We start from the raw sequence: 114329 nt of genomic DNA on the forward strand, positions 1-114329 counted from the left end.
TCGAGGGCCGCGTCACCGACGTGCCCTCGGCGTACGCGGCCGGCAGCGTGGTCGTGCTCTCCTCCATCAGCGAGGGCTTCCCCTTCTCCCTCATCGAGGCCATGTCCTGCGGCCGCGCGACCGTCTCCACGGACGTCGGAGGGGTACGGGAGGCCGTCGGCGACACCGGGATCGTCGTCCCGCCCCGCGAACCGGCCGTCATGGCCGCCGCCCTCTCGGCGCTCCTGGGCGACGGCGCCCGCCGCGCCGAACTGGGCCGCCTGGCCCGGCAGCGGGTCGTCGACCGCTTCACCCTGAACCGCTCGGTGGACGGCTTCCGCCGCATCTACCGCGAACTGGCGGGCGAGGACCCGTCCCCCCGCCCCGACCGGCCCGCCCCGGAACGCCGTACGGTCCGCACCCCCGCCCTCCGCCGCACCCCGGCGGCCCTCGTGGCGGGAGGCACCCCGGCATGAGCGGCTCCCTCTGGCTGAAACCCCCGGGGGAGGGGGACACCCTCCCGGCGATCCCGAGACCCCGCCGGGAGGAGGTACCAAAGGCCCCGGAGCCCCCGGAGACGGAGAAGGCCTCGGACACGGAGAAGGCCTCGGACACGGAGAAGGCCTCGGACACGGAGAAGGCCCCGGACACGGAGAAGGCCCCGGAGAAGGGGAAGGCCCCGGACACGGGGAAGGGCCCTGACGTGCCCCCCGCCCCCGACCCCCTCGACGCGCTCGCCGAGCGGCTCGACGGGTTCGTCGCCGCCGCCGTGCACCCCGACGAGGTGGCCGCGCTCCTGGAGTCCGACGGCATGACCGACGACCACATCCGGCTCACCTACGGCCGCGCCGACTCCTTCGCCCTTGCCGAGGACCTCTACGCGCGCGTGGAGCGGCGCCACCCCGCCCCGGCGCCGCCGCCCGCCGGACCCTGGCACGGCGGACTCGCGAACTGCCTCCTGCGCGGGCTCGTCTTCGCGCTGCCCGGCCTCGCGTACGTGCTCGCCGCCCCGCTGCTCGCCGGGGAGCAGGGCCGGTTCGGGCTTCCCGGCGGAACGGTTCCGCTGCTCGCCGGGGCCGTCACCGGCTGGGTCTGGAACCAGGCCCTGTCCCACCGCGCGTACACCTGGCTCGGCCTCGGCGACCGGCCCGCCGCCGCCCGCGCCCTGCTCACCGGCGCGCCCCCGGGCGCCCTCGCCGGGACGGGCGTCGCCCTCGCGGTCGCCGCGCCCGGCGAGGCCCCGGCCGCCGTCTTCGCCGCGGGCCAGTCGCTCTACCTCGCCGCCGCGACCGCCCTCCTGGTCCTCGGCCGCGAACGGGCCCTGTTCGGCGCCCTGGTGCCGCTCGCCGGGGCCGTCCCCGCCTTCCGCTGGGACCTGCCCGACCCCCTGCGGATCGGTCTCCTCCTCGCCTCCCTCACCGCCACCGCCGTCCTCGCCGCGCGCGTGCTCCGGCCGGGGCTGCGGCGGACGGCGGCGGGGCGCGGCGGTCCCCCGCGCACGGCCTCGCTCCCGTACGGGCTCTTCGGTCTCGGCAGCGGTCTGCTCGTCCTGCACGCGGGCACCGGCACCACCCCGGTGAGCGGCGCGGGGGCGGTCGTCGCGCTCACCCTCTCCATGGGACCCGCCGAATGGCTGCTGCACCGCTTCCGGGACGGGGCCCTGGCCCGGCTGCGGACCCTCACCACCGCCCGCGAGTTCCGGCGGGCCGCCACCGGCACCCTGGTCCTCTGCCTCGGCGGCTACCTCGCCGTCCTCACCGCCCTCCTCCTCGCCGTGACCCAGGTCTGGCCGGGCGCGCCCCGGCCGACGCCCCCGGACCTGCTCGCCCTGCTCCTCGTCGGGACCGCGCTCTGGCTCGGCCTGCTGCTCCAGGCCTTCGGCGCGGTCCTCGGCGCCGCCACCGTCTGCCTGCTCGCGGCGGTCGCGCAGACCGCGCTGCCCGCGGCGGGCCCGGCGGCGACCGGGGGAGCGGCCGCCGTGCTCGCCGTCCTCACCTGTGTTCTGCTGGTACGACCGACCGCCCATCGCGTCTAGGTGGTGTGATGACGACCCCGTCCCTCCTGGTGCCGTTCTACGAGCACCCGGCCGAACGCCCCGACGCCTGGGCGGCGCTCGTCGGCGCGGCGCCCTCCCTGTACGGCGTCGTCCTCAACCCGGCGAGCGGCGCGGGCCCCGCGCCCGACCCGGCGTTCGCCGGGGCCGCCGGGCGGCTGCGTGGGGCTGGCGTCCGGGTCCTGGGCTACGTGGACACGGCCTACGGGCGCCGCCCGCACGCCGAGGTCGTCGCCGAACTGCTGCGCCACCGCGACTGGTACGGCACCGACGGCGCCTTCCTGGACCAGGTGGCGACCGCGCCCGGCGCCCTCGCCCACTACCGCCGGATCGCGGTCGCGGCCCGGGCCGCCGGGGCCGCGACCCTGGTCTTCAACCACGGGGCCCGCCCGGACCCCGGCTACGAGGCCCAGGCCGACCTGCTCGTCACCTTCGAGGGCCCCTGGGAGACCTACCGCACCCTCGACCTTCCGGTCGCCGCCCACCACTGCCACCTGGTGTACGCCGCCCCCGCCGGGTTCCGGCCCGCCACCCCGGTGCACTGCGCGGTGCCCGGCGCGGGCGCGCACCCCTGGGGCACCCTTCCGCACCTCCCGGAGCCCGCCCGATGAGACGCCTGCCCCTCCTGCTCGCGGGGCTCCTGCTCCTCGCCACCGCCTGCACGACGACGTCCCCCGACCCCGCCCCCGACGCCAAGCGGGCGGAGGAGCGCTGGCGGCCGAAACCCGGTCTCGCCTGGCAGTGGCAGCTCAGCGGCCGGCTCGACCCGACGGTCGACGTCCCCGTGTACGACATCGACGGCTTCGAGCACCCGGCGTCCGCCGTGAAGGACCTGCACGCCCGGGGCCGGAAGGTGATCTGCTACCTCTCCACCGGCGCCTGGGAGGACTTCCGTCCGGACGCCGACCGCTTCCCGGAGGCCCTGCTCGGCCGGGGCAACGGCTGGCCGGGCGAGCGCTGGCTCGACATCCGCCGCACCGACGTCCTCGGCCCCCTGATGGCCGCACGCCTCGACATGTGCCGCGACAAGGGCTTCGACGCCGTCGAGCCCGACAACATGGACGGCTACCGGAACGGCACCGGCTTCCCGCTCACCGCCGCCGACCAGCTCCGCTACAACCGCCTGATCGCCCGTCTGGCCCACGAGCGCGGCCTCGCGGTCGGCCTCAAGAACGACCTCGACCAGATCCCGGAGCTCCTCGCGGACTTCGACTTCGCGGTCAACGAGCAGTGCGCCCAGTACGAGGAGTGCGACCTGCTCACCCCGTTCGTGAAGGCCGGCAAGGCCGTCTTCCACGTCGAGTACGAACTGGCGCCGGGCCGATTCTGTCCGCGGGCGCGGGAACTGGGCCTCAGCTCGATGCGGAAGCGGTACGAACTGGGGGTGTGGCGGCAGCCCTGCTGACCGTGTAGCAGGTGGCCCGGCCCTCGCCGCGCTCCGTCCACTCCTCCTCGGTCGACCAGGTGCGCCAGGGGGTTCCGGCGGCCCCCCGCTCCCCGGCCGCCGCGCAGGCCCGCCGGGCCCGCTCGGCGGCCTCCTCCGTTCCGGGGAAGGCGCCGGGCAGGGAGTGCTGCTCGACGATCTCGCCGTCGTGGGGGCCGGCGCAGGGCACCCGGACCACCAGCCTGCGGTGCCGCATGCCGGTGTTGAAGTCCAGGCAGTCGCCGGGCCGGGCTTCGTAGGTGGTGACGACCGCGGAGGCGCCCGCCAGGACCCGCCCGCCGGGAACGGTGCCGACGGGCGGCTCCGGCGCGCCGAACCCGCTCAGCGCCAGCTCCGCGCGGAGCCCGGTCACCCCGGTGAGCGCCCCGCTCTCCCCCTCGTCCAGCAGGGACGTCAGGTCGGCCGAGGCCCGGGTGATCCTGCCCTCGCGGTCCACCTCGACGGCCACGGGGACGGGGGCGCCCGGCGAGCCGGCGTTGAGGGGCGCGGGCACGAACTCCCGCCGCAGGTCGTACGGGAAGAGCTCCAGGGCCTCGGCCAGCGGGAAGTCCGCCCGGTACGAGCGCCCGCCGCCCGCGAGCTCCCGCGCCCCGGCGGGCCGCACGCCGCCGAGCACCTCCAGGAGGGTGCCGCCGATCGGGCTCTCGGTGCCCCGGAGGTGGCCGATCGAGTCGGTGCCCGGGAAGGGTTCGGCAACGCCCTCGTACCGCAGCCAGTACCCGGCCGAAGCGGCCCGGTAGTGGATGGCCCGGGTGTCCACCGCGTACCGTCCGGACGCGTCGCCGGTGCCGCGTCCGGGCAGGGTGCCGAGGATCGTCCTGCGGGCCTCCTCGGGGAAGCCGGGGGCGATGCGCCAGGTGTGCGCCGCCTCGCCGCGCGAGCCCGCGAAGTCCAGCCGCCCGGTGAGGGTCTGGACGGCGTCGCCCTTCCCCGAGGTGAAGGTGACCGTCTGGCGCAGGTCGGCGCCGCCGGTCTCCCGGGTGTGCCGCAGCGCCAGACCGACCTGCCGGGCGGCCGGCTCGGAGAAGAGGGGGGTGGGACGGGCGGCGCCGGGGGCGTCCGCGGCTCCCGGGTCGCAGGCGCCGAGCAGCAGGGCGGCTCCGACGACCGCGCCGACGGTACGGGCGAGGGGTCTGGTCACGTCCTCGTGACCGGGCGGCGGCACCGATGGTTGCCCGGCCGCCGGTCACGAAACGATCACCCCAGCGTCAGCGCCGTCAGGGCCGCCGTCGCCGCCGTCTCCTCCACCGCGCCGAACACATCGCCCGTGACCCCGCCGAACCGGCGCACGCACCGGCGCAGCAGCAGCGCCGCCGCGCCCAGGGCGACGCCCGCCGCCAGGACGTTGCGGACCGCGTCGTACGGGGAGAGCAGCAGGCCCGCCCCGGCGGCCAGGGCCAGGAAGGCGGCCGTCACCAGGGTCGCGGAGCGGACCGGGACCGTCGCGGCGACGATCGCGCCGAGCCCCTCGGGGCGGGCCGCCGGGACGCCGTGGCGGGAGGCGTGGGTGAGGGCGAGCCGGGCGACGGCGGCGGCGAGGACGGCGGCGACCGCGCCGTGCGCCCACCCCTCCTCGTACAGGTGGGAGAGCGCGGCGACCTGGGCGAGCAGGACGAGGACCACGGCGATCACGCCGAACGGGCCGATGTCCGACTGCTTCATGACGCGCAGCGCGTCCTCGGCCGGCTTGGCGCTGCCGAGGCCGTCGGCGGTGTCGGCGAGGCCGTCGAGGTGGAGGCCCCGGGTGAGGACGGCGGGGACGGCGGCGGTGACGACGGCCGCGAGCAGCGGGCCCGAGCCGAGCAGCAGGAACCCCGTGCCGAGCGCGGCGGAGGCCAGGCCTACGGTCAGGCCGGCGAGCGGGGCGCAGAGCATGCCGGCGCGCGCCGCGTCCCGGTCCCAGCGGGTGATGCGGGCGGGGAGCACCGTGAGGGTGCCGAAGGCGAAACGCAGGCCGTCCATCCGGGCAGGGTAATCGCCGGTTCCGGACGGTAGATTGCGCATCACGTACATTTCGGAAGTGGGTGGCATGGGTCACTGGTTCTCGCGGAACATCCTCGAACCGGGGAAGCTCCCGCTGCTCCTCGCCCTGACCTCATTTGTCGTGACGTTCCTGGTCACCCGGACCATCACCCGTCTCATCCGGGCGGGGAAGGGCCCGTTCGGGAACGTCTCCTCGGGCGGGCTCCACATCCATCATGTCGTGCCCGGCGTCGTCCTCTCCGTGATCGGCGGCTTCGGCGCGGTGGGCAGCGGCCGGCACGGCCTCGGCGCGGCCGTCTTCGCCGTCGTCTTCGGGATCGGCGCGGGGCTCGTCCTGGACGAGTTCGCGCTGATCCTCCACCTCGACGACGTGTACTGGAGCGAGGACGGCCGCAAGAGCGTCGAGGTGGTCGTGCTCACCGCGGCCCTCGTCATGCTCGCCCTGAGCGGCTTCTCGCCGCTCGGCGTGAACGACGTGTCCGAGGACGAGCGCCAGGACCGGGCGGCCTTCATCGCCACCATCGTGCTCAACTTCCTCTTCATCCTGGTCAGCCTGGTGAAGGGAAAGTTCCGGATGGCCGTGATGGGGGTCTTCGTCCCCTTCGTGGCGATCGTCGGTGCCGTCCGGCTCGCCCGCCCCGGCTCCTGGTGGTCCAAGCGCTTCTACCGCCGCCGCCACCGGGCCAGGGCCCGCTCCCGGCTCCGCACGTACCGCCACGACCGGCGCTGGACCAAGGTCCGCCGCCGCTTTCAGGACCTGATCGGCGGCTTCCAGGAACGCGTCTCGGGCCCCGGCCCGACCCCGCCCTGACGCCGCTCGCGCCGGGCGGCGACCGCGATCAGGACGAGGGCGGCGGCGATGGCCGCCAGGTGCTCCTTGCCCGCCAGGTTCGGCTTCACGATCACCTCCACGACCATCGCGAGGACGACGAGCCCGCCGGTCCAGTACGCGCGGTACCGCCGGCAGACGTAGACGGCGAGGCCCACCACGGCCGCCGACGGGCCGGTGTCGACCACGAGCGCGTCGGAGGCCGGGAGCCCGAACGGGCTGTCCGGGCCGATCGCGATGCCCACGCGCGCGTAGAGGGTGCCGGCCAGCGTCGACAGATAGGCGACGGCGAGCGTCCGGCGGCGCCCGAGGCAGATCTCGGCGATCCCGAACACCAGCAGCACCTGCGCGAGGGCGCCCCAGACGGGCAGGTCGAGGGCGGGCACGAAGAGCGAGAGGGGGGTGCGGAGCAGCGCGAGCCAGAGCGGGTCCTCGGCCCGTACGAAACCGAGGTCGTGGACCGGCCCGTAGCCCCAGTCCTGGTTCTGCACCACCTGGAACAGGGCCGTCAGGCAGACCGCCGCCAGCGTCATCGGTATCGCCCGCCACCGCTTCGTGACGAGCGCCGTCCGTACGGCGGTGAACAGCGGGGCCCACTCGCGGCGGGCGAAACCCCGGACGCCGCCGCGGTCTTCCCGGTGTTCCCGGTCTTCCCGGGAGGCCCCGCTCAACGCCCGCCCTCCAGCTGTCTGCGGTGCAGCCACTTCGGCAGCCCCGGGGCCTCCAGGAACCCCTCGGCCCGCCCGGCGGCCAGGCCGATGCGCAACAGGTCGGCGCTCTTCTCGAAGAGCATGAATCGGGGCTCCCAGATCGGTCGGTACTTGGCGTTGGCGCGGTACAGCGACTCGATCTGCCACCACCGGGAGAAGAAGCCGAGCAGCGAACGCCACATCCGCAGCACCGGCCCCGCCCCGAGCTTCGAGCCGCGTTCGAAGACGGAGCGGAACATCGCGAAGTTCAGTGAGACCTGAGTGATCCCGATCTCCCCGGCGCGCCGGAGGAGTTCGATGACCATGAACTCCATCAGGCCGTTCTCGGACTCCCGGTCGCGGCGCATCAGGTCGAGCGAGAGCCCCCGCGGCCCCCACGGCACGAACGAGAGCAGGGCCCGCAGCTCCCCCTCGGCGTCGGTGCACTCCAGCATCACGCACCGACCGTCCGCGGGGTCCCCGAGCCGGCCGAGCGCCATCGAGAAGCCGCGCTCGGTCGCCCCGTCCCGCCAGTCGTCCGCCTTGCGGACCAGCGCGGCCATCTCCTCGGCGGGGATGTCCTCGTGGCGCCGGATCCGGACCCCGTACCCGGCCCGCTCGACCCGGTTGAACGCCTGCCGGACCGTCCGCATGGCCCGCCCGTCGAGCGTGAACTCCCCGGTCTCCACGATCGCCTCGTCGCCCAGCTCCAGGGCGTCCAGACCGTGCCGGGCGTAGATCACCCCGGCCTCCTCGCTCGCGCCCATCACCGCCGGGATCCAGCCGTGCTCGCGCGCCTCGGCCAGCCAGGGCTCGATGGCGCCCGGCCAGGCCTCGGGGTCCCCGATCGGATCGCCGGAGGCCAGGGAGACCCCGCCGACCACCCGGTAGGCGACGGCCGCCTTCGCGCTCGGCGACCACACCACGCTCTTCTCGCGGCGCAGCGCGAAGTACCCCAGCGAGTCGCGGTCCCCGTGCTTGTCGAGCAGGGCCCGCAGCCGCTCCTCGTCCTCCTCGGTCAGCGGGTCGACCGCCCGGCGGGAGCGGAAGGCGGCGAAGAGCACCGCGACCAGCAGCAGCGTGGACAGGACGTTGACGGTGACGTCGACCCAGCCGGGCGGGGCGATCCCGGGGAACCGCTCGTCGTCGGAGGCCAGCGTGACGAGCCGCATCAGGCCGTAGCGCCAGCGCTCCAGGAAGGTGGAGTGCCCGGAGGAGGTGTCGGTGACGGTGACCAGGACGGCCGCGAGCAGCGAGGTGACGAGCAGCCCGCCGACCGCCACGACCGCGGCGAGCAGCGGGTTGGAGCGGTCGCCCTTCGCGTAGAACTCCTTGCGGCCGAGCAGCAGCGCGAGCACGAAGGCGGCGGTCAGGACCAGCGAGACCCAGTTCTGGGCGTGCCGCCGGATCTCCGGGAAGAACATCACCAGGGCGAAGAGCAGCAGGAACAGCCCGCCGAGCACCAGGTTGAGGATCCACGCGGCCCGCTTGCGGCGGCGCATGGTGATCGCCAGGAAGAGGGTGAAGAGCCCCGAGGCGAAACCGGCCGTCAGCAGGTACGGGGTGAAGTAGTCGTCCTCGTTGTGGCGGCGCAGGTCCTGTCCGAACGAGACCCAGACGGCACCCAGGAAATTGACGAACGTGACGACGCGCAGGTACCAGACGGCGAACGCGGCGCTGCGCCGCGAACGGACGGTGGTGCCCCGGGGCGTTCCTTCGGCGGACAAACGGACCTCTCCCATGAAAAGCGATCATATGGGGCACCGCTCGTCGTGCGGCGACGCCGGAGGCGGCCGCACGCGCGTCGCGTACGGCCGCCCCGGAGACGATCTGAGTCCGCCGTGCTCCCCGTCAGGCCCCGGGAGTCCCCGGGGTGCCGCCGCCGTCGTCCGGAGTGGTCGGATCCGGACGCTCGGGCAGCTCCGCGGCGAACGCCGCCGCGGCCTGGACCAGGGGGAGCGCGAGCAGTGCCCCGGTTCCCTCGCCCACATGGACGCCGTGGTCGAGCAGCGGGTTGAGCGCCATCCTGTCCAGCGCCTTCGCCTGCGCCGGCTCGCCGCTCACCTGGCCCGCCAGCCACCAGTCCGGCGCCCGGAACGCCGCCCGCTGCGCCACCAGCGCGCAGGCCGCCCCCACGACACCGTCCAGGATCACCGGCATCCGCCGCACCGACGCCTGGAGCAGGAAGCCGGTCATCGCCGCCAGGTCCGCGCCGCCGACCGCCGCGAGCAGCGCCGACTGGTCGCCGAGGACCGGCCGGGCCCGCCGCAGCGCGTCCCGGACCGCCGCGCACTTGCGCATCCACGCCAGGTCGTCGATCCCGGCGCCGCCCCGCCCGGTCACCACCGAGGCGTCCGTCCCGCACAGGGCCGCGACCAGGGTCGACGCCGGGGTCGTGCCGCCGACGCTCAGGTCCCCGAGCACCACCAGATCGGTGCCCGAGTCCGCCTCCTCGTCCGCGATCGCGATGCCGAGCCGGACGGCGGCCTCGGCCTCCTCGGACGTCAGCGCGTCCTCCACGTCGATCCGGCCGCTGCCGCGCCGGACCCGGTGCCGTACGACCTCGGCGGGCAGCAGCTCCGGGTCGCAGTCCAGACCGGCGTCCACGACCCGTACCGGCACGTTCATCGAGCGGGCGAGGACGGCCACCGGGCTCGCCCCGTCCAGGACCGCCCGCACCAGCTCGTGCGCGGTGCCGGCCCGGCGCCCCGACACGTCCAGCGAGGCCACCCCGTGGTCGCCCGCGAACAGGACGACCTTCGGCTGCTCGATCGCCCGCACCTTCACCGAGGCCTGCGCGGCGGACAGCCACTCGCCCAGCTCGTCGAGGCGTCCGAGCGCCCCCGGCGGCACCGCGAGCCGCTCCCGGCGCTCCTCGGCGTCACGCCGTATCCCCCCGTCGGGGCGCTCGATCAGATCGGAGAAGTCGTCCAGGTTCACGGTTCCGCCTTGAGACACATCAGCCAGGGCCATCGGTGATCGCACCCTACCCGCGCAGTACGAGCGCCTGCCCCGCGACCACGAGCACCACCTGCTCGCACTCGTCCGCGAAGGACGCGTTCAGCCGGCCCAGTTCGTCCCGGAAGCGGCGCCCCGCCGCCGTCGCGGGCACCACGCCCGAGCCGACCTCGTTCGTCACCGCCACCACCGTGCGGCGCGTCGCCCGCACCGCCGCCACCAGCTCCGCCGTCCGCTCCCGCAGCGCCTTCTCCCCGCCGTCCGCCCAGACCCCGTCGTCCCAGGCGCCCACCTCGTCCATGGCGTGCGTCAGCCACAGCGACAGGCAGTCGACGAGCAGCGCGGGCCCGTCCTCCGCGAGCAGGGGCACGAGGTCGCAGGTCTCGGCGGTACGCCACGAGGCCGGCCGCCGCTCCCGGTGCAGGCCCACCCGCTGGGCCCACTCCGGATCCCCCTCCCTGCTCCCTCCGGTCGCCACGTACAGCACCTCGGGGAAGGTTTCGAGCCGCCGCTCGGCCTCCACCGACTTCCCCGACCGGGCCCCGCCGGTCACCAGGGTCCGCCGGGGCACGTCCGGCACCTCGTGGTACTCGCCCGCGTACAGCGTCGTCCCGTCCGGCACCGCCCGCGCCCCCGCCGCCGCGAGCCGCCGGTCCAGCTCGGCGCCCGCCGGCGCGTCGTGGTCCAGGTGCACCGCGACCACGTCCGTGGCCGGGCCGACGGCCCCGGCCGCCCGCAGCCGGGCCAGCCCGTCCGGACGGCCCGTCACATCGGCCACCACCACGTCGTACGGCGCCCGGTGCTCCTCGCCCAGCCCGGCCGGGGCGCCGCCCGGCGGCAGGTAGAGCAGCCGCTCGCCGTCCGCCGAGGTCACCTCGTACCCGGTGCCGGGGGAGTCCATCGCCACCGCCCGCACCCGGTGTCCGCTGATGAGCGTCAACTCGCGTCCGTCCGGCACCCGCCCGGCGGTCGGCAGTCCGGCGGGCAGCTCCACGGCCGGTCCGTCGTGCGGATGCGTGAGCAGCACCTGTCGCACGCCCACGAGCGAGTGCCCCGACCGGGCCGCCGCGAGGGCCGCCCCCGGGGTCAGATCGAGCAGCAGGGCCCCGTCCACGAGCAGCGCGGTCGCGGCACGCGCGCGCGGCCCCCGGGAGAGCGCGCACACGGCGCAGGGGCAGTCGGGACGGGGGAGGCCGAGCGGGGCGCCGGTGCCGAGCAGAGTCAGTTCCACCCTCAGATCCTCCCGCGCCGCCGCGAGGCGTGCGCGCCCGGCTACGCTGCGGGCAGGAAACCGATCATCCGGTGAGCGCCAGGAGGCGGACATGGCATGGACGTGGCGGTTCGAGAAGTCCGACGGCACCGAGGTCGAGCCGGTGGTGACACCCGAGGAGTTCACCACCCAGGGCGACGCGGAGAGCTGGATCGGAGAGCACTGGCGTGACCTCCTGGGCGGCGGCGCCGACCAGGTCACCCTCTCGGAGGACGGCACGAAGATCTACGGCCCGATGCCCCTGAACGCGGAGGGCTAGGGCACCCGGCGACCGGGGAGTGCGGGGCTCCGTCACGGAGCCCCGCACCCCTCCGGCCCCGGGGCCGGAGGGCCGTGCTCCTTCGGGTCCCGGGAGCGAGCCGCCCGGCGGTCGCTCCGGCCGGAGGGCCCGCCGGGACGCGCCCGCGCGGCGGTCCGGCCGAAGGCCGGGCGTCCCGACGGGCCTTCGCCCGTCACATCTCGCCCAGCGTGACCTCCGTCTTCTCCGTCTCCGTGCCCCGCACGTACGTCACCTGGACCTTCTCGCCCGGCTTCCGCGAGGCCAGGGCCTCCGACAGGGAGGTGATCGTGGTGATGTCCGCGTCGCCGATCCGCGTGATCACGTCGCCCGGCTTCAGGCCCGCCCTGCCCGCCGCGCCGCTCGCCGGAGCCTCGACCACCGCGACGCCCGCCGGCTCGTAGTCGTCGTCCAGGACCGTGCGCCCGGTGATGTTCAGGGCCGCCCGGCCCGAGTCCGTCACCTTGCCGTCCTTGATGATCTGGTCCGCGACCGTCCGCACCATCGACGCCGGGATGGCGAAGCCGATGCCGGGCGCCGAGCCGCCGCCCAGCTCCGGGTCGGACGCCGCGAGCGTCGGGATGCCGACGACCTCGCTGTCGAGGTTCACCAGCGCGCCCCCGCTGTTCCCCGGGTTGATCGCGGCCGAGGTCTGCACCATGTTCCCGATGGTCGCGCCCGTGCCGCCGCCGGCCCGCCCCTCGCTGACCGTCCGGCCGGTGGCCGAGACGATGCCCTGGGTCACGCTGCCGGAGAGCCCGAGCGGGGAGCCCATCGCCAGCACGATCTGCCCCATGTCGACGGCGGACGAGTCCCCGAACCGCGCCGCCCTGAGCCCCTGCGGCACGCTCTCCAGGCGGATCACGGCGAGGTCCTGCTCGGGGTACGAGGCGACGAGCCGCGCCGTCACCGGCTGCCCGCCGGTCGCCGCCGTCACCTTGAAGCTCTTCTCCTGGCCGACCACGTGCGCGTTGGTGACGACGTGCCCCTTGGCGTCGTAGACGACCCCCGAGCCGAGGCTGTTCGCCGCGTCGATCTGCACGACCGACGGCAGGACGTCCTTGATGACGGCCCGGTAGTCGTCCTCCAGCTCGTTCGCGGAGCGCGGCGCCGCCGCCTGGGTCGAGCGCTCGGGCCCGGCGCCCCCGGCGGAGGAGCAGCCCGCGACGAGCGCGGCGGCACAGGCCCCGGCGGCCAGGGGGAGGAGGAGCCGACGGGTACGGACACGGGTGCGGGATACGTCCATGTCCGGAGTATCCGTTCCGTCCCCGCCCGGGGCCCGGCGAGCGCACCCGATCAGGGGGCCGCCCTCCCCGCGCGTCCCGCTACCCCCGCACCCCGCACAGGTGCAGCAGCGCCGCTATCCGCCGGTACGGGTCCGTGCGCCCCGCCCGCTCCTCGGCGGCGAACAGCCGGTCCAGCTCGTCGGCGGCCGGCAGGCCCACCTCGGCCGGGACGCCGTCCGTGAAGACCCGCACCCCGTACCAGGCGTGCAGCGGCGCCGCGATCCCCGCCAGCGTCGCCGTGAGCGCGTCGAGCCGGTCGGCCCGCACCTTCACCCCGCCGTCGTCGGCGTAGACGTCCGAGTCGAAGCCCGCGAGCGCCCCCGCCCAGTCCCCGGCGAGCCCCGGCCGCATGGCCAGGGCGTCGGCGTTCCGCACCACCAGGGAGAGCAGGCCCCCGGGGGCCAGCATCCGGGCCAGGCCCGCCAGCAGCGCGTCCGGCTCGTCCGCGTACATGAGCACGCCGTGGCAGAGGACCACGTCGAAGCTGCCGGGCAGGAAGTGCACCCCGGTCTCGCGCCCGTCGCCCTCGATCATCCGGACCCGCTCGCGGATCCCGGCGGGCTCCGTGGCCAGCGAGTCGCGGGCCGCCTTCAGGAGGTCGGGATCGGCTTCGAGGCCGGTCACGGTGTGACCGGCCCTGGCCAGACGCAGGGCCTGCGCGCCCTGCCCCATCCCCGCGTCGAGGATCCGCAGCCGCTGCCCCACTGGGTACCGGGCGGTTATCTGCTCGTCGAGCTGACGGGCGACGATCTCGTGGCGGATGGTGTCGCGCAGCCCGCCGGCCCCGGCGGGCCAGTGCGTGACGACGGGCAGCACGGGACCCGCCGCCTCCGACGCGGCCCCGTCGAAAGCGGGCCCGCCCCACTCCGAGTGGTCGGTGCTCAGGGCCGCTCTCCGCGCTTGACCTGCGGCTTCGGAAGCCGCAGTCGGCGCATCTGGAGCGTACGCATCAGACCGTAGGCCACGGCTCCGCGCTTCGGCTCGTTCGGGAAGCGGGCGTTGAGCTGCTTCCGGAGGCGGATCCAGATGCCGATCGAGTCGATGACGATCATGATGATCACGCCGAGCCAGAGCAGCAGCGAGATGTTCTGCAGCGCCCGGTTGGTGTTGCCGAACAGCGACAGGACGAGGATCACCACGGCCATCGGCAGGAAGAACTCGGCGATCGCGAACCGCGAGTCCACGAAGTCGCGGACGAAGCGGCGCACCGGCCCCTTGTCGCGGGCCGGCAGGTAGCGCTCGTCGCCGCTGGCCAGGGCCTCGCGCTGACGGGCCAGGTCCGAGCGGCGTGCCTCGCGCTGGCGCTTGGCGGCCTCCTTGCGGTCGAGCGGCACCGTCGAGGCGCGGCGGCGCTGGGACTGCGCCTCGCTCCGCTTCGGCGTCGGGCGGCCCTTGGGGGCCTCGGGGTCGCGGGGCTGCTGGGTGGAGAGGTCCGCCGTCACCTTGTCGGTGGGGGCCTTCTCGTCCTTCGAACGGCTACGGAACACAAAACCCAAGGGTACGGGGTGGCGGGCATGAACCCCATGCCGGGCGGGAACGATCCGCTAACGGACTGCGTCTTGGGCGGTACGTACGGGGGACGGCCACGGGTTTCCCCGGACTCCGTCTACTCCCTGCGCGGGAGGGGACGCCGCACGCAGTCGTCCTTGGGGAGGAGCGCATCCCGCCCCGAACAGTGCGGTAATGGAGTCGGGGCCCGTACTGTGGACCTTGTTGGAGAGCTGGAGCCGAGTCCGTCAGAAGGGGGCGCGCGAAGCCCATGAGCGGTGTCATGAAGCGTATGGGGATGATCTTCCGCGCGAAGGCGAACAAGGCCCTTGACCGGGCCGAGGATCCGCGCGAGACGCTCGACTACTCCTACCAGAAGCAGCTGGAGCTGCTGCAGAAGGTGCGCCGGGGCGTCGCCGACGTCGCCACCTCCCGCAAGCGGCTCGAACTCCAGCTGAACCAGCTGCAGGGGCAGTCCGCCAAGCTGGAGGACCAGGGCCGCAAGGCGCTGGCGCTCGGCCGCGAGGACCTGGCGCGCGAGGCGCTGTCCCGCAGGGCCGCGCTCCAGCAGCAGGTCAGCGACCTGGAGGTGCAGCACCAGACGCTCCAGGGCGAGGAGGAGAAGCTCACCCTCGCCGCCCAGCGTCTCCAGGCCAAGGTCGACGCCTTCCGCACCAAGAAGGAGACGATCAAGGCGACCTACACGGCGGCCCAGGCCCAGACCCGGATCGCGGAGTCCTTCTCCGGCATCTCGGAGGAGATGAGCGACGTCGGCCTGGCGATCCAGCGGGCCGAGGACAAGACCGCCCAGCTCCAGGCGCGCGCCGGCGCGATCGACGAGCTGCTCGCCTCGGGCGCCCTGGACGACCAGTCCGGGCTCGCGAAGGACGACATCCAGGCGGAGCTGGACCGGCTCTCCGGCGGTACGGACGTCGAGCTGGAGCTCCAGCGGATGAAGGCCGAGCTGGCCGGCGGCCCGTCGGCGCAGCAGCAGGCGATCGAGGGCGGCAACGGCGCGGCGGCGCCGCAGCACCAGAACCAGCAGCAGTCCCACCCGCGCTTCGAGAAGTAGCCCTCGGCTCTCCGCCGGAACCGGAAGGAACAGGACGCGTCATGATCGTACGGATCATGGGGGAGGGCCAGTGGAAGCTGGCCGACAGCCACTTCGGCGAGCTGAACGTGCTCGACGACGAACTGCTCGCGGAGATGGAGAACGGCGACACGGACGGCTTCCGGCGGACGCTCGGCGCCCTCCTCGACGCCGTCCGCCGCCTCGGCGAGCCGCTCCCGGACGACGTCCTGGAGCCGTCGGAACTGATCCTCCCGGCTCCGGACGCCGGCCTCGAAGAGGTCAGGAAGATGCTCACCGACGACGGCCTCATCCCCGGCTGACCCCGCCACCACCGATCCGCCGCGAAGGTCCCGGCCCCCAGGGGCGCGGGACCTTCGCGCTGTCGGGGGCCCGGGGCGCGCGCCCCGCAACCGGACCGGCGGCCTCCGCCCCGTACCGTTGCCTCCCGTGACCTCCACCGGATCCGCCGCCGGCGCGCTCTCCCTCCGGCGGCTCGTCGACTGGTTCCGGACGCATCCGCTCGCCTTCGACGCGACGCTCGCGTTCGCCGTGCTCGTCTGCATGGTCGCCGGGTCGTTCACCGACCCGCACGGCAGCCCGAACGGGCCCACCTTCGGCGACCGCGCGCCCGACGCGTACAGCGTGCTGCTCATGGCCGCCGGGGCCGCCGCCCTGGTGCGCCGCCGCCGCGAGCCCTTCGTCGTGCTCGGCCTCACCGTGGCGTTCACCCTCGTCGAGCTGGTCGACGACAGCAGGCCCGCGCCCATCGCCATGAGCGCCGTCGTCGCGCTCTGCACGGTCGCCGCCCGCACCGACCGGCCCACCACCTGGCGGGTCGGCCTCGCCACCATGACGGTGCTCACCGCCGCGGCCATGGTCTTCGGCCCGACCCCCTGGTACGCGCAGGAGAACCTCGGCATCTTCGCCTGGACCGGCATGGCCGCCGCCGCAGGGGACGCCGTCCGCAGCCGGCGGGCCTTCGTGGACGCCATCCGGGAGCGCGCCGAACGCGCCGAGCGCACCCGCGAGGAGGAGGCCCGGCGCCGGGTCGCGGAGGAGCGGCTGCGGATCGCCCGCGACCTCCACGACGTCGTCGCCCACCACATCGCCCTGGTGAACGTCCAGGCCGGAGTCGCCGCCCACCTCATGGAGAAGCGCCCCGACCAGGCCAAGGAGGCCCTCGCGCACGTCCGCGAGGCCGGTCGCTCCGCCCTGGACGAGCTGCGCGCCACCGTCGGCCTGCTGCGCCAGTCCGGCGACCCGGAGGCCCCCACCGAGCCCGCCCCCGGCCTCGCCGTCCTCGACGGACTGCTCGACAGCTTCCGCAAGGCCGGCCTCCCGGTCGCCCTGGCCCGCGCCGACGGCGACGGGCCGCTGCCCGCCGCCGTCGACCTGGCCGCGTACCGGATCGTGCAGGAGGCCCTGACCAACGTGCGCAAGCACGCCGGGCCGGACGCCGAGGCCGAGGTCAGCGTCGTGCGGGTGGGCCGTACGGTCGAGATCACCGTCCTCGACAACGGCGCCTCCCCGGCCGCCCCGGACGGGGCCCCGACCGGCGGCCACGGACTGCTCGGCATGCGCGAGCGGGTCGGCGCGCTCGGCGGCACCCTGACCGCCGCACCCCGCTACGGCGGCGGCTTCCGCGTACAGGCGATACTGCCCGTGGCCCCCCGCACGGGGGAGGGGGAGGACACATGACGATCCGGGTGCTGCTCGCCGACGACCAGACCCTGCTGCGCAGCGCCTTCAGGGTCCTGGTCGACTCCGAACCCGACATGCGGGTCGTCGGCGAGGCGCCCGACGGCGCCCGGGCCGTCGAGCTGGCCCGCACCGAACGGCCCGACGTCGTCCTGATGGACATCCGCATGCCGGGCACCGACGGCCTCGCCGCCACCCGCGCGATCACCGCCGACCCCGACCTCTCCGGCGTGCGGATCGTCATGCTGACCACCTTCGAGGTCGACGAGTACGTCGTGCAGTCGCTGCGCGCCGGCGCCTCCGGCTTCCTCGGCAAGGGCGCCGAACCGGAGGAGCTGCTCGGCGCGATCCGGATCGCCCACGCCGGCGAGGCGCTGCTCTCCCCGGCCGCCACCAAGGGCCTGATCGCCACCTTCCTCGCCCAGGGCGCCCACGACGGCGGCGCGGGCGCCGGGGCGCGCTCCGAACGCCTCGCCGCGCTCACCGCCCGCGAGCGCGAGGTCCTCGTCCTCGTCGCGGGCGGCCTGTCCAACGACGAGATCGCCCACCGGCTCGACGTCAGCCCCCTCACCGTGAAGACCCACGTCAACCGGACCATGGCCAAGCTCGGCGCCCGCGACCGGGCCCAGCTGGTGGTCACGGCCTACGAGTCGGGGCTGGTACGCCCGAGGGGGGAGTGACCCGGGGCGCGGGCGTACTCCGGACGCGGTACGCGCGGCGTGAGGAAGTGCGCCCGGGGGCCGAGGTTTTCCGGCGGCGGATGGCCGATCGTATGACGGGGGCGTCCCGGGCCGGTCGAAGGCCGGGACGGGGCCGCTCCCGACCGCCGACGCGTACGCCACGGAAGAGAGAACCCCATCCCATGTCCTGGCTGTCCAGATTCAGCCTCGCGCAACGGGCCCTGATCGGGCTGACGTCCCTCGTCGCGATCGTCTTCGGGGCGATCGCGATACCGCAGCTCAAGCAGCAGCTCCTCCCCTCGATCGAGCTGCCCATGGTCTCGGTCCTCGCCCCCTACCAGGGCGCCTCTCCCGACGTGGTCGAGAAGCAGGTCGTCGAACCCCTCGAGAACGGCCTGAAGGGCGTCGACGGCCTCACGTCGGTCACCTCCACCGCCTCCGAGGGCATGGCCCTCGTCACGGCCTCCTTCGACTACGGCGACGAGTCGACCAAGCAGCTCGTCGCCGACGTCCAGCAGGCCGTGAACCGCGCCCGCGCCCAGCTCCCCGACACGGTCGACCCGCAGGTCGTGGCCGGCTCGACGGACGACATGCCGACCGTCGTCCTCGCCGCCTCCTCCGACAAGGACCCGCAGGCCCTCGCGGACCTCCTCGACCGGACCGTCGTGCCCGCCCTCCAGGACATCGAGGGCGTCGGCCAGGTCTCCGTCAGCGGCGTCCAGGACCTCCAGGTCTCCGTCACCCCCGACGAGCGGAAGCTCGCCGCCGCCGGCACCAGCACCACGAAGCTCGCCGAGGCCCTGCGCTCCGGCGGCGGCACGATGCCCGCCGGCTCCTTCACCGAGGACGGCAGGAGCCGCACGATCCAGGTCGGCGGCGGCTACACCTCCCTGAAGCAGATCGAGGACCTGCGCATCCCGGCGGCCGCCCCCGGCAAGGGGAAGGCGGTCCGCCTCGGCGACGTGGCCACCGTCCGCCAGGAGGAGTCCCCGCGCACCTCCCTGACCCGCACCAACGGCAGGCCCAGCCTCGCCGTCATGGCCACCATGGACAAGGACGGCAGCGCCGTCGCCATCTCCGACGCCGTCGCCGAGAAGCTGCCCGACCTGCGCCGCGACCTCGGCGCGGGCGCCGAGCTGACCGTCGTCTCCGACCAGGGCCCGGCCGTCGCCAAGGCCGTCTCCGGCCTCACCACCGAGGGCGCCCTCGGCCTCGTCATGGCCGTCCTGGTGATCCTGGTCTTCCTCACCTCGGTCCGCTCGACCCTGGTGACCGCGGTCTCCATCCCGCTCTCGGTCGTCCTCGCCCTCCTCGTGCTGTGGACCCGCGACCTCTCGCTCAACATGCTCACGCTCGGCGCGCTCACCATCGCCATCGGCCGGGTCGTCGACGACTCGATCGTGGTCCTGGAGAACGTCAAGCGCCACCTCGGCTACGGCGAGGAGCGCCGGGAGGCGATCCTCACCGCGGTCCGCGAGGTGGCCGGCGCCGTCACCTCCTCCACCCTCACCACCGTGGCCGTCTTCCTGCCGATCGGCTTGGTCGGCGGCATCGTCGGCGAGATGTTCAGCCCCTTCTCGCTGACGGTCACGGCGGCCCTGCTCGCCTCCCTGCTCGTCTCCCTGACCGTCGTCCCGGTCCTCTCGTACTGGTTCCTGCGCGCCCCCCAGGGCACGCCGGAGGACCTGGCGGAGGCCCGCAGGCGGGCCGAGGAGGCGGAGGAGAAGAGCCGCCTCCAGCGCCTGTACGTGCCGGTCCTGCGGTTCGCGACCCGGCGCCGGCTCGCCAGCCTGGGCATCGCGCTCGCCGTCCTGGTCGTCACCTTCGGCATGACCCCGCTCCTGAAGACGAGCTTCTTCGACCAGGGCGAGCAGGAGGTCCTGAGCATCAAGCAGAAGCTGGCGCCCGGCACCTCCCTGAGCGCCTCCGACGAGGCCGCGAAGAAGGTCGAGAAGGTCCTCGCGGAGACCGAGGGCGTCAAGGACTACCAGGTCACCGTCGGCTCGTCCGGCTTCATGGCGGCCTTCGGCGGCGGCACCGGCGCGAACCAGGCCTCGTACCAGGTCAGCCTGGAGGAGTCCGCCTCGTACGAGAAGACGCGGCACGCCATCGAGAAGGGGCTCGCCGGCCTCGACGGGATCGGCGACACCACCCTCGCGGCCGGCGACGGCTTCGGCGGCCAGGACCTGAGCGTGGTCGTCAAGGCGGCCGACCCGCGGGTGCTCGCGCAGGCCGCCGAGCAGGTCCGGACCGCGGTCGCCGGGATCGAGGGCGTCACCGACGTCCGGAGCGACCTCTCGCAGTCCGTCCCGCGCGTCTCCGTCACGGCGAAGCCCGCCGCGGCCGACGCCGGCCTCGACCCCGCCTCGCTCGGCACGGTCGTCGCCCAGGCCGTCCGGGGCACCCCGGCCGCCAAGGCGACCCTCGACGACACCGAGCGGGACGTCCTCATCACCTCGGCGAAGCCCGTCACCACCCTGGCCGGGCTGAGGGCGCTGCCCCTCGGCCCGGTGCGGCTCGGTGACGTCGCCACCGTCGAGCTGGTCCCCGGCCCGGTCTCCATGACCCGGATCGACGGCGCCCGCGCCGCGACGGTCACGGCCAGGCCGGCCGGCGACGACACCGGGGCGGTGAGCGCCGCCCTCCAGCAGAAGATCGACGCGCTCGACCTGCCGGCGGGCGCCACCGCCACCGTCGGCGGCGTCAGCGAGGACCTGAACGAGACCCTGCTCAACATGGCCCTGGCGATGCTCGCGGCCGTCGCGATCGTCTTCATGCTGCTCGTCGCGACCTTCCGGTCGCTGATCCAGCCGCTGATCCTGCTGGTCTCGATCCCGTTCGCGGCGACCGGCGCGATCGGTCTGCTCGTGGCCACCGACACCGCGATGGGCGTCCCGGCGATGATCGGCATGCTGATGCTCATCGGCATCGTCGTCACCAACGCGATCGTCCTGATCGACCTGATCAACCAGTACCGCGCGCGGGGCCTCGGCGTCGTCGAGGCGGTGGTCGAGGGCGGCCGGCACCGGCTCCGCCCGATCCTGATGACCGCCCTGGCGACGATCTTCGCCCTGCTGCCGATGGCCCTCGGCATCACCGGCGAGGGCGGCTTCATCGCCCAGCCGCTGGCCGTGGTCGTGATCGGCGGTCTGATCACCTCGACGCTGCTGACCCTGCTCCTCGTCCCGACGCTCTACGCGGTGGTGGAGCTCCGCAAGGAGCGCCGCGCGAAGCGGAAGGCGGAGAAGCGGGCGGGGAAGAAGAAGGCGAAGGACGACGACACGGCGCACAACCCGGAGCAGCCGGACGTCTCGCCGCTGGACGCGACCCTGCTGAACCTCCTGGACTGAGGCCGGCACGTACGAAGGGCGCCCCGCTCGTGTCGCGGGGCGCCCTTCGGCGTGCGTACGGGAGTACGGGTGAATCGTTACGGCAGCGCCAGCATCCGCTCGAGCGCCAGCTTCGCGAAGCCCTCCGTCTCCTTGTCGACCTCGATCCGGTTGATCAGCTTGCCGTCGGCCAGGGACTCCAGGGCCCACACCAGGTGCGGCAGGTCGATGCGGTTCATGGTCGAGCAGAAGCAGACCGTCTTGTCGAGGAAGACGATCTCCTTGCCCTGGTCGGCGTACCGGTTCGCCAGGCGCCGGACGAGGTTCAGCTCCGTGCCGATCGCCCACGTGGAACCGGCCGGGGCCGCCTCCAGGGTGTTGATGATGTACTCGGTCGAGCCCACGTAGTCCGCGGCGGCGACGACCTCGTGCCGGCACTCGGGGTGCACGAGCACGTTCACGCCGGGGATGCGGGCCCGTACGTCCTCGACCGACTCCAGCGAGAACCGGCCGTGCACCGAGCAGTGGCCCCGCCACAGGATCATCTTGGCGGCGCGCAGCTGCTCGACGGTGAGGCCGCCGTTCGGCTTGTGCGGGTTGTACAGGACGCAGTCGTCCGGGGACATGCCCATGTCGCGGACGGCGGTGTTGCGGCCCAGGTGCTGGTCCGGCAGGAACAGCACCTTCGTCGTGCCGGGCTCCCCCTGCTCGAACGCCCAGTTCAGGGCCCGCTCGGCGTTGGACGAGGTGCAGATCGTGCCCCCGTGCCTGCCGGTGAAGGCCTTGATGTCGGCCGAGGAGTTCATGTACGAGACGGGCACGACCTGCTCGGCGATCCCGGCCTCGGTCAGCACGTCCCAGCACTCGGCGACCTGCTCGGCGGTGGCCATGTCGGCCATCGAGCAGCCGGCCGCCAGGTCGGGCAGGACGACCTTCTGGTCGTCACCGGTGAGGATGTCGGCCGACTCCGCCATGAAGTGCACGCCGCAGAAGACGATGTACTCAGCCTCCGGCTTGGCGGCCGCGTCGCGCGCGAGCTTGAAGGAGTCGCCGGTGACGTCGGCGAACTGGATGACCTCGTCGCGCTGGTAGTGGTGGCCGAGGACGAAGACCTTGTCCCCGAGCTTCTCCTTGGCCGCGCGGGCGCGTTCCACGAGGTCGGGGTCGGAGGGCGACGGCAGATCGCCGGGGCACTCCACGCCGCGCTCGCTCTTCGGGTCCGCCTCGCGGCCGAGCAGGAGGAGGGCGAGCGGCGTCGGCTGGACGTCGAGCTCATGACGGGTTTGGGCCGTGGTCACGTCACGCACCCTTTCTTCGGGGAACCTTTTCGTCTAAATGACGCTATCTATCATAACCCCTTCACGTCATGTTGACGATGGCCATAGTGTCGATGTGACGAATTCGCCTTCCACGCTTCTGGACAGGGTGTGCGAGCATGAAAGGAGGAAAACCCCACGCGGCCCGGAATGAATCCGGGGCACCGTCGGTTACCACCGTCGGCAAGCAGTCTCCGTACACACCGGGAGAGAAGCAGATGTCCGTATCGGACGAGAAGACCACTGTCAGCGACGGCATCCTCCTGTCCGACGCCGCCGCGGCCAAGGTCAAGGCCCTCCTCGACCAGGAAGGCCGCGATGACCTGGCCCTGCGCGTCGCCGTTCAGCCCGGCGGCTGCTCCGGCCTGCGTTACCAGCTCTTCTTCGACGAGCGCTCGCTCGACGGCGACGTCGTGAAGGACTTCGACGGCGTCAAGGTCGTCACCGACCGCATGAGCGCCCCGTACCTCGGCGGTGCCTCGATCGACTTCGTCGACACCATCGAGAAGCAGGGCTTCACCATCGACAACCCGAACGCCACGGGCTCCTGCGCCTGCGGCGACTCGTTCAGCTGAGTCGTACGCGTGAGGGCGGGCCCCGGATCTCCTTCCGGGGCCCGCCCTCACGCGTGTCCGGGCCCGCGCCCGTACGGGGAGTTCAGCGGCGCGGCACCGCCTCGCCGCTCGCCGCGTCCACCACCGGCCGCGAGCCGAGCGGGGCGTCCAGGGTCACCGTCTTCACGACCTCCACGGCCATGGCGACGCACATCCGGTCCGGGTCGGGCGTGGACTCCTCGATCCGCAGGGCGACCCGCTCGGGGGTCTGCTCCGCCCTCACCTCGTACGTGCTGCACACCCCGCCCCAGAAGGCGACCGTCAGCGTCCGGCCGTCGTCCCCCGTCCTGTACGACTGGACCTGCCGGGCCGGCGCCGTGCCCTCCTCGGACGACGGCGGCGGGGTCGTCACCGGCGGCGCCAGGTACCGCTCCTCGACCGCCGTGCGCACCACCGTGTGCGGTGCCGCGTCCGCCGGGTCCGCGGTGAACAGCCACGCCGGTACGAGCAGCCGCTCGCCGTCCACGTCCTGCGCGGCGAGCCCGAAGACCGCGCCCGTCACCGGCACCTCGACCGGCGGGGCGGTCCGGTCGGCGGACGGCTGACAGGGCGGCACGGGCTCGCCCGCGGGCTTCCCGGCACTCGGAACCCCGTCCGTCCCGGCGCCCGGCCCGTCCGTCCCCTGCTTCCCGGCACCCGGCACGTCGGCCGTCCCCGGCTTCCCCGCACTCGGCACGTCCGCCGTCCCCGGCCTCCCGGAACCCGGCACCCCGGCGCCCGGGGCCTCCGCGCCCGGCCGCTCCCCGTGCGGGACGGGCGTGGCGCAGCCGCCGATGCCGATCGGGCCCGTGCCCTTCGAGTCCTCGTTCAGCTCCTCCAGGGCCTTCGCCGCCCCCACCACGGGGTACGCGGCGCCCTCGGCCGGCTCCTTCAGCATCCCGCTGCCGCCGGAGATCCGGCCGTCCGGCTCGACGTGCAGCCCCGTCGACCAACCGTAGGTCGGCAGGCCGCTCACCACCGGCTCGGCGTTGACCACCCGTACGGACCCGTTCATCACCTGACCGGCGGTCACCTTCGCGTCGTCCTGGCCGAGCGCCTTCAGGACGGGGGCCGCCGCCGCCCTCGCCGCCGCCTCGCCCACCGGCGAGCCGCCGCGCGAGGGCTTGGTCTCGCCGGGCGGCGGGCACGCCTTGCCCTTGAGGCAGGTGTCGCCGACCGGACCGCCCTCGTACCAGGAGTACGTCCAGTTCCCCGGCGCCTTCCGCGCCACGTCGAGGCGCGGCCCGGAGCCGTCCTTCTCGGGCGCGATCGACCAGACGTCGCCGGCCAGGACGGGGCGCCCGGAGAGGCCGAGCGCATCGGCCAGCCTGGTCACCTCCGCCGAGGTGACCAGGCCCTCAGGCCGGTGGACCGCGGCCGAGGAGGGCCCTTGGGGGAGTGGGCCCTTGGCTTTGTAGACGGTCCCGCGCGGACCGCCGCCCGGGTCGGGCTCGCCGGGCGCGATCCCGGCACCGCCGTCCGTACCGCCGTCGCTCCCCAGGCGCAGGGGCGACGGGGCCCCGGCCGCGCCGGCGGACCGGCTCGCGCCGTCCGCGCCGTCGCCGGACGCCGCGGTGGCGAGGTACACCCCGCCGCCCCCGGCGAGCAGCACGCCCGCCGCCACCGAGGCGGCGAGCAGCGTCCGCCGCCTCCGACCGTTCTCCGTACCGCTCACGGCTCAGCTCCTTCGGCCCTTGGTCATCTCCGTGGAAGACACCGGTGGGACGGAGCGGGAGCCCGGACGGTTCCGTCAGCCGCCGTACTCGGCGGTGGCGTCGATCAGCCGGGCCGAGGCGGCCGGCACGACGACCCCGTTGATCAGGGCGGGGGAGACCGGAGCGGACTCCGGGGCCAGGGGGACCGCCCAGTGCGGGGCCATCCGGGCGCCGTCGCCGCGCAGCTGCGCGAGGCTCAGCTCGGACTCGTGTCGCTCCCGGGGAGCGGGGTAGAGACTCATGGGCGCACCGTACGCACCACGAGCCCACGGAGAAAAGACCTACTCTGGGGTAGTTTCCCCTGTTCGGCAGGGCGGCCCCCAGCGGGTAGCGTGAACTGTCATTACCGCCTTCCCGCAGGAGCACCCGCCGTGCGCATCGCAGTCACCGGCTCCATCGCCACCGACCACCTCATGACCTTCCCCGGCCGGTTCGCCGACCAGTTCGTGGCCGACCAGCTCCACACGGTGTCCCTCTCCTTCCTCGTCGACAACCTGGACGTGCGCCGGGGAGGCGTCGCGGCCAACATCTGCTTCGGCATGGGACAGCTCGGCAGCCGCCCGGTCCTGGTGGGCGCCGCCGGCTTCGACTTCGACGAGTACCGGGCCTGGCTCGACCGGCACGGCGTCGACACCGGCTCGGTCCGCATCTCCGAGGTCCTGCACACCGCCCGCTTCGTCTGCACCACCGACCGGGACCACAACCAGATCGGCTCCTTCTACACGGGCGCGATGAGCGAGGCCCGGCTGATCGAGCTCAAGGCCGTCGCCGACCGCGTGGGCGGCCTCGACCTGGTCCTGATCGGCGCCGACGACCCCGAGGCGATGCTCCGCCACACCGAGGAGTGCCGCACCCGCTCCATCCCCTTCGCCGCGGACTTCTCGCAGCAGATCGCGCGCATGGACGGCCGGGAGATCCGCACCCTCCTCGACGGCGCCACCTACCTCTTCTCCAACGAGTACGAGAAGGGCCTCATCGAGTCCAAGACGGGCTGGACCGACGCGGAGATCCTCTCCCGCGTCGGCCACCGCGTCACCACCCTCGGCTCGCGCGGCGTGCGCATCGAGCGGGTCGGCGAGGACCCGATCGAGGTCGGCTGCCCCGAGGAGACGGCCAAGGTCGACCCGACCGGCGTCGGCGACGCCTTCCGGGCCGGCTTCCTCACCGGTCTGGCCTGGGGCGTCGGCCACGAGCGCGCCGCGCAGGTCGGCTGCATGCTGGCCACGCTCGTCATCGAGACCCTGGGCACCCAGGAGTACACCCTGGGCCGGGCCAACTTCATGGAGCGCTTCACCAAGGCGTACGGCGACGAGGCCGCCGCCGAGGTCCACGCCCACCTGGCCTGACACCCGCCCCCGCCGGGCCCGGGACCTCCCGGGCCCGTGCGGTCAGGACGTCCGCCGCACCACGTACGCCCGGCCGCCCTCCGGCGCGTCCTCCTCGCCCACGTACTCCTGGTCCCGCATCGCGCACCACGCCGGGATGTCCAGGCGGGCCGCCTCGTCGTCCGCGAGGACCGTCACCGTGCCGCCCACCGGGACGTCGCCGATCACCTTCGCCAGCTCGATCACCGGGATCGGGCAGCGCCGGCCCAGCGCGTCCACGACCAGGGAGCCGGGACCGGCCGCCGGGGCCGCGGCCGGGGCGGCCGGGACGCCGAGCCGTTCCCGCACCCCCGCCACCACCCCCGGCAGCACGTCGAGGAAGCGGTCCACGTCCTCCTCCGCCGTGCCGGCCGGCAGGGACACCCGGACGTTCCCCTCGCTCAGCACTCCCATCGCGCGCAGCACATGGCTGGGCGTCAGCGTCGAACTCGTGCACGACGAACCGGACGAAACGGAGAAACCCTCCCGGTCCAGCTCGTGCAGCAGCGTCTCCCCGTCGACATAGAGACAGGAGAAGGTGACGAGGTGGGGAAGCCGGCGCACCGGGTCGCCCACCACCTCCACGTCCGGCACCAGCTCCGGCACCCGCGCCCGGATCCGGTCCACCAGGGCCCGGAGCCGCGCCCCCTCGGCCGCCGCCTCCGCCCGGACCGCCCGCAGCGAGGCCGCCGCCGCCACGATCGCCGGCAGGTTCTCGAAGCCCGGGGCCCGGCCCGACTCCCGCTCGTCCGACGGTCCTTGCGGAGCGAACCGCACCCCCTTCCGCACGGCGAGCAGCCCCACCCCCGCCGGACCGCCCCACTTGTGCGCGCTCGCCGCGAGCAGCGACCAGCCGCCCTCCACCGGACCCCAGCCGAGCGACTGGGCCGCGTCCACCAGCAGCGGCACGCCCACCCCCCGGCAGGCCTCCGCCACCTCGGCCACCGGCTGCTCGGTCCCCACCTCGTGGTTGGCCGACTGGAGGCACGCGAGCGCCGTCCCCTCCCCGAGCGCCGCCGCGAAGGCCCCGGCGTCCACCGCCCCCGACCGGTCGACCGGCACCTCGGCCACCGTCCCGCCCGCCGCCGCGTGCACCTCGGCCGCGTGCAGGACGGAGGAGTGCTCGACCGCCGACACCACGAGCCGGTTCCCGACGCGCCGGCGGCCCGCGAGCGCTCCGGAGACCCCCGCGTGAACCGCGCGCGTACCCGAAGGAGTGAACACGAGCTCGTCGGCGCGGCAGCCCACCGCCTCCGCCGCGGCCTCCCGCGCCGCGTCGAGCAGCAGCCGGGCCCGCCGCCCCTCGCGGTACAGCCGGGCGGGGTCGGCCCAGCCCTCGTCCAGGGAGGCGAGCAGCGCCTGGCGGGCGACGGGGTGCAGCGGGGCGGCGGACGCGGCGTCGAAGTACGGCATCCGCCCACCGTAGAACGTGCGCGGCCCCGCCCCCGGGCGCACCCCCGCCCGGGCCCGTACGCCCGCGCGTCCCCGCCCGTGCCTCCCCGTACGGCCCGCCGTACGGCCTGCCCGCACCGGCCGCGCCCCGCCTCCGCACCGGGCGCGCCCTCCCCGGCCCCGGCGTGTCGCCCGCCCCGTCCGGTGAACCCTCGTCAGAACACCCGTCCGGCCCGTCGCCAGGCCCCCGGACGGGCCTTCCCCGCCTCCCTCCGGAACCCCCGGCTCCACCCCTTCGGGGAGTCGGACGGCGCGTTGGGCACCCTCCCCGCGCGACCCCAAATAGCGTCCAGTAGGGTTTGGTCCGCATAAACATCCAAACCCCTGCCCGCGGCCGGGGCGGCGACCGACCAGCGAGACGGACGGCCGTGGCCGACCAACGCGGGCCGAGACTCTCGGGAAGGCGCTACGTGAGTCCCAACGGCTCCGACCGCTCGTCGCGGCGCCCGATGCGGCGGAAGCTGCCGCAGGTGCTGACTGCGGGCCTGATCCTGGCGACAGCCACCGGCTGCTCGTACAACTGGGAAGACTTCCCCCGCCTTGGTATGCCCACCCCCGTCACGGAGGAGGCTCCTCGGATCCTCTCCCTGTGGCAGGGCTCCTGGGCGGCCGCCCTCGTCACCGGTGTACTGGTGTGGGGCCTGATCCTGTGGTCCGTCATCTTCCACCGGCGCACCCGCACCAAGGTCGAGGTACCTCCGCAGACCCGTTACAACATGCCCATCGAGGCGCTGTACACGGTCACCCCCCTCATCATCGTCTCGGTGCTCTTCTACTTCACCGCGCGCGACGAGTCGAAGCTCCTGGAGCTCTCCGAAAAGCCGACCCACACCATCAACGTGGTCGGCTACCAGTGGAGCTGGGGCTTCAACTACATCGAGAACGTGCCCGGCGTGAAGGGCGACGCCAAGACGGACAAGAACCTGGAAACCGTGCCCGAGAGGTACAAGGTCCAGTTCCCGGACAACGCGGGCGGCGTCTACGACGCCGGCATCCCCGGTGACCGCAACCCGCAGACCGGCAACCCGGGTCCGACCCTGTGGCTGCCCAAGGGCGAGAAGGTCCGGTTCGTCCTGACCTCCCGCGACGTCATCCACTCCTTCTGGGTGGTCCCCTTCCTCATGAAGCAGGACGTCATCCCGGGCCACCCGAACGCCTTCGAGGTCACCCCGACCCAGGAGGGCACCTTCCTCGGCAAGTGCGCCGAGCTGTGCGGTGTGGACCACTCCCGGATGCTCTTCAACGTCAAGGTGGTCTCCCCGGAGCGCTACCAGCAGCACCTGAAGGAGCTGGCGGAGAAGGGGCAGACCGGCTACATCCCGTCCGGCATCGAGCAGACGGAACCGGCCAGGAACGCGGAGAAGAAGGTACTGTGAGTATCCTCAACGAACCCCAGGGTGCGGCTGCGGCTGAGGAGCCCTACGAGAACGAGGTTCCGCTCCGCCGCAAGCAGCCCGGCAACGTCGTCGTGAAGTGGCTGACCACCACCGACCACAAGACGATCGGCACGCTCTACCTGGTCACGTCGTTCGTCTTCTTCTGCATCGGCGGACTCATGGCGCTCTTCATGCGCGCCGAGCTGGCCCGTCCGGGTACGCAGATCATGTCGAACGAGCAGTTCAACCAGGCGTTCACGATGCACGGCACGATCATGCTGCTGATGTTCGCGACGCCGCTGTTCGCCGGATTCGCGAACTGGATCATGCCGCTGCAGATCGGCGCGCCCGACGTGGCGTTCCCGCGGCTGAACATGTTCGCGTACTGGCTCTACCTCTTCGGCTCGATCATCGCGGTGGCCGGCTTCCTCACCCCGCAGGGTGCGGCCGACTTCGGCTGGTTCGCCTACTCCCCGCTGTCGGACGCCGTCCGCTCGCCGGGCGTCGGCGCCGACATGTGGATCATGGGTCTGGCCTTCTCCGGCTTCGGCACGATCCTCGGCTCGGTCAACTTCATCACCACGATCATCTGCATGCGCGCTCCGGGCATGACGATGTTCCGCATGCCGATCTTCACCTGGAACGTGCTGCTGACCGGTGTCCTGGTCCTGCTCGCCTTCCCGGTCCTGGCGGCCGCGCTGTTCGCCCTGGAGGCGGACCGGAAGTTCGGTGCCCACGTCTTCGACGCGGCCAACGGCGGCGCCCTGCTCTGGCAGCACCTCTTCTGGTTCTTCGGACACCCAGAGGTGTACATCATCGCCCTGCCGTTCTTCGGCATCGTCTCCGAGATCATCCCGGTCTTCAGCCGCAAGCCGATGTTCGGCTACATCGGCCTGGTGGCCGCGACGATCGCCATCGCCGGTCTGTCCGTGACCGTGTGGGCGCACCACATGTACGTCACCGGCGGCGTGCTCCTCCCGTTCTTCTCCTTCATGACGTTCCTCATCGCCGTACCGACCGGCGTGAAGTTCTTCAACTGGATCGGAACGATGTGGAAGGGCTCGCTGTCCTTCGAGACACCGATGCTCTGGACGATCGGCTTCCTGATCACCTTCACCTTCGGTGGTCTGACCGGTGTCATCCTGGCCTCGCCCCCGATGGACTTCCACGTCTCCGACTCGTACTTCGTCGTGGCGCACTTCCACTACGTCGTCTTCGGCACCGTCGTCTTCGCGATGTTCGCCGGCTTCCACTTCTGGTGGCCGAAGTTCACCGGCAAGATGCTGGACGAGCGCCTCGGCAAGATGACGTTCTGGACGCTGTTCATCGGCTTCCACGGCACCTTCCTGGTGCAGCACTGGCTCGGTGCCGAGGGCATGCCGCGCCGTTACGCGGACTACCTGGACGCCGACGGCTTCACCGCCCTGAACACGATCTCGACGATCTCCTCCTTCCTGCTCGGCCTGTCGATCCTGCCGTTCTTCTACAACGTCTGGAAGACCGCCAAGTACGGCAAGAAGATCGAGGTCGACGACCCGTGGGGCTACGGCCGTTCGCTCGAATGGGCGACGTCCTGCCCGCCGCCGCGGCACAACTTCCTCACCCTGCCGCGCATCCGCTCGGAATCCCCGGCGTTCGACCTGCACCACCCTGAGATCGCCGCCCTCGACCAGCTCGAGAACAAGCCGCACGAGGCCGAGGCCCTCACGGGCAGCAAGGAGGCCGGCAAGTGAAGATCCAGGGCAAGATGTTCATCTGGCTGAGCGTCTTCATCCTTGCCATGGCGATCCTGTACGGCGTCTGGTCCAAGGAGCCGGTCGGCACGACGGCGCTCTTCCTGGCCTTCGGCCTGGCCATCATGATCGGCTACTACCTGGCCTTCACGGCCAAGCGGGTCGACGCGATGGCGCAGGACGACAAGGAGGCCGACGTCGCGGACGAGGCCGGCGAGCTGGGCTTCTTCGCCCCGCACAGCTGGCAGCCGCTCTCGCTCGCGGTCGGCGGCGCGCTCGCCTTCCTCGCCGTCGCGATGGGCTGGTGGATCCTGTACTTCTCCGCCCCGCTGATTCTCGTCGGCCTGTTCGGCTGGGTCTTCGAGTTCTACCGCGGCGAGAACCAGAACCAGTAGCCGCACCCCGCTCCGCACCGGAGCACACCGAGGGGCCCGGCCACTTCGTCACCGAAGTGGCCGGGCCCCTCGTTTGCCGCACTCGGCGCGCCCCCTCCGAGGGTTGTTCTTACGGTGAGGTCATGAACGACACGCCGCGCATTCGGACTGTTCTGGGCTGCACCCTGTTGGCCGTGACCGTCACCGCGGGCACCGCCGCGTGCTCCGGACCGGACGACCACCCCCTGACGGTGAAGGCGTACGACGCGGCGGACCAGCTCGCCGTCAGCGCCCCGGCCGACGGAGCCAAGGCGGACCCCGAGAAGCCCCTGGAGATCACCGCCAAGGGCGACGAGGGCCGGATCACCGACGTCACCGCCGTCGACGCCTCCGGGCGCCACCTCGCGGGCGAGCTCACCGCGGACGGACGGCGCTGGCGCTCCACGGCCACCCTGGCGGCCGGGGCCCGCTACACGGTCCGGGTGGCCACGGAGGACAAGGACGGCGCCCCCGGCGCCCGTACGTTCACGTTCGAGACGGCCCCGGCGAAGCGGGCCCTGACCGCGGCCTTCGGGCCGGAGGCGGGCACGTACGGGGTAGGGCAGCCGATCACCGCCGAGCTCAGCCTCCCCGTCAAGGACCGGGCCTCCCGCGCGATCGTCGAACGCGCCCTCAAGGTCCGCTCCACCCCCTCCGTCGAGGGCTCCTGGTACTGGGTGGACGACAAGAAGCTGCACTTCCGCCCGAAGGAGTACTGGCCCGCCGGCGCGACCGTCACCGTCAGCGGCAACCTGGACGGCCTCAAGGTCGGCGACAAGCTCTACGGCGGCGAGTCCAAGCCGCTGAAGCTCACCATCGGCGACCGGATCGAGGCCATCGCGGACGCCGGGACGCACCACATGACGGTGAAGCGCAACGGGGAAGTGATCAACACCATTCCGGTGACCACGGGCAAGCCCGGCTTCGACACTCGCAACGGCGTCAAGGTGGTGCTCGGCAAGGAGTACTACGTCCGGATGCGGGGCACCACCGTCGGCATCGCGGAGGGCAGCGCCGAGTCGTACGACCTGCCCGTGTACTACGCCACCCGGGTGACCTGGAGCGGCGAGTACGTGCACGCCGCGCCCTGGTCGGTCGGCTCGCAGGGCTTGGCGAACGTCAGCCACGGCTGCGTGGGCATGTCGACCGGGAACGCGGCCTGGTTCTTCGAGACCGTACGCCCCGGCGACATCGTGAAGACCGTCAACAGCTCGGGGGACACGATGGAGGGGTTCGGCAACGGCTTCGGGGACTGGAACCTGTCCTGGGAGAAGTGGCGCGAGGGCAGCGCCCTGGTGGAGGCCGCCGGAGAACCGGTGGTCTCCACCGAGCAGGCCCGGCTGCGGCCCTCCCTCTGACCGGCCCGGCCGGCTCACGCGCCGATCGAGAGGCGGGAGCGCAGCAGGGACGCCAGGGACGCCGCGAACTCGACCGGTTCCACCGGAAGGGTGACCGCGGCGTCCGCCCGGCTCCAGGTGGCCAGCCAGGCGTCCTGCGGGCGGCCGATGAGCAGCAGCACCGGCGGGCAGCGGAAGACCTCGTCCTTGATCTGCCGGCAGACCCCCATGCCGCCCGCCGGCACGGCCTCGCCGTCCAGGACGCAGACGTCGATCCCGCCCTCGTCCAGGCGCTTCAGGACCGCGGGGAGTGTGGCGCACTCCACGAACTCGACCGGGGGAACGTCCGCCGCGGGCCTGCGTCCGGCCGCCAGGCGCACCTGCGCGCGGGTGTTCGCGTCGTCGCTGTAGACCAGGACCGTGGCACTCGACTGCATCGTTCCTCCGTGGGGAAGTCCGTGGGAAGGTCGTCGATCGATGCCGCGGATGCTACTCCGGTCCACAGCCCGTCAACAGCCGTTCAACACCTGTTCGAAGGGTGTCCCGGGGGCTCCGCGCTGGGCCGTTCGGGCTGGACACACCCCCCTGACACTCCGAACGGCACCCCCCGGAGTGAGGGCGGGATAAGCGACCGACATAATGTCGGTCGTGGCGACAGTAACGACAGTAGAAACAGGGCACGCACACCCGTCGGTCAATCGACCGAACCTCACCAGCGTCGGAACCATCATCTGGTTGAGCTCCGAGCTGATGTTCTTCGCGGCCCTCTTCGCGATGTACTTCACCCTGCGATCGGTGACGGGTGCCGACTTCTGGGCGGAAAAGGCAGACGCCTTGAACTTCCCGTTCTCGGCGACCAACACCACGATCCTGGTGCTCTCCTCCCTCACCTGCCAGCTCGGCGTCTTCGCCGCCGAGCGGGGCGACGTGAAGAAGCTCCGGACGTGGTTCATCATCACGTTCGTGATGGGTGCGATCTTCATCGGCGGCCAGGTCTTCGAGTACACCGAGCTGGTCAAGCACGAGGGGCTCTCCCTCTCGTCGGACCCGTACGGCTCCGTGTTCTACCTGACCACCGGCTTCCACGGCCTGCACGTGACGGGCGGTCTCATCGCCTTCCTGCTGGTCCTCGGCCGGACGTACGCCGCCAAGAGGTTCACTCACGAGCAGGCAACCGCCGCCATCGTCGTGTCCTACTACTGGCACTTCGTCGATGTCGTCTGGATCGGCCTCTTCGCCACGATCTACATGATCAAGTGATCGGTCCCGCCGGCACGGCGGACCGAGACATCCAGCAAGCATCGACGCAGAAGATCCTGACACCGGGGTAATCCGTGAAAAAGCTCTCCGCACGACGACGCCATCCGCTGGCGGCGGTCGTCGTCCTACTTCTCGCGCTGGCGGCCACGGGGGGGCTGTACGCCGCGTTCGCGCCCGCGGGCACGGCGAAGGCCGACGAGACCGCCCAGTCCCTCGCCATCGAGGAGGGGAAGAAGCTCTACTCCGTCGGCTGCGCCAGCTGCCACGGAACCGGCGGTCAGGGCACCTCTGACGGCCCGTCCCTCGTGGGCGTCGGTTCGGCCTCCGTGGACTTCCAGGTCGGCACCGGCCGCATGCCGGCCCAGCAGCCGGGCGCGCAGGTCCCGAAGAAGAAGAACATCTACTCGCAGGCCGAGATCGACCAGCTCGCGGCGTACATCGCCTCCCTCGGCGCCGGTCCGATCACGCCGACCGAGAAGCAGTACGACCCCGCGGGCGCCGACGCCGCCAAGGGCGGCGAGCTGTTCCGCACCAACTGTGCCCAGTGCCACAACTTCACCGGTGAGGGCGGCGCGCTGACGCACGGCAAGTACGCCCCGAGCCTCGAAGGCGTGAGCCCGAAGCACCTCTACGAGGCCATGCAGACCGGCCCGCAGAACATGCCCTCCTTCCCGGACACGACCATGCCGGAGCAGCAGAAGAAGGACATCATCGCGTACGTCCAGGCCGTCAACAGCGAGAAGGCCGACAACCCGGGCGGCCTCTCGCTCGGTGGTCTCGGTCCCGTCAGCGAGGGCCTGTTCGCCTGGGTCTTCGGTCTGGGTGCGCTGATCGCAGTTGCCGTCTGGGTCGCGGCCCACACCGCTAAGGCCAAGAAGTCATGAGTAGCCAAGAGATTTCAGAAGAGAACCTGCCGGCAGGGCAGGACACCGCGCACGGCGCGGTGAAGGTCGCCGACGACCCGTTCGCCGACCCGGGCCTCCCGCCCCACAAGCCCCGCATCCAGGACATCGACGAGCGGGCCGCCCGTCGGTCCGAGCGCGCGGTCGCCTTCATGTTCACGCTGTCGATGCTGGCCACCGTCGGCTTCATCGCCTCGTACGTGATCTTCCCGGTCGACAAGATCGTGTACATCTGGCCCTTCGGCCGGGTGTCCGCGCTCAACTTCGCCCTGGGTCTGACCCTCGGCGCGGCCCTCTTCTTCATCGGCGCGGGCGCGGTCCACTGGGCCCGCACCCTGATGTCCGACGTCGAGGTCGCCGACGAGCGCCACCCGATCGAGGCGTCGCCCGAGGTCAAGGCGAAGGTCATGGCGGACTTCGCGGCCGGTGCCGCCGAGTCCGGCATGGGCCGCCGCAAGCTCATCCGCAACACGATGTTCGGCGCGCTGTCGCTGGTGCCGCTCTCCGGCATCGTCCTGCTGCGCGACATGGGCCCGCTGCCCGAGAAGAAGCTCCGGACCACCCTGTGGGCCAAGGGCAAGCAGCTCATCAACATGAACACGCACGAGCCGCTGCGCCCCGAGGACGTCGCGGTCGGTTCGCTGACCTTCGCGATGCCCGAGGGCCTCTCGGAGCACGACCACCACTTCCAGACCGAGATCGCCAAGGCCGCCCTGATGATCGTCCGGATCCAGCCGGAGGACATCAAGGACAAGCGCGAGCTGGAGTGGTCGCACGACGGCATCGTCGCCTTCTCGAAGATCTGCACCCACGTGGGCTGCCCGATCTCCCTGTACGAGCAGCAGACGCACCACGTCCTCTGCCCGTGCCACCAGTCCACCTTCGACCTCTCCGACGGCGCCCGCGTCATCTTCGGCCCGGCCGGTCACGCCCTTCCGCAGCTGCGGATCGGCGTGAACGAGAAGGGCTTCCTGGAGGCGCTCGGCGACTTCGACGAGCCCGTCGGTCCTGCCTTCTGGGAGCGCGGATGAGCACCGTGACCGATACGAAGAAGAAGGCGCCCGCCGGTGAGCGGGTCGCCGACTGGGCCGACGGCCGCCTGGGGATCTACACGCTGGCCAAGGCCAACATGCGGAAGATCTTCCCGGACCACTGGTCCTTCATGCTGGGCGAGATCTGCCTCTACAGCTTCATCATCATCATCCTGACGGGCGTCTACCTGACGCTGTTCTTCCACCCGTCGATGAACGAGGTGGAGTACGCCGGGCCGTACGTCCCGCTCCAGGGACAGCTGATGTCCGAGGCGTTCAACTCGACCATGCACATCTCGTTCGAGGTGCGCGGCGGTCTGCTCATCCGGCAGATCCACCACTGGGCGGCGCTGATCTTCCTCGCCGGCATGTTCGTGCACATGATGCGCGTGTTCTTCACGGGCGCGTTCCGCAAGCCGCGTGAGATCAACTGGCTGTTCGGCTTCCTGCTGTTCTTCCTGGGCATGTTCACCGGCTTCACCGGTTACTCGCTCCCGGACGACCTGCTCTCCGGCACCGGTGTCCGCTTCATGCAGGGCGCGATCCTGTCCGTGCCGGTCGTCGGCACGTACCTCTCGATGTTCCTGTTCGGCGGGGAGTTCCCCGGCGGCGACTTCGTCGCCCGGTTCTACTCGGCGCACGTGCTGCTGCTGCCCGGCATCATGCTGGGCCTGATGGTCGCCCACCTCATCCTGGTGTTCGTCCACAAGCACACGCACTTCGAGGGCCCCGGCCGCACGAACAAGAACGTCGTCGGCATGCCGCTGCTCCCGGTGTACATGGCGAAGGCCGGAGGCTTCTTCTTCCTGGTCTTCGGCGTCATCGCGATCATCGCGGCGATCGCCTCGATCAACCCGATCTGGGCGCTCGGCCCGTACCGCCCGGACCAGGTGTCCACCGGCGCCCAGCCCGACTGGTACATGGGCTTCGCCGAGGGTCTGATCCGTGTCATGCCCGGCTGGGAGATCAACCTCTGGGGCCACACGCTGGTCCTGGGCGTGTTCATCCCGCTGGTGATCTTCCCGGCGGTGCTCGGCGCGATCGCGGTCTACCCGTTCATCGAGTCCTGGATCACCGGCGACAAGCGCGAGCACCACATCGCGCAGCGCCCGCGCAACGCTCCGACGCGCACCGCCTTCGGCGTCGCCTGGATCACCGCGTACATGATCATGCTCGTGGGTGGTGGAAACGACCTCTGGGCGACCCACTTCCACCTGTCGATCAACTCGATCACCTGGTTCGTGCGGATCTTCTTCTTCGCCGGTCCGGTCATCGCGTTCATCGTCACCAAGCGGATCTGCCTCGGCCTCCAGCGCCGGGACAAGGACAAGGTGCTGCACGGCCGCGAGTCGGGCATCATCAAGCGCCTGCCGCACGGTGAGTTCGTCGAGGTCCACGAGCCGCTCAGCCAGGGCGAGCTGCACCGCCTCACGGCGCACGAGCAGTACGCGCCCGCCGAGCTGCCGCCGGCCGTCGACGAGAACGGCGTCGAGCGGAAGATCGGCCGCATGGAGAAGCTGCGGGTCAAGCTCAACAAGGGCTACTACGGCGAGGACAACCAGATCGCCAAGCCCACCGTCGAGGAGTACAAGGAGATCCAGAGCGGCCACGGCCACCACTGATCGCCTGAACACCTGAAGTCCGCCACGGCGAGAGCCCCGTCCATCCGATGGACGGGGCTCTTTGCCGTCCCCGGGGGTCGATAGGGTGGGGCCGTATCCGTCACGCCATGATGACCAGGAGCTGCCATGAGCGCTGCGACCCCCGCTGGAGGACCTACCACGGCGGGCCGCTCCTGGCCCGTCGTCCTGGACGGTCTGCTGACCGGCCGCGACCAGAGCGCCGAGGACACCGCCTGGGCCATGGACCGCATCCTGCGCGGCGAGGCCACCGACGCGCAGATCGCCGGCTTCGCGGTCGCCCTCCGCGCCAAGGGCGAGACCGTCGAGGAGATCTCCGGACTCGTCCGGACGATGTACGAGCACGCCAACACGATCGAGGTGCCCGGCCCGTCCGTCGACATCGTCGGCACCGGCGGCGACGGCGCCAAGACCGTCAACGTCTCCACCATGTCCGCGATCGTGGTCGCCGGCACCGGTGCCAAGGTCGTCAAGCACGGCAACCGGGCGGCCTCCTCCGCCTCCGGCGCCTCCGACGTCCTGGAGAAGCTCGGCGTCAACCTGGAGCTGACCCCGCGCCGGGTCGCCGAGGTCGCCGAGGAGGCGGGCATCACCTTCTGCTTCGCGGTGAAGTTCCACCCGGCGCTGCGGCACGTCGCCGCGGCCCGCAAGGAGCTGGGCATCCGGACCACCTTCAACTTCCTCGGTCCGCTCACCAACCCGGCCCGCGTCCGGGCCCAGGCGACCGGCGTCGCCGACGCCCGGATGGCCCCGATCATGGCCGGGGTGCTCGCCGAGCGCGGCTCCTCCGCCCTGGTCTTCCGCGGCGACGACGGGCTCGACGAGCTGACCACCACGGCCACCTCGCGGGTCTGGGTGGTCCGGGACGGCTCGGTGCGGGAGGAGGCCTTCGATCCCCGGGACGTCGGCATCGACCTGGTGCCCGTGGAGGCGCTGCGCGGCGCGGACGCCTCGTACAACGCCGACGTGGCCCGCCGGCTGCTCGCGGGGGAGACCGGCCCGGTGCGGGACGCGGTGCTGCTCAACTCGGCGGCGGCCCTCACGGCCCTCGCACCGGGGGACGGCACCCTGGTGGAGCAGATCCGCGCCGGCATCGCCAAGGCCGCCGAGGCGATCGACTCCGGCGCCGCCCGCCGGGCCCTGGAGCGCTGGATCTCCGTCAGCAACGCGTAGTGTTCCGGCCTTTCGCCGTACGACCCCGGTCCAGCATGCGGACCGGGGTCTTGCGCATCGGCGCTCCTGTGGCAGGATGCTCTTCAGGTCACGAGTGACAGCGTTCTGGCCCCGGCCTGCTGTCCGGCAACCCTCCGTCCGTGGCGGGGTGCCCCGGGTGATGACCAGGCCGTAGGCAGCGAGGTCTACGGCAAGCGCGGACCCCTCGAACACCAGGGGTCCTGGTCTCTCGAGGAGCTTTTTCCGTGAGCAAGCGAATGCGATAGGGCGAGTCCGCCCCTTCTTCACCCTCGGATCCGGGGTCCCTTCCGCGTACCCCCGTGCCGTCCGAGGCCTCACCCGTACCCCGCCGTGTCCGGCCGCGTACGGGATCACCGAAGCCATTCCGCACCGCCCGCCGGGAGATACCGCCATGTCCGCACGCCCTGACGCCGTCGCCACCGCCGCTGTCGAGACCACCGTCGCCGAGACCGTCGCCACCGAGTCCGCCGACCCCTGCTGCGCCGCCCCGCTGCCCGTCCTCGGCCGGGACGTGACCGTCCCGCTCGTCACCGGCGGCGAGGTGACCTACGCGGCGCTCGACTACGCGGCCAGCGCCCCGGCCCTCCAGCGGGTCTGGGACGACGTCGCCGCGTACGCCCCGTACTACGGCAGCGTCCACCGCGGCGCCGGGTACCTCTCCCAGCTCTCCACCGACCTCTTCGAGAACAGCCGCGCCACCGTCGCCGAGTTCCTCGACTGCCGCCCCGGCGACCAGGTCGTCTTCACCCGCTCCACCACCGACTCGCTCAACCTCCTCGCCACCGCGATCCCGGCCGGCTGCGAGGTCTTCGTCTTCGAGACCGAGCACCACGCCTCCCTGCTGCCGTGGCGGGACGCCCGGGTCACCTACCTCGACGCGCCCCGGACCCCGGCCCGGGCCGTGGAGATCCTGGAGCGGGCGCTGGCCGACCGCGACCCCCACGGACCCGCCCTGGTCTGCGTCACCGGCGCCTCCAACGTCACCGGCGAGCTGTGGCCGGTCAAGGAGCTGGCCGCCGCCGCGCACGCCCACGGCGCCCGGATCGTGCTCGACGCCGCCCAGCTCGCGCCCCACCACCCGGTCTCCGTGACCGAACTCGACGTGGACTGGGTCGCCTTCTCCGGGCACAAGCTGTACGCGCCCTTCGGCTCCGGCGTCCTCGCCGGGCGCGCCGACTGGCTCCAGGATTCCCAGCCCTACCTCGCGGGCGGCGGCGCCTCCCGCAAGGTGGCGCGTCGGGCCGACGGTGGTGTGGACGTGGAGTGGCACACCACCGCGGCCCGGCACGAGGCCGGTTCCCCGAACGTCATCGGGGTCTACTCGATCGCCTCCGCCTGCAAGGCCCTCACCGAGGCCGGCTTCGACGCCCTCGTCGCCCGCGAGCAGCACCTGATCGACACCGTCCGCGCGGGCCTGGCCGAGGTCCCCGAGGTCCGGGTCCTCTCGCTCTTCGGCGACGACGCGCCGCGCGTCGGCGTCATCTCCTTCGTCGTGGAGGGCTGGAACAGCTCCCACTTCGCCGCCGCGCTCTCCGCCGAGTACGGCATCGGCGTCCGCGACGGCCTCTTCTGCGCCCACCCGCTGGTCCGCACCCTGCTCGGCAGCGACCCGCGGGACCCGGGCGAGTGCGGCGCCCCCGAGGCCGCGCCCGGCGAGCGGTCGCTCAACGCCATCCGGGTGAGCTTCGGCGCCGGTACGCCCGACGAGCACGTGGAGCGGTTCGTCCGCGCCGTGAAGGAGCTCGTCCGGGACGGCGCCCGGTGGAAGTACCGCACCGAGGACGGCCGCTGCGTCCCCGACCGCGGCTGACCGGTCACTCGTACGGGTGAAGGGGCCTCCCGACCGGGAAGCCCCTCCACCCTGTGCGCGTCTGCGGAGCCTCAGGACTCCAGACCGATGGCGAAGGCCGCCTCCAGGTCGTGCTGCGAGTACGTGCGGAACGCGACGTGCGTGTCCGTGGCCTCGACGCCCGGGATCTTGCTGATGCTGCCGGGGATCACGTCCGCGAGGTCGTCGTGGCGCGGCACCCGGACCATCGCGATCAGGTCGTACGTGCCGGTCACCGAGAAGACCTCGCTGACGCTGTCGAGTGCCGCGATCGACTCGGCGATCTCGGGGATGCGGTCCACGCTGGTCTTGATGAGCACGATCGCGGTGATCACGGCTGGCTTTCTCCCTCGGTCGCCGCGGCTGGGGCCTTCACTCTATCCCCACCCCGGTAGCGCACCCAGGCGTAGAGGAAGCCGATCGCGAAGCCCACCACGTGGGCCAGATAGGCGACGCCGGGCCCCGCGCCCGCCGCCCGCGCGGCCATCCACTGGAGCGTGAACCAGAAGACCAGCACGATCCAGGCGGGGAAGCGCAGCGGCAGGAAGAAGAGGAAGGGGAAGAGGCTGGTGACCCGGGAGCGGGGGAAGAGGAAGAGGAAGGCCCCGAGCACCCCGGAGATCGCCCCCGACGCCCCGACGAGGGTCTGCTCGCTGTGGGCGTGCGCCGCCGCGTACCCGGCGAGGGCGAGGTAGCCGGTGCCCAGGTAGAAGAGGGCGTACGCCACCCGGCCCATGCGCTCCTCGGCCATCGCGCCGAAGACGTACAGGAAGAGCATGTTCCCCAGGAGGTGGAGCCAGCTCCCGTGGACGAAGAGCGCGGTGAACGGGGTGAGCAGGGCGCGCGGCTCGCCGCTCATCAGCTCGGCGGGGACGACCCCCCAGCGGCGGAAGTACGAGCCCTGGGCCGCCAGGAGCGCGTCCCCCGTGCCGTGCGCCGGGTTCAGTCCGGAGACCGGGCTGAACAGGAAGAGGAGGCAGCAGGCGGCGATCAGCCCGTACGTCACCGCGGGCCCGCCGCGGACGCCCCGCCAGGTGCCGGTGACCGCGCTTCGCCAATCGATCATGGCCAGATCATGGCGTACCGGTGGCGAAGTGGACAGAGTGCCTCGCCGTGCCCCCGCCCGGCCGTGAGGCCGTAGGGTTGCGGACAGTACGACCGCAGTTCGACGGCGCACCGCGGCTCCCGCACCTGAGTACCACGCAACAGGAAGAAGGACGGCTCGATGACGACGGTTCCCCTGCCGACCGCCGAGACCCGCTGGCGCTGCACGCTCTGCGGCAACCTCACCCGCTTCGACGTGACCCGTTCGTCCAAGGTCGTCGAGTACGTCCATCTGGACCTCGCCGGGGAGCCGACGGTCGAGGAGCGGCAGGTGGTCAGTGAGACCATCGAGTCGGTCCGCTGCCGCTGGTGCAACGCGGTGGACCGGATCGAACTGGTGGACAGGCCGGGCGCCGCCTCCTGAGGGACGGCGCGGACGACATAGGGGTGACGGATCGTGGAGCAGCCCGCGCACGGTGGAGAGCCGGCCGGCGCGGCAGGTGACGCTGCCGAGACGCTCGACCACCCACTGCCGGAAGCCGTACGGCGGCGGGTCGTCGCGCTGGTCGCCGACGCCTTCGGCGGGCTGACCGTCGCGGAGCTGCCCGCGCCCCTGCGGCAGTACGCCCGGTTCACCGCGAGCCGGCGGGCCAAGTTCGCCGGCACCGCGATGGCCGCCGCCCTGGAGACCGACCCGCTCTTCCGGCAGCGGATCGGCGAGCGGTTCAAGCAGGGCCGGCCCGAGCTGGCCGGAGCCGTCGAGGGCGGCAACCCGCCCGCGGCCGCCGACCCCGTCGACGTGGCGGCGGCCGCCTACGTGCTGCGCCCGCCCGGCTGGGTCAAGCTGGTCGCCGCCGCCGGCGAGGAGGCCCTGCGGGCCGACGCCGAGCGGGCCGACGAGGCCGGGCGGCGCGAACTGGAGCGGCTGCGCGAGGAACTGGCCGCCGCCCGGGACCGCTCCCGGGGCGAGACCGAGCAGCTGCGGCACGACCTCGACGCGGCCCGCAGGGAGGCCGAGTCCCTCCACCGCAAGCTGCGCAGCGCGCAGAGCGACGTGAAGCGGGGCGAGGCCGCGCTGCGCAAGGCCCGGGGCGAGATCGAGGCCGTACGGGCGGAGGCGGCGGCCCAGGTGTCGGCCGCCGAGAGCGAGGGCCGGCGGCTCAAGGCCCGGCTCGGCGAGGTCGAGGCGGCCCTGGAGGCCAGTCGCAGGAGCGCCCGGGAGGGGCGCTCGGTGGAGGACATGCGGCTGCGGCTGCTGCTCGACACGGTCCTGGACGCGGCCCAGGGGCTGCGCCGCGAGCTGGCGCTGCCGCCCGTCTCGACGCACCCGGCGGACACCGTGGACGCGGTGGAGCCGGGGCGGATGTCCCCGAAGGACATCGCGACCCGGGCGCTCTCCGAGACCGACCCGGCCCTGCTCGACCAGCTCCTGTCGCTGCCGCAGACGCACCTGGTCGTCGACGGCTACAACGTCACCAAGACCGGCTATCCGACGATGCCCCTGGAGAAGCAGCGGCTGCGGCTGCTCGGCGGGCTCTCGGCCCTCGCGGCCCGCTCGGGCGCCGAGGTCACCTGCGTCTTCGACGGGGCGGAGCTGGCGGCCCCGGTGCTCCTCGCGCCGCCGCGCGGGGTGCGGGTGCTGTTCTCCAAGCCCGGTGTGACGGCGGACGAGTTGATCCGGCAACTGGTCCGGGCGGAGCCGCCGGGGCGGCCGGTCGTGGTGGTCTCCACGGACCGCGAGGTGGCCGACGGGGTCGCGAAGGCCGGGGCGCGGCCGGTCGCGTCCGCCTTGTTGCTGAAGCGGCTTTCGCGGCTCTCGTAACCCCTCGCAACTCCTGGACCTTATGCCCGGATTGTGGATGGCGGACCGTCAACCCCCCCTCACTACCCGTGTGATGTAGGTAAATAATGTGGTGCGTGAGCGAGATTTTCTCCGGTGGGATTTGAATGATCACAACTCGGTCACTAGGGTCAGGCCTCGAACCTTCGCGCGGTTGATCACCCATCCGGGGTGACGGCGGAGGAACCGCCTGCCCCTGACCGGTTGGGCGGCTCGAGGAAGAAGGAGCTCGCCTTCGTGGCGTCCCACCGTCGACCCAAGCAGCCGAGCCGCGCCCGTGTGACCGTGCTCACCGTGACCGCGGCCGCCGCCGTCGCCCTGACCGCCCAGTCCGGCGCCCAGGCGGCCCCCGCCAAGCCCAAGATCGACGAGGTCAAGTCGAAGGTCGACGCACTGCACCACGAGGCCGAGGAGGCCACGGAGCAGTACAACCAGGCCGACGAGCGCCGGGGCGAGCTGCAGAAGGAGATCGGCGAGCTCCAGGACAAGGTGGCCCGCGGACAGCAGGAGCTCAACGCCCTGCGCGACAAGATCGGTTCGGTGGCCAGCGCCCAGTACCGCTCCGGCGGCATCGACCCGGCGCTCCAGCTCTTCCTCTCCGGCGACCCGGACACCTACCTCGACAAGGCGTCCGCGATCGACCAGCTGAGTGCCCAGCAGGCCGACGTCCTCACCCAGATCCAGGCCAAGCAGCGCACCCTCGCCCAGCAGCGGGCCGAGGCCACCTCGAAGCTCGCCGACCTCGACGGCGTCCGCAAGTCCCTCGGCGAGAAGAAGCAGAAGTACCAGAGCAAGCTGGCCGAGGCCCAGAAGCTCCTCAACACCCTCACGGCCGCCGAGAAGGCCAAGCTGGAGCAGGAGGAGCGGGCCAAGGAGCAGCGCGCCAGCCGCGCCGCCGGCGAGCGCGTCGACCTGGGCAACGAAGTGCCCGCGAGCGGCCTCGGTGCCGCCGCGCTCAGCGCCGCCGCCACCCAGATCGGCAAGCCGTACGTCTCCGGCGCCGAGGGCCCCAACGCGTACGACTGCTCCGGTCTGACCCAGTGGGCCTACGGGAAGGCCGGCGCCAAGCTCAGCCGCGTCACCTACACCCAGCAGAACGACGGCACGAAGATCGGCCGCAGCCAGCTCCGGCCGGGCGACCTGGTCTTCTTCAACAGCCTGTCGCACGTGGGTCTGTACGCGGGCAACAACACGATCCTGCACGCCCCCAAGCCGGGCACCAACGTCCGCTACGAGTCCATGGACTACATGGGCACGTTCCAGTTCGGCGTCCGCATCGGCGGCTGACCCCCGCGAACCGCCGCGGCATGCCGCCCGAACGGGTGGTTCGCCGCGACGCGCACTGACGCGACGCCCCGCCGGTGACCTGTGTTCTCCGGCGGGGCGTCACTGTGCGTGCCCGGCGCCTTCGTTGGACGGAGAGTGATCAGCGGCTACTGTCTGCCGCGCCAGTCTGCGTCGAGCCGAACGGAGCGCGATCCGTGGCGTCCCACCGCCGACCCGCCCGGGTCACCGTCCTCACCGCCGCCGCCGCGGCCACCGCGGCGGCGTCCCTCGGGGCCGTCCCCGCGAACGCCGACCCCGGGGCCGGCACCGGGGCCGCCCGGACCACGGTCGACCGCCTCTTCGAGGAGGCCGAGCGGGCCACGGAGAGCTACAACGAGGCGGACGAGAAGGCGGACGCGCTGCGCCGCACGGTCGCCCGGGCCCGCGACGGCCTCGCCCGCGGCCAGGAGCGCGTCAACCGCATGCGGGGCGTCCTCGGTTCGGTCGCCGGGGCCCAGTACCGCTCCGGCGGCATCGACCCCGCCCTCGCCCTGCTGCTCTCCTCCGACCCCGACAGCTACCTCGAACGCGCCTCCGCCCTCGACCGGCTCACCGCCCGGCAGAGCGCCGCGCTCGGCGAACTCCAGCGGGAACAGCGCCGGTTGGGCCAGCAGCGGAGCGAGGCCCGCACGGCCCTGGCCGAACTGGAGCGCAGCCGGACCGAGGTCGCCCGCCACAAGCGCACCGTCGAGCGGAAGCTCGCCGAGGCCCGCCGGGTGCTCGCCTCCCTCACCGCCGAGGAGCGCGCCGACTTCGAGGAGCGCGCCTCCCGCACCGGCGGCCGCGAGGACGCCCGCGCCGGGGGTGCCGCCGCCGGGGCCGGGGAGGCGATGTCCGCCGCCGACGCCGGGCCGGTCTCCTCGCGGGTCGCCGCCGCCGTGGCCGCCGCCCGGGGCGCGGTCGGCAGGCCGTACGTGTGGGGGGCGACCGGGCCCTCCGCCTTCGACTGCTCCGGCCTGATGGTCTGGTCCTACCGCCAGGCCGGGATCAGCCTGCCGCGCACCTCCGCCGCCCAGCGGCACGCGGGCCGGCAGGTGCCGCTCTCGCAGGCGCAGCCGGGGGACCTGGTCACGTACCGGAGCGACGCCAGCCACGTGGCGATCTACGTCGGCAACGGCCAGGTCATCCACGCCCCCTACCCGGGCGCCAGGGTCCGCTACGACCCGGTGAACATGATGTCGCACGTGACGGTGACGCGGGTCTGAACCGGACCCGAGCCGGGCCGCGGCGGCGAGCCGGGGCTGAGCCGGACGGCTCGGGAGCCGCCCCCGCCGTTCGGATCGTACGATCGGAGGCGTGGCGGGTCAGGGGTACGGAGCGCGACGGCCGGCGGTCTTCTGCCTGCTGGCCCTGCTGCTCGCCCTGACGGGCCTCGTCGGCTGCGCGGAGACCGGGCCCGTCCGCACGGCCTCCCGGGAGATCCAGGCGCTCCTCGACGCACACGCCGCGGCCCTCCTCGCCCGCGACGAACAGGGCTATCGCGCCGCCCTCGACCCCGCGTACGCGCCGACCGCCCTCACCGTCTACCGCCGGCTCGCCGCGGTGCCGCTCGACGGGTGGTCGTACCGGGTCACCGGCGTCGAGCGGACCGCCCCCGACCGGGTCACCGCCCGCGCCGAGCTGGGCCACCGGCTCAGGGGCCACGACCGGCGGCCCGTCACCGGTGCCCGCGTCCTGGACCTCACCGAGCGGAACGGGCGCTGGTACGTGACCGGCGAGCGGCCCGCCGAGGGCGCGCCCCGGCAGCTGTGGGAGCAGGGCGACGTCACGGCCGTCCACGGCACCCGCTCGCTGGTCCTCGGCACCGGCCGGGACCGGGCGCGGCTCCGGGAGATCGCTGCGGCGGCCGACCGGGCGGTCCCCGCCGTCGCCGGGGCCTGGCCCGAGGACTGGGCCCGCCGGGTGGTCGTCCTCGTCCCCGGCTCCCTGGACGCCATGGGACAGCTCCTCGGGGCGCCGGGGGACTCCTACCGGGGGATAGCAGCCGTCACCACGGGCGAGAGCAGGGGCGGGAAGGACGCGTCCGCCGACCGGGTGATCGTCAACCCCGACGCGTACGGCGTCCTCGGGGACTTCGGCCGGCAGCTCGTCCTCACCCACGAGACCGTCCACGTCGCCACCCGCGCCCACACCACCCCGTCGACCCCGGTCTGGCTCTCCGAGGGCTTCGCGGACTGGGTCGCCTACCGGGACGCCGACCGCACCCCCGCCCAGGCCGCCCCCGAACTGCGCCGCGCCGTCCAGGGCGGCGAGCCGCCCGTCCGCCTCCCGGAGGACGCCGACTTCGCCTTCGGCGGGGACGCGGAGGCCCTGGCGCGGGCCTACGAGGGCGGCTGGCTGGCCTGCGAGATGGTCGCGGAGCGCTGGGGCGAGGAGAGGCTGACCGCGTTCTACCGGGCGGTGGGCGCGCACCCGGGCCGGGAGGGCGCGGTGGAGAACGCCCTCCACGACGTCCTGGACACCACCCCGGAGGAGTTCACCGAGTCCTGGCGGACGTACGTGGCGGAGCAGCTCGGATAGGACCTGTCCGGCGGATCGGGAGCGGAGGGGAGAGGGCGCCCTTTCTCAGCGGGCCGAGCGGGACGGGCGGGACGGGCCCGGCAGGGCCCCCTCGAGGTCCGGGCGGGAGGTCTGCGCGGGAACGGGCGCGGTGGTGAGGCGCGGCTCCGTGACCGTCTGCCGCCACAGGATCCGGCAGGCCAGGACGGCGGCGGCGAGCAGCAGGCCGTTGCGGGTGAAGAGCACCGCCATGCCCAGCGGATCGCTCCGCGTCACGTGCCAGAACCACACCGGGAACTCGAACTGCGTCACCGCCGTCGCCCAGACCACCAGGTGCGCGGGCCGCTCCATCCGGCTCGACCGGAAGGCCAGGCACACCGCCGCCAGGCCGATCAGCCACAGCATGTACTGCGGGGAGAGCACCCGGCTCGTCAGCGTGAAGAGCAGCACCGCCACGAAGGCCGCGTCCGCCACCGTCGAGGAGACGAACCGGCGCGCCCTGATCCGCCACAGCAGCAGCCAGCCGAAGGCGCCGACCGTCACCGCCATCGCGGCCGCCGACACCGCGGACACGTAGGGGCCGAGGAACTCCATCGAGCCGTAGTTCATCCGCACCTCGCCCTCCCAGCCGAAGTGCCGCAGCACGTGGAAGACCGTCGCGCCCAGGGACTCCACCTCGGTGCCCCGGTCCCGCTGGAAGGTGAGGAAGGAGAGCGCCCCCGGCTTCCACAGCACGCACAGCAGCAGCACCCCGGCCGCCGCGCCCGCCGCCGCCGACCAGGAGCGGAACGTCGCCCGCCCCTTCGGGGTGCCCACGAGCACCAGCGCCGGCCACACCTTCAGGACCGCCCCGAAACCGGCGAGCGCGCCCAGCACCCGGGGGCCGCGACCGGCCGCGAGGAGCCCCGCCACCGCGACGGCGGTCACCATCACGTCGTACCGGGCGTACGCGGTCGGGCCGAGCAGCGCGACGCCCGCCAGCCAGATCCAGGCGCCCCGGGAGGTCCGGCCCGCCCGGCGGCCGGTGTGCAGGAGGAGGCCGAAGACCAGCGCGTCGCAGAGCAGGGCGAGGACGAAGAAGGCGGCCGCGTAGCCGAGGAACGGCAGCAGGTCGGGGGCGAGCATCACGAACGCCGCCGCCGGCGGGTACTGCCAGGTGACGTCGTCCCGCGGGTACGTGCCGTCCCGCAGCACCTCGTACCAGCCCCGGTAGATGTTCTCGACGTCGTACGCGATGTCCGGCCCCGGCACCTCCACGACGTCGAACACGCAGAGCAGGAGGAGGACCCGGGTGAGCCCCCAGAGGCCGACCGGGAGCCACAGGCCCGCGCGTGATCCCTTCCCCGCCGCGCCCGTCGTCACGTGACTCGTCCTCGTCGGGTCGGCCCGCTCGCGCGGGGGAGTGGTGGTGCCGGGCTGGGGGTGCGATCGCGTACTGTCGGCCACGATGCACAAGACCCTGATCGTAACCAACGACTTCCCGCCGCGTCCCGGGGGAATCCAGGCCTTCCTGCACAACATGGCCCTCCGCCTGGACCCCGAACGGGTCGTGGTCTACGCCTCCACCTGGAAGCGCGGCCGCGAAGGGGCCGAGGCGACGGCCGCGTTCGACGCCGAACAGCCCTTCACCGTCGTCCGGGACCGCACCACCATGCTGCTGCCCACCCCCCGGGTCACCGCCCGCGCCACCGCGCTGCTGCGCGAACACGGCTGTGAGTCCGTGTGGTTCGGCGCCGCGGCCCCGCTCGGCCTGACGGCCCCCGCCCTGCGCCGGGCCGGCGCCCGGCGCCTGGTCGCCACCACCCACGGCCACGAGGCGGGCTGGGCCCAGCTGCCCGCCGCCCGGCAGCTGCTGCGCCGCATCGGCGAGGGCACCGACACGATCACCTACCTCGGCGAGTACACCCGCTCCCGGATCGCCTCGGCCCTCACGCCCGCCGCCGCCGACCGGATGGTCCAGCTCCCGCCCGGCGTGGACGAGAAGACCTTCCACCCCGGCTCCGGCGGCGACGAGGTCCGCGCCCGCCTCGGGCTCAGCGACCGCCCCGTCGTCGTCTGCGTCTCCCGGCTCGTCCCGCGCAAGGGCCAGGACACCCTGATCAGGGCCCTGCCGGGCATCCTGCGCCGGGTCCCGGACGCCGTCCTCCTGATCGTCGGCGGCGGCCCGTACGAGAAGGACCTGCGGCGCCTGGCCGCCGAGACGGGCGTGGCCGGATCCGTACGCTTCACCGGCGCCGTCCCCTGGGCCGAACTGCCCGCCCACTACGGGGCCGGCGACGTCTTCGCCATGCCCTGCCGCACCCGGCGCGGCGGCCTCGACGTCGAGGGCCTCGGCATCGTCTACCTGGAGGCCTCCGCCACCGGACTGCCCGTCGTCGCCGGCGACTCCGGCGGCGCCCCCGACGCCGTCCTCGACGGCGAGACCGGCTGGGTCGTGCGCGGAGAATCCCCCGAGGAGACCGCCGACCGCGTCGCCACCCTCCTCCTCGACCCCGGACTCCGCGCCCGCATGGGCGAGCGGGGCCGGGCCTGGGTGGAGGAGAAGTGGCGCTGGGACCTCCTCGCGGAACGGCTGCGCGAACTGCTCTGAGCGGTACGGACGTGAGGAGGGCCCCGGGTCGATCGCCCGGGGCCCTCCTCACGTACGCGTGCTCCGGGCTCAGCCCCGGTAGATCGCCTCGATCTCGTCCGCGAAGTCCTTCGCCACCACGTTCCGCTTCAGCTTCAGGGACGGGGTGATGTGCCCCGCCTCCTCCGTGAACTGGGCGGGCAGCACACGGAACCTGCGGACCGACTCCGCCTTGGACACCGCGGCGTTGCCGTCGTCGACCGCCCGCTGGACCTCCGCCAGGAGCTCCGGGTCGTCGCGCAGGGACGCCGCCGTCGCACCGGCCGGCTTGCCGTGCTCGGACGCCCAGCGGCCGAGGAACTCCTCGTCCAGGGTGACGAGCGCGCCCACGAACGGACGCCCGTCGCCGACCACCATGCACTCCGCGACCAGCGCGTGCGCCCGGATCCGGTCCTCGATGACCGCCGGGGCGACGTTCTTGCCGCCCGCCGTCACCAGGATCTCCTTCTTCCGGCCGGTGATCGCCAGGTAGCCGTCCTCGTCGAGCGTGCCGATGTCGCCCGTGTGGAACCAGCCGTCCGCGAGCGCCTCGGCCGTCGCCGCCTCGTTGTTCCAGTACCGCGAGAAGATGTGCTCACCGTGCAGCAGCACCTCGCCGTCGTCGGCGATCCGCACCACCGAGCCCGGCAGCGGCTGCCCGACCGTGCCGATCTTCTGCCGGTCCCACGGGTTGAACGCGGTCGCCGCGCACGACTCCGTCAGGCCGTACCCCTCCAGGACGGTGAAGCCGATGCCCCGGAAGAAGTGGCCCAGCCGCTCGCCCAGCGGCGCGCCGCCCGAGATCGCGTGCTCGCCGCGCCCGCCGAGGACCGCCCGCAGCTTGCCGTAGACCAGCTTGTCGAAGACCTTGTGCTTCAGCCGCAGGCCGAAGGACGGGCCCTGCGGGGTGCCGAGCGCCCGGCTGTACGCGATGGCCGTCTGCGCGGCCCGGTCGAAGATCTTGCCCTTGCCGTCGGCCTGCGCCTTCGCCCGCGCCGCGTTGTAGACCTTCTCGAAGACCCGGGGCACGCCCAGGATCAGCGTCGGCCGGAACGAGGCCAGCTCGTCCGTGAGGTTCTTGATGTCCGGGACGCAGCCCAGCCGGATCGGCGCCATCACGGACGCCACCTCGACGAGCCGCCCGAAGACGTGCGCGGCCGGCAGGAACAGCAGGACCGAGCACTCGCCGGTACGGAAGAGGGGCTTCAGGCGCTCCACCACGTTGCCGCACTCGGCGAAGAAGGCCCGGTGGGTCAGGACGCAGCCCTTGGGGCGGCCCGTGGTGCCCGAGGTGTAGACGATCGTCGCCGGGTCGTCCGCGTTCGCCGCCGACATGCGCGCGTCGAGCAGCTCGTCGGAGACCCCGGCGCCCTCGGCGGTGAGGCGCGCGACGGCGTCGCCCTCGATCCGCCACACGTTCTTCAGCTCCGGCAGCTCCGCCCGCACCGAGGCCACCGACTCCTCGTGCGCCGCGCTCTCCACCAGGACGGCGCTCGCGCCCGAGTCGCCCAGGATCCACTGGATCTGCTCCGGCGAGCTGGTCTCGTACACCGGCACGGTCACGCCGCCCGCGCTCCAGATCGCGAAGTCGAGGAGCACCCACTCGTAGCGCGTGCGGGAGAGCAGCGCGACCCGGTCGCCCGGCTCCACCCCCGCGGCGATCAGGCCCTTGGCGGCCCCGCGGACCTCGGCGAGGAACGCGGTGGCGGTGACGTCCGTCCAGACGCCGTCGACCTTGCGCCCCATCACGGCGACGTCTGGGTGCTGGGAGGCGTTGCGGCGGATGAGATCCGTCAGGTTGCCGTCCGTGGGGACCTCGTACAGGGCCGGAAGGCTGAACTCGCGCAAGACTGCTGCTCCTCATCGGGCGCCGGCGCCACGGCTCTGTGTGATGCACCGGTCGGTCCATGTTCGGTCAGGTGCTCAGTGGGGGTGAGCACGACTGGACCGCCCGGACGTTACCCATCAGTACATGGTTCCCGATAGGGGGTCCCGGCCAGATGTTCCGTGCATCACACACGCATGGCGGTGCTCCGTGAACAGTAGTCCACCCGTTTCCCGACGCGGAAGTAACCGCAGGTAGGGGGGTTGGGAGCCGGTCCGGGGACCGATTCCCGGACCGGACCCCGGGGCGCCCCCTAAGGTGGCCCCATGCGAGTCCATGTGGTCAGTGACGTGCACGGCAACGCCGGAGACCTCGCCCGGGCGGGGGAGGGCGCCGACGCCCTGATATGCCTCGGGGACCTGGTCCTCTTCCTCGACTACGCCGACCACAGCCGGGGCATCTTCCCCGACCTCTTCGGCACCGAGAACGCCCACCTGATCGTCGGGCTGCGCACCGCCCGCCGCTTCGACGAGGCCCGCGACCTGGCCCGCCGCCTCTGGGCCGAGCTGGGCATCGACCGCACCACCGCCATCGAGGCCGCCGTGCGCCGCCAGTACGCCGAACTCTTCGCCGCCTTCCCCACCCCCACGTACGCCACCTACGGGAACGTGGACATCCCCCGCTTCTGGCCGGAGTTCGCCCGGCCCGGGACGACCGTCCTCGACGGGGAGCGCGTCGAGCTCGGCGGACTCGTCTTCGGCTTCGTCGGCGGCGGCCTGCGCACCCCGATGCGCACGCCGTACGAGATCTCCGACGAGGAGTACGCGGCGAAGGTCGAGGGGCTCGGCGAGGTCGACGTCCTCTGCTCCCACATCCCGCCGGAGGTGCCGGACCTGACCTACGACACGGTGGCCCGCCGCTTCGAGCGCGGCAGCCGGGCCCTGCTGGACGCGATCCGGCGCACCCGGCCGCGCTACGCGCTCTTCGGCCACGTCCACCAGCCGCTGGCCCGGCGGATGCGGATCGGCGCGACCGAGTGCGTCAACGTCGGGCACTTCGCCTCGACGGGCAGGCCCTTCGCCCTGGAGTGGTGATCCCGGGCCTTGCCGTACGGGGCCGGGGCCGGGGCGCGATAGCCTGCCGTCGGCACGTCTGTGCCCCCTTGACTTCCGCCGGACCGCACAGTGGAGGAGCCACCGCGATGGCCGAACACACCAGCTCGAGCATCACCGTCGAGGCGGCGCCGGCCGACGTCATGGGCGTGATCGCCGACTTCGCCCGCTACCCCGAGTGGACGGGCGAGGTGAAGGAGGCCGAGGTCCTGGAGAAGGACGCCGCCGGCCGCGCGGAGAGGGTCCGGCTGCTCCTCGACGCGGGCGCGATCAAGGACGACCACACCCTGGCGTACACCTGGACCGGCGCCGACGAGGTCAGCTGGACCCTGGTCAAGTCCCAGATGCTCCGCTCCCTCGACGGCTCCTACCGCCTGATCCCGCTCGACGGCGGCAGGCGCACCGAGGTCACCTACCAGCTCACCGTCGACGTCAAGATCCCCATGCTCGGCATGATCAAGCGCAAGGCCGAGAAGGTCATCATCGACCGCGCCCTGGCGGGCCTGAAGAAGCGCGTGGAATCCGGCGCGTAGGCGCTGCGCGGCGGGGCGGGTGGGGCTCCGGGGGCACGGCCCCCGGACGGGCCCCGTGCCGGGCGGGCCCCATGTCGAACAGGCCCCGCATCGGGTGGTTCTCCGTGCCGGACGGGCCTCATGTCGGACGGGTCCCGCATCGGGGGGCTCCGTGCCGGGCGGGCCTCATGCCGGACGGGTCCCGCATCGGGGGGCTCCGTGCCGGGCGGGCCTCATGCCCGACGGGCCCCGCATCGGGGGGTCTCCGCGTCGGGCGGGTCTCCGCGCCGGGCCGGACCCGCGCCGGGTGTGCCGTCGGCGCAGGGGCGGAGCCCGGCCGGGGCGAGGGCGGGTGCCGTCCCCGCGTCCGGACGGATGCCGCCTCCGGCTCGGGGCCGAGCCCCGCCGGACCGGACCTCCGTCGGCCCGGGGACACGGTCTTCCGGTTCCGGACGGGCCCGGCTGCCGGGCCGACGCGGTGCGTTTCGGTGCCCGGGGCCGGTGCGCCCTCGGTTCCGGGACCGTCGGGCCCGGTCCCCGGTCGCGTCCCGTGAGAGTCCCGTCCCGGGGGTCCCGGACCCGCCCCCGCCGGAGGCGGGTAGCGTCCTCCGCATGCGGATCATCCTTGTCACCGGCCTCGGCGGCGCCGGGCGCACCACCGTCGCCGCCGCGACCGCCCTCGCCGAGGCGCGGGCCGGGCGGCGGGTGCTGCTCGTCTCCGAGGACGCGGAGGACACCGAGAGCACCGAGGGCGCCGAGGCCGCCGGAGGGCTGCCGGGCGACGGGAACCTCCGGGTGCTGCGGCCCGAGCCCGCCGCCGACTTCCGCCGCGAGTTCCTCGCCCTCCAGGCCCGCTCCGGCACCGCCCTCGACCTGCTCGGCGCCGCGCCCTTCGAGGACGCCGAGCTGACCGAGCTGCCCGGCAGCCGCCCCTTCGCCCTGCTGCGCGCCCTGCGCGAGGCCGCCGCCGGCGACCACGAACTCGCCGTCGTGGACCTGCCCCCGCTCCCCGAGGCCCTCGCCCTCCTCGCCCTGCCCGAACAGCTCCGCCGCTACCTGCACCGGCTCCTGCCCCCGGAGCGGCAGGCCGCCCGCGCCCTGCGCCCGATGCTCGCCCAGCTCGCCGGGGTCCCCATGCCCGCGCAGTGGCTGTACGGGACCACCGCCCGCTGGGAGGCCGAACTCGCCGCCGTCCAGGCCGTCGTGGAGGCCCCCGCCACCACCGTCCGGCTCGTCCTCGAACCCGGGCCCGCCGCCACCCGCGCCCTGCGCACCGCCCGCCTCGGCCTCGCCCTCCACCGCCTCTCCCTCGACGCCGTCGTCGCCAACCGCCTCCTGCCCGCCGGCTCCGGGGACCCCTGGCTCGCCGGACTGACCGCCGAGCAGCACCGGCACCTGGCGGAGCTCCGTACCGGCGCGGGCGACGTGCTCCACGAGCTCCCGCACCTCGGCCGGGCCCCGCGCGGCGCCGACGACCTCGCCCTCCTCGCCCCCGCCCGGGCCGGCGCCGCGTCCGCGTCCGTACCCGTGCCCGAGTGGGCCGTCGAGGACCGGCGCGAGGAGGACGGCGTCCTGGTCTGGCACGTCCCCCTGCCCGGCGCCGCCAAGGAGGAGCTCTCCCTCGTCCGGCGCGGCGACGAGCTGCTCCTGACCGCGGGGCCGTTCCGCCGCAACCTCCCCCTGCCCGGCGCCCTCCGCCGCTGCACCGTCACCGGCGCCGGCCTCGTGGACGGCGACCTCCGCGTCCGCTTCACCCCCGACCCCGGCCTCTGGCCCCGTACGCCGTGACGCCCGTGTACCGTCGAAGTACAGCCGACTGAGGAGTGCGCCATGAGCGATCCGGACGCCTGGGCCAGGGCGTGCGCCGAGGACCTGGAGGCGGAGAAGGCCCGCCGCAGGGCCGAGCGCGGGGCCGGGCCGGGCTCGGCCGCCGAGGAGTTCCGCAAGCTCTTCGACGCCGTCGCGGGCAAGGTCTCCGAGGGCTTCGGGAACCCGCTCCTCGCGGGGCAGGCCGCGCGGACCGTCCAGCAGCTCGTCCAGCAGGCGAAGGCCGCCGTCGAGCCCGTGGTCGAGCGCAACCCGCAGGTCTTCGACCACCTCGCCGCCGCCGGCGGGGAACTCCTCGCCGCCTACCGCTCCGCCGTCGAGGGCCACGAGACCCGCTGGACCCGGAAGGACGCCCCCGCCGAAGAGCCCCCGAAGCCGCCCCGCGAGGACGGCGAAGGGCCCGGAACCGGCCAGCACATCGACCTGGATTGATCAGGACGCCCCTCCCCCTCGGGTACGGTGGGCCCTAGCGGGGCTCGACCGAAAACTGAGGGACACATGGGACTCACCATCGGCGTCGACATCGGCGGCACGAAGATCGCGGCCGGCGTGGTCGACGAGGAGGGCAGCATCCTCGACACCCACAAGGTGCCCACCCCGCCGACCCCCGAGGGCATCGTCGACGCGATCAGCACGGCGGTCTCCCAGGCCGGCAAGGGCCACGCGATCGAGGCCGTGGGCATCGGTGCCGCCGGCTACGTCGACGACAAGCGCGCCACCGTCCTCTTCGCGCCCAACATCGACTGGCGGCACGAGCCGCTCAAGGACAAGGTCGAGCAGCGCGTCGGCCTGCCCGTCGTCGTGGAGAACGACGCCAACGCCGCGGCCTGGGGCGAGTACCGCTTCGGCGCGGGACAGGGCCACGAGGACGTCATCTGCATCACCCTCGGCACCGGCCTCGGCGGCGGCATCATCATCGGCAACAAGCTGCGCCGCGGCCGCTTCGGCGTGGCCGCCGAATTCGGCCACATCCGGGTCGTCCCCGACGGCCTGCTCTGCGGCTGCGGCAGTCAGGGCTGCTGGGAGCAGTACGCCTCCGGCCGCGCCCTCGTCCGGTACGCCCGGCAGCGCGCCAACGCCACCCCGGAGAACGCCGAGGTCCTGCTGAGCCTCGGCGACGGCACCCCCGAGGGCATCGAGGGCCGGCACGTCAGCCAGGCCGCCCGCGCCGGCGACCCGGTCGCCGTCGACTCCTTCCGGGAGCTGGCGCGCTGGGCCGGCGCCGGCCTCGCCGACCTGGCCTCGCTCTTCGACCCCTCGGCGTTCATCGTCGGCGGCGGCGTCTCGGACGAGGGCGACCTCGTCCTCGACCCGATCCGCAAGTCCTTCCGCCGCTGGCTGATCGGCGGCCAGTGGCGTCCGCACGCCCAGGTCCTCGCCGCCCAGCTCGGCAACAAGGCCGGCCTGGTCGGCGCCGCGGACCTGGCCCGCCAGGGCTGACCCGTACGGAAGCATCCGCGCGGAGCCGTACGACGACCGCCCGCCGCGTCCCCCCGGACCCGGCGGGCGGTCGTCGTATGTTGATCCCCATGGCGATCACCGACCTGCCCAACTCCCGCACCGAGGAAGACGGTTCGGCCGTCCTCCGGGTCCTGAGCTACAACGTCCGCTCGATGCGCGACGACGAGGACGCCCTCGCCCGGGTCGTCCGGGCCTGCGCCCCGGACGTCGTCTTCGTCCAGGAGGCCCCGCGCTTCTTCCGCTGGCGCAAGCACGCCGCCCGTCTCGCCGCCAAGAGCGACCTCGTCGTCCTGAGCGGCGGCGCCACCGCCGCGGGCCCGCTGCTGCTCTGCTCCCTGCGGGCCACCGTCGAACGCACCGAGGACGTGCTGCTCCCGCTCACCCCGGGCCTGCACCGCCGGGGCCTGGCGACGGCGGTCGTCCGCTTCGCCGGGGCCCGGGTCGGCCTGATCAGCTGCCACCTGAGTCTGCGGAAGGACGAGCGGTACGCCCAGGCCGGCATGGTCCTCGACCGGGTCGCCGCCCTCGGCACCCCGCACGTCCTCGTCGCCGGTGACCTCAACGAACGGCCCGGCGGCCCCGCCTTCACCCGGCTGACCGGGGAGCTCCGGGACGGCTGGGCCGTCAGCCCGTGGGGCGGCGAGTACACCTCGACCCCCGAGGACCCCCACCAGCGGATCGACGCGGTCCTGGCCACCCCCGGCGTCGAGTTCCTCGGCTGCGGGGTCCCGGAGGACCTGGACCCCGCCGACCTGAGGGCCGCCACGGACCACCTGCCGGTCCTCGCGGCGGTCCGGGTGCCCGCCGCGCCCGACCTGTGACGGTGCCCGCCGCGCAGGACCCGGGGAGTTCCTAGACGACCGCCCCGCGGCCCGGGTCGTCGAAGCCGTCGTCGTCCTCGTCGTCGTGCTTCATGCGGGCGACCAGGGTCGCGAAGCCGCCCAGGAAGCCGCCCACGCAGAGCGTCGTCAGCCACCAGGTCATGTCCCACTGGAGCAGGACGGCCACGAGCAGCAGCACCGGGCCGCCGATCACACCGAGCCAGGCGAACTTGGCCGCCGCGTCCGCCTCCGGCAGCGGGGGCGGCTCCGGCGGCACGAAGTGGCCCTCGTCGGAGCCGTCGGAGCCCGCCGGGCCGTCCTCCGGCTCGGCGGGGGAGTAGTCCCGGGGACCGGCGGGCCGCACCCCGGGCGCGAACACGATCGAGCCGCCGAGCACCGGCTTCTCCGGACCGGTGCCGGTCCCGTCCGACTCCGGTTCCTCGTCGGCCCCGGCCCTCCCCGCCGCCCCCGGCTCCCCGCCGGTCGCGGACCCGCCGGTCGCGGACGCACCGGTCGCGGGCCCGTCGCCCCCGGACGCACCGGACGCGGGGCCGTCGCCCCCCGGTCCGTCCTCCGCCTCCGGCCTCCCGGCCGTCCTCGGCTTCCAGACCGCGTCCGGCTTCCCGGCCGGCTTCGGAGCGGGCGCGCCCCCGAGGGCGGAACCGTCCCCGTCCTCCGGCTCCGGCAGGGACAGGTTCTCGATCGGCCGGAACGGCTTCGTCCCCGGAGGGTCCGCGGGCTCCTCGCCGTACCCCGCGACGATCGCGGCCCAGGCCGCCTCCTCGTCGATGGGCTGCGGATCCCGGTCTCCGCCGTCCTGCTGCTCAGCCACCGCTCCTGCTCCCCTTCCCGCCGACCCGTTCCGGGGCGAGACGCTCGACGAAGGCCCGGCTCTCGTCGAAGATCCGCTCCGCGTCATGGTCCAACGTCGCCACGTGGTAGCTCTGTTCCAGCAGGACCTCCCGGACGTCCGTCGAGGAGACCCGGCTCAGGATCCTGGCCGAGTCGGCCGGCGGCACCACGTGGTCCCGGGGGCTGTGCAGCAGCACCAGCGGCTGCGTGACCTGCGGCAGCTCCCCGTCCACCGTACGGAAGAACTGACGCAGCGAGTACGCCGCGTGCAGCGGCACCCGGTCGTAGCCGACCTCCGTCACGCCCTCCTTGGCGATGTCGTTGGCCACGCCCTTCGTGGTGGGGACCAGGTGCCGGACGACCGGCAGCGCGTGCGCGGCCACGCCGTGCACCTTGTTCCCCGGGTTGACCAGGACGAGGCCCCGCACCGCGTCCCCGTGCCGGGCGGCGAGCCGCAGCGCGAGCGCCCCGCCCATGGAGAGGCCGAAGACGAAGACGGTCGAGCACCGCTCCCGCAGCTCGCGCAGCGCCCGGTCCACCTCGGCGTACCAGTCGTGCCAGGTGGTGATCCGCATGTCCTGCCAGCGGGTGCCGTGTCCCGGCAGGAGCGGCACCGACACCGACAGGCCGTGCTCGGCCAGGTACTCGGCCCACGGCCGCATCGACTGCGGGGAACCGGTGAATCCGTGACAGAGGAGGACGCCGACCTCTCCGCCCTCATGGCGGTACGGCTCGGCTCCGGGAAGGACCGGCACCAAGGTCTCCTGTTCGCTCGGCTTCGCGTTCGCCACCGGACGCGTCCCCGGATGCGCCCTGGGTGCGCCTCCGGTGCGCCGAAGCGACGGAAAAATGGGGAAGGGACTTCACCGTACGCGACCGGACCGACACCGACCAGGGCCGTAGCGGGGGGCGTACGCCGGTACGGGATAAAGTCGGGGCCCGACAGCACACGGAAGGCATGGCGAGTTGATCTACGGCGCAATGAAGTTCTCCCTCGGCGGGTCCCTGAAGCTCGCCTTCCGGCCCTGGGTGGAGGGTCTGGAGAACGTTCCCGCCGACGGGCCCGCCATCCTGGCGAGCAACCACCTGTCCTTCTCGGACTCCTTCTTCCTGCCGGCCGTGCTCGACCGCAAGGTCACCTTCATCGCCAAGGCCGAGTACTTCACCACCCCCGGTGTGAAGGGCAAGCTCACCGCCGCCTTCTTCAAGGGCGTCGGCCAGCTCCCGGTGGACCGCTCGGGCGCCCGGGGCGCCGGCGAGGCGGCCATCAGGGCCGGCATCGAGGTCATCGAGGGCGGCGGCCTCTTCGGCATCTACCCCGAGGGCACCCGCTCGCCGGACGGGCGCCTCTACCGGGGCAAGCCCGGCGGCCTGGCCCGGGTCGCCCTGGCCACCGGCGCGCCCGTGATCCCGGTCGCCATGATCGACACCGAGAAGATCCAGCCGCCCGGCAAACTCGTCCCCAAGCTGATGCGCCCCGGGATCCGGATCGGCAAGCCGCTGGACTTCACCCGCTACCAGGGGATGGAGGGGGACCGCTTCATCCTCCGCTCGGTGACCGACGAGGTCATGTACGAGATCATGAAGCTGTCCGGCCAGGAGTACGTCGACATCTACGCCACCGCCGCCAAGCGGCAGATCGCGGAGGCGGAGAAGGCGGCCAAGGAGGCCGTGAAGGCGGAGATCGCCGCCCGCGAGGAGTCGGGGGCGTAAAAGCGCGCGGGAGCGCGGGCGCGAGCAAGGAGCGCGAGCAAGGAGAACCGCCCCGCCGGGGGCGACGGGGGTGGGGGAGAGATGGTCAAGCGCGAGCGCGTCGTACGCATGTCGGTCGAGCAGCCGCTGTGGCGGGCCCTGACCGGCTACCGCGTCCTGACCATGGGCTACGCGGTCCTGATCTTCGCCACCAGCGGGGACCGGTACGAGCGGCCCTGGATCGGCGTCGTCTACTTGGCGGTGATGTGCGTCTGGACCCTCGCCACCCTCCCCAAGGTGGCGAACGCGGCCGGCTGCACCCGGCGCTTCCTCGTCGCCGACCTCACCGTCGCCCTCACCGGCATCCTCCTCACCCCGCTCGCCGACGCCCACGCCCAGACGGTCGAGGGTCCCACCCTGCCCTCCATATGGACCGCGGGGTCCGTCCTCGCGTTCGCCATCAAGGGCGGCTGGCGCTGGGCCGGCTTCGCCTCCTCCCTCGTCGCCGTCGCCAACATCGTCGAGCGCGGCCACCCCAGCCGGGACACCGTGCACAACGTGATCCTGGTCTGGGTCGCCTCCATCGCCATCGGATACGTCGTCGAGGTCGCCCGCGCCTCCGAGCGCACCCTCGCCCGCGCCCTGGAGATCGAGGCCGCCACCCGGGAGCGGGAGCGGCTCGCCCGCGACATCCACGACAGCGTCCTCCAGGTCCTCGCGATGGTGCAGCGGCGCGGCACCGCCCTCGGCGGCGAGGCCGCCGAACTGGGCAGGATGGCGGGCGAGCAGGAGGTGGCCCTGCGCACCCTGGTGGCGGGCGGGATCGCCCGGCCCAGCCTGGTCTCCGAGGACGAGTCCGAAGGGGCCGTGGTCCGGGTCGTGGAGGTGGACGACGAGGCCGACGCCTCCGCCCCCGTCGACCTGCGCGCCCTGATCGCCCCGCGCGCCGGGTCCCGGGTCACCCTCTCCGAGCCGGGCGCGCCGGTCCTCCTGCCGCCGCCCGCCGCCCGCGAGCTGGCCGCGGCCGTCGGCGCCGCCCTGGACAATGTGAGGGTGCACGCGGGCGAGGGAGCCCACGCCTGGATCCTGATCGAGGACTGGCCCGACGAGGTGATCGTCACCGTCCGGGACGACGGACCGGGCATCCCGGAGGGCCGCCTCGCGCAGGCGGAGGGCGAGGGCCGGATGGGCGTCGCCCTCTCCATCCGGGGGAGGCTGCGGGACCTGGGCGGCAGCGCCGAGGTCGTCTCGGTCCCCGGACAGGGCACGGAAGTCGAGTTGAAGGTCCCACGGGGGAAGGCGGAGAAGCAGTGAGCGAGCAGCCGATCAGAGTGATGGTCGTGGACGACCACCCGATGTGGCGGGACGCGGTCGCCCGCGACCTCGCGGAGGCGGGCTTCGACGTGGTCGCCACCGCGGGCGACGGCGAGCAGGCGGTGCGGCGCGCGGCGGCGGCCGCCCCCGACGTCCTCGTGCTTGACCTGAACCTGCCGGTCAAGCCCGGCGTCCAGGTCTGCAAGGAGCTGGTCGGCGCCCGGCCGGAGCTGCGGGTCCTCGTCCTCTCCGCGAGCGGCGAGCACGCCGACGTCCTGGAGGCGGTCAAGTCCGGCGCCACCGGCTACCTCCTCAAGTCCGCCAGTACGGAGGAGCTGATCGACGCGGTGCGGCGCACGGCCGTCGGCGACCCCGTCTTCACCCCCGGCCTGGCCGGACTGGTCCTCGGCGAGTACCGCCGGCTGGCCTCCGAGCCCGCACCGGCCGCCGGCGGCGACGAGCCGAAGGCCCCCCAGCTGACCGACCGCGAGACCGAGGTCCTGCGGCTCGTCGCCAAGGGCCTCAGCTACAAGCAGATCGCCGAGCGCCTGGTCATCTCGCACCGCACGGTGCAGAACCACGTGCAGAACACCCTCGGCAAGCTCCAGCTGCACAACCGGGTGGAGCTCGTCCGGTACGCCATCGAGCGCGGCCTCGACGACGACGCGTAGGCCGTCCGGCGGGCCGTGGCCCCGTCCGGCGGGCCGGGACCGGGTGAGGGCCGTATATTCGCGCTGACAGGACAAGCCGACGGGGCAGGCTGACGGGACGACAGGCGCCGGCACACGGCCCGTCACCGTACCGAGGGGCATGCGTGGAAATCCTGGCATTCGGCGTGCAGGCGGACGAGCGGCCCCTCATCGAGCGGGCCTTCGAGGGGTACCACGACGTGCACTGCCTGGACGTCTTCCTCACCGAGGACACCGCCCTCATCGCGGCCGGCCACGAGATCATCTCCACCAGCGTCAACGCCGTCCTGGACCACCGCGTCCTGCAGATCCTCGCCGCCGGCGGCACCCGGATGATCGCCCAGCGCTCCACGGGCTTCAACAACATCGACCTGGAGGTCGCGGAGCGCCTGGGCCTCACCGTCGCCCGGGTCTCGTACTACTCGCCGTACTCGGTCGCGGAGTTCGCCTGGACCCTCGCCATGGCCGTCAACCGCCGGATCGTCCGCGCGTCCAACCGGACCCGCGACTTCGACTTCCGGCTCGACGGGCTGATGGGCCGCGACCTGCGGGGGCGGACCGCCGGCGTCCTCGGCACCGGCAAGATCGGGGAGGCCTTCACCCGGATCGCCCACGGCTTCGGCATGAAGCTCCTCGGCTGGGACGTGGCGGAGAACCCGGCCTGCGTCGACCTCGGCATGCGGTACGTGGAGAAGGAGCGGCTCTTCGCGGAGTCGGACCTGATCAGCCTCCACGTGCCGCTGCTCCCCGCCACCCGGCACGTGGTGGACGCCACCGCCCTCAAGGCGATGAAGGACGACGCCATCCTGGTGAACTCCAGCCGCGGCGGCCTCGTCGACACCGACGCCCTGGTCACCGAGCTGCGCGCCGGCCGCTTCACCGGCGTCGGCCTGGACGTGTACGAGGCGGAGGCCGGGCTCTTCTTCCTCGACAAGTCCCTGGAGGTCGTCGAGGACGACACCCTGGCCCGCCTGGTCACCTTCCCGAACGTGGTGGTCACCTCCCACCAGGCGTACTACACCGCGGACGCCGTCGGCCAGATCGTGGACACCACCCTGCGCAACGTCCTCGACTACACGGCGGGCCGGCGCAGCGAGAACGTCCTGGTCCCCAGGACCGGATGACCCGGCTGCCGGGCCCCGGGGACGCGCGGACCCTCAGACCAGCACGCCCGCGAGGAGCGAGGCCGTGAGCGCCGCGCCCTCCGTCGTCAGGACCGACTCGGGGTGGAACTGCACCCCGGCGAAGCCGGGCCCGCGCAGCGCGTGCACCTCGCCCGTCCCGGGGTCGCGGCTCACCTCGATCCGGTGCAGCGCCAGCTCCTCGGCCGCCCGGTCGTCGCAGCGGGCCGTGAAGCTGTTGTAGAAGCCGACCGTCCGCCCCTGTCCGAAGAGGTCGATCCGCACCTGGGCGCCCTGGAACGGCACCCGCTTGCGGACGATCTCCAGACCCAGCTCGGCGGCGATCAGCTCGTGCCCGAGGCACACCCCCAACAAGCAGGGGCGGCCCGCAGGGCCTCGATGAGGGGCGGTGGTCGGGCGACGGGCGGGCCCGTGCCGGTGGTCGCGGACCAGGTCGGCGGTCAGCCCGCGCAGGAACCGCATCTTCGGGTCGGCCGCGTCCGAGGGGTCGCCCGGCCCGGGGCCGAGGACGACCGGCCCCTCGTGCGCGAGCGCCAGCTCCCGCAGCCCCGGCTCGTCGTACCGCAGCACCGACACCTCAAGACCCGAGGAGCGCAGCACGTGCGCCAGCATCGCCGTGAAGGTGTCCTCGGCGTCCACCACGAGCGCGTGCCCCGACAGCTCGGCGGAACGGACCTGCATCTTCAGCCAGAACGGCGCCAGGTCCGCCCGGCGCGCGTCGAGCGCGGCCCGCACCCGGGGGTCGTCGGCCAGCCGGGGGACGACGGGTCCCTCCGCCGCCGGCCGGCCCTCCCGCACGCCGAGCGCGGTGAGGATCCCGGCCGCCTTGGCGTGGGTCTCGGCCACCTCGCCCGCCGGGTCCGAGTGCCGCACCAGGGTCGCGCCGACCGGCACCCGCAGCCGCCCGTCGGCGGCGATGTCGGCCGTACGGATCAGGATGGGGGAGTCCAGCGTCTGCGCGCCGGTCCCGTCCGTGCCGAGCAGGGCGAGGGCCCCCGCGTAGTAACCCCGGCCCCCGGCCTCGTGGCGCTCGATCACCCGGCAGGCGTTCTGCACCGGCGACCCGGTCACGGTCGCCGCGAACATCGTCTCCCGCAGCACCTCCCGCACGTCCAGGGAGGACCGGCCGCGCAGCTCGTACTCGGTGTGCGCGAGGTGCGCCATCTCCTTCAGGCGCGGGCCGACCACCACCCCGCCCCGGTCGCCCACCGTGCACATCATCTTCAGCTCCTCGTCCACCACCATGGACAGCTCCTCGGTCTCCTTGCGGTCGCCGAGGAAGGCGAGCAGGTCCTCCGGGGTGGGGGCGGCGCCGGCCGGGTAGCGGTACGTGCCGCTGATCGGGTTCATCACGACCGTCCCGCCCGCCATCCGCACGTGCACCTCGGGGCTCGCCCCGACCAGCGTCCGCTCCCCGGTGTGCACGACGAACGTCCAGTACGCGCCCCGCTCGCCCGCGAGCAGCCGCCGGAACAGGGCGAGCGCGTCGGCGCGCCCGAAGCCCGGGACCTCGCCGGTGTAGGTGCGCCGGATCACGAAGTTCGCGCCCTCGCCGGAGCCGATCTCCTCGTCGATCACCCGCCGCACGGTCTGCGCGTACTCCTCGTCGGAGACGTCGAACCCGCCCCCCTCGACCCGCACGTGGTGCGCCGGGAGCTGTGCCAGGGCCTCGGCGAGCGGCAGCTCGTACGCCTCGTCGGCGACGAGCACGGAGAGCGGGGTGCCGTCGTCGCGCACGTCGAAGCCCCGCTCCCGGATCTGCCGGAAGGGCACGAGCGCGAGCGTCGGCAGCGGGCCCACCGGCAGCTCCGCGAGGCGTTCGGCCTCGTGGACCCGGCCGACCAGCACCTCGACGGTGTCGTGGTCGCGGCCCGGGGTGCGCCTGCGCAGCAGGGCGAAGGGAGGGCAGGAGTCGTCGAGCAGACGGGAGAGGTCCATGGGGTCCGTCGTTCCTTCCGGTGGTGTGCGGAGAGGAACGGCCCCGGGTACGGGAAAGGCCGCCCCTCGGGCGGCCTTCGCGTGTGTCGGTGTACGCGCAGTCAGTGGGCCGCCGGAAGAGCGGTCCACCACCAGTGGTTCGTGTGCAGCGGCGCGTACATGCGAGCACTGTAACCCAGCCGGACCCCGGCGCGGCGGCATGAAGCCCAGCGGCCGACATTCCGGGCAGTCGTCTCAGCCACTGGTCGGTGGGACAGGACCGGACGAAGAACCCCGTAATGTTGTCCGTGTGACCGTGAACGCTGATTCCCACGCCGTCGCCGAGGCGACCTGGCGAGACCTGCCCGCGGCGCAGCAGCCCGAGTACCCCGATGCCGAGGCTCTGCGCGATGTGATCGCGGACCTCGAGTCGTATCCTCCGCTCGTCTTCGCCGGCGAGTGCGACCAGCTGCGCGCCCGGATGGGAGCCGTCGCCCGTGGCGAGGCGTTCCTGCTCCAGGGCGGCGACTGCGCCGAGGCCTTCGACGCCGTGTCCGCCGACCACATCAGGGCCAAGCTCAAGACGCTGCTCCAGATGAGCGCCGTCCTCACCTACGCGGCCTCCGTGCCCGTGGTGAAGGTCGGCCGCATCGCCGGGCAGTACTCCAAGCCCCGCTCCAAGGGGACCGAGACCCGTGACGGCGTGACCCTGCCGACGTACCGCGGCGACTCGGTCAACGGCTTCGACTTCACCGAGGCCGCCCGGGTCCCGGACCCCGAGCGCCTGAAGCGGATGTACAACGCCTCCGCCTCCACGCTCAACCTGGTGCGCGCCTTCACCACCGGCGGCTACGCCGACCTGCGCCAGGTGCACGCCTGGAACCAGGACTTCGTGAAGTCGTCCCCCTCGGGCCAGCGCTACGAGGCGCTCGCCCGCGAGATCGACAACGCCCTGAACTTCATGAAGGCCTGCGGCACCGACCCGGCCGAGTTCAAGGCCGTCGAGTTCTACGCCTCCCACGAGGCGCTGCTGCTCGACTACGAGGGCGCCCTGACCCGTACGGACTCGCGCACCGGCAAGCTGTACGACACCTCCGGCCACATGGTCTGGATCGGCGAGCGCACCCGCCAGCTCGACCACGCCCACATCGAGTTCGCCTCGCGGATCGCGAACCCGATCGGCATCAAGCTGGGCCCGACGACCTCGGTGGACGAGGCCCTGACGTACATCGACCGCCTCGACCCGGACCGCGAGCCGGGCCGGCTGACCTTCATCGTCCGCATGGGCGCCGACAAGGTCCGCGACAAGCTCCCCGAGCTGGTCGAGAAGGTCACCGCCTCCGGCGCGGTCGTCGCCTGGGTCACCGACCCGATGCACGGCAACACCTTCGAGGCCGCCTCCGGCCACAAGACGCGCCGCTTCGACGACGTCCTCGACGAGGTCAAGGGCTTCTTCGAGGTCCACAAGGAGCTGGGCACCCACCCTGGCGGCATCCACGTCGAGCTCACCGGTGACGACGTCACCGAGTGCGTGGGCGGCGGCGACGAGATCTTCGTCGACGACCTGCACCAGCGCTACGAGACGGCCTGCGACCCGCGCCTGAACCGCAGCCAGTCGCTCGACCTGGCGTTCCTGGTGGCGGAGATGTACCGCGATCAGTAAGTGGTTTCCTACGACGGCGGGGCGCGGATCCTTGTGATCCGCGCCCCATCGTCGTTCTCGGGTCTTTTACGGCCCCGGCCCACCGGGTAAGGTTAGGTTAACCTAAACGATCTCGGCGGGAGGTGAACCGCGTGTACGTCTGCTCATGCTTCGGTGTCACGGAGAAGCAGGTCAAGGAGCACGCGGACGCGGGCGCCCACACGCCCCGCCAGATCGCCTCCGCCTGCAAGGCCGGGACGGACTGCGGTTCCTGTGTCCGTCGCATCCAGGCCATTCTCGGGCGCGGCAACTGCCCCCGGCGCGAGCTGGTGGACCGGGGCGTTCCCGCCCTGGCGGCCGAGACCGCCGTCGCCCCCGCCACCGCGCTCGGGGAAGCCGCCTGACCTCCGGCGGGACTCAGCTCGGCTGCTCGATGAGCGTCGAGATGTACAGCGCCTCGCCCAGGGACTCGATCAGCTCCAGCTGCGTGTCCAGGTAGTCGATGTGGTGCTCCTCGTCCGCGAGGATCTCCTCGAAGAGGTTGGCGGACGTGATGTCCCCCTTGGCGCGCATGACCTCGATCCCGCGCCTGAGGCGGTCGATCGCCTCTACCTCGACCTGGCGGTCCGCCTGGAACATCTCGGTGACGGTCTGGCCGACCCGCACGTGGAAGAGCCGCTGGTAGTTGGGCAGGCCGTCGAGCATCAGGATGCGCTCGGTCAGCTTGTCCGCGTGCTTCATCTCGTCGATGGACTCTTCACGGGTGTACTTGGCGAGCTTCGTCCACCCCTTGTTGTCCTGGATGCGGTAGTGCAGCCAGTACTGGTTGATGGCGGTGAGTTCGCCGGTCAGCTGCTCGTTGAGGAATTCGAGGACCTCGGGGTCGCCCTGCATCGCAGAGGCTCCTTCCACTTCCACGTTGTGTGCCCGTGCCGTGACTGGGCAGGATGGCGGCATCCTCGCACCCCGAATGGGGGGCGTCCAGTAAGTACAGGCTTAGTGGGAGTTGCCCCGATGAGGGGTGCCGGGGTGGTCGCCTGGTCATGACCACCCCTTGCGGTCTGTCACCATGGAGGACATGGGTCAGCCGGAGAGCGGAGCACACCGGGAAGCGGATCGGCCGGATCGTTCGCCGGGCCTTCCGGCGGATCTGCCGCCGGGACAGCGGATCCAGCGCGGCTGGCCGGTCACCCACTACGGGCCCGTCCCCAGGTTCAAGCCGGACCGCTGGGAGTTCCGCGTCTTCGGGGCGACGGCCGACGGCGACAAGCGCTGCTGGAACCACGAGGAGTTCTCGGCCCTCCCGTTCTCCACGGTCGTGGCCGATCTGCACTGCGTCACGAAGTTCAGCATGCTCGGGGCCGAATGGGGCGGCGTCCCCGCCCGCACGGTCCTGGAGCTGGCCCCGCCCGCGCCCCGGGTCACCCACGTGATGGTCTGGGCCGAGTACGGCTACAGCGCCAACATGCGGCTCGCCGACTTCGCCTCGGACCGCACGATCTTCGCCACCCACAAGGACGGGGAGCTGCTCACCGCCGAGCACGGCTTCCCGCTGCGGCTCGTCGTCCCCCACCTGTACGCCTGGAAGGGCCCGAAGTGGGTCCGGGGCGTGGAGTACATGGCCGCCGACCGGCGGGGCTTCTGGGAGGAGCGCGGCTACCACAACCTCGGCGACCCGTGGCGGGAGCAGCGCTACTCGTACCAGGAGGAGCCCGGGGACGGCCCCGAGCTCTGACCCCGCGGGCCGCCCCGGGGGCGTCCCTCAGGGACGCAGCTTCTTCAGCAGGTCCACGTCCGCCCGGTGCCCCTCCTTGCCGCCGGGCGTCTCGATGACCAGCGGCACCCCCTCCGTCGCCGGATGGCGCAGCAGCTCCCGGAAGGCGTCCTCGCCGATGTGACCGGCCCCGATGTTCGCGTGCCGGTCCTTGTGGGCGCCCACGACGTCCTTCGAGTCGTTGGCGTGGATGAGCTTCAGGCGTCCCCCGCCGACGGTCTCCACGAGCAGGTCGAGCGTCTGCGCCGCCCCGGACGGGCCCGTCAGGTCGTGCCCGGCGGCGAACACGTGGCAGGTGTCCAGGCAGACGCCCAGCTTGGGATGGCGGTCGAGCACGTCGAAGTACGGGCCGAAGTCCCAGGTCCGCGAGCAGAGCGAGGAGCCCTGCCCGGCCGTCGACTCCAGGAGCAGGTCCGGGTCGTCCGGGTGCGTCAGCTCGTCGAGCAGCGGCAGCAGCCGCTCCCGCACCTGGGCGAGCGCCACCTCGCGCGGCCGGCCGCCGGTCGCCGAGCCGGTGTGCACCACCACGCCCTTCGCGCCGATCTCCCGGCCCCGGCGCAGCGAGTGCCGCAGCGACTCCACCGACCGCTCCGCGGTGGCCTCGGTGTGCGAGCCGAAGTTGATCAGGTACGGGGCGTGGACCCAGGCCGAGAGCGACGCCTCCGCGCACTCGGCGCGGAACCGCTCGTCCTGGGCCGGGTTGCCGGCCGGGGTGGCCCAGCCGCGCGGGTTGGCGACGAAGACCTGCACGGTCTCGGCGCCCAGCTCGCGGGCGTAGCCCAGACCGACCGTGGCGAGACCGCCGGCCACGGGGACGTGGCCGCCGACGGGGTTGCGCATGGGTGTCTACAGTCCCTTGATCGTGAGGGTGATCACGGAGCCCTCGGGGGCGGTGGAGCCGCCCGCCACGGACTGGCCGGCGACCGTGTCCCCGAGGAACGGGAAGGTCTTCTTCAGCTTCACCTCGAAGCCCGCCTCCTCCAGGGCCGCCCGCGCGTCCTCGGTCGTCTCGCCGGTGACGTCGGGGACCTCGACCAGGGCGGGGCCCTTGGAGACGGTGAGGGTGACGGTGTCGCCCTCGGCGGCGCGGCTGCCCTCCGCGAGGGACTGGGCGGCGACCGAACCGGCCGCCTCGGGGGAGTTGATCCGTTCGGGGGCGACCCGGACGGTGAGCCCTGCCTCCTGGAGCGCGGCCGTGGCGTCGGGGACGGTCTCGCCGGTCACGTCGGGGACGTCGATCGGGGAGCCCTTGCTGACGACCAGGGCGACCGCCGAGTCGGGGGCGCGCTCGGTGCCGGGCTCGGGGTCGGAGCCGATCACGGCCCCCTGGGCGACGGAGTCGCTGAACTCGCGGGTGACCACCCCCGCGACCAGGCCCTCCTTCTCCAGGGCCCGCTTCGCCTCCGCGAGCGGCCTGCCCCTGAGATGGGGCACCTTCACGGTCTGCGGACCCCGGGAGAGGGTGAGGACGACCGTGCCGTTGTCCCGCAGGCGCTCGCCCGGGGCCGGGTCGACGGCCATGACGGTGCCGCGCTCGTACACGTCGCTGAAAGCGCGCTTCGTCGTGCCGACCTCCAGGCCGGCGTCGGTGATCCGCTGCGTCGCGGCGGCCTCGGTCTGCCCGAGGACGGCCGGGACGCGGGTGAACTGGCCGGCGTTGATGTACCAGACCCCGGCGCCCAGGCCGAGGACGAGCAGGACGGCGGCGACCACGAGCAGCGGGCCCCGCGGGGGCAGCCGCCGGGCGGCGGGGACGGCGGGGGTCGAGGGCGGCTCGGGCGCCGGCATCCGGCCGGTGTGCGCCACCTGCCGGACCCCGGCCTCCTCGGGCAGCGGGAGGTCGATCACGCTGGTGCGCTCCTCGACCGGGACGGCACGGGCGATCACGCTCGTCCGGTCCTCGGCGGTGTCCCGGGCGTCGGACCGCGCCTGCGGGGGCGCCGCGTCCAGCTGCGCCTCGGTGAGCGCGGCGCGGGCCTCCAGGACCAGGCCGAGGAGGGCGACCGCGTCGTGCGGCCGGGCCCCGGGGTCGCGGGCCGCGGCGGCCGCGACCAGGCCGTCGAGCTCCGGGGCCAGGCCCGGCACGGCGGCCGAGGGCGCGGGCACGTCGGTGTTCAGGTGCCGGTAGAGCACCTGGGCGGGCGTGTCGCCCGCGTGCGGCTTGGCGCCGGTCAGCATCTCGTACAGGACGACGCCGCAGGCGTACACGTCGGCGCGGGTGTCGGCGGTGCCGTGCTCGATCTGCTCCGGCGCCAGGTACGAGACGGTGCCGAGGACCGAGCCGGTGGTGGCGGTCGCCGAGCCCACGGCCCGTACGAGACCGAAGTCCGCGACCTTCACCCGGCCGTCGTCCCCTATCAGGACGTTCTCCGGCTTCATGTCCCGGTGCACGAACCCGGCCCGGTGCGCGGCGCCGAGCGCGGCGAGCACGGGCTCCAGGATGTCGAGCGCGGCCCGGGGCGCGAGGGCGCCCCGCTCGCGCAGCACGTCGCGGAGGGTGCAGCCGGGCACGTACTCCATCGCCAGGTAGACGTACGCGCCCTCGGCGCCCTGGTCGAAGACGCCGACGACGTTGGGGTGGGCGAGCCGGGCCACCGACTTCGCCTCGCGGATGAACCGCTCGACGAAGACGGCGTCGGCCGCGAGCTGCGGGTGCATCACCTTGAGCGCGAGGACGCGGTCGAGGCGGGTGTCGACGGCCCGGTAGACCGTGGCCATCCCGCCGACGGCGATGCGCGCGTCGACGCGGTAACGGCCGTCGAGCAGCCGCCCGACGAGGGGGTCCTGAAGGGTCGTGTCCACGGCGACGAGTCTACGAGCCGCGCACACGCGTCCGGTGCGCCCGCCCCGGACCGCAGCACACCTGTGACGAGCGCGGCGGCTTCCGTGGCGGGGCGCCCCGGTCGCGGCGGGCAGCGCGCCCCGGGCTCAGAAGGCGGGGCGCTCCGGGTCCAGGTCCGCCCGGCCCTCCACCGGCGAGGAAGCCTCCGCGAAGTGGCGGCGCGGGATGCGGCCGGCCCGGTGGGCGAGCCGGCCCGCCTCGACCGCGTGCCGCATCGCCGAGGCCATCAGGACCGGTTCCTGCGCCCGGGTGACGGCCGACGCCAGCATCACCGCCGCGCACCCCAGCTCCATCGCGAGCGCCGCGTCCGACGCCGTCCCGGCCCCCGCGTCCAGGATCACCGGCACCCCCGCCCGCTCCGCGATCAGCTGGAAGTTGTGCGGGTTGCGGATGCCGAGCCCGGAGCCGATGGGGGAGCCCAGCGGCATGATCGCCGCGCACCCCACGTCCTCCAGCTTCCGGGCGAGGACCGGGTCGTCGTTGGTGTACGGCAGGACGGTGAAGCCGTCGTCCACCAGGGTCTCCGCCGCGTTCAGCAGCTCCTCGCCGTCCGGCAGCAGGGTCCGCTCGTCGGCGACGACCTCCAGCTTGATCCAGTCGGTGCCGAGCGCCTCCCGGGCGAGCCGGGCGGTCAGGACCGCCTCGCCGGCCGTGAAGCAGCCCGCCGTGTTGGGCAGGACCCGGATGCCGAGCCGGTCCAGGACGGAGAGGACCGAGCCCTGCACGGTCGGGTCCAGGCGCCGCATGGCTACCGTGGTCAGCTCCGTGCCGCTGGCGACCAGGGAGCGCTCCAGGACGTCGAGGCTGGGCGCCCCGCCGGTGCCCATGATCAGACGGGAGGAGAACTCCGTACCGCCCAGGACGAACACGTCGTCGGACATCGCGCTCAGCCCCCCTGCACCGCGGTGAGGACCTCCACCCGGTCCCCGTCGCCGAGCAGCGTCGAGGCCCACTCGCCGCGCGGGACCACCGTCTCGTTGACGGCGGCGGCCACCCCGGAGGGGGCCGCGGTCAGGGTCGCGACGAGGGCGTCGAGGGAGAGGGGGCCGGAGAGCGCGCGGGCCTCCCCGTTCACGGACACGGTCACGGCCGCGTCGTTCACGTTCACGGTCGTGTCGTTCACGTTCACGGTCGCGTCTTCGGCGGGCGGGTTCGCGCTCATGCGGGCTGCTCCTGACGTACGGGAGGGGCGGGGGAGAAACGGCGGGGGGTGAAGGGGCGCGCCTCGTCGGGCAGGGCGCCCGTGGTCAGCGCCTCGGCCAGGGCGTCGCCGGTGACGGGGGTCAGCAGCACCCCGTTGCGGTAGTGGCCGGTGGCCAGGTGCAGGCCGGGCAGGGCGGTGGGGCCGAGCAGCGGCGCGTTGTCGGGCGAGCCGGGGCGCAGCCCGGCCAGGGTCTCGGTGAGCGGCAGCTCGGTGATCCCGGGCACCAGCTCGTGGGCGTCGCGCAGCAGCTCGTACACCCCGCCCGCCGTCACCGTGGTGTCCCAGCCCAGCTCCTCGCTGGTGGCGCCGACGACCAGCTCGCCGTTCTCGCGGGGCACCAGATAGACGTGGCTGCCGCGCACGACGGCCCGGACGGTCCGGGAGAGGAAGGGGGCGTACGCGGCCGGCACCCGCAGCCGCAGGACCTGGCCCTTCACCGGGCGCACCGGCGGAAGCACCTCGTCCGGCACCCCCGCGAACCGTCCGCTCAGACTGCCCGCCGCGAGCACGGTCTGCCCCGCCTCCAGTTCCTCGCCCCCGGCGAGGACCGCGCCGCGCGCCCGGTCCCCCCGTACCGTCAGCCGTTCCGCGAGCGCCCGGTGGAAGACCACCCCGGCCCGCTCGCAGGCGACGACGAGCGCGGCGGCGAGCCGGCGCGGGTCCACCTGGTGGTCGCCGTCGACCCGCAGACCGCCGCGCACCCCCGGCGCCAGCATCGGCTCCAGACGGCGGCACTCGCGGCCGCTCAGCCACTCCGAGGCGAGCCCGCAGCGGGTCTGCAGGGCGTGCAGCTCGCGCAGGTGCGCCCGGTCGTCGGCGTCCAGGGCGACGGCGAGGGTGCCGCAGGCGCGGTAACCGACGTCCAGGCCGGTGGCCTCCTCCAGCTCGGCGACGAAGGCCGGGTAGCGGGCGGCGGAGGCGAGGTTGAGCCCGAGCAGGGTCTCCTCGCCGTAGTGCAGCTCGGTGACGGCGGCGAGCATCCCGGCCGCGACCCGCGCGGCCCCGCCGCCCGGCTCGGGGTCCACGACGGCGGTGCGCAGCCCGCGCCGCGCGGCCCGCCAGGCCGTGACCAGACCGATGACGCCGCCCCCGACCACGAGGACGTCGTGGGCCTCGCGGGCGCCGGAGGACCCCCGTGCCCGGGAGGGTCCCCGGGCGCCGGAGGACTCTCGTGCGGCGGAAGACCTCGGTGTGTCGGAAGAACGCATGGGCGTCCAGCCCCTCCCTTCGCCGGCATGACCCGGATCAGGTTCGTACGGTCGGAGGCCGGCCAGCCTCCCTCTCAGCCCGGTGCGTCCGGGCTCCCGCGAGTGCTTTACGCCCGCCAGACTAGCTTCCGCCGCGGGTCCGTCACGAGGGGGCCCGTGACCCCCACCCGACCTGACGGCCCGTCAGTTGCATAAGGTGGCCGTGTGAGCGAGCAGAAGCAGACCCAGCGGCGCGTCGTGGTCGTCGGCGCCGGGATGGCGGGCGTCCAGACCGCCGTCGCCCTCCGCGAGCAGGGCTTCACCGGCCCCGTGACCCTCATCGGGGCCGAGCCCCACCAGCCCTACGACCGGCCCCCGCTCTCCAAGGCGGTCCTCCTCGGGAAGGCCGAGGACTCCGCCTTCGACGTCGACTTCGAGGACCTGGGCGTCGAACTCCGGCTCGGCGTGGACGTCACCGGGCTGCGCGCCGCCGACCGCGAGGTCGACACCGAGGCCGGACCCGTCCCGTACGACGTCCTGGTCGTCGCCACCGGCGCCCACCCGGTCACCCTGCCCGGCTCCGAGGGCGTCCCCGGCGTCCACCTGCTCCGCACCCTCGACGACGCCGTGCGCCTCGGGCCCGTCCTGGAGCGCCGGCACGCCGTCGTGGTCGTCGGTGCCGGCTGGATCGGCGCCGAGTTCGCCACCGCCGCGCTCGGGGCCGGCTGCGCCGTCACCGTCGTCGAGGCCGCGGACCTCCCGCTCGCCGGCACCCTGCCCGCCGAGGTCGCCGCCCCCATGGCCGAGTGGTACGGGGCGAACGGCGCCGAACTCCTCACCCACGCGCGCGTGGACGCCGTCGAACCCGGCCGGGTCCGCCTCGCCGGCGGCCGCGAACTGCCTGCCGAGGCCGTCGTCGTCGGCATCGGCGCCCGCCCCGCCACCGGCTGGCTCGCCGGCTCCGGCATCGCCCTCGACCCGAGCGGCGCCGTCACCGCCGACGACCGGCTGCGCACCTCCCTGCCCGACGTGTACGCGGTCGGGGACTGCGCCTCCTACCCCTCCGCCCGCTACGGCGAGCGCCTTCTCGTCCACCACTGGGACAACGCCCTCCAGGGCCCGCGCGCGGTCGCCGCCGCGATCACGGGCGCCGACCCCGGGCCGTACGACCCCGTGCCGTACTTCTGGTCCGAGCAGTTCGGGCGCTTCGTCCAGTACGCGGGGCACCACGCGGGCGCGGACGAGCTGCTGTGGCGCGGCGACCCGGCGGACGAGGCCTGGTCGGTGCTCTGGCTGCGCGCCGGGGTGCCGGTCGCCCTCCTCGCCGTCGGCCGCCCCCGCGACCTGGCCCAGGGCCGGAAGCTGATCGAGGCCGCCGTCCCGGTCGACCCGGTCCGCGCGGCGGACCCCTCCGTGCCCCTGAAGGCGGCGGTCCGGTAGGGGCGTTTCGTCCGATCGGCGTGATGCCTCCCGGGCCCGACTACCGGCTGTCGGTCCGGGATGGCAGGCTTGTCACGTGACCGAGATTGACGCAAAGATCGATGCTCTCGTCCCCGCCTGGCTCTACCTGCCCGACATCGCGGAGATGCTCGATGTCGAGGTGACGCGCGTGCGGCAGCTGGTCAAGGAGGGCCAGCTCATCGCCGTGCGCCGCGGAGAGAACAACGCGCTCCAGGTGCCCGCCGCCTTCATCCAGGACGGCAAGGTCGTCAAGGGCCTCACCGGCACCCTGACCCTGCTGCGGGACGACGGCTTCACCGACGAGGAGATGCTGGAGTGGCTCTTCACTCCGGACGAGAGCCTGCCGGGCACGCCCGCGCAGGCGCTCGGCGAGAACCGCGGCACGGAGGTGAAGCGCCGCGCCCAGGCGCTCGCCGTCTGACCCGCTCCGCGTGACACGCGCCCCGGCACGTACCGTTCCGGGGCGCACCGCTCCGGCGCGCGCCTCGAAGACACCACCAGTCGGCGCCGACGGGGGCCGGTCCCGACGACCGGCCGCCGCGGCGCCGGCGCCACCGACGGGGGGAACCCACCCATGCCCACGCCTCGCGAACGGCTCGCCGACGCCCGGCTCTACCTGTGCACCGACGCCCGGAAGCGCCAGGGCGACCTGCCCGCCTTCCTCGACGCCGTGCTCTCCTCCGGCGTGGACGTCGTGCAGCTCCGCGACAAGGGCATGGAGGCCGCCGAGGAGCTGGAGCACCTGGCCGTCCTCGCGGACGCCGTCCGCCGGCACGGAAAGCTCCTGGCCGTGAACGACCGGGCCGACGTCGCCCACGCCATCGGCTCCGACGTCCTCCACCTCGGCCAGGGAGACCTGCCCGTCCCCGCCGCCCGCGCGATCCTCGGTGACGGGATCCTGATCGGTCGTTCCTGCCACGCCGAGTCCGAGGTGGCCGCGGCCGCCGCCGAACCGGGCGTCGACTACTTCTGCACCGGCCCCTGCTGGCCCACCCCCACCAAGCCCGGCCGGTACGCACCGGGGCTGGACCTCGTGCGGTACGCGGCCGGCCTGGCCCAGGACCGCCCCTGGTTCGCCATCGGCGGCATCGACGGGACCAACCTCGACGAGGTCCTGGACGCGGGCGCGCGCCGGATCGTCGTCGTCCGGGCGATCACCGAGGCCGACGACCCGGCCGCCGCGACCGCCGCCCTCGCCGAGCGGGTCCGGGAGCGCGTCGAGGGCTGAGACACGCCGGGACGCCGGGACCGGGACCCGCTGAGGCCGGGACCCGCCCGGGACCGGGCCCGTGCGCCGTCCCGCGGGCGTCCGCCCCCGTCCACGACCCGGACGGCCGGTGCCGGATCGGCCGGGACGTGTCCGAAAAAGTGTCCACCGATCGGACAGGCCGTACGCGGCCCGCCACCCCCCGTCTAACCTGCCGGTATGGCCCTTGGTACCGCTTCCGTCCGCTCGGACCGTGCCCGCACGGTCCGCGACATCCTCGCCTCCGGCGGCACGTCGTACTCCTTCGAGTTCTACGCGCCCCGGACCGAGAAGGGCGAGCAGAGCCTCTGGAGGGCCATGCGCCGGGTCGAGGCGGTCGGCCCCAGCTTCGTCTCCGTGACCTACGGCGCCGGCGGCACCACCCGGGGCGGCACCGTCAAGGCGACCCAGAAGATCGCCTCCGACAGCACCCTCACCCCCGTCGCGCACCTCACGGCCGTCGGCCAGTCCGTCGCCGAACTGCGCAACATCCTCGGGCAGTACGCCGACGCCGGCATCCGCAACATGCTCGCCCTCCGGGGCGACCCGCCCGGCGACCCGCTGGGCGAGTGGATCGAGCACCCGGAGGGGGTCCGGTACGCCGCCGACCTGGTCCGGCTGATCAAGGAGTCGGGCGACTTCTGCGTCGGCGTCGCCGCCTTCCCCGAGATGCACCCCCGCTCCACCGACTGGGACACGGACATCCGGCACTTCGTGGACAAGTGCCGCGCCGGCGCCGACTACGCCATCACCCAGATGTTCTTCGACCCGGAGAACTACCTGCGGCTGCGCGACAGCGTGGTCAGGGCGGGCTGCGAGACCCCGATCATCCCCGAGGTCATGCCCGTCGTGAACGTCAAGACCCTCGACCGGCTGCCCCAGCTGAGCAACGCGGCCTTCCCGGCGCGCGTGAAAGAGCGCATCCTCGCCGTCAAGGACGATCCCGCCGCTGTACGCTCCATCGGTATCGAGTTCGCGACGGAGTTCTGCGCGCGTCTGCTGTCCGAGGGCGTCCCCGGGCTGCACTTCATCACGCTCAACAGCTCCACCGCGACACTCGAGATCTACGAGAATCTCGGACTGCACCAGCAGTCGTGACCGGTCGTACCCGCCCCGACCCGCGGCGGTGACCGTGGAGAGGGGCGGCGGGGCATGGGGTGGACGGTCCTCTACATCGCGTTCGGCGTGGTCGCGCTGTGGCTGCTGGGGGAGGTGCTCCTCCAGTACAAGGCGCGGCTGCGCTGGCGCGTGCTCGCCTTCTGCGGCTTCCTCTTCGTGGTCCTGGGCGTCCTGCTGCCCTCGGTCCCGGTGATCGTCGCCGGCGCGCTCGCCTTCGCCGTCGGCCAGACCTACGTGACGCTCTCGTTCCGCCGGGGCTTCTCCACCGGCTGGGCGATCGGCGGCAACCCGGGCGCCAGCCGCCGCCGCAGGTCCGGCGCGCCGGACCGGACCGGGCCCACCCTGGAGGTCACCGACCTCTCGTACGACGAGCCGGGCGCCGGCCACCACGGCCCCGGGGAGCACCCGGAGGCGGCCGCCGAGAGCACGGCGGTCTACGAGCCGCTGCCGATGCCCGAGGACACCGGCCAGTACGGGGTCTACGGCACCGACCGCGACACCGCCCCCGCCGCCGGTCCCGGTGCCGGATACGACCCGGCGGCCTACGCCCCCTACGCGACGGGACACGACCAGCAGGGGTACGACCAGCAGGGGTACGACCAGCGGGGATACGAGCAGCAGGGGTACGAACAGCCCGTCCACCAGCAGGGGTACGACTACGGGGCCCCCGGGCAGCAGCAGTACGCCGCCTACTCCGACCCGTACATCGGCCCGGGCGCGGACGCCCAGCAGTACGGCTCGTACTACGGCGACCCCTACGCCCCCTCGTACACCTACGACACCCCGCCCGGCGGGGTCTGGGTCCCGCAGCAGCGCGACACCGAGCCGGACCCGGGACAGCGGGCACCGGGGCCGTACGGCCACGAGCCGCACCAGGACGGGCAGTACCGCTACTGAGACCCGCGCGGCCCGCGGGGGGTCACTGCGAGCCGCGGAAGTCCGCGCCCTCCACGATCAGTCCCGCCACCAGCGCGCCCGACATGCCCGCGTGGGCGAGCCCGCCGCCCGGGTGCGACCAGCCGCCCGCGAAGTACAGGCCCGGCAGCGGCGAGCGGTTGGCGGCCGGGAGCAGCCGCCCGCCCGCCCCCGCGAGCGCGGGCCCGGGCACCTCGGCGGCGCCGGTGTCCCGCCGTACGTCCTCCGGGGTGCGGACGTGCCGCCACAGCAGCCGGTCCCGCAGGCCCGGCACCGCCCGCCCGGCGGCCTCGACCATCCGGTCGGCGAACGCCTCCCACTCCTGCCCCGGAGCCGTGCGGACGGTCGCCGTGACCGTCACCGCCTCGTGGTCCGCGTCCGGCCGCAGCGCCGGGTCGTCCGGCCGCAGCACGGTCACCGCCGGACCGCCGCCCTCCGCGTGCACCACCGTGCGGTGGACCGCGTCCGCCTCCCGCGCGCCGCGCAGGGCCAGACAGACCGTCACCCGGCCGGTGCCGAGCACCTGGTGACGGGGCCAGTCCTCGCCGCGCTCCCACTCCACGACCTGGTCGCGGTAGAGCGCCGGCACCGGCGCCCCGGAGACCACGTGGTCGGCCGCGACCTCCCCGCCCCCGTCCAGCCGCACGCCGACCGCCCGGCCGTCCTTCTCCAGGACGTCCACCACCGGAGTGTCGAAGACGAACTCCACCCGCCGCTTCCGGCACCGCTCGTACACCGCGTCGGCCAGCGCCCGCAGGCCCCCGGCCACGTACCAGCTGCCGAAGGTCTGCTCCATGTACGGCAGGACGGCGGCCGAGGCCGGGGCGCCGGCCGGGTCGAAGCCGTACGCCCACGCGTACGCGTCGAGCAGGGCGGCGAGCCGGGGATCGCGCAGCTCCCGCGCCCCGACCTGGGCGAGCGTCCTCGTCGGGCGGCGCAGCAGGCCCGCCTTCGGGGCCGGGTACGGCTCGCGGGCGAGCGGCGCCGGGTCGGCCGGCTGCGGCTCCTCCAGGAGCGGCCGGCGGGTGCGGTCCCAGGCCTCGCGGGCCCGGGTCAGGAAGTCGCCCCAGCGCTCGCCCGCGCCCGCGCCGAGCGCCGCGTCCAGGGCGGCGACCGTGCCGGCCCGGGAGGCGTTCGGCAGGTCCACGCGCGTGCCGTCGGCGAAGACGTGACGGGCCGCCGGATCGACCTGCGTCAGCGCGACGCACTCCTCCAGGGGCTCCTTGCCCGTCTTCACGAACAGGTCCCGGTACACGGCGGGCAGGTGCAGCAGCCCCGGGCCCGTGTCGAAGGCGAAGCCGTCGCGCGCGTACCGGCCCACCGCGCCGCCGTGCGTCGGCCCCCGCTCGTACACCGTCACCCGGTGGCCCGCCACGGCCAGCCGGGCCGCCGCCGCCATGGCGCCGAGTCCCGCGCCGATCACCACAATCCGTGCCATGCCGGCGAGCCTATCCGGCCCCTCCGACACCCCCGGGAAGAGGTCAGGGGCGCCGCGGCCCGTCGTCGGGCGGGGGAGGGGTGCGGGCCCCGGCGGCGATCCGCTTCTCCTCCCGGCGCTGCGACCTGCGGCGCAGGAAGCGCCGGATCCGCTGCGCGAGGAAGGCGATCGTCACCAGGCCGAGGAGCAGCAGGACGCCCGCGACGACCGCCGCCGCCACCGGATGGAAGAGCGCGAAGGTGACGACCGCCGCCACCCCGAGGTCCTCCGCCAGGCTCACCCCGACGTTCGAGAACGGCTCCGGCGAGGTGTTGACCGCCATCCTCGTCCCCGCCTTGACGAAGTGGCTCAGGAGGGCCGTCGACCCGCCGACCGCCGCGGCCGCCAGCTCCGGCAGCGACCCGTCCTGCCCGGCGAGCAGGGCGCCGACGACGGCCCCCGCGACCGGCCGGATCACGGTGTGGACGGAGTCCCACACCGAGTCGACGTACGGGATCTTGTCCGCCACCGCCTCGCACAGGAACAGCACGCCCGCGACGACGAGGACGTCGGTGCGCTGCAGGGACTCGGGCACCTCGTCGGTCAGCCCGGTCGCGCCGAAGAGGCCGAAGAGCAGGACCACCGCGTACGCGTTGATCCCGCTCGCCCAGCCGCTGGTGAACACCAGGGGGAGTACGGACACGTCCGCGATCGTAACCAGGACTGAGTACCCGTACCTAGGGCGCGAGATGAGTAGGCGCGCGGATGGGGCCGGCGGGGTCCGGAGGAGAGAGTGGAGCCCACGGAAGGGGCGCGGCTCCGGGACCGCCGGCACGGGGCGGCGGAACGGGGCCGTGCGCCTGACGGTGGCGGAGGGCACGGGGGCACGGGGGTGCGCCTTCCGGCACGGGGGGTGCGACGGGAAGCCGGTGCGGCGAGGCTCGGGGGGATCGAGCCTCATCGCACCGGCTTCTTCCGTGCCCGGATGCTCTTCGCGCCCGGGCGCGTCCCGTCCCCGAGCGCTTTTCGTGCCGGGTGCTTTCCTGTCCGGGTGCTTTCCTGTCCGGGCGCCTTTCCGTCTCCACGCGCGCGTGGAGAAGCGGAGGGCCGGTCAGCGGCGGCCGCCCACCCGCCCGTGCAGCAGTCGGGAGAGGGCCGCGTGGACGTCGTCGAGGGAGCGCTCGCTCTGGAAGGCCTGCCAGTCGAGCGCGGCCACGAGCACCATGCCGACCAGCGCCGCCGCCGTCAGCTGGACGTCGATCTCCTCGCTCAGCTCCCCGGCCTCCACCCCCTCGCGCAGCACCCCCTCGACCACCGCGACCGCCTCCTGGCGGACCACCAGGAGCGTGGAGTTCCAGGCCCGGTTGGTGCGCCACAGCTCGGCCACGTACAGCTGGGTGAAGGCCGGGTAGCGGTCGATGAAGACGAGGCCCGCCCGGATCATCGCGTCCAGCGCGTCGACCCGGCTCCCGCCGCGCCCGGCGGTCTCCTCGGCCGCCGTGCGCAGGGAGGCGGTGAGCAGCGACACCCCGTGGCGCAGCAGCTCCTCGAAGAGCTCGGTCTTGCTCTTGAAGTTGTAGTAGACCGTGCCCTTGGCCACGCCGGCCCGCTCGGCGATCTCGTCCACCGTCGTCGCGGAGAAGCCCTGCTCCGCGATGAGCGTGACGGCCGCTTCATAGAGCTTCGCGCGCGTGGCCCGGCGTCTGGTGCTGCTGCTGTCCATGGGGTCGATTCTCACAGGTGTCACGGGTGGTACCGGTCCTGTCTCACAGGGTCAGTTCGGGGTGGAGCCGGTCCAGCGTCCAGACCTGCCGCCTGCGGGCCGAGACGGCGGTCAGGGCCAGGGCGCCCACGGTGAACGCCGCCAGGACCGCGCAGGACTGCCAGACGGGTTCGAGCCCGCCGCCCGTGATCAGCCGGCGCAGCGACTCGACCACGTACGTCATCGGCAGGAAGGGGTGGATCGCGTTGAAGAAGGCCGGGCTGGTCTGGACGGGGTACGTGCCGCCCGCCGAGGTCAGCTGGAGCATCAGGGCGGCGAGCACCAGGATCCGGCCCGCCGCGCCGAAGCGGGCGTTGAACCACTGGATGATCGCGGTGAAGCAGCAGGTGACCAGGGCGAGGAAGCCGACCGTGCCGGCGGCCCGCGCCATCTGGAGGCCGAGGCCCCAGTGCAGGACCGACATCAGGGCCGCGACCTGGAGGAGCCCGATCGCCGCCACCGGGAGCCAGCCCGCGAGCGCGATCCGCCAGGCGGAGCCGCCCGCGGCGAGCGCGCGCCGGTTCAGCGGCTGGATGATCATGTACGCGACCATCGCGCCGACCCAGAGGGAGAGCGGGATGAAGTACGGGGCGAAGCCGGTGCCGTAGTTCGGCGCCTTGTGCATCGACTGGGAGGCGAGCCGCACCGGGTCGGCCATGACCTCCGTGCGCTTGTCGCGGGCCTGCTGGTCGTAGTCCGGGATCTGCCCGACCCCGTCGCGCAGCCCGCCGGCCAGCTCGCCGGAGCCGTCGGCCAGCTTGAACAGGCCGCCGTCCAGGTCGCCGGCGCCCTTCTTGAGCTTGCCGACGCCGGCGTCGAGGTTCACCGAGCCGGTCTTCGCCTCGCCGATGCCGGTGTGCAGCTTCTCCGCGCCCGCCGCGACCTTCCTGGCGCCCGTGTTCAGCTCGTTGATCTTCCGGATGGCGTCCTCGACGTCCCGGTCGAGGTGCGGGGCGCGGGCGGCCAGCTCGTCGGCCTGCTTCTTGAGCGTGACCAGGCGCGCGTTCAGCGTCTTCAGGTCGCCGTTGCCGTCCTCGGTCAGCTCGTGCACGTCGTCCGCGATGACGGCCACGTCGGCGGCGGTGACCGCGGCCCGCTGGAGGACCTTGCACGCGCGCGCGTCGGGCTCCGGGGCCTCCGTGCACTCCTCGCGGTGCAGGGCGGCCAGCTCCTCGTCGGCCTTGTGCGCGGCGGTGCGGAGCTGGGGGCCCCGCTTCACCAGGATGTCCAGGTTGTGCTGGACGGCGGTGGCCGAGTCGGAGACCAGCCGGGCCGTGTCGCGGATCGACTTGCCGTTGTTCGCCAGATAGGGCCGGACCTTGTCGGCGGTGCCGTTCACCTTGTCGGCGAGCGACTGGGTGCCGTTCGCGACCTTGCGGGAACCGCTCTCCAGCTCCTTGGCGCCCTTGTCGAGCTTCTTCAGGCCCTCGGCCAGGTCGCCGCTGCCGGTCTTGGCGTCCCCGAGGCCGTCCGCCAGGCTCTTGGAGCCCTTCTTGGCCCTGTCCACGCCCTGCTTGAGGTCGGCCGCGCCCTTGGCGGCCTTCTCGGTGGCGTCGTGGATGTCGGAGAAGGAGATGAAGATCTTGTCGAGGAAGGTGCGCGAGGACTTGGTGGAGGCGGCGGTGCGCACCTCGGAGAAGACCGTCCGGGAGATCTGCCCGACGATGTAGTTGTTCGCGTCGTTCGTCCGCACCTGGAGGGCGCCGGTCTCGGGGGAGTCGCCGGAGCTGGAGGCGATGCGCGCGCTGAAGTCGCCGGGCATGGTCAGGGACAGGTAGTACGTCCCGTCCTCGACGCCCTTGCGCGCCTCCTCGTCGCTCACCCGGTGCCACGCGAAGGTCTCGCTCTCCAGGAGCCCCTTCGTGATGTCGTCGCCGGCGTTGATCGCCTTGCCGTCGGCGGTGGCGCCCCGGTCCTCGTTGACGAGGGCGACGGGGATCCTGTCGAGCCTGCCGTACGGGTCCCAGAACGAGTACAGGTACAGGGCGCCGTACAGCAGCGGCAGCAGCAGGACCGCGACGAGCGCGGCGCGCGGCAGCTTGCCCCTGCCGAAGCGCCTCAGCTCAAGAGCGGCCAGTTTCGGCGAGCGCATCGGCCGCCCCCTCCTCGGTCGTGGACGCGGGGTCGCCCGCGCCGGTGTCGGTGTCGGTGCGGGGCGCCCCGGCGGTGTCCTCCGGGGCGGTGTCCTCCGGCGCGTCGGCGGCCTTCTCCGTGGAGACCTTCGCGGGAGCCTCGGGCACCTCCGGGGTTCCGGGCGCCTCGGGGGTTTCGGGGGCCTCCGGGGTTCCGGGCGCCTCGGGCGCCTCCGTGGTGATCCGCAGCGCGCCCTCCGGGGCCTCGCTGCAGACGGCGAGGACGGTCGTCCCGGCGGCGGTCAGGGAGCGCAGGAGCGCCCAGACCTCGGTCCGGGCCGCGTCCGAGAGCTTCAGGTCCGTGTCGTCCACGGCGAGCAGCCGGGGGCGCCCGAGCAGCGCGAGGGCGATCGAGAGCCGCAGCGCTTCGAGCCGCTCCAGGTCCCGTACGGAGGTCCGCCCGCCCTTCGGCAGGGCGTCGAGGTCGAGGCCCGCGGCCGTCACGGCCTCCTCGATCCGGGCCCGGGTCTCCGCCGCCCGCGTACCGGGGCGCCGCAGCAGCGCCCGCACGGAGCCGTCGAAGCGGCGCTGGAGCAGCGCCCGCTCGCGCAGGTGCTCGGCGACCGTGAAGGCGGGGTCCAGTTCGTTGACGCCCGGGACCTGGCCCAGCGCGCTGATCCGGCGCACCGCGGCCATCTTCCGGGGCAGCGGGAGGCCGCCGACCTCGGCGTGCCCCTCCTTGGCCTTCATCCGGCCGGTGAGCGCGAGGAGCAGACAGGTGCGCCCCGAGCCCGACGGCCCCTCGATCGCCACCAGCGAGCCCGGCTCCGCCCGGAAGGACACCTTCCGGAAGGCCCAGCCCCGCGGTCCCTTCAGTCCGAAGCCGTCCGCGACGACGGCGGCGCCGTGCGGCCGTTCCTCGGCTTCCGCGCCCACGGGCCCACCCCCATTCCCCATTTTTGAACTGACCGGTCAGTGCAAAAACTACCCTCGCGCCGCCCCCTTCGCAAAGCCGCGCCGAACCCTTCGCGAAACCGCAGGTCAGCGTGATTGTCAGTGGGGGTGGGCACGATGAACGCATACGGCCACAGCGCCGTCACGCGACGACAGGAGGCTTCGTCATGGCACGTCCATCCGCAGCAGCCGCACCCCGGCGCCACCCCGTCCCCGCGCACTCCGGACCCGCTTCCGACATCCACCCCGTCTCCCGCCGCACCGCCGCCCCGCCCGCCGCCCTCGACCTCCTCGCCAAGTCCCGCGCCGGGCTCGCCGAGGCCGCCGCCCTCGACCGCCCCCACGAGCGGTACGCCACCGCCCACCTCGCCGCCCTGCGCGCCGCAGCGGCCGTGCTCGCCGCCCGGGGCACGCCCGACCCCGTGCCCCGCCGCAAGGAGCGCATACGGACCGCCTGGGAGCTCCTCGCCGAGCTGGCGCCCGAGCTGGCCGAGTGGGGCGCCCACTTCGCCGCCGGGGCGCCGCGCAGGGCCCGCGCCGAGGCGGGCATCACGAGCGCCGTCACCCCCGGGGAGGCCGACGACCTCCTCCGGGACGCCGAGCACTTCTCGCGCCTGGTCGAGCGGCTGCTCGCCCTCCGGCCGGTACTGCCCCGCGGCCCCGGGAGCGACGACGCGGGCGGGTGATCCGAAAGGCGCCACCGAGGCCATAGGGTGGGAGGTCCGTACCCGTCACCGAGGAGTCAACAGCCGTGCCGGACCCTTCCCCCGCCTTCGGTCGAGAGGCGACCTCCCGCCCGTCGCGCGCCTCCCTGCGCACCGCCGTCGTCTGGGACGTCCTCAAGGACGCCCTGGACCGCCGGGTCGAGGCCACCGGGAAGGACGCCCTCGATGTCCTCGACACGGGCGGCGGCTCCGGGAACTTCGCGGTGCCGGTGGCCCGCCTCGGCCACCGGGTCACCGTCGTCGACCCCAGCCCCAACGCGCTCTTCGCGCTGGAGCGCCGGGCCGCCGAGGCCGGCGTCGCCGAGCTCGTCAGCGGAGTCCAGGGGGACGTCCGGGGCCTCTTCGACGTGGTCGGGCGCGAGGGGTACGACGCCGTGCTCTGCCACGGCGTCCTGGAGTACGTGGACGACCCCGCCGAGGGCGTGCGCAACGCCGCCGCCGCGCTCCGGCCCGGCGGCAGCCTCAGCCTGCTCGCGGCCGGGGTCGGCGGCGCCGTCCTGGCCCGCGCCCTCGCCGGCCACTTCACCGAGGCCCGGCACGCCCTCACCGACCCGGCGGGCCGCTGGGGCGCGGGCGACCCCGTGCCCCGGCGCTTCACCGCCGAGCAGCTCGCCGAGCTGGCCGACGGGGCCGGCCTGGAGGTCGGCGCCGTGCACGGCGTCCGGGTCTTCGCCGACCTCGTCCCCGGCGTCCTGGTCGACACCGAGCCGGGCGCGGCCGAGGCCCTCCTCAAGCTGGAGGCGGCCGCCGCCGAGCTGCCCTCCTTCCACGCCGTCGCCACCCAGCTGCACGTCCTCGGCGAGAAGCGGGCCTGACCCGGGAGGCCACCCGTTCGGCGGTTCGGACCGCGGCGCTCCATGGAGTACGCCACAGCACGCCCGGTCCGGGCCCCGGCCCCGTATGATCGGGGGAAACCATCCGGCATGACGGACGGGGCCCCGGGGAACCAACACCTCAGCAACCGATCCGCATGGCGGCCCGGATTGGCTATTCGGCATTGTGGGCGGGTTTCACGGGGGCGATTCCCTGCCTATCCTGAAAGGGCCGCAAACCGGTCGCCCCCGCGGCCGACGACTAGGAGGACTCCGTGCCGCTCTCGGAGCACGAGCAGCGAATGCTCGAGCAGATGGAGCGAGCGCTGTACGCCGAAGATCCCAAGTTCGCGACAGCGCTCGAGGGAAGCGGACTGCGTACGTACACCCGGCGACGGGTTTACCAGGCAGTCGCCGGCTTCCTGGTGGGTATCGCGCTCCTCATGGCCGGAATGGTCGCACAGCAGATCTGGATCAGCGTGGTGGGATTCCTCGTCATGCTGGGCTGCGCGGTCCTGGCGGTCACCGGATGGCGCAAGGCGCCGAAGCCGGGCGAGCAGCAGGTTCCGGGCGGACCGGCGGCCGGCGGCCGTCAGACCCGGCAGCGACGCCCCATGATGAACCGGATCGAAGAGCGGTGGCAGCGCCGCCGCGACGAACAGGGCGGCGGCCACTGACGGCCCCCTGAGCGGAAGCCCCGCACCCCCGGCGACACCGAGCCCCGCAGAGCCGCGCTCCCGAGCGCAGCGGCCCTGCGGGGCTCGTCCGTGCCGGGGCCCGGCGGTGCAGCGGGCCGTGGCGGTACGAGCAGTACGAAAAGGGGGAGGGGCCGGAGTCCGAAAGGACTCCGGCCCCTCCCCCTTTTCCGGTTTTCCGGCTGTCTCAGCCCGCCCCGTGCGGTGCCCGCCGGAAGCGGGCCGTCAGGGCGTCGCGGCGCTCGGACCAGCGGGCCGCCACCGACGCCCAGCGGGCCGAGGCCGCCCAGCGGACCCGGACCGCCGAGCGGGGGGCGAGCAGGGCGCGGAGACGGGTGCGACGGTTCGCGCCCGCGTGGAAGCCCGCCCGGACCCGACCGGCCTCCTCGGCCAGGTCGGCGACCGGCTGCGGCCGGGGCGCGTACAGCACCTCCTCCACCGCCCGTGCCACCCGGTGCACCGCGTCGGCGGACTCGCCCCGCAGTTCGCCCAGGCGCACGATCCGCGCCGCCGCCCCGCGCGGTGTCTGCGACTCGTCCGGCTCGACCCCGTAGTCCCAGGCCGTGTCGTTGATCTCCCGCCAGACCGCGAGCGTCCGTGCCGCCGTCCCCCCGGCGCCCCGCGCCGAGGACCGCCCGGGCCTCCCGTCAGGGGGCGCCGGTCCGGACGGCACGGCCGCCGCCTCCTCCGCGTCCCACGCCCCGGCCGGCCCGAGCCGCCGGGCGCGGGCCCTGCTCCGCCAGAACAGCGGAAGCAGCGGCAGGACCAGGACCAGGGCCACGCCCACGACGACCAGGGCCGTGCCCAGCAGGTCGGGACCGGAGTCGTCCGGGGCCGCCTCGACCGCCGCCTGCTCCGAGCCGCACTCACCGAGCCTGCGCATCTGCGGCGTGCAGCTCTCCGGGGCGCTCGGCGCGGCGGACGGCTGCGCCGAGGCGCTCTGCTGCGGCTGCGCGGGCCCGGTGGCCGAGCCCGACGGTGTGGCCGGCCGGGCGTACGCCGGGGTGGAGCCCCGCGCCGGGGTCGGCTCGAACCGCGTCCAGCCCGCCCCCTCGAAGTACAGCTCCGGCCACGCGTGCGCGTCCCGGATGCCGACCGACACCGAGCCGTCGCTCTGCGGCGTGCCCGGCATGAAGCCCACGGCCACCCGGGCCGGGATGCCGAGCGTGCGGGCCATCGCCGCCATCGAGAAGGAGAAGTGGATGCAGAAGCCCTCCTTGTCCTTCAGGAAGCGGGAGATCGCCTGCACCCCGGTGCCCGACTGCACGTCCACGTCGTAGCGGAAGCCGCCGTCCCGGGCGAACCAGTCCTGGAGCCTCACGGCCCGCTCGTAGTCGTTGCGCGCGCCCCCGGTCACCTTCAGGGCCGTCGCCTTCACGTCGGCCGGCAGGGAAGCGGGCACCTCGGTGTACTCGCGGCGCAGCTTCTCCGGGACGGCCCCGGCGGCGGCCAGCTGCTCCGCCGTCGGCCGCACGTCCAGGCTGGTGACCTGGTAGCGGGCGCCCCGGGTGGTCTGCTTGTCGTCGCCGACCAGCATCCGGCCGGCCGGCTCGTACCGCCAGCGCCCCTCGACGTCGACCCGGGAGGCCGGGAACGGCATCGGCAGCCACTTCTGCTCGTAGTTCTCGGAGGCGACGAAGTTGCCGGTCACCTCGGTGACCCGGACGCCCTGCGCGAGCCCCTCCGGCCACGGCAGCCGCTCCGGCACGTCCTCGATCGGGCGGACCGAGGACTTCCACGAGAGGCCGTCGAACCGGTCGAGCGCGACCAGCCGCAGGTACATGCCGCTGGTGTCGGAGGCGTTGGTCCGGTAGCGCAGCACCTCCCGGTCGTCCTGCTGGCGCAGGTCGTCCTGGAGGGAGACCAGCGGGTTCACGGTGGAGATCGTGCCGCCCTTGCCGGCGCCCCCGGACCCCCCGCCGCCCCCGCCCGCGAGCAGGCCGCCGCTCAGACCGGGCAGCGCGAACGGCACCACCAGCGCGACCCCCAGGGCCACGGCCCCGATCCGGCGCCCGGTGCGGACCGGCGCGAAGTCCTGACCGCCGCTGCCGACGGTGGTGCCGGGCCGCCCGGTGCGCTGGACGCCGCCGAAGACCCGTCCCCACTGCGAGAGCCGGTCCCGGCCCTCGGCGAGGAGCAGCAGCAGATAGCCGGTGCCCGCCAGGAGGAACCAGAGCCACCCCGCGCCGCCGCCGGAGAGGCCGGCCGCCACCGAGTACAGGGCGAGCAGCGGCAGACCGGCCGGGGCCGCCTTGCGGAAGGTGACCGCGAGGGCGTCCACCAGGAGCCCGATCACGACCGTGCCGCCGACCAGCATGAGCCGGATGCCCTCGGTGTCCGGCGCGGGGACCGCGTACCGGCCGACGTCCTCGGCGCCCGCCCGGAACAGCTCGACGGCGTGCGTCACGGCCTCCGGCCCGGGGAAGAGCCGGAGGACCGCCTGCTCGGGGGTGAAGATCGCGGTCAGCGCGAGCAGCGCGACCGCCGTCTGGGCGAGGAGGGGCAGCGGCCGGGCCGACGAGAACCGCCGGACCAGCGTGCCCGCCCCGCTGACCAGGGCGAGCACGAAGGCCGCCGTGAAGATCCAGGTCGCCGGCTTGACCAGCGGGAGCAGGGCTCCGGCCGCCATCAGGGTGGCGGCCCAGGAGGCCGACGTTAGCCGTGCGCGCCCGCTCATGCCCGCCCTCCGTGGGGAGTGTCGGCGCCGGCCTCCGCGTGGACGCCGGCCGCCTGCTGCCACAGGTCGGGGAGCCGCGCCCCGGGCGGCACGGCGATCGCCGTCCAGCCCGCCTCGCGCAGCTGCCGCACCCGGTTCCCGGCCGCCCCGGAGACCGGGCCGCCGTTCAGCCAGGCGCCGGAGTCCAGGACGAAGGCGACGGCCGCGCCGGCGCGCCCCCGGGTCCGGGCGACGAGCGAGGCCTGCTCCTCGTCAAGGTCGCCGAGGAAGGCGACGAGCAGTTCGTCGCCGCCGGCCCGCAGCACGTCGGAGGCGCGCGAGAGACCGGCCCCCTCGGAGTGGTCCACGACCGCGAGGGCGTCCATCATCAGGCCGGCCGAGTCGGCCGGGTCCTGCACCGCGCCGCCGAAGCCCTCGGCGCCCCCCTCGCCGGGGACCGCGCTGCCGGTGTCGGTGAGCAGCCGGACCGTGTAGCCGCGCTCCAGCATGTGAACGAGCGCGGAGGCGGCGCCGGAGACCGCCCACTCGAAGGCGGAGTCGGGACCCGCGCCCCGGTAGCCCACCCCCCGGGTGTCGAGCAGGACGGTGCAGCGGGCCCGCTGCGGCTGCTCCTCGCGGCGGACCATCAGCTCGCCGTAGCGGGCGGTGGAGCGCCAGTGCACCCGGCGCAGGTCGTCGCCGTGGCGGTAGGCGCGGGGGATGACGTCGTCGTCGCCGGCGAGGGCGAGCGTGCGCTGCCGTCCCTCGCCGTACCCGGCGGCCTCGCCGAAGAGCCCGACCGGCGGCAGGGCCTCGGTCCTGGGCACGACGGTGAGGGTGTCGTACGCGCTGAAGGAGCGGGTCAGCTCGCACATCCCGAAGGGGTCGCTCAGCCGCAGCTGGAGCGGTCCGAGCGGGAAGCGGCCGCGCAGGTCCGAGCGGACCCGGTAGGACACCTCGCGCCGCCCGCCCGCCTCGACCCGGTCCAGGACGAAGCGGGGCCGGGACCCCAGCATGTACGGCACGTGGTCCTGGAGCATGAGCAGCCCGGTGGGCAGCTTGGAGACGTTCTCCATCCGCAGCCGGACCCGGGCCTCGGTGCCCGTCTCCACCCGCTGGGGGGTGAGCAGACGCGAGGTCGCGACCCGGTAGCGGGTCCGGTGCAGCACGAGGACGCAGATCAGCGGCAGGACGGCGAGCAGCAGCCCGACGCGCAGCAGATCCGCCTGGCCGAGGACGTACGCGCAGACGGCGGCGGCCACCCCGGCGGCGAGGAAGGACCGGCCGCGCGTGGTGAGGCCGCTCAGGGCGGCCCGCGGCCCGCCCCGGTCGGCGTCGCCCCGCGGCCCGTCCGGCACGGCGGCGCTGCTCATCACAGCCGCCGGGCGCCGGGCTGCTGCTGGCCGTAGAGCGGCCCGGCGGGCGGGGCCGCGGCCGGTACGGGGGTGCGCTGCAGGATGTCGTGGACGACCTGCTCGGCGGTGCGGCGGTTCAGCTGGGCCTGCGCCGTCGGCAGCAGCCGGTGGGCGAGGACGGGCGCGGCGAGCGCCTGGAGGTCGTCGGGCAGCACGTACTCGCGGCCGCTGAGCGCGGCGGAGGCCCGGGCGGCCCGGAGCAGGTGGAGCGTGGCCCGGGGGGAGGCGCCGAGCCGCAGGTCGGGGTGGGTGCGGGTGGCGGCGACGAGGTCGACCGCGTACCGGCGCACGGCGTCGGCGACGTGCACCGCGCGCACCGCCTCGATCAGCTTCAGGACGTCGTGGGCGTGCGCGACCGGCTGGAGGTCGTCCAGCGGGTTGACCGCGCCGTGCACGTCGAGCATCTGGAACTCGGCCTCGGCGCTCGGGTAGCCGATGGAGACCCGGGCCATGAAGCGGTCGCGCTGGGCCTCGGGCAGCGGATAGGTGCCCTCCATCTCGACCGGGTTCTGGGTGGCCACCACCATGAACGGGCCGGGCAGCTCGTACGTCTGCCCGTCGATGGTGACCTGCCGCTCCTCCATGGACTCCAGGAGCGCGGACTGCGTCTTCGGCGAGGCGCGGTTGATCTCGTCGCCGATCACGATCTGGGCGAAGATCGCGCCCGGCTTGAACTCGAACTCCCGGCGCTGCTGGTCGAAGATCGACACGCCCGTGACGTCCGAGGGCAGCAGGTCCGGCGTGAACTGGATGCGGCGCACCGAGCAGTCGATGGACCGGGCCAGGGTCTTGGCCAGCATGGTCTTGCCGACGCCGGGGACGTCCTCGATCAGGAGGTGTCCCTCGGCGAGCAGCACGGTCAGCGAAAGCCGTACGACCTCGGGCTTGCCCTCGATCACACTCTCCACCGACCTGCGGACGCGCTCCGCAGTGGCGGTCAGATCAGTGAGGCTCGCTCGATCGTCATAGGTCGTCACCCGGCCCTCCTCGGCCTTCCGAAACACATGGACACCCGCCCCCGGTGGGATCTTCGTGAGGTGTCCACCCGGGCATTCTTGTTGGCGTGGCCGGGTCGTGTCACTCGGCTGCCGACAAGTACGGAGGAAATGCCGGAGTTTCGACCGCTTGGGCCTGTCCGGCGGATCATGGCCGGGCCCGCGACGCCCGGCACGGCGCCTCGCCGCGTTGCCGAAACGCCCCGACAGCTCCGCTGTCGAGACGCTCCGGCGCCTTGCGAGCCACCGCACCGGACGCCGCGGCCCACCCGACCCTGATCCGCCGGACAGGCCCAAGCCCGGCCGGCCGGGCCCGATCGGTTCAGGCCCGGCCGACCGGGCCCGGTGGGTTCAGGCCCGGCCGGCGGCGGGGGCGTCCGACGGGTCGATCTCGCGCAACAGGCCGGTCGTCACGTCGAAGACGAAGCCACGCACGTCGTCGGTGTGCAGCAGGAAGGGGGAGGTCCGCACCCGCTGCATCGACTGCCGGACGTCCTGGTCCACGTCGCGGAAGGCCTCGACCGCCCAGGCCGGACGCTGGCCGACCTCCATCTCCAGCTCGTGCCGGAACTCCTCGGTGAGCGATTCCAGACCGCAGCCGGTGTGGTGGATCAGGACCACGCTGCGCGTCTTCAGGGCGCGCTGGCTGATGGTGAGGGAGCGGATCACGTCGTCGGTGACCACGCCGCCCGCGTTGCGGATGGTGTGGCAGTCGCCGAGTTCGAGGCCGAGGGCCGCGTGCAGGTCGAGGCGGGCGTCCATGCAGGCGACGACGGCGACGCCCAGCACGGGGCGCGCGTCCATCCCCGGGTCGGTGAAGTCGGAGGCGTAGCGTTCGTTCGCCGCGACGAGGCGGTCGGTGACCGTGGAACCGGTCGGTACGGCTTCGGCGGCGGGGTGCGCGGAGGTCGTCATGGTTCAGACGTTAACGGGCACGGACCTCCCCGGCCCGCTGTGAGAGGGGACAAAGAACGTCAATGAACCTTGTTGTGAGCTAATCCACAGGGGGCGGGAGGCACGCCCCGAACGAGTGAGCCGCCCGGAATGTCCCCCGGGACCGCCGGGGCCGTGCGACGCGCCAGCGGGTTGATTGACCGGCGGGGCCCGTGGACTAAAGTGGCGCGGAGTCCACGGAGACAACGAGCGGTTTCCGCGGTTTCTCCCCCGTGTGCGCGGCGGTACCCACGGCTCGGCCTCCTCCCGCTCGCCGGTCGGCCCGCGCGCCCCTCCGGCGCCGGACGACCGCTTCTCCCCCGGCGAGCGGGCGGGGACCCGGCGGTACGTGCCCCCGTGCCCGACCCGAGAGGGCGCATTGAGCAACGACCGACACGTCCCGGTGATGCTCCAGCGGTGCCTGGACATGTTGGCCCCCGCCCTGGAGCGCCCCGGCGCGGTCGTCGTCGACTGCACCCTGGGGCTCGGCGGCCACAGCGAGGCCCTGCTGAAGAGGTTCCCCGAGGTGCGGCTCGTCGCCCTCGACCGGGACAAGGAGGCCCTGAGGCTCTCCGGCGAACGGCTCGCCCCCTACGGCGAGCGGGCCACCCTCGTCCACGCGGTGTACGACGAACTGCCCGAGGTCCTCGACCGGCTCGGCATCCCGAAGGTGGACGGCGTCCTGTTCGACCTGGGCGTCTCCTCCATGCAGCTGGACGAGGCCGACCGCGGCTTCGCCTACGCCCAGGACGCCCCGCTCGACATGCGCATGGACCAGTCGACCGGCATCGGCGCCGCCGAGGTCCTCAACACCTACCCGCCCGGCGAACTGGTCCGCATCCTGCGCGCGTACGGCGAGGAGAAGCAGGCCAAGCGGATCGTCTCCGCGATCGTGCGCGAGCGCGAGAAGGAGCCGTTCACCACCAGCGCCCGGCTCGTCGAGCTCATCCGCGACGCCCTGCCCCAGGCCGCCAAGCGCACCGGCGGCAACCCGGCCAAGCGCACCTTCCAGGCCCTGCGCATCGAGGTCAACCACGAACTCGACAGCGTCGAGAGGGCGATCCCGGCGGCCGTGAAGGCCCTCACCGTCGGCGGCCGGGTCGCCGTCCTCTCGTACCAGTCCCTGGAGGACCGGATCGTCAAGCAGGTCTTCGCGGCCGGCGCGGCCACCACCGCCCCGCCCGGTCTGCCGGTCGTCCCGGAGAAGTACCAGCCCCGTCTGAAGCTGCTCACCCGCGGCGCCGAACTGCCCACCGAGGAGGAGGTCGCCGAGAACCGGCGCGCCGCCCCGGCCCGGCTGCGGGGCGCCGAGCGCATCCGGGAAGACGTCCTGTGAGCACGGCGAAGGGGCCCCTCAAAGGGCGGGCCGCGCGGCTCGGACGGCTCATGCCGTCGGGGCCCAGCACGGCCGCCCGCACCCCCTTCGTCCTGCTCGTCGTCGTCCTGCTCGGCGGCGGCCTGATCAGCCTGCTCCTGCTGAACTCGGCGCTCAACCAGGGCTCCTTCCAGCTGAACGAGCTGAAGAACAGGACCACCGAACTCACCGACGAGCAGCAGGCGCTCCAGCGGGACGTGGACGACTACGCGGCCCCCGACGCCCTGGAGCGGCGGGCCCGCGAGCTCGGCATGGTCCCGGGCGGCAGCCCCGCCTTCCTCGGCCCGGACGGCAAGGTCCTCGGCCGGCCCTCCGCCGCCCCCTTCCCGACGCCGAGCCCGACGCCGACGGCCTCCGCCACGGACTCCCCGGGGCAGCCGGCGGTCGCGGGCGCACCGGCCGGCGCTCCCGCGACCGCCGGCGCGGAGTCCACCGGCACCGCCGGCGCGGGCCCCACCACAGCCGCCACCGGCCCGGCCCCGACCGCGCCCGCAACCGCTCCCACGACCTCCGGCAGGTGACCGAGCAGTGCCCCCCAAGGAGCCCCCGCGCCGCCGCGTCCCCGGCCCCGCACGGCCCGCCCGCCCCCGGCCCGCCCAGGCGGCCCCCGGCTCCGGCGGCACCCGGGCGCCCCGCCCCGCGCCGCGCCCGGCCGCGCAGCGGACCGCGCCCCGGCCCCCGGCCCGTCGGCCCCGGACCATCAAGCTCGGCAACCCCCGGCCCCGGCTGCGCCTGGTCTCCCTCGGCCTGACCCTCGTCATGCTGGTCTTCGTCGTCCGGCTGCTCCAGGTCCAGGCCGTCGACGCCGACGCGTACGCCGCCAAGGCCGACAAGTACCGCTTCCAGGAGTACACGCTCTCCGCCGAGCGCGGCGAGATCACCGACCGCAACGGCATCGCGCTCGCCACCAGCGTCGACGCGTACGACATCACCGCCGACCCCAAGCTCTTCACCCCGGAGGAGAGCAAGGTCGCGGACGCCCCCGAGCAGGCGGCCGCCCTCCTCGCCCCGATCCTCGGCAAGCAGCCCGCCGAGCTGGCGAAGAAGCTCCGCACCCCCAAGTCCCGCTACACCCTCCTCGCCCGCAAGCAGACCCCGCAGGTGTGGAACCAGATCAAGGACCTCAAGAAGGTCTACGGGCAGAAGTCCCAGCCCTCCGCCGGGGGCAACGGGATCAACCTCCTCGGCGGCATCCTCAGCGAGCCCAGCACCAAGCGCGTCTACCCGAACGGCGAACTCGCCGCCGGGATACTGGGCTACGTGAACGCCGAGGGCCGGGGTGCCGGCGGTCTGGAGTCCATGCTCGACAAGGACCTCGCCGGCAAGGACGGCAAGATCCGCTTCACCCAGTCCGGCGGCCGCCAGGTGCCCACCGCCGGCTCCCGGGGCACCCCCGCCGTCCCCGGCGCGAACATCGAGCTGACCATCGACCGGGACATCCAGTGGGCCGCCCAGCAGGCCATCACCGAGCAGGTGAGGAAGTCCAAGGCGGACCGCGGCTACGTCATCGTGCAGGACACCCGCACCGGCGAGGTCCTCGCCATGGCCAACGCCCCCGGCTTCGACCCCAACGACCTCTCCGCCGCCAACGCCGCCGCCATGGGCAACGCCGCCCTCCAGGACGCCTACGAGCCCGGCTCCACCAGCAAGGTCATGTCCATGGCCGCCGTCCTGGAGGAGGGCAAGGCCGCCCCCGGCACCCACGTCACCGTCCCCAACCGGCTCCACCGCGGCGACCGGCTCTTCAAGGACGACGTCGACCACGAGACCTGGTACCTGACCCTCAACGGCGTCCTCGCCAAGTCCAGCAACATCGGCACCATCCTCGCCACCGGCCGGCTCGGCGCCACCCAGGCCGAGTCCAACGAGGTGCTCCACTCCTACCTGCGCAAGTTCGGCATCGGCAGCCCCACCGGCCTCGGCTACCCCGGGGAGACCCCCGGCATCCTCGCCAAGCCGAAGGACTGGTCCACCTCGCAGCAGTACACGATCCCCTTCGGCCAGGGCCTCTCCGTCAACGCCATGCAGGCCGCCTCCGTGTACTCGACCGTCGCCAACGGAGGCGTACGGACCGCCCCCACCCTCGTGCGCGGCACCAGGGGCCCCGACGGGCGCTTCACCCCGGCCCCCCGGCCCGAGGAGTCCCGCGTCGTCAGCGAGAAGACCGCCAAGACCCTCGCCGCCATGATGGAGTCCGTCGTCGACGACGAGGAGGGCACCGGCACCCGCGCCGCGATCCCCGGCTACCGCGTCGCCGGAAAGACCGGCACCGCCAACCGCGTCGACCCCGAACTCGGCCGCTACAAGGGCTACACCGCCTCCTTCGCCGGCTTCGCCCCCGCCGACGCGCCGAGGATCACCGTCTACTGCGCCATCCAGAACCCCACCAAGGGAAGCTACTTCGGCGGCCAGATCTGCGGCCCCATCTACAAGAAGGTCATGGAGTTCGCCCTCAAGACCCTCCACATCGCCCCCACGGGCAGCGCGCCCGCCCGACTGCCGGTCACCTTCGACCCCACCCCGTGACACTCCGGGAGCACCAGTGACAACGATCACCCCCCATTCCGGGAACCGGAAATCGAACTCCGGCGAGGCCCCGGCCTCTTTTGGCCCCCCACAGGGTGGGCCCGGTACGCTCACCGCCGTGCCACACGCTGATCAGTACCGAACCACCCCGCCACGGCCGGAGCGGGTCCGCCCGACACCCCTGGGCGACCTGGCCGCGCACCTGGGGACCGACACCCCGGGGGACGCCGAGGTCTCGGGCATCACCCACGACTCCCGGGCCGTGCGCCCCGGCGACGTGTACGCCGCCCTGCCCGGCGCCCGCCTCCACGGCGCCGACTTCGTCGCCCAGGCCGCCGGACTCGGCGCCGCCGCGATCCTCACCGACCCGGCGGGCGCCGACCGCGCCGCCGCCACCGGCCTGCCGGTCCTGGTCGTCGAGGACCCGCGCGGCCGGATGGGCGAACTCGCCGCCGAGATCTACGGACGGCCCGGCGCCGGCCTCCTGAAGATCGGCATCACCGGCACCTCCGGCAAGACCACCACCGCCTACCTGGTGGAGGGCGGACTGCGCGGCGCCGGACGGCGCACCGGACTCGTCGGCACCGTCGAGATGCGGATCGGCGACGAGCGCGTCAAGTCCGAGCGCACCACCCCCGAGGCCACCGACCTCCAGGCCCTCTTCGCCGTCATGCGCGAACGGGACGTCGAGGCCGTCGCCATGGAGGTCTCCAGCCACGCCCTCGTGCTCGGCCGGGTCGACGGCTGCGTCTTCGACGTCGCCGTCTTCAACAACCTCAGCCCGGAGCACATGGAGTTCCACTCCGACATGGAGGACTACTTCCGGGCCAAGGCCGGGCTCTTCACGCCCGAGCGCAGCCGCCTGGGCGTGGTCAACCTCGACGACGCGTACGGCCGCAGGCTCGTGAAGGAGGCCGGCGTCCCGGTCCTCACCTTCTCCGCCGAGGGCCGCACCGACGCCGACTGGCGCGCCGAGGACCTCGTCCTGGGCTCCCACGACTCGACGTTCACCGCCGTCGGCCCCGGGGGCGAGCGGATCGCCGCCACCGCCCCGCTGCCCGGCCCGTTCAACGTCGCCAACACCCTCGCCGCGATCGCCGTCCTCGCCGCCGCGGGCCTCGACCCGAAGGCCGCCGCCGAGGGCGTCGCCGCCGTCCCCGGCGTCCCCGGCCGCCTGGAGCGCGTCGACGCCGGACAGCCGTACCTCGCGGTCGTCGACTACGCGCACAAGACGGACGCCGTCGAATCGGTCCTGCGCTCCCTGCGCGAGGTCACCGAGGGCCGGCTGCACGTGGTCATCGGCTGCGGCGGCGACCGGGACGTCACCAAACGCGGCCCGATGGGCGCCGCCGCCGCGCGGCTCGCCGACACCGCCGTGCTGACCTCGGACAACCCCCGTTCCGAGGACCCCCTCGCCATCCTCACCGCCATGCTCACCGGCGCCGCCGGGGTCCCGGCGGAGGAGCGCGGCGAGGTCCTCGTCCTCGCCGACCGCGCCGCCGCGATCGCCGCGGCCGTCGCCCGCGCCCGGCCGGGCGACACCGTCCTGGTCGCGGGCAAGGGCCACGAGCAGGGCCAGGAGATCGCCGGGGCCGTCCGCCCCTTCGACGACCGCGAGGTCCTGCGCGCCGCGATCCTCGAACAGAAGGCCCGGACCGCCCCGTCGGGCGGCAGTGCCGAAGCCAGTCACCAGAACAGTCAGGGATGAAGCAGTGATCGCCCTCTCCCTCGCCGAGATCGCCGAAATCGTCGGCGGGCAGGCGCACGACATACCGGACCCGGCCGCCCGGATCACCGGGCCCGTCGTCATCGACTCCCGCGAGGTGCGGGAAGGCAGCCTCTTCGCCGCCTTCGCCGGTGAGCGCGTCGACGGCCACGACTACGCGCGGCGCGCCGTGGAGGCGGGTGCGACGGCCGTGCTCGCCGCCCGCCCCGTCGGCGTGCCCGCGATCGTCGTGGACGACGTCCAGACCGCCCTCGGGGCCCTCGCCCGCGCCGTCGTCGAACGCCTCGGCACCGACGTCGTCGCCCTCACCGGCTCGGCGGGCAAGACCTCCACCAAGGACCTGATCGCCCAGGTCCTGGAGCGGCACGCGCCCACCGTGTGGACGCCCGGATCGCTCAACAACGAGATCGGACTGCCCCTCACGGCGCTCACCGCGACCGAGGAGACCCGGCACCTGGTCCTGGAGATGGGCGCCCGGGGCATCGGCCACATCCGCTACCTCACCACCCTGACCCCGCCCCGCATCGGCCTCGTCCTCAACGTGGGCTCCGCCCACATCGGCGAGTTCGGCGGCCGCGAACAGATCGCCCTGGCGAAGGGCGAGATGGTCGAGTCGCTTCCCGCCGAGGCCGAGGGGGGAGTGGCGGTCCTCAACGCCGACGACCCCCTCGTGCGCGCGATGGCCGACCGCACCAAGGCCCGCGTGACCCTGTTCGGAGAAGCGGACGAAGCGGCCGTACGTGCCGAGAACGTCCACCTCACCGAGACCGGGAGGCCCTCTTTCCGCCTTCACACACCCACCGGGTGCAGCGACGTGACCTTGCGCCTGTACGGTGAGCACCACGTGTCGAACGCGCTCGCCGCGGCCGCCGTCGCGCACGAGCTGGGCATGCCTGTCGAAGAGATCGCCACCGCGCTCTCCGAGGCCGGCTCCCTGTCGCGCTGGCGCATGGAGGTCACCGAGCGTCCGGACGGCGTGACGATCGTCAACGACGCCTACAACGCGAACCCCGAGTCCATGCGGGCCGCCCTGCGCGCGCTCGCGGCCATGGGCCGGGCCGCACAGGCCCGGGGGGCCCGTACGTGGGCGGTGCTCGGCAAGATGGCCGAGCTCGGGGACGCATCGCTCGTCGAGCACGACGCGGTCGGACGGCTCGCCGTCCGGCTCAACGTCAGCAAGCTCGTGGCGGTCGGGGACAGGGAAGCGTCCTGGCTGCAACTGGGCGCATATAACGAGGGTTCGTGGGGTGAGGAGTCGGTGCACGTGTCCGACGCGCAGGCGGCGGTCGACCTGTTGCGCAGTGAGCTGCGCCCGGGGGACGTCGTCCTTGTGAAGGCTTCCAGGTCGGTCGGTCTCGAACAGGTCGCCCTGGCTCTCCTCGACACCGAGGGCGAGGTCACCGGCCGATGAGGCAGATCCTCTTCGCGGGGGCCATCGGGCTCTTCCTGACCCTGATCGGCACCCCGCTGCTCATCAAGCTGCTCGCCCGCAAGGGGTACGGGCAGTTCATCCGGGACGACGGCCCGCGCGGCCACGCCGGGAAGAAGGGCACGCCCACCATGGGCGGCATCTCCTTCATCCTGGCCACGCTCATCGCGTACGCGCTGGCCAAGGTCATCACGGGTGAACCCGTCTCGTACTCCGGCGTGCTCGTCCTCTTCCTGATGGCGGGCATGGGCCTGGTCGGCTTCCTCGACGACTACATCAAGATCGTCAAGCAGCGGTCGCTCGGTCTGCGGGCCAAGGCGAAGATGGCCGGACAGCTGATCGTGGGCATCGCCTTCGCGGTGCTCGCGCTCCAGTTCTCCGACTCGCGCGGACTCACCCCGGCCTCCGAGAAGCTCTCCTTCATCACGGACTTCGGCTGGACCATCGGCCCGGTGCTCTTCGTGGTCTGGGCGCTCTTCATGATCCTGGCCATGTCCAACGGCGTGAACCTGACGGACGGTCTGGACGGCCTGGCCACCGGCGCCTCCGTGATGGTCTTCGGCGCGTACACCTTCATCGGGCTCTGGCAGTTCCAGGAGTCCTGTGCCAACGCGCTGACCCTCACCAACCCCAACGCCTGCTTCGAGGTCCGCGACCCGCTGGACCTCGCGGTCGTGGCCTCCGCCCTCATGGGCGCCTGCTTCGGCTTCCTGTGGTGGAACACCTCGCCCGCCAAGATCTTCATGGGCGACACCGGCTCGCTCGCCCTCGGCGGCGCCCTCGCCGGCCTCGCCATCTGCTCCCGTACGGAGCTCCTCCTCGCGCTGCTCGGCGGCCTGTTCGTGCTGATCACGATGTCCGTGGTCATCCAGGTCGGCTCGTTCAAGCTCACCGGCAGGCGCGTCTTCCGGATGGCCCCCCTCCAGCACCACTTCGAACTCAAGGGGTGGTCCGAGGTCCTGGTCGTCGTCCGGTTCTGGATCATCCAGGGCATGTGCGTGATCGTGGGCCTGGGCCTCTTCTACGCGGGATGGGCAGCGGACAAGTGACAGAGCGGCTCGACTGGAACGGCAAGAACGTCACCGTCGCGGGACTCGGCGTCTCCGGCATCCCGGCCGCCCGCGCCCTCGGCGCCCTCGGCGCCCGCGTGACCGTCGTCAACGACGGCGACGACGAGCGCTCCCGGGCCCAGGCCGCCGCACTGGAGGCCGAGGGGATCACCGTCCGCCTCGGCGACGGCGACACCCTGCCGGCCGGCACCGAGCTGATCGTCACCACCCCCGGCTGGCGCCCCGACAAGCCCCTCTTCGCGGCCGCCGCCGAGGCGGGCGTGGAGGTCTGGGGCGACGTCGAACTGGCCTGGCGGCTCCGGGGCCCCGGAGCCGCCCCCTGGCTCGCCGTCACCGGCACCAACGGCAAGACCACGACCGTGCGGATGCTCGCCTCCATCCTGGAGGCGGCCGGACTGCGCACCGCCGCCGTCGGCAACATCGGCGTCTCGCTCCTCGACGCCGTCCTCGGCGAGCAGGAGTACGACGTGCTCGCCGTCGAGCTCTCCAGCTACCAGCTCCACTGGGCGCCCTCGGTCCGCGTCCACTCGGCCGCCGTCCTCAACCTGGCCCCCGACCACCTCGACTGGCACGGCTCCATGGAGGCGTACGCCGCCGACAAGGGCCGCATCTACGAGGGCAACCGGGTCGCCTGCGTGTACAACACCGCCGACAAGGCCACCGAGGACCTGGTCCGCGAGGCCGACGTCGAGGAGGGCTGCCGCGCGATCGGCTTCACCCTCGGCACCCCCGGCCCCTCCGAACTGGGCGTCGTCGAGGGCCTCCTCGTCGACCGGGCCTTCGCCCCGAACCGGCAGAAGAACGCCCAGGAGCTCGCCGAGGTCTCCGACGTGCAGCCCCCGGCCCCGCACAACGTCGCCAACGCCCTGGCCGCCGCCGCCCTGGCCCGCGCCTTCGGCGTCGACGCCAGGGCCGTACGGGACGGCCTGAAGGCCTTCCGGCCCGACCCGCACCGCATCGAACCGGTCGAGGAGGTCGGGGGAGTCACGTACGTGGACGACTCCAAGGCCACCAACACCCACGCCGCGGAAGCCTCCTTGGCCGCCTACGACCCGATCGTCTGGATCGCCGGCGGCCTCGCCAAGGGCGCGACCTTCGACGAGCTGGTCCAGAAGTCCGCGAAGCGGCTGCGCGGGGCCGTCCTGATCGGCGCCGACCGGGCCCTGATCCGCGAAGCCCTGGCGCGACACGCCCCGGAGGTCCCGGTGGTCGACCTCGACCGGACCGACACTGGGGCGATGTCCGAGGCGGTCCGCGAGGCGGCCCGGCTCGCCCGCCCCGGGGACACGGTCCTGCTCGCCCCGGCCTGCGCCTCGATGGACATGTTCACCAACTACAACACGCGCGGCGAGGCCTTCGCGGACGCGGTCCGCGCCCTCGCCGCCACCGGGGACGCCTGACCCGACCAGTGGGAGGGTCCGGCCGCACCGGACACGACCGGAGGGGACGGCGACCATGCCGAGCAAGACCGCCGGAACGCGCCGGCCCCCCGCCGCACGCGGCGGGGGGCGGACTCCCGCGACCCCGCGGCGGACGCGCGGCGGGGGGCTCCGGGGGCTCCACGAGCGGGCCAGGAAGGCCTGGGACCGCCCTCTCACGGCGTACTACGTGATCATCGGCGCCGGGATGCTCATCACCGCCCTCGGGCTCGTGATGGTCTACTCCGCCTCGATGATCACCGCGCTCCGCTACGAGCTGGTGCCGTCGTACTTCTTCCGGAAGCAGTTCCTCGCCGCGCTCCTGGGCGCCGGGCTGCTCCTGGCCGCCTCCCGGATGCCGGTGAAGCTGCACCGGGCCCTCGCCTACCCGATCCTGGTCGGCGCGGTCTTCCTGATGGTCCTCGTGCAGATCCCCGGGATAGGGCACAACATCGGCGGCAACCAGAACTGGATCTCGCTGGGCGGCCCGTTCATGCTCCAGCCCAGCGAGTTCGGCAAGCTGGCGCTGATCCTGTGGGGGGCCGACCTGCTCGCCCGCAAGCAGGACACGAAGCTGCTCACCCAGTGGAAGCACATGCTGGTGCCGCTGGTCCCGGTGGCCTTCATGCTGCTCGGGCTCATCATGCTCGGCGGGGACATGGGCACCGCGATCGTCCTCACGACGATCCTCTTCGGCCTGCTGTGGACGGCCGGCGCGCCCACCCGGCTCTTCGTCGGGGTGCTCGCGGTGGCCGGCGTCCTCGGGACCCTGCTCATCAGGACCAGCCCGCACCGGATGGACCGCTTCCAGTGCATCGGCGCGTCCGACCCCGGCGGCGAGGGAGCCCCCTGCCTCCAGGCCGCGCACGGAATCTATGCTCTGGCGTCGGGCGGATGGTTCGGATCCGGGCTCGGTGCGAGCGTGGAGAAATGGGGCCAACTGCCCGAGGCGCACACCGACTTCATCTTCGCGGTCGCCGGCGAGGAGCTGGGCCTCGCGGGGACGCTGTCGGTACTCGCCCTGTTCGCGGCTCTAGGCTATGCGGGTATCCGCGTGGCCGGAGGCACGGAGGACCCCTTCGTGAGGTTCGCCGCGGGAGGTGTGACCACCTGGATCACGGCGCAGGCCGTGGTCAACATCGGTGCGGTGCTCGGCCTGCTGCCGATCGCCGGTGTCCCGCTCCCGCTGTTCTCCTACGGAGGGTCGGCCCTGCTGCCGACCATGTTCGCCGTCGGGCTCCTCATCGCCTTCGCGCGACAGGAACCCGCCGCGAAAGCGGCCCTGGCCATGCGCCGCCCCGGCTGGGGCAAGCGGGCCGGGAAGAGATGGAAGTCGATGCGACGGCGCGTCAAGAAGCGCCCGTCCGGAGAGCGGTGAATTTCGGTGCATGTCGTACTCGCCGGCGGGGGGACCGCCGGCCACATCGAGCCCGCGCTCGCCCTCGCGGACGCCCTGCGCAGGCAGGACCCCAGCACGGGGATCACGGCGCTGGGCACGGAGAAGGGCCTGGAGACCCGGCTCGTGCCCGAGCGGGGCTATGAGCTGGCCCTCATCCCCGCCGTACCGCTGCCCCGCAAGCCCACCCCCGAGCTGATCACCGTCCCCGGGCGGCTGCGCGGCACGATCAAGGCGGCCGAGCAGGTCCTGGAGCGCACCAGGGCGGACTGCGTGGTCGGCTTCGGCGGTTACGTGGCGCTGCCCGGCTACCTGGCCGCCAAGCGGCTCGGGGTGCCGATCGTGGTCCACGAGGCCAACGCCCGGCCCGGCCTGGCCAACAAGATCGGTTCGCGGTACGCGGCCGGGGTCGCCGTCGCCACCCCGGACAGCAAGCTCCGTGACGCCCGCTACATCGGCATCCCGCTGCGGCACACCATCGCCACCCTCGACCGGGCCCGGGTGCGCCCCGAGGCGCGCGCCGCGTTCGGGCTCGACCCGAACCTGCCGACGCTGCTCGTCTCGGGCGGCTCACAGGGCGCCCGGCGCCTCAACGAGGTGATCCAGCAGGTCGCCCCGGTGCTCCAGCGCTCCGGCATCCAGATCCTGCACGCGGTCGGCCCGAAGAACGAGGTGCCGCGCGTCGACAACATGCCCGGTATGCCGCCGTACGTACCGGTACCGTACGTGGACCGGATGGATCTCGCGTACGCCGCGGCCGACATGATGCTCTGCCGCGCGGGCGCGATGACCGTCGCCGAGCTCTCCGCCGTCGGACTGCCCGCCGCGTACGTCCCGCTGCCCATCGGCAACGGCGAACAGCGGCTCAACGCCCAGCCGGTGGTCAAGGCCGGCGGCGGACTCCTCGTCGACGACGCGGAGCTGTCGCCGCAGTGGGTGCAGGGCAACGTCCTGCCCGTACTGGCCGATCCGCACCGGCTGTACGAGATGTCCCGCGCCGCCGCCGAGTTCGGCCGCAGGGACGCCGACGACCTGCTCGTCGGCATGGTGTACGAGGCGATCGCCGCCCGCCGCCAGGCGTAGCGCGGCGCTCCGGACGGAAGGCAGGAGGCGCCGGGTGGCAACCGCACCGACGACCGCCGAGAAGAGCGGCGCACGCGGGTCGAGGGGCCCGTCGGACGGTCCGGCCCGGCCGGGTGCCCGGAATCAAAGGTTCCGGGTGCCCGCGTCCCGGCTCCTGCTCTCCGTGCTCGGCCTCGTCGCGGTCGCCGCCGGCGCGGTCTGGGCGCTCTACGGCTCCGACTGGTTCCGTGTGGAACGTGTGAAGACTTCCGGCACCCGGGTCCTGACCCCGGCCGAGGTCGAGAAGGCCGCCGCCGTCCCGCTCGGCACCCCGCTCGCCTCCGTCGACACCGACGCGATCGAGGCCCGGACCCGGCAACTCCTGCCGCGGATCGAGTCGATCGAGGTCGTCCGGTCCTGGCCGCACGGAATCGGACTCGAAGTGACGGAACGGAAACCGGCCCTGCTCATCGAAAAGGGCGGAAAGTTCACCGAAGTGGACACGAACGGCGTGCGGTTCGCCACCGTCGCCACCGCCCCCCGGGGCGTCCCGCTGCTGGTCCTCGACGCCACCGCCTCCCCGAGCCTCCGCCGCTTCGGCGCGGACCGGCTGCTCAAGGAGGCGGTGCGCGTCCGGGGCGAACTCCCGGCGGAGGTCGCCCGGGACACCCGTGTCGTCCGCGTCACCTCGTACGACTCCGTCACACTGGAGCTGACCGGGGGCCGCACCGTCCTCTGGGGCAGCGGCGAACACGGCCCCGTCAAGGCCCGGGTCCTGACCGCCCTCATGAAGGCCACCCCCAAAGCGGGGCACTTCGACGTAAGTGCTCCCACGGCGCCCGCCTCGTCGGGGAGTTGACGCGCATCACCGCTGGCCAGCACCCTGGTTGGCCAGCGCTACGGGTGATCACATAGGGTGAAAAGAAAAACGGGAGGTTCGGCGTGTTCGTTGAACGTGCGCCGCTTGTCGACTTAGTGTCCTGTTCGGAAGAGTCCAGCGAACAGAGACACTGGTAACCCTAAACTTCAACGTTAGGGTTTGGGTCGGCGTTTCGGACCGTCCCAATCGGCATCCGTCGTCACAGCGCGGCCAACCGCGCGGTGGCGACACGTAACTCGAGGCGAGAGGCCTTCGACGTGGCAGCACCGCAGAACTACCTCGCAGTCATCAAGGTCATCGGTGTCGGCGGCGGTGGTGTCAATGCCATCAACCGAATGATCGAGGTCGGTCTCAAGGGCGTCGAGTTCATCGCGATCAACACCGACGCGCAAGCGCTGTTGATGAGCGACGCCGACGTCAAGCTCGACGTCGGCCGTGAACTCACCCGCGGCCTCGGGGCCGGGGCGAACCCGGCCGTCGGTCGCAAGGCGGCAGAGGACCACCGCGAGGAGATCGAGGAGGTCCTCAAGGGGGCCGACATGGTCTTCGTCACCGCCGGCGAGGGCGGCGGCACCGGCACCGGCGGCGCCCCCGTCGTCGCCAACATCGCGCGTTCGCTCGGCGCCCTCACCATCGGCGTGGTCACCCGGCCGTTCACCTTCGAGGGCCGCCGCCGCGCCAACCAGGCGGAGGACGGCATCGCCGAGCTCCGCGAAGAGGTCGACACCCTCATCGTCATCCCCAACGACCGGCTGCTCTCGATCTCGGACCGCCAGGTCTCCGTGCTCGACGCCTTCAAGTCGGCCGACCAGGTCCTCCTGAGCGGTGTCCAGGGCATCACCGACCTCATCACCACCCCGGGTCTGATCAACCTCGACTTCGCCGACGTCAAGTCGGTCATGTCCGAGGCCGGTTCGGCCCTCATGGGCATCGGCTCCGCCCGCGGCGACGACCGCGCGGTGGCCGCCGCGGAGATGGCGATCTCCTCGCCGCTCCTGGAGGCCTCCATCGACGGCGCCCGCGGCGTGCTGCTCTCCATCTCCGGCGGCAGCGACCTCGGTCTCTTCGAGATCAACGAGGCCGCGCAGCTGGTCAGCGAGGCGGCCCACCCCGAGGCCAACATCATCTTCGGCGCCGTCATCGACGACGCCCTCGGCGACGAGGTCCGGGTCACCGTCATCGCGGCCGGCTTCGACGGCGGCCAGCCGCCGGCCCGCCGGGACAACATCATCGGCTCGGTCTCCGCCAAGCGCGAGGAGCCCGCCCCGGCGCCCCGCGCCACCGAGACCTCCCGCCCGCTGGGCGGCCTCGGCACGGTGACCCCCCGCGAGGACCCGGCCCCCGCGCCGGTCGAGCCCCCGGCCCCGGTCGTCAACGAGGCCCCGCTGACCCCGGCCCCGCCGGTGGTCCCCCCGGCCCGTCCGTACGCGGACAGCCAGGCCGAGGAGCTGGACGTCCCGGACTTCCTGAAGTGATAGGACGTCGCTTCGACGCGAACGGCGCGCACTTCGCCTTCACCGACCGGTGGGGCGGGGTGAGCGCCGTTCCGTACGAGGAGCTCAACCTCGGCGGCGCGGTGGGCGACGACCCCGGGGCCGTGCTCGCCAACCGGTCGCTCGCCGCCGGGGCCCTCGGACTCGACCCGGCCCGGGTGGTCTGGATGAACCAGGTGCACGGCGCGGACGTCGCCGAGGTCGAAGGCCCCTGGGGGGACGCGGAGATCCCCTCCGTCGACGCCCTGGCCACCACCCGGCGCGGGCTCGCCCTCGCCGTCCTCACCGCCGACTGCGTCCCGGTCCTGCTCGCCGACCCCGTCGCCGGGGTCGCGGCCGCCGCCCACGCCGGGCGCCCCGGGATGGTCGCCGGGGTCGTCCCGGCCGCCGTGGAGGCCATGACCGGCCTGGGCGCCGACCCCGCCCGGATCGTCGCCCGCACCGGACCGTCCGTCTGCGGACGGTGCTACGAGGTGCCGGAGGCGATGCGCGACGAGGTCGCCGCCGTCGAACCGGCCGCCGCCGCGGAGACCTCCTGGGGGACCCCCGCCGTCGACGTCGCCGCCGGAGTGCGCGCGCAACTCGCCCGGCTCGGGGTCCGGGACGTCGAGGACGCCGGGGTCTGCACCCTGGAGTCCCGCGACCACTACTCGTACCGCCGCGACCGCACCACGGGGCGACTCGCGGGATATGTCTGGCTGGACGCCGAGTCCTCCCGGGGTGCGACCCCCGGATCCCCGGCAGGAAAGAGCTGATGACGGACCGCACGGCGGAACTCGCCGAGAACCTGGCCCGCGTGGAGGCGCGCATCGCCGCCGCCTGCGCCGCCGCGGGACGCGCGCGCGAGGAGGTCACCCTGATCGTGGTGACCAAGACCTACCCCGCGAGCGACGTGAGAATCCTCCACGGCCTGGGCGTCCGGCACGTCGCCGAGAACCGGGACCAGGACGCCGCGCCCAAGGCGGCCGCCTGTGCCGATCTCGACCTCGCCTGGCACTTCGTGGGCCAGTTGCAGACGAACAAGGTCAAGTCGGTGGTCGGTTATGCCGATGTCGTACAGTCCGTCGACCGCCCGAAGCTCGTTTCCTCCCTCTCCGCCGCGGCGGAGAGGGAGGAGCGCGAACTCGGCTGCCTGATCCAGGTCGCGCTCGACGCGGAGTCCGGCGAGCGGGGCGACCGCGGCGGCGTGTCGCCCGACGGGATCGAGGAGTTGGCGGCGGCCGTGGACGCCGCCCCCGGGCTGCGGCTCGACGGCCTGATGACGGTCGCCCCGCTCGCCGGCCCGTACGCCGGGGAGCCCCGCGCGGCCTTCGACCGGTTGATGGATTTGTCGACTGCCCTGCGCGCGACCCGTCCGGCTGCGAACATGGTGTCCGCGGGGATGAGCGGAGACCTCGAAGAGGCCGTCGCCGCCGGGGCGACACACGTACGCGTCGGTACGGCGGTACTCGGTGTCCGCCCGAAGCTCGGGTAACGTCGCGAAGCAAGTCGGACCACAGCAGAAAATATGGTCATTCCGCAGAACGGCGGGACGGCCCGTGGATCGCCGGCACTTGGTGACGAGGCCGATCCACCACAGAGCGGAGGAATCGGAGAATGGCCGGCGCGATGCGCAAGATGGCGGTCTACCTCGGCCTCGTGGAGGACGATGGGTACGACGGCCGGGGCTTCGACCCCGACGACGACTTCGAACCCGAGCTGGAGCCGGAGCCCGAGCGCGACCGGCGTCACGTCCCCCCGCGACAGGTGGAGCACGAGGAACCGGTGCGTGTGGTGAAGCCCCCGGCTCCCCGGGAGCCGGTCGCCCATTCTGTCCCGGTACTCGCCGAAAGCGGACGTCCGGCCCGAATTGCCCCCGTGGCATCCATCACACCCGAACGCCCGAGCCTGGAGAAGAACGCACCGGTGATCATGCCCAAGGTCGTGTCCGAGCGGGAGCCCTACCGCATCACCACGTTGCACCCCCGGACCTACAACGAGGCCCGTACCATCGGGGAACACTTCCGTGAGGGCACCCCGGTGATCATGAACCTCACGGAGATGGACGACACGGACGCGAAGCGACTTGTCGACTTTGCCGCCGGACTCGTCTTCGGGCTCCATGGCAGCATTGAGCGCGTGACGCAGAAGGTGTTCCTGTTGTCGCCTGCTAACGTCGATGTCACGGCGGAGGACAAGGCCCGGATCGCAGAGGGCGGATTCTTCAACCAGAGCTGAGAACACAGGAACCGGACGGACCGGTCGCGAGGGCGGCCGGACGAGCGAGAGCACGCAAGCCAGGGGAGAGGGAAACGCGGGATGGGCGTCGCACTACAGGTGGTCTACATCGTGCTGATGTGCTTCCTCGTCCTCCTGATCGTCCGGCTTGTCATGGACTACGTCTTCCAGTTCGCCCGTTCATGGCAACCCGGTAAGGCGATGGTGGTCGTCCTTGAGGCCACCTACACTGTCACCGATCCACCGCTCAAGCTCCTGCGGCGGCTGATCCCGCCGCTGCGTCTCGGGGGCGTGGCACTCGACCTGTCCTTCTTCGTTCTGATGATCATCGTCTACATCCTGATCTCCATCGTGAGCAGCTTCGCGAGGTGAGTGAGGTGCCCGTGGACGATACGGTCTTGCCGACTGCCGACGACTACGTAGAGGTGAAGAAGAGATGCCGCTGACTCCCGAGGACGTGCGGAACAAGCAGTTCACGACCGTCCGCCTTCGAGAAGGCTATGACGAGGACGAGGTCGATGCCTTCCTCGACGAGGTCGAAGCCGAGCTGACCCGCCTGCTCCGCGAGAACGAGGACCTGCGCGCCAAGCTGGCCGCCGCGACGCGTGCCGCCGCGCAGAACCAGCAGCAGCAGAGCATGCGCAAGCCCCCGGAGCAGCAGGATCGTCCCGTCGGTCCCGGGGCCCCGGTACCCGCCGCCATATCCGGACCGCCGGTCCAGCAGCAGCCGCCGCAGATGGGCCCGCCGCAGCTGCCTTCCGGTGCTCCACAGCTTCCCGCCGGCCCCATGCAGGGCGGCCCCATGCAGGGCGGGCCCATGGGCCCCGGCCCGATGCAGGGCGGCCCCATGCAGGGTGGACCGATGGGTCCCGGCCCGATGCAGGGCGGCCCGATGGGCCACCCGCAGCAGATGCAGCAGCAGCCCGCGCAGGGACCGGGCGGCGACAGCGCCGCGCGCGTCCTCTCGCTGGCCCAGCAGACCGCCGACCAGGCGATCGCGGAGGCCCGTTCCGAGGCCAACAAGATCGTCGGCGAGGCGCGCTCGCGCGCCGAGGGCCTGGAGCGGGACGCCCGCGCCAAGGCCGACGCCCTGGAGCGGGACGCGCAGGAGAAGCACCGCGTCGCGATGGGCTCCCTGGAGTCCGCCCGCGCCACCCTCGAGCGCAAGGTCGAGGACCTGCGGGGCTTCGAGCGCGAGTACCGCACGCGTCTGAAGTCGTACCTGGAGTCGCAGCTGCGCCAGCTGGAGACCCAGGCCGACGACTCGCTCGCCCCGCCGCGCACCCCGGCCGCGGCCTCCCTGCCGCCGGCCCCGTCGATGGCCTCGGCCGGCGCCGGTGCGCCGTCCTACGGCGGCGGCACGATGGGCGGCGGTCCGTCCATGGGCGGTGCCCCGTCCTACGGCGGTGGTCAGCAGCAGATGTCCCCGGCGATGACCCAGCCGATGGCTCCGGTCCGTCCGCAGGCACCGCAGCCGATGCAGCAGGCTCCGGCGCCGATGCGGGGCTTCCTGATCGACGAGGACGACAACTGACGGCGGGCGGTCGCGCGACGAGCGCGTAGCCGTCGGCAGGCTACGAGGGCCGGCTCCCGGGAAACCGGGGGCCGGCCCTTCGTCGTGGGGGCGCACGGGGCGGGTGCGGGTGCGGGTCGGGGGCGGGAGCGCCTGCGGCGGGCCGTTCCCCACCCCGCCCCTTCCCGAAACCGGGGCTCCGCCCCGGGCCCCGGAGGAGGCACGGGCGGAGCCCCGACTCCTGAACGCGGCAGCTTCGCGCCGCGAGGACACCGGGCCCCGGCACGCCGGGCCGGCGGCGGCCAGTGGCCCGTCTCGGCCAGTGGGCCGTGCGGGGCCGTGGCCCGTCTCGGCCAGTGGGCCGTGCGGGGCCGTGGCCCGTCTCGGCCAGTGGGCCGTGCGGGGCCGTGGCCCGTCCCGGCCAGTGGCCCGTCCGGGGCCATGCCCGTCCGGGGCCGTGCCCGTCCCAGGCTGTGCCCGTCTCTGGCCGTGCCGGTCCCAGGCTGTGCCCGTCTCTGGCCGTGCCGGTCCCAGGCTGTTCCCGTCTCTGGCTGTTCCCCGTTCCGGCGGCTTCGTGCCGCCGGGACACCGGGGCCCGGTACGCCGGGCAGCACCCACCCCCGGCGGCTTCGCACCGCCGTCCCGCCCCCGGCGGGGTTTCGGGAAGGGGCGGGGTGGGGGAAAGCGAAAGGCCCGGCCTCCCCGGAGCGGGGGAGCCGGGCCTTCGTCGTGTCGGTTACGCCTTGCGGAGGCGGAACGTCAGGCCGAGGGAGTCGTCCGTGAACGGGGCGCCGTAGCTGTCGTCGGCCTCGCCGTTCGCGTGGTCCGTCGCCAGGACCTCGTCCGCGATGAGGGCCGCGTGGGCCGTCAGGGCGTCCGTGGTCTCCTCGGAGTCCGAGGTCCAGCGCAGGGCGATGCGGTCGGCGACGTCCAGGCCGCTGTTCTTGCGGGCCTCCTGGATCAGCCGGATCGCGTCACGGGCCAGGCCGGCCCGGCGCAGCTCCGGGGTGATCTCCAGGTCCAGGGCGACCGTCGCGCCCGCGTCCGAGGCGACCGACCAGCCCTCGCGGGGGGTCTCCGTGATGATGATCTCCTCGGGGGTGACGGTGATCGTCTCGCCGTTCACCTCCAGGGGCGCCTCGCCGGAGCGCAGCGCCAGGGAGAGGGCCGCCGCGTCGGCCGCCGCCACCGCCTTGGCCACGTCCTGGACGCCCTTGCCGAAGCGCTTGCCCAGGGCCCGGAAGTTCGCCTTGGCCGTCGTGTCGACCAGCGAGCCGCCGACCTCGGAGAGGGAGGCGAGCGAGGAGACGTTCAGCTCCTCCGTGATCTGGGCCTGGAGCTCGGGGGAGAGCGCCGCGAAGCCGTTGGCCGCGACCAGGGCGCGGGAGAGCGGCTGACGGGTCTTCACGCCGGACTCGGCGCGGGTGGCGCGGCCCAGCTCGACCAGGCGCCGGACGAGCAGCATCTGCTCGGAGAGGGCGCCGTCGATCAGGGACGCGTCCGCCTCCGGCCAGGTGGCCAGGTGGACCGACTCCGGGGCGCCCGGGGTCACCGGGACGACCAGGTCCTGCCAGACCCGCTCGGTGATGAACGGGGTCAGCGGGGCCATCAGGCGCGTGACCGTCTCCACGACCTCGTGCAGGGTCCGCAGGGCCGCCTTGTCGCCCTGCCAGAAGCGGCGGCGGGAGCGGCGCACGTACCAGTTGGACAGGTCGTCCACGAACGCCGACAGGAGCTTGCCGGTGCGCTGGGTGTCGTACGACTCCATCGCCTCGGTCGCCTCGGCCACCAGCGTGTTCAGCTCGGAGAGCAGCCACTTGTCGAGGACCGTGCGGTCGGCCGGGGCCGGGTCCGCCGCGCTCGGCGCCCAGCCGGACGTACGGGCGTACAGGGCCTGGAAGGCGACCGTGTTCCAGTACGTCAGGAGGGTCTTGCGGACGACCTCCTGGATCGTGCCGTGGCCCACCCGGCGGGCCGCCCACGGCGAGCCGCCGGCCGCCATGAACCAGCGGACCGCGTCGGCGCCGTGCTGGTCCATCAGCGGGATCGGCTGGAGGATGTTCCCCAGGTGCTTGGACATCTTGCGGCCGTCCTCGGCGAGGATGTGGCCCAGGCAGACCACGTTCTCGTACGACGACCTGTCGAAGACCAGGGTGCCGACCGCCATCAGCGTGTAGAACCAGCCGCGGGTCTGGTCGATCGCCTCGGAGATGAACTGCGCCGGGTAGCGGCTCTCGAACAGCTCCTTGTTCTCGTACGGGTAGCCGTACTGCGCGAACGGCATCGAGCCCGAGTCGTACCAGGCGTCGATGACCTCCGGGACCCGGACGGACTCCAGGGAGCAGCCGTCCTCGGGGCAGGCGAACGTGACCGCGTCGATGTACGGGCGGTGCGGGTCCAGGCCCGACTGGTCGGTGCCGGTCAGCCCGGTCAGCTCCGCGCGCGAGCCCACGCAGGTGAGGTGCCCGTCCTCGCAGCGCCAGATCGGCAGCGGGGTGCCCCAGTAGCGGTTGCGGGAGAGGGCCCAGTCGACGTTGTTGGTCAGCCAGTCGCCGAAGCGCCCGTGCTTGACCGACTCCGGGAACCAGTTGGTCTTCTCGTTCTCCGCGAGCATGCGGTCCTTGACCGCGGTCGTGCGGATGTACCAGGACGGCTGCGCGTAGTAGAGCAGGGCCGTGTGGCAGCGCCAGCAGTGCGGGTAGCTGTGCTCGTACGCGATGTGCTTGAAGAGCAGGCCGCGCGCGTCCAGGTCGGCGGTCAGCTTCTCGTCGGCCTTCTTGAAGAAGACGCCGCCGACCAGCGGCATGTCCTCCTCGAAGGTGCCGTCGGGGCGGACCGGGTTCACGACCGGCAGGCCGTACGCCTTGCAGACCTTGAGGTCGTCCTCGCCGAAGGCGGGGGACTGGTGGACCAGACCCGTGCCGTCCTCGGTCGTCACGTACTCGGCGTTGACGACGTAGTGCGCCGGCTCCGGGAACTCGATCAGCTCGAACGGACGCCGGTACGTCCAGCGCTCCATGTCCTTGCCGGTGAAGGTCTCGCCGGTGGTGACCCAGCCCTCGCCGAGCGCCTTGTCGACCAGCGGCTCGGCGACGACGACCTGCTCGTCGCCGTCGGTGGCGACCACGTAGGTGACCTCGGGGTGGGCGGCGACCGCCGTGTTGGACACCAGGGTCCACGGGGTCGTCGTCCAGACCAGGAGCGCCGCGCGGCCGGCCAGCGGGCCGGAGGTCAGCGGGAAGCGGACGTAGACCGAGGGGTCCACGACCGTCTCGTACCCCTGCGCCAGCTCGTGGTCCGAGAGGCCGGTGCCGCAGCGGGGGCACCAGGGGGCGACCCGGTGGTCCTGGACCAGCAGGTCCTTCTCGAAGATCTGCTTCAGCGACCACCAGACCGACTCGATGTACGAGGGGTCCATGGTCCGGTACGCGTCGTCCAGGTCGACCCAGTAGCCCATCCGGGTCGTCAGCTCGGCGAAGGCGTCGGTGTGGCGGGTCACGGACTCGCGGCACCTGGCGTTGAACTCGGCGATGCCGTAGTCCTCGATGTCCTTCTTGCCGGAGAAGCCGAGCTCCTTCTCGACGGCGAGCTCGACCGGCAGGCCGTGGCAGTCCCAGCCGGCCTTGCGGGCCACGTGGTAGCCGCGCATGGTCCGGAAGCGGGGGAAGACGTCCTTGAAGACGCGGGCCTCGATGTGGTGGGCGCCCGGCATGCCGTTGGCGGTCGGC

At 73.4% G+C, this 114329-nt stretch carries 103 protein-coding genes and 2 riboswitches (2 of these 105 cut by a window edge); of the genes, 66 read left to right on the forward strand and 37 right to left on the reverse strand.

Going from position 1 to position 114329, the window contains the following annotated elements:
- The 4 genes in view from pelF to OO47_RS01515 are tightly spaced (at most 8 nt apart) and all read left to right on the forward strand, a layout consistent with a single transcriptional unit that may run on beyond the window.
- Positions 1-455, forward strand: partial view of a GT4 family glycosyltransferase PelF gene (pelF, locus tag OO47_RS01500; RefSeq protein WP_030205750.1) — the final stretch only. Its footprint begins 1078 nt before the window's first position; 455 of the gene's 1533 nt are visible here — the last part of the coding sequence; the start codon falls outside the window, past its left edge; its stop codon occupies positions 453-455.
- The gene (locus tag OO47_RS01505; RefSeq protein WP_030205747.1) at positions 452-2014 is read left to right on the forward strand and encodes a hypothetical protein; all 1563 of its coding nucleotides are present in this window, start codon (positions 452-454) and stop codon (positions 2012-2014) included. The genes pelF and OO47_RS01505 overlap by 4 nt, the downstream gene beginning before the upstream one ends.
- 8 nt (positions 2015-2022) lie before the next feature.
- On the forward strand, positions 2023-2643 hold the full coding sequence (locus OO47_RS01510; RefSeq protein ID WP_030205745.1) for a spherulation-specific family 4 protein: 621 nt from the start codon (positions 2023-2025) through the stop codon (positions 2641-2643).
- On the forward strand, positions 2640-3437 hold the full coding sequence (locus OO47_RS01515; RefSeq protein ID WP_030205742.1) for an endo alpha-1,4 polygalactosaminidase: 798 nt from the start codon (positions 2640-2642) through the stop codon (positions 3435-3437). Before OO47_RS01510 ends, OO47_RS01515 begins: the two co-directional genes overlap by 4 nt.
- On the opposite strand, the gene OO47_RS01520 is transcribed toward OO47_RS01515, so the two are convergent.
- On the reverse strand, positions 3385-4617 hold the full coding sequence (locus OO47_RS01520; RefSeq protein ID WP_051715158.1) for a hypothetical protein: 1233 nt from the start codon (positions 4615-4617) through the stop codon (positions 3385-3387). The two genes, OO47_RS01515 and OO47_RS01520, sit on opposite strands and share 53 nt — an antisense overlap.
- Before the next feature lie 56 nt (positions 4618-4673).
- Positions 4674-5480 (reverse strand): adenosylcobinamide-GDP ribazoletransferase, encoded by an 807-nt coding sequence (gene cobS / locus OO47_RS01525; RefSeq protein ID WP_033207796.1) that lies wholly within the window; start codon positions 5478-5480, stop codon positions 4674-4676.
- A gap of 25 nt (positions 5481-5505) precedes the next feature.
- On the opposite strand from cobS, the gene OO47_RS01530 reads away from it, so the two are divergent.
- Complete coding sequence (locus tag OO47_RS01530; protein ID WP_030205737.1) at positions 5506-6270, forward strand: hypothetical protein; 765 nt, start codon at positions 5506-5508, stop codon at positions 6268-6270.
- On the opposite strand, the gene OO47_RS36745 is transcribed toward OO47_RS01530, so the two are convergent.
- The 4 genes from OO47_RS36745 to OO47_RS01550 all read right to left on the reverse strand — a co-directional run bounded on the left by OO47_RS36745 (position 6210) and on the right by OO47_RS01550 (position 11166).
- Positions 6210-6959: a hypothetical protein gene (locus tag OO47_RS36745; RefSeq protein WP_158708623.1), complete on the reverse strand. Its 750-nt coding sequence runs from the start codon at positions 6957-6959 to the stop codon at positions 6210-6212. The two genes, OO47_RS01530 and OO47_RS36745, sit on opposite strands and share 61 nt — an antisense overlap.
- Positions 6956-8719 (reverse strand): phosphatidylglycerol lysyltransferase domain-containing protein, encoded by a 1764-nt coding sequence (locus tag OO47_RS01540; RefSeq protein WP_030205734.1) that lies wholly within the window; start codon positions 8717-8719, stop codon positions 6956-6958. Before OO47_RS01540 ends, OO47_RS36745 begins: the two co-directional genes overlap by 4 nt.
- 109 nt (positions 8720-8828) lie before the next feature.
- The gene (gene cobT / locus OO47_RS01545; protein ID WP_030205732.1) at positions 8829-9917 is read right to left on the reverse strand and encodes a nicotinate-nucleotide--dimethylbenzimidazole phosphoribosyltransferase; all 1089 of its coding nucleotides are present in this window, start codon (positions 9915-9917) and stop codon (positions 8829-8831) included.
- A 46-nt stretch (positions 9918-9963) separates the two neighbouring features.
- The gene (locus OO47_RS01550) at positions 9964-11166 is read right to left on the reverse strand and encodes a bifunctional adenosylcobinamide kinase/adenosylcobinamide-phosphate guanylyltransferase (protein ID WP_030205730.1); all 1203 of its coding nucleotides are present in this window, start codon (positions 11164-11166) and stop codon (positions 9964-9966) included.
- 91 nt (positions 11167-11257) lie between these two features.
- Here OO47_RS01550 and OO47_RS01555 point away from each other — a divergent pair, with 91 nt between their 5' ends.
- On the forward strand, positions 11258-11464 hold the full coding sequence (locus OO47_RS01555; RefSeq protein WP_030205728.1) for a hypothetical protein: 207 nt from the start codon (positions 11258-11260) through the stop codon (positions 11462-11464).
- A gap of 193 nt (positions 11465-11657) precedes the next feature.
- Here the strand turns inward: OO47_RS01555 and OO47_RS01560 are convergent, their stop codons facing one another.
- The 3 genes from OO47_RS01560 to OO47_RS01570 all read right to left on the reverse strand — a co-directional run bounded on the left by OO47_RS01560 (position 11658) and on the right by OO47_RS01570 (position 14255).
- Positions 11658-12728 carry a S1C family serine protease gene (locus OO47_RS01560; protein ID WP_030205726.1) on the reverse strand — a complete coding sequence of 357 codons (1071 nt, stop codon included), beginning with the start codon at positions 12726-12728 and terminating at the stop codon, positions 11658-11660.
- A gap of 79 nt (positions 12729-12807) precedes the next feature.
- Positions 12808-13584 (reverse strand): class I SAM-dependent methyltransferase, encoded by a 777-nt coding sequence (locus OO47_RS01565; RefSeq protein WP_078489432.1) that lies wholly within the window; start codon positions 13582-13584, stop codon positions 12808-12810.
- Positions 13585-13649: 65 nt separating this feature from the next.
- Complete coding sequence (locus OO47_RS01570) at positions 13650-14255, reverse strand: DUF3043 domain-containing protein (RefSeq protein WP_030205724.1); 606 nt, start codon at positions 14253-14255, stop codon at positions 13650-13652.
- Positions 14256-14527: 272 nt separating this feature from the next.
- Here OO47_RS01570 and OO47_RS01575 point away from each other — a divergent pair, with 272 nt between their 5' ends.
- From OO47_RS01575 to OO47_RS01595, 5 genes are all read left to right on the forward strand, one after another.
- Positions 14528-15328: a PspA/IM30 family protein gene (locus OO47_RS01575; RefSeq protein WP_078489433.1), complete on the forward strand. Its 801-nt coding sequence runs from the start codon at positions 14528-14530 to the stop codon at positions 15326-15328.
- A gap of 41 nt (positions 15329-15369) precedes the next feature.
- Entirely contained in the window at positions 15370-15648 is a 279-nt protein-coding gene (pspAA, locus tag OO47_RS01580) for a PspA-associated protein PspAA (protein WP_030205721.1), read from the forward strand.
- Positions 15649-15775: 127 nt separating this feature from the next.
- Positions 15776-17026, forward strand: coding sequence for a sensor histidine kinase (locus tag OO47_RS01585; protein WP_030205718.1), 1251 nt, complete (start codon positions 15776-15778; stop codon positions 17024-17026).
- Complete coding sequence (locus tag OO47_RS01590; RefSeq protein ID WP_030205716.1) at positions 17023-17706, forward strand: response regulator; 684 nt, start codon at positions 17023-17025, stop codon at positions 17704-17706. The genes OO47_RS01585 and OO47_RS01590 overlap by 4 nt, the downstream gene beginning before the upstream one ends.
- A gap of 182 nt (positions 17707-17888) precedes the next feature.
- The gene (locus OO47_RS01595; protein WP_030205714.1) at positions 17889-21056 is read left to right on the forward strand and encodes an efflux RND transporter permease subunit; all 3168 of its coding nucleotides are present in this window, start codon (positions 17889-17891) and stop codon (positions 21054-21056) included.
- A 77-nt stretch (positions 21057-21133) separates the two neighbouring features.
- Here OO47_RS01595 and nadA read toward each other — a convergent pair whose 3' ends face one another.
- Positions 21134-22333: a quinolinate synthase NadA gene (gene nadA / locus OO47_RS01600; protein WP_030205713.1), complete on the reverse strand. Its 1200-nt coding sequence runs from the start codon at positions 22331-22333 to the stop codon at positions 21134-21136.
- A 236-nt stretch (positions 22334-22569) separates the two neighbouring features.
- On the opposite strand from nadA, the gene OO47_RS01605 reads away from it, so the two are divergent.
- Positions 22570-22926 (forward strand): HesB/IscA family protein, encoded by a 357-nt coding sequence (locus OO47_RS01605; RefSeq protein WP_018848827.1) that lies wholly within the window; start codon positions 22570-22572, stop codon positions 22924-22926.
- 82 nt (positions 22927-23008) lie between these two features.
- On the opposite strand, the gene OO47_RS01610 is transcribed toward OO47_RS01605, so the two are convergent.
- Complete coding sequence (locus tag OO47_RS01610; protein ID WP_030205708.1) at positions 23009-24619, reverse strand: hypothetical protein; 1611 nt, start codon at positions 24617-24619, stop codon at positions 23009-23011.
- 75 nt (positions 24620-24694) lie between these two features.
- Positions 24695-24901 (reverse strand): hypothetical protein, encoded by a 207-nt coding sequence (locus tag OO47_RS01615; protein WP_030205706.1) that lies wholly within the window; start codon positions 24899-24901, stop codon positions 24695-24697.
- Between the two features lie 129 nt (positions 24902-25030).
- Here OO47_RS01615 and OO47_RS01620 point away from each other — a divergent pair, with 129 nt between their 5' ends.
- Positions 25031-26005 (forward strand): carbohydrate kinase family protein, encoded by a 975-nt coding sequence (locus OO47_RS01620; protein ID WP_030205703.1) that lies wholly within the window; start codon positions 25031-25033, stop codon positions 26003-26005.
- Between the two features lie 42 nt (positions 26006-26047).
- Here OO47_RS01620 and OO47_RS01625 read toward each other — a convergent pair whose 3' ends face one another.
- The gene (locus tag OO47_RS01625; protein ID WP_030205701.1) at positions 26048-27436 is read right to left on the reverse strand and encodes a cysteine desulfurase/sulfurtransferase TusA family protein; all 1389 of its coding nucleotides are present in this window, start codon (positions 27434-27436) and stop codon (positions 26048-26050) included.
- 449 nt (positions 27437-27885) lie between these two features.
- Here OO47_RS01625 and ctaC point away from each other — a divergent pair, with 449 nt between their 5' ends.
- From ctaC to OO47_RS01645, 4 genes are all read left to right on the forward strand, one after another.
- On the forward strand, positions 27886-28851 hold the full coding sequence (gene ctaC / locus OO47_RS01630; RefSeq protein ID WP_030205700.1) for an aa3-type cytochrome oxidase subunit II: 966 nt from the start codon (positions 27886-27888) through the stop codon (positions 28849-28851).
- Positions 28848-30584, forward strand: coding sequence for an aa3-type cytochrome oxidase subunit I (gene ctaD, locus OO47_RS01635; protein ID WP_030205699.1), 1737 nt, complete (start codon positions 28848-28850; stop codon positions 30582-30584). The genes ctaC and ctaD overlap by 4 nt, the downstream gene beginning before the upstream one ends.
- Entirely contained in the window at positions 30581-30979 is a 399-nt protein-coding gene (locus tag OO47_RS01640; RefSeq protein ID WP_030205698.1) for a cytochrome c oxidase subunit 4, read from the forward strand. Before ctaD ends, OO47_RS01640 begins: the two co-directional genes overlap by 4 nt.
- A gap of 122 nt (positions 30980-31101) precedes the next feature.
- Entirely contained in the window at positions 31102-32355 is a 1254-nt protein-coding gene (locus tag OO47_RS01645; RefSeq protein WP_033207719.1) for a L,D-transpeptidase, read from the forward strand.
- 14 nt (positions 32356-32369) lie between these two features.
- On the opposite strand, the gene OO47_RS01650 is transcribed toward OO47_RS01645, so the two are convergent.
- Positions 32370-32771, reverse strand: a complete 402-nt coding sequence (locus OO47_RS01650; RefSeq protein ID WP_030205693.1) for a DNA-binding transcriptional response regulator — start codon at positions 32769-32771, stop codon at positions 32370-32372.
- Between the two features lie 202 nt (positions 32772-32973).
- On the opposite strand from OO47_RS01650, the gene ctaE reads away from it, so the two are divergent.
- The 6 genes from ctaE to OO47_RS01680 all read left to right on the forward strand — a co-directional run bounded on the left by ctaE (position 32974) and on the right by OO47_RS01680 (position 40171).
- On the forward strand, positions 32974-33594 hold the full coding sequence (gene ctaE, locus OO47_RS01655; protein WP_030205686.1) for an aa3-type cytochrome oxidase subunit III: 621 nt from the start codon (positions 32974-32976) through the stop codon (positions 33592-33594).
- A 74-nt stretch (positions 33595-33668) separates the two neighbouring features.
- Positions 33669-34478 carry a cytochrome bc1 complex diheme cytochrome c subunit gene (gene qcrC, locus OO47_RS01660; protein ID WP_030205683.1) on the forward strand — a complete coding sequence of 270 codons (810 nt, stop codon included), beginning with the start codon at positions 33669-33671 and terminating at the stop codon, positions 34476-34478.
- Positions 34475-35527, forward strand: coding sequence for a cytochrome bc1 complex Rieske iron-sulfur subunit (qcrA, locus tag OO47_RS01665; RefSeq protein ID WP_030205678.1), 1053 nt, complete (start codon positions 34475-34477; stop codon positions 35525-35527). The genes qcrC and qcrA overlap by 4 nt, the downstream gene beginning before the upstream one ends.
- Positions 35524-37149 (forward strand): cytochrome bc1 complex cytochrome b subunit, encoded by a 1626-nt coding sequence (gene qcrB, locus OO47_RS01670; RefSeq protein ID WP_030205676.1) that lies wholly within the window; start codon positions 35524-35526, stop codon positions 37147-37149. Before qcrA ends, qcrB begins: the two co-directional genes overlap by 4 nt.
- A 126-nt stretch (positions 37150-37275) precedes the next feature.
- Entirely contained in the window at positions 37276-38340 is a 1065-nt protein-coding gene (trpD, locus tag OO47_RS01675; RefSeq protein WP_030205675.1) for an anthranilate phosphoribosyltransferase, read from the forward strand.
- 86 nt (positions 38341-38426) lie between these two features.
- Positions 38427-38543: riboswitch (SAM riboswitch) on the forward strand.
- A 209-nt stretch (positions 38544-38752) separates the two neighbouring features.
- Positions 38753-40171 carry an aminotransferase class V-fold PLP-dependent enzyme gene (locus tag OO47_RS01680; RefSeq protein WP_030205674.1) on the forward strand — a complete coding sequence of 473 codons (1419 nt, stop codon included), beginning with the start codon at positions 38753-38755 and terminating at the stop codon, positions 40169-40171.
- Positions 40172-40242: 71 nt separating this feature from the next.
- Here OO47_RS01680 and OO47_RS01685 read toward each other — a convergent pair whose 3' ends face one another.
- Together OO47_RS01685 and OO47_RS01690 are read right to left on the reverse strand one after the other, a co-directional pair.
- Complete coding sequence (locus tag OO47_RS01685; RefSeq protein WP_030205672.1) at positions 40243-40524, reverse strand: Lrp/AsnC family transcriptional regulator; 282 nt, start codon at positions 40522-40524, stop codon at positions 40243-40245.
- Positions 40521-41255, reverse strand: coding sequence for a rhomboid family intramembrane serine protease (locus OO47_RS01690; protein ID WP_030205670.1), 735 nt, complete (start codon positions 41253-41255; stop codon positions 40521-40523). The genes OO47_RS01685 and OO47_RS01690 overlap by 4 nt, the downstream gene beginning before the upstream one ends.
- A 159-nt stretch (positions 41256-41414) precedes the next feature.
- Between OO47_RS01690 and OO47_RS01695 the strand changes: the two genes are divergently transcribed.
- The 5 genes from OO47_RS01695 (at position 41415) to OO47_RS01715 (ending at position 46919) form a co-directional block, all read left to right on the forward strand.
- Positions 41415-41657, forward strand: coding sequence for a hypothetical protein (locus tag OO47_RS01695; RefSeq protein ID WP_030205668.1), 243 nt, complete (start codon positions 41415-41417; stop codon positions 41655-41657).
- A 33-nt stretch (positions 41658-41690) separates the two neighbouring features.
- Positions 41691-43055: an NYN domain-containing protein gene (locus tag OO47_RS01700; protein WP_030205661.1), complete on the forward strand. Its 1365-nt coding sequence runs from the start codon at positions 41691-41693 to the stop codon at positions 43053-43055.
- Positions 43056-43310: 255 nt separating this feature from the next.
- On the forward strand, positions 43311-44360 hold the full coding sequence (locus OO47_RS01705; RefSeq protein WP_030205659.1) for a C40 family peptidase: 1050 nt from the start codon (positions 43311-43313) through the stop codon (positions 44358-44360).
- Between the two features lie 194 nt (positions 44361-44554).
- Positions 44555-45604, forward strand: a complete 1050-nt coding sequence (locus OO47_RS01710) for a C40 family peptidase (protein ID WP_030205657.1) — start codon at positions 44555-44557, stop codon at positions 45602-45604.
- A gap of 91 nt (positions 45605-45695) precedes the next feature.
- On the forward strand, positions 45696-46919 hold the full coding sequence (locus OO47_RS01715; protein WP_030205654.1) for a hypothetical protein: 1224 nt from the start codon (positions 45696-45698) through the stop codon (positions 46917-46919).
- Between the two features lie 45 nt (positions 46920-46964).
- On the opposite strand, the gene OO47_RS01720 is transcribed toward OO47_RS01715, so the two are convergent.
- Positions 46965-48260 carry a glycosyltransferase 87 family protein gene (locus tag OO47_RS01720; RefSeq protein WP_033207724.1) on the reverse strand — a complete coding sequence of 432 codons (1296 nt, stop codon included), beginning with the start codon at positions 48258-48260 and terminating at the stop codon, positions 46965-46967.
- Between the two features lie 85 nt (positions 48261-48345).
- Here OO47_RS01720 and OO47_RS01725 point away from each other — a divergent pair, with 85 nt between their 5' ends.
- Positions 48346-49488, forward strand: coding sequence for a glycosyltransferase family 4 protein (locus OO47_RS01725; protein ID WP_030205651.1), 1143 nt, complete (start codon positions 48346-48348; stop codon positions 49486-49488).
- Between the two features lie 69 nt (positions 49489-49557).
- Here the strand turns inward: OO47_RS01725 and OO47_RS01730 are convergent, their stop codons facing one another.
- Positions 49558-51354 (reverse strand): AMP-dependent synthetase/ligase, encoded by a 1797-nt coding sequence (locus OO47_RS01730; protein ID WP_030205648.1) that lies wholly within the window; start codon positions 51352-51354, stop codon positions 49558-49560.
- Positions 51355-51669: 315 nt separating this feature from the next.
- Here OO47_RS01730 and OO47_RS01735 point away from each other — a divergent pair, with 315 nt between their 5' ends.
- The 6 genes from OO47_RS01735 (at position 51670) to OO47_RS01760 (ending at position 57064) form a co-directional block, all read left to right on the forward strand.
- Complete coding sequence (locus OO47_RS01735) at positions 51670-52425, forward strand: metallophosphoesterase family protein (protein ID WP_030205646.1); 756 nt, start codon at positions 51670-51672, stop codon at positions 52423-52425.
- 107 nt (positions 52426-52532) lie between these two features.
- Positions 52533-52976: an SRPBCC family protein gene (locus OO47_RS01740; RefSeq protein ID WP_030205645.1), complete on the forward strand. Its 444-nt coding sequence runs from the start codon at positions 52533-52535 to the stop codon at positions 52974-52976.
- 591 nt (positions 52977-53567) lie between these two features.
- A complete protein-coding gene (locus OO47_RS01745) occupies positions 53568-54743 on the forward strand; it encodes an ArsA family ATPase (RefSeq protein ID WP_030205643.1) in 1176 nt (391 codons plus the stop codon).
- Positions 54744-54785: 42 nt separating this feature from the next.
- Positions 54786-55214: a DUF5304 domain-containing protein gene (locus OO47_RS01750; protein ID WP_030205641.1), complete on the forward strand. Its 429-nt coding sequence runs from the start codon at positions 54786-54788 to the stop codon at positions 55212-55214.
- Positions 55215-55280: 66 nt separating this feature from the next.
- Positions 55281-56222 carry an ROK family glucokinase gene (locus tag OO47_RS01755; protein ID WP_030205640.1) on the forward strand — a complete coding sequence of 314 codons (942 nt, stop codon included), beginning with the start codon at positions 55281-55283 and terminating at the stop codon, positions 56220-56222.
- Between the two features lie 89 nt (positions 56223-56311).
- Entirely contained in the window at positions 56312-57064 is a 753-nt protein-coding gene (locus tag OO47_RS01760) for an endonuclease/exonuclease/phosphatase family protein (protein ID WP_030205638.1), read from the forward strand.
- Between the two features lie 31 nt (positions 57065-57095).
- On the opposite strand, the gene OO47_RS01765 is transcribed toward OO47_RS01760, so the two are convergent.
- Together OO47_RS01765 and OO47_RS01770 are read right to left on the reverse strand one after the other, a co-directional pair.
- A complete protein-coding gene (locus OO47_RS01765) occupies positions 57096-57896 on the reverse strand; it encodes a hypothetical protein (RefSeq protein WP_030205636.1) in 801 nt (266 codons plus the stop codon).
- Complete coding sequence (locus OO47_RS01770) at positions 57889-58671, reverse strand: alpha/beta hydrolase (protein ID WP_030205633.1); 783 nt, start codon at positions 58669-58671, stop codon at positions 57889-57891. The genes OO47_RS01765 and OO47_RS01770 overlap by 8 nt, the downstream gene beginning before the upstream one ends.
- A gap of 211 nt (positions 58672-58882) precedes the next feature.
- Between OO47_RS01770 and OO47_RS01775 the strand changes: the two genes are divergently transcribed.
- The 4 genes from OO47_RS01775 to OO47_RS01790 all read left to right on the forward strand — a co-directional run bounded on the left by OO47_RS01775 (position 58883) and on the right by OO47_RS01790 (position 62735).
- Positions 58883-59629: a lysophospholipid acyltransferase family protein gene (locus OO47_RS01775; RefSeq protein WP_183953177.1), complete on the forward strand. Its 747-nt coding sequence runs from the start codon at positions 58883-58885 to the stop codon at positions 59627-59629.
- Between the two features lie 81 nt (positions 59630-59710).
- Entirely contained in the window at positions 59711-60922 is a 1212-nt protein-coding gene (gene macS, locus OO47_RS01780; protein WP_030205626.1) for a MacS family sensor histidine kinase, read from the forward strand.
- Positions 60923-60942: 20 nt separating this feature from the next.
- Positions 60943-61593, forward strand: a complete 651-nt coding sequence (locus OO47_RS01785; protein WP_033207729.1) for a response regulator — start codon at positions 60943-60945, stop codon at positions 61591-61593.
- Between the two features lie 143 nt (positions 61594-61736).
- Positions 61737-62735 carry a 2-hydroxyacid dehydrogenase gene (locus tag OO47_RS01790; protein ID WP_030205622.1) on the forward strand — a complete coding sequence of 333 codons (999 nt, stop codon included), beginning with the start codon at positions 61737-61739 and terminating at the stop codon, positions 62733-62735.
- Between the two features lie 33 nt (positions 62736-62768).
- Here the strand turns inward: OO47_RS01790 and OO47_RS01795 are convergent, their stop codons facing one another.
- Positions 62769-64691, reverse strand: a complete 1923-nt coding sequence (locus tag OO47_RS01795) for an anthranilate synthase family protein (protein WP_030205621.1) — start codon at positions 64689-64691, stop codon at positions 62769-62771.
- A 289-nt stretch (positions 64692-64980) separates the two neighbouring features.
- Here OO47_RS01795 and OO47_RS01800 point away from each other — a divergent pair, with 289 nt between their 5' ends.
- Both OO47_RS01800 and OO47_RS01805 read left to right on the forward strand, forming a co-directional pair.
- Positions 64981-66333 carry a class II 3-deoxy-7-phosphoheptulonate synthase gene (locus OO47_RS01800; RefSeq protein WP_030205619.1) on the forward strand — a complete coding sequence of 451 codons (1353 nt, stop codon included), beginning with the start codon at positions 64981-64983 and terminating at the stop codon, positions 66331-66333.
- A 122-nt stretch (positions 66334-66455) separates the two neighbouring features.
- Complete coding sequence (locus OO47_RS01805; protein WP_030205617.1) at positions 66456-66716, forward strand: (2Fe-2S)-binding protein; 261 nt, start codon at positions 66456-66458, stop codon at positions 66714-66716.
- Between the two features lie 13 nt (positions 66717-66729).
- Here OO47_RS01805 and bfr read toward each other — a convergent pair whose 3' ends face one another.
- On the reverse strand, positions 66730-67206 hold the full coding sequence (gene bfr / locus OO47_RS01810) for a bacterioferritin (RefSeq protein ID WP_030205614.1): 477 nt from the start codon (positions 67204-67206) through the stop codon (positions 66730-66732).
- Positions 67207-67390: 184 nt separating this feature from the next.
- Between bfr and OO47_RS01815 the strand changes: the two genes are divergently transcribed.
- Positions 67391-68047 carry a sulfite oxidase-like oxidoreductase gene (locus OO47_RS01815; RefSeq protein ID WP_030205610.1) on the forward strand — a complete coding sequence of 219 codons (657 nt, stop codon included), beginning with the start codon at positions 67391-67393 and terminating at the stop codon, positions 68045-68047.
- 27 nt (positions 68048-68074) lie between these two features.
- Here the strand turns inward: OO47_RS01815 and OO47_RS01820 are convergent, their stop codons facing one another.
- From OO47_RS01820 to thiO, 5 genes are all read right to left on the reverse strand, one after another.
- Positions 68075-68926 carry a deoxyribonuclease IV gene (locus OO47_RS01820; protein WP_030205609.1) on the reverse strand — a complete coding sequence of 284 codons (852 nt, stop codon included), beginning with the start codon at positions 68924-68926 and terminating at the stop codon, positions 68075-68077.
- Positions 68927-68932: 6 nt separating this feature from the next.
- Positions 68933-70888 carry a Stk1 family PASTA domain-containing Ser/Thr kinase gene (pknB, locus tag OO47_RS01825; protein WP_030205607.1) on the reverse strand — a complete coding sequence of 652 codons (1956 nt, stop codon included), beginning with the start codon at positions 70886-70888 and terminating at the stop codon, positions 68933-68935.
- A 126-nt stretch (positions 70889-71014) separates the two neighbouring features.
- Positions 71015-71809, reverse strand: a complete 795-nt coding sequence (locus tag OO47_RS01830) for a thiazole synthase (protein WP_030205605.1) — start codon at positions 71807-71809, stop codon at positions 71015-71017.
- Between the two features lie 5 nt (positions 71810-71814).
- Complete coding sequence (thiS, locus tag OO47_RS01835) at positions 71815-72090, reverse strand: sulfur carrier protein ThiS (protein ID WP_078489436.1); 276 nt, start codon at positions 72088-72090, stop codon at positions 71815-71817.
- Positions 72087-73340: a glycine oxidase ThiO gene (thiO, locus tag OO47_RS01840; RefSeq protein WP_234323051.1), complete on the reverse strand. Its 1254-nt coding sequence runs from the start codon at positions 73338-73340 to the stop codon at positions 72087-72089. The genes thiS and thiO overlap by 4 nt, the downstream gene beginning before the upstream one ends.
- A riboswitch (TPP riboswitch) is annotated at positions 73338-73450 on the reverse strand. Its footprint overlaps the gene before it by 3 nt.
- 145 nt (positions 73451-73595) lie before the next feature.
- On the opposite strand from thiO, the gene OO47_RS01845 reads away from it, so the two are divergent.
- The 5 genes from OO47_RS01845 (at position 73596) to OO47_RS01865 (ending at position 78042) form a co-directional block, all read left to right on the forward strand.
- Positions 73596-74759 (forward strand): NAD(P)/FAD-dependent oxidoreductase, encoded by a 1164-nt coding sequence (locus OO47_RS01845; protein ID WP_407696263.1) that lies wholly within the window; start codon positions 73596-73598, stop codon positions 74757-74759.
- A 76-nt stretch (positions 74760-74835) separates the two neighbouring features.
- Positions 74836-75201, forward strand: coding sequence for an Rv2175c family DNA-binding protein (locus OO47_RS01850; RefSeq protein WP_030205598.1), 366 nt, complete (start codon positions 74836-74838; stop codon positions 75199-75201).
- Between the two features lie 153 nt (positions 75202-75354).
- A complete protein-coding gene (thiE, locus tag OO47_RS01855) occupies positions 75355-76008 on the forward strand; it encodes a thiamine phosphate synthase (RefSeq protein ID WP_030205597.1) in 654 nt (217 codons plus the stop codon).
- 198 nt (positions 76009-76206) lie between these two features.
- Positions 76207-77124: a methylenetetrahydrofolate reductase [NAD(P)H] gene (gene metF, locus OO47_RS01860; RefSeq protein WP_030205596.1), complete on the forward strand. Its 918-nt coding sequence runs from the start codon at positions 76207-76209 to the stop codon at positions 77122-77124.
- Positions 77125-77178: 54 nt separating this feature from the next.
- Positions 77179-78042, forward strand: a complete 864-nt coding sequence (locus tag OO47_RS01865) for a hypothetical protein (protein WP_030205595.1) — start codon at positions 77179-77181, stop codon at positions 78040-78042.
- A gap of 22 nt (positions 78043-78064) precedes the next feature.
- Here OO47_RS01865 and OO47_RS01870 read toward each other — a convergent pair whose 3' ends face one another.
- From OO47_RS01870 to OO47_RS01890, 5 genes are all read right to left on the reverse strand, one after another.
- Positions 78065-79498, reverse strand: coding sequence for a phytoene desaturase family protein (locus OO47_RS01870; protein ID WP_030205593.1), 1434 nt, complete (start codon positions 79496-79498; stop codon positions 78065-78067).
- A gap of 43 nt (positions 79499-79541) precedes the next feature.
- On the reverse strand, positions 79542-80180 hold the full coding sequence (locus tag OO47_RS01875; RefSeq protein ID WP_030205591.1) for a DUF4126 domain-containing protein: 639 nt from the start codon (positions 80178-80180) through the stop codon (positions 79542-79544).
- Between the two features lie 408 nt (positions 80181-80588).
- Positions 80589-81200 carry a TetR/AcrR family transcriptional regulator gene (locus tag OO47_RS01880; RefSeq protein WP_030205589.1) on the reverse strand — a complete coding sequence of 204 codons (612 nt, stop codon included), beginning with the start codon at positions 81198-81200 and terminating at the stop codon, positions 80589-80591.
- A 43-nt stretch (positions 81201-81243) separates the two neighbouring features.
- Entirely contained in the window at positions 81244-83331 is a 2088-nt protein-coding gene (locus OO47_RS01885; RefSeq protein WP_030205585.1) for a YhgE/Pip family protein, read from the reverse strand.
- Positions 83303-84268: an ATP-binding cassette domain-containing protein gene (locus tag OO47_RS01890; protein ID WP_030205579.1), complete on the reverse strand. Its 966-nt coding sequence runs from the start codon at positions 84266-84268 to the stop codon at positions 83303-83305. Before OO47_RS01890 ends, OO47_RS01885 begins: the two co-directional genes overlap by 29 nt.
- 164 nt (positions 84269-84432) lie before the next feature.
- Between OO47_RS01890 and OO47_RS01895 the strand changes: the two genes are divergently transcribed.
- The 3 genes from OO47_RS01895 (at position 84433) to OO47_RS01905 (ending at position 86479) form a co-directional block, all read left to right on the forward strand.
- Positions 84433-84951 (forward strand): SAV_6107 family HEPN domain-containing protein, encoded by a 519-nt coding sequence (locus tag OO47_RS01895; RefSeq protein WP_030205577.1) that lies wholly within the window; start codon positions 84433-84435, stop codon positions 84949-84951.
- A gap of 65 nt (positions 84952-85016) precedes the next feature.
- Positions 85017-85805, forward strand: coding sequence for a class I SAM-dependent methyltransferase (locus OO47_RS01900; protein WP_033207734.1), 789 nt, complete (start codon positions 85017-85019; stop codon positions 85803-85805).
- Positions 85806-86077: 272 nt separating this feature from the next.
- A complete protein-coding gene (locus OO47_RS01905) occupies positions 86078-86479 on the forward strand; it encodes a DUF3040 domain-containing protein (protein ID WP_030205574.1) in 402 nt (133 codons plus the stop codon).
- 205 nt (positions 86480-86684) lie between these two features.
- On the opposite strand, the gene OO47_RS01910 is transcribed toward OO47_RS01905, so the two are convergent.
- The 4 genes from OO47_RS01910 to OO47_RS01925 all read right to left on the reverse strand — a co-directional run bounded on the left by OO47_RS01910 (position 86685) and on the right by OO47_RS01925 (position 92478).
- Positions 86685-89174 (reverse strand): DUF3488 and transglutaminase-like domain-containing protein, encoded by a 2490-nt coding sequence (locus OO47_RS01910; RefSeq protein WP_030205572.1) that lies wholly within the window; start codon positions 89172-89174, stop codon positions 86685-86687.
- The gene (locus tag OO47_RS01915) at positions 89171-90526 is read right to left on the reverse strand and encodes a DUF58 domain-containing protein (RefSeq protein ID WP_030205569.1); all 1356 of its coding nucleotides are present in this window, start codon (positions 90524-90526) and stop codon (positions 89171-89173) included. Before OO47_RS01915 ends, OO47_RS01910 begins: the two co-directional genes overlap by 4 nt.
- A complete protein-coding gene (locus tag OO47_RS01920; RefSeq protein WP_030205567.1) occupies positions 90526-91545 on the reverse strand; it encodes an AAA family ATPase in 1020 nt (339 codons plus the stop codon). The genes OO47_RS01915 and OO47_RS01920 overlap by 1 nt, the downstream gene beginning before the upstream one ends.
- Before the next feature lie 369 nt (positions 91546-91914).
- Positions 91915-92478, reverse strand: a complete 564-nt coding sequence (locus tag OO47_RS01925; protein ID WP_030205558.1) for a beta-class carbonic anhydrase — start codon at positions 92476-92478, stop codon at positions 91915-91917.
- A 397-nt stretch (positions 92479-92875) separates the two neighbouring features.
- Between OO47_RS01925 and rsmH the strand changes: the two genes are divergently transcribed.
- The 16 genes from rsmH (at position 92876) to OO47_RS02005 (ending at position 110622) form a co-directional block, all read left to right on the forward strand.
- Positions 92876-93832, forward strand: a complete 957-nt coding sequence (rsmH, locus tag OO47_RS01930) for a 16S rRNA (cytosine(1402)-N(4))-methyltransferase RsmH (RefSeq protein WP_030205555.1) — start codon at positions 92876-92878, stop codon at positions 93830-93832.
- Complete coding sequence (locus OO47_RS01935; protein ID WP_030205553.1) at positions 93829-94392, forward strand: FtsB family cell division protein; 564 nt, start codon at positions 93829-93831, stop codon at positions 94390-94392. Before rsmH ends, OO47_RS01935 begins: the two co-directional genes overlap by 4 nt.
- Before the next feature lie 7 nt (positions 94393-94399).
- Complete coding sequence (locus OO47_RS01940; protein ID WP_030205550.1) at positions 94400-96397, forward strand: peptidoglycan D,D-transpeptidase FtsI family protein; 1998 nt, start codon at positions 94400-94402, stop codon at positions 96395-96397.
- 16 nt (positions 96398-96413) lie between these two features.
- Entirely contained in the window at positions 96414-98105 is a 1692-nt protein-coding gene (locus OO47_RS01945; RefSeq protein ID WP_030205547.1) for a UDP-N-acetylmuramoyl-L-alanyl-D-glutamate--2,6-diaminopimelate ligase, read from the forward strand.
- A gap of 4 nt (positions 98106-98109) precedes the next feature.
- The gene (locus OO47_RS01950; RefSeq protein WP_030205544.1) at positions 98110-99534 is read left to right on the forward strand and encodes a UDP-N-acetylmuramoyl-tripeptide--D-alanyl-D-alanine ligase; all 1425 of its coding nucleotides are present in this window, start codon (positions 98110-98112) and stop codon (positions 99532-99534) included.
- Positions 99531-100601, forward strand: coding sequence for a phospho-N-acetylmuramoyl-pentapeptide-transferase (gene mraY, locus OO47_RS01955; RefSeq protein WP_030205543.1), 1071 nt, complete (start codon positions 99531-99533; stop codon positions 100599-100601). Before OO47_RS01950 ends, mraY begins: the two co-directional genes overlap by 4 nt.
- Positions 100583-102022, forward strand: coding sequence for a UDP-N-acetylmuramoyl-L-alanine--D-glutamate ligase (murD, locus tag OO47_RS01960; RefSeq protein ID WP_030205542.1), 1440 nt, complete (start codon positions 100583-100585; stop codon positions 102020-102022). The genes mraY and murD overlap by 19 nt, the downstream gene beginning before the upstream one ends.
- Positions 102023-102077: 55 nt before the next feature.
- Entirely contained in the window at positions 102078-103418 is a 1341-nt protein-coding gene (ftsW, locus tag OO47_RS01965) for a putative lipid II flippase FtsW (protein WP_030205541.1), read from the forward strand.
- 6 nt (positions 103419-103424) lie between these two features.
- Complete coding sequence (murG, locus tag OO47_RS01970) at positions 103425-104519, forward strand: undecaprenyldiphospho-muramoylpentapeptide beta-N-acetylglucosaminyltransferase (RefSeq protein ID WP_030205540.1); 1095 nt, start codon at positions 103425-103427, stop codon at positions 104517-104519.
- Positions 104520-104553: 34 nt separating this feature from the next.
- Entirely contained in the window at positions 104554-105357 is an 804-nt protein-coding gene (locus OO47_RS01975) for a cell division protein FtsQ/DivIB (RefSeq protein WP_030205538.1), read from the forward strand.
- Positions 105358-105635: 278 nt separating this feature from the next.
- Entirely contained in the window at positions 105636-106853 is a 1218-nt protein-coding gene (gene ftsZ / locus OO47_RS01980) for a cell division protein FtsZ (RefSeq protein WP_030205535.1), read from the forward strand.
- Complete coding sequence (gene pgeF / locus OO47_RS01985) at positions 106850-107626, forward strand: peptidoglycan editing factor PgeF (RefSeq protein ID WP_030205533.1); 777 nt, start codon at positions 106850-106852, stop codon at positions 107624-107626. The genes ftsZ and pgeF overlap by 4 nt, the downstream gene beginning before the upstream one ends.
- Positions 107626-108345, forward strand: a complete 720-nt coding sequence (locus tag OO47_RS01990; protein ID WP_030205530.1) for a YggS family pyridoxal phosphate-dependent enzyme — start codon at positions 107626-107628, stop codon at positions 108343-108345. The genes pgeF and OO47_RS01990 overlap by 1 nt, the downstream gene beginning before the upstream one ends.
- Before the next feature lie 122 nt (positions 108346-108467).
- The gene (locus tag OO47_RS01995; RefSeq protein WP_030205527.1) at positions 108468-109088 is read left to right on the forward strand and encodes a cell division protein SepF; all 621 of its coding nucleotides are present in this window, start codon (positions 108468-108470) and stop codon (positions 109086-109088) included.
- Positions 109089-109169: 81 nt separating this feature from the next.
- Positions 109170-109460 carry a YggT family protein gene (locus OO47_RS02000; RefSeq protein ID WP_017238790.1) on the forward strand — a complete coding sequence of 97 codons (291 nt, stop codon included), beginning with the start codon at positions 109170-109172 and terminating at the stop codon, positions 109458-109460.
- A gap of 64 nt (positions 109461-109524) precedes the next feature.
- Positions 109525-110622: a DivIVA domain-containing protein gene (locus OO47_RS02005; protein ID WP_030205511.1), complete on the forward strand. Its 1098-nt coding sequence runs from the start codon at positions 109525-109527 to the stop codon at positions 110620-110622.
- Positions 110623-111337: 715 nt separating this feature from the next.
- Here the strand turns inward: OO47_RS02005 and ileS are convergent.
- Positions 111338-114329, reverse strand: the 3' portion of a protein-coding gene (ileS, locus tag OO47_RS02010; protein ID WP_030205509.1) for an isoleucine--tRNA ligase. The gene runs 152 nt beyond the window's last position; the window shows 2992 of its 3144 coding nt (coding positions 153-3144); its start codon lies beyond the right edge, outside the window; it ends in the stop codon at positions 111338-111340.

The organism is Streptomyces bikiniensis, assembly GCF_000716625.1.
In the GTDB taxonomy this organism is placed as follows: domain Bacteria; phylum Actinomycetota; class Actinomycetes; order Streptomycetales; family Streptomycetaceae; genus Streptomyces; species Streptomyces bikiniensis.

Coding starts and splice junctions, on each gene's coding strand:
- OO47_RS01815 (WP_030205610.1), top strand. CDS start 67,391: ATGGGTCAGCCGGAGAGCGGAGCACACCGGGAAGCGGATCGGCCGGAT.
- OO47_RS01785 (WP_033207729.1), top strand. CDS start 60,943: ATGGTCGTGGACGACCACCCGATGTGGCGGGACGCGGTCGCCCGCGAC.
- OO47_RS01895 (WP_030205577.1), top strand. CDS start 84,433: ATGGCACGTCCATCCGCAGCAGCCGCACCCCGGCGCCACCCCGTCCCC.
- OO47_RS01830 (WP_030205605.1), bottom strand. CDS start 71,809: ATGTCCGACGACGTGTTCGTCCTGGGCGGTACGGAGTTCTCCTCCCGT.
- OO47_RS01625 (WP_030205701.1), bottom strand. CDS start 27,436: ATGCCGTACTTCGACGCCGCGTCCGCCGCCCCGCTGCACCCCGTCGCC.
- OO47_RS01595 (WP_030205714.1), top strand. CDS start 17,889: ATGTCCTGGCTGTCCAGATTCAGCCTCGCGCAACGGGCCCTGATCGGG.
- OO47_RS01575 (WP_078489433.1), top strand. CDS start 14,528: ATGAGCGGTGTCATGAAGCGTATGGGGATGATCTTCCGCGCGAAGGCG.
- OO47_RS01615 (WP_030205706.1), bottom strand. CDS start 24,901: ATGAGTCTCTACCCCGCTCCCCGGGAGCGACACGAGTCCGAGCTGAGC.
- OO47_RS01555 (WP_030205728.1), top strand. CDS start 11,258: ATGGCATGGACGTGGCGGTTCGAGAAGTCCGACGGCACCGAGGTCGAG.
- OO47_RS01740 (WP_030205645.1), top strand. CDS start 52,533: ATGGCCGAACACACCAGCTCGAGCATCACCGTCGAGGCGGCGCCGGCC.
- OO47_RS02005 (WP_030205511.1), top strand. CDS start 109,525: ATGCCGCTGACTCCCGAGGACGTGCGGAACAAGCAGTTCACGACCGTC.
- OO47_RS01725 (WP_030205651.1), top strand. CDS start 48,346: ATGCACAAGACCCTGATCGTAACCAACGACTTCCCGCCGCGTCCCGGG.
- OO47_RS01890 (WP_030205579.1), bottom strand. CDS start 84,268: ATGGGGAATGGGGGTGGGCCCGTGGGCGCGGAAGCCGAGGAACGGCCG.
- OO47_RS01795 (WP_030205621.1), bottom strand. CDS start 64,691: ATGGACCTCTCCCGTCTGCTCGACGACTCCTGCCCTCCCTTCGCCCTG.
- OO47_RS01695 (WP_030205668.1), top strand. CDS start 41,415: ATGACGACGGTTCCCCTGCCGACCGCCGAGACCCGCTGGCGCTGCACG.
- mraY (WP_030205543.1), top strand. CDS start 99,531: ATGAGGCAGATCCTCTTCGCGGGGGCCATCGGGCTCTTCCTGACCCTG.
- ftsW (WP_030205541.1), top strand. CDS start 102,078: ATGCCGAGCAAGACCGCCGGAACGCGCCGGCCCCCCGCCGCACGCGGC.
- OO47_RS01560 (WP_030205726.1), bottom strand. CDS start 12,728: ATGGACGTATCCCGCACCCGTGTCCGTACCCGTCGGCTCCTCCTCCCC.
- OO47_RS01885 (WP_030205585.1), bottom strand. CDS start 83,331: ATGCGCTCGCCGAAACTGGCCGCTCTTGAGCTGAGGCGCTTCGGCAGG.
- ctaE (WP_030205686.1), top strand. CDS start 32,974: ATGTCGGTCGTGGCGACAGTAACGACAGTAGAAACAGGGCACGCACAC.
- OO47_RS01605 (WP_018848827.1), top strand. CDS start 22,570: ATGTCCGTATCGGACGAGAAGACCACTGTCAGCGACGGCATCCTCCTG.
- thiE (WP_030205597.1), top strand. CDS start 75,355: ATGCCCACGCCTCGCGAACGGCTCGCCGACGCCCGGCTCTACCTGTGC.
- OO47_RS01515 (WP_030205742.1), top strand. CDS start 2,640: ATGAGACGCCTGCCCCTCCTGCTCGCGGGGCTCCTGCTCCTCGCCACC.
- OO47_RS01990 (WP_030205530.1), top strand. CDS start 107,626: ATGACGGACCGCACGGCGGAACTCGCCGAGAACCTGGCCCGCGTGGAG.
- cobS (WP_033207796.1), bottom strand. CDS start 5,480: ATGCGCAATCTACCGTCCGGAACCGGCGATTACCCTGCCCGGATGGAC.
- metF (WP_030205596.1), top strand. CDS start 76,207: ATGGCCCTTGGTACCGCTTCCGTCCGCTCGGACCGTGCCCGCACGGTC.
- macS (WP_030205626.1), top strand. CDS start 59,711: ATGGTCAAGCGCGAGCGCGTCGTACGCATGTCGGTCGAGCAGCCGCTG.
- OO47_RS01820 (WP_030205609.1), bottom strand. CDS start 68,926: ATGCGCAACCCCGTCGGCGGCCACGTCCCCGTGGCCGGCGGTCTCGCC.
- OO47_RS01745 (WP_030205643.1), top strand. CDS start 53,568: ATGCGGATCATCCTTGTCACCGGCCTCGGCGGCGCCGGGCGCACCACC.
- OO47_RS01870 (WP_030205593.1), bottom strand. CDS start 79,498: ATGGCACGGATTGTGGTGATCGGCGCGGGACTCGGCGCCATGGCGGCG.
- OO47_RS01645 (WP_033207719.1), top strand. CDS start 31,102: ATGAACGACACGCCGCGCATTCGGACTGTTCTGGGCTGCACCCTGTTG.
- pspAA (WP_030205721.1), top strand. CDS start 15,370: ATGATCGTACGGATCATGGGGGAGGGCCAGTGGAAGCTGGCCGACAGC.
- OO47_RS01995 (WP_030205527.1), top strand. CDS start 108,468: ATGGCCGGCGCGATGCGCAAGATGGCGGTCTACCTCGGCCTCGTGGAG.
- OO47_RS01915 (WP_030205569.1), bottom strand. CDS start 90,526: ATGAGCAGCGCCGCCGTGCCGGACGGGCCGCGGGGCGACGCCGACCGG.
- OO47_RS01910 (WP_030205572.1), bottom strand. CDS start 89,174: ATGAGCGGGCGCGCACGGCTAACGTCGGCCTCCTGGGCCGCCACCCTG.
- trpD (WP_030205675.1), top strand. CDS start 37,276: ATGAGCGCTGCGACCCCCGCTGGAGGACCTACCACGGCGGGCCGCTCC.
- OO47_RS01510 (WP_030205745.1), top strand. CDS start 2,023: ATGACGACCCCGTCCCTCCTGGTGCCGTTCTACGAGCACCCGGCCGAA.
- OO47_RS01845 (WP_407696263.1), top strand. CDS start 73,596: ATGGCGGGCGTCCAGACCGCCGTCGCCCTCCGCGAGCAGGGCTTCACC.
- OO47_RS02000 (WP_017238790.1), top strand. CDS start 109,170: ATGGGCGTCGCACTACAGGTGGTCTACATCGTGCTGATGTGCTTCCTC.
- OO47_RS01750 (WP_030205641.1), top strand. CDS start 54,786: ATGAGCGATCCGGACGCCTGGGCCAGGGCGTGCGCCGAGGACCTGGAG.
- OO47_RS01590 (WP_030205716.1), top strand. CDS start 17,023: ATGACGATCCGGGTGCTGCTCGCCGACGACCAGACCCTGCTGCGCAGC.
- qcrB (WP_030205676.1), top strand. CDS start 35,524: ATGAGCACCGTGACCGATACGAAGAAGAAGGCGCCCGCCGGTGAGCGG.
- OO47_RS01760 (WP_030205638.1), top strand. CDS start 56,312: ATGGCGATCACCGACCTGCCCAACTCCCGCACCGAGGAAGACGGTTCG.
- OO47_RS01865 (WP_030205595.1), top strand. CDS start 77,179: ATGGGGTGGACGGTCCTCTACATCGCGTTCGGCGTGGTCGCGCTGTGG.
- OO47_RS01505 (WP_030205747.1), top strand. CDS start 452: ATGAGCGGCTCCCTCTGGCTGAAACCCCCGGGGGAGGGGGACACCCTC.
- OO47_RS01540 (WP_030205734.1), bottom strand. CDS start 8,719: ATGGGAGAGGTCCGTTTGTCCGCCGAAGGAACGCCCCGGGGCACCACC.
- qcrA (WP_030205678.1), top strand. CDS start 34,475: ATGAGTAGCCAAGAGATTTCAGAAGAGAACCTGCCGGCAGGGCAGGAC.
- OO47_RS01755 (WP_030205640.1), top strand. CDS start 55,281: ATGGGACTCACCATCGGCGTCGACATCGGCGGCACGAAGATCGCGGCC.
- thiS (WP_078489436.1), bottom strand. CDS start 72,090: ATGAGCGCGAACCCGCCCGCCGAAGACGCGACCGTGAACGTGAACGAC.
- OO47_RS01880 (WP_030205589.1), bottom strand. CDS start 81,200: ATGGACAGCAGCAGCACCAGACGCCGGGCCACGCGCGCGAAGCTCTAT.
- murD (WP_030205542.1), top strand. CDS start 100,583: ATGGGCAGCGGACAAGTGACAGAGCGGCTCGACTGGAACGGCAAGAAC.
- OO47_RS01690 (WP_030205670.1), bottom strand. CDS start 41,255: ATGATCGATTGGCGAAGCGCGGTCACCGGCACCTGGCGGGGCGTCCGC.
- OO47_RS01925 (WP_030205558.1), bottom strand. CDS start 92,478: ATGACGACCTCCGCGCACCCCGCCGCCGAAGCCGTACCGACCGGTTCC.
- OO47_RS01680 (WP_030205674.1), top strand. CDS start 38,753: ATGTCCGCACGCCCTGACGCCGTCGCCACCGCCGCTGTCGAGACCACC.
- bfr (WP_030205614.1), bottom strand. CDS start 67,206: ATGCAGGGCGACCCCGAGGTCCTCGAATTCCTCAACGAGCAGCTGACC.
- OO47_RS01530 (WP_030205737.1), top strand. CDS start 5,506: ATGGGTCACTGGTTCTCGCGGAACATCCTCGAACCGGGGAAGCTCCCG.
- OO47_RS01650 (WP_030205693.1), bottom strand. CDS start 32,771: ATGCAGTCGAGTGCCACGGTCCTGGTCTACAGCGACGACGCGAACACC.
- thiO (WP_234323051.1), bottom strand. CDS start 73,340: ATGCGTTCTTCCGACACACCGAGGTCTTCCGCCGCACGAGAGTCCTCC.